The sequence below is a fragment of the Rhizobium sp. Rhizsp42 genome, from assembly GCF_047304155.1.
Classification (GTDB): Bacteria; Pseudomonadota; Alphaproteobacteria; order Rhizobiales; family Rhizobiaceae; genus Rhizobium.
Window position 1 is genome coordinate 1 of the sequence record NZ_JBGLYS010000020.1, and the last position, 108,885, is coordinate 108,885.

At 62.6% G+C, this 108,885-nt stretch carries 95 protein-coding genes and 2 tRNA genes; 52 read left to right on the top strand and 45 right to left on the bottom strand.

Annotated features, from left to right (window positions below; translation table 11 throughout):
* Positions 1–238 precede the first annotated feature (238 nt).
* The 7 genes from ACCD05_RS18840 to ACCD05_RS18870 all read right to left on the bottom strand — a co-directional run bounded on the left by ACCD05_RS18840 (position 239) and on the right by ACCD05_RS18870 (position 5,674).
* Complete coding sequence (locus ACCD05_RS18840; RefSeq protein WP_026283550.1) at positions 239–1,120, bottom strand: 3-hydroxybutyryl-CoA dehydrogenase; 882 nt, start codon at positions 1,118–1,120, stop codon at positions 239–241.
* A 187-nt stretch (positions 1,121–1,307) separates the two neighbouring features.
* Positions 1,308–2,249 carry an electron transfer flavoprotein subunit alpha/FixB family protein gene (locus ACCD05_RS18845; protein ID WP_413394583.1) on the bottom strand — a complete coding sequence of 314 codons (942 nt, stop codon included), beginning with the start codon at positions 2,247–2,249 and terminating at the stop codon, positions 1,308–1,310.
* A gap of 23 nt (positions 2,250–2,272) precedes the next feature.
* On the bottom strand, positions 2,273–3,019 hold the full coding sequence (locus ACCD05_RS18850) for an electron transfer flavoprotein subunit beta/FixA family protein (RefSeq protein WP_413394585.1): 747 nt from the start codon (positions 3,017–3,019) through the stop codon (positions 2,273–2,275).
* A 173-nt stretch (positions 3,020–3,192) separates the two neighbouring features.
* Positions 3,193–3,978 carry a rhomboid family intramembrane serine protease gene (locus ACCD05_RS18855; RefSeq protein ID WP_413394586.1) on the bottom strand — a complete coding sequence of 262 codons (786 nt, stop codon included), beginning with the start codon at positions 3,976–3,978 and terminating at the stop codon, positions 3,193–3,195.
* A 37-nt stretch (positions 3,979–4,015) separates the two neighbouring features.
* Complete coding sequence (locus ACCD05_RS18860) at positions 4,016–4,594, bottom strand: cob(I)yrinic acid a,c-diamide adenosyltransferase (protein WP_413394588.1); 579 nt, start codon at positions 4,592–4,594, stop codon at positions 4,016–4,018.
* A gap of 27 nt (positions 4,595–4,621) precedes the next feature.
* Entirely contained in the window at positions 4,622–4,825 is a 204-nt protein-coding gene (locus ACCD05_RS18865; protein ID WP_018901506.1) for a twin transmembrane helix small protein, read from the bottom strand.
* Between the two features lie 15 nt (positions 4,826–4,840).
* A complete protein-coding gene (locus tag ACCD05_RS18870; RefSeq protein ID WP_413394590.1) occupies positions 4,841–5,674 on the bottom strand; it encodes an SDR family oxidoreductase in 834 nt (277 codons plus the stop codon).
* A 77-nt stretch (positions 5,675–5,751) separates the two neighbouring features.
* On the opposite strand from ACCD05_RS18870, the gene ACCD05_RS18875 reads away from it, so the two are divergent.
* The gene (locus tag ACCD05_RS18875) at positions 5,752–6,684 is read left to right on the top strand and encodes a YihY/virulence factor BrkB family protein (protein ID WP_018901508.1); all 933 of its coding nucleotides are present in this window, start codon (positions 5,752–5,754) and stop codon (positions 6,682–6,684) included.
* Here ACCD05_RS18875 and gluQRS read toward each other — a convergent pair.
* Complete coding sequence (gene gluQRS, locus ACCD05_RS18880) at positions 6,631–7,512, bottom strand: tRNA glutamyl-Q(34) synthetase GluQRS (protein ID WP_413394593.1); 882 nt, start codon at positions 7,510–7,512, stop codon at positions 6,631–6,633. The two genes, ACCD05_RS18875 and gluQRS, sit on opposite strands and share 54 nt — an antisense overlap.
* On the opposite strand from gluQRS, the gene ACCD05_RS18885 reads away from it, so the two are divergent.
* Positions 7,511–8,197: a DNA-3-methyladenine glycosylase family protein gene (locus ACCD05_RS18885; protein WP_413394595.1), complete on the top strand. Its 687-nt coding sequence runs from the start codon at positions 7,511–7,513 to the stop codon at positions 8,195–8,197. The two genes, gluQRS and ACCD05_RS18885, sit on opposite strands and share 2 nt — an antisense overlap.
* A gap of 111 nt (positions 8,198–8,308) precedes the next feature.
* A complete protein-coding gene (locus ACCD05_RS18890) occupies positions 8,309–8,866 on the top strand; it encodes an HNH endonuclease (RefSeq protein ID WP_018901511.1) in 558 nt (185 codons plus the stop codon).
* A gap of 49 nt (positions 8,867–8,915) precedes the next feature.
* On the opposite strand, the gene ACCD05_RS18895 is transcribed toward ACCD05_RS18890, so the two are convergent.
* The 5 genes from ACCD05_RS18895 to ACCD05_RS18915 all read right to left on the bottom strand — a co-directional run bounded on the left by ACCD05_RS18895 (position 8,916) and on the right by ACCD05_RS18915 (position 13,703).
* On the bottom strand, positions 8,916–9,422 hold the full coding sequence (locus ACCD05_RS18895; RefSeq protein ID WP_111565122.1) for a disulfide bond formation protein B: 507 nt from the start codon (positions 9,420–9,422) through the stop codon (positions 8,916–8,918).
* Positions 9,423–9,472: 50 nt separating this feature from the next.
* Complete coding sequence (locus tag ACCD05_RS18900; protein WP_413394597.1) at positions 9,473–10,069, bottom strand: YqaA family protein; 597 nt, start codon at positions 10,067–10,069, stop codon at positions 9,473–9,475.
* Positions 10,070–10,205: 136 nt separating this feature from the next.
* Positions 10,206–11,948 (bottom strand): cation:proton antiporter, encoded by a 1,743-nt coding sequence (locus tag ACCD05_RS18905; protein ID WP_413394599.1) that lies wholly within the window; start codon positions 11,946–11,948, stop codon positions 10,206–10,208.
* Between the two features lie 250 nt (positions 11,949–12,198).
* Positions 12,199–12,283 (bottom strand) — tRNA-Leu (locus ACCD05_RS18910).
* A 121-nt stretch (positions 12,284–12,404) separates the two neighbouring features.
* Entirely contained in the window at positions 12,405–13,703 is a 1,299-nt protein-coding gene (locus ACCD05_RS18915; RefSeq protein WP_413394601.1) for an MFS transporter, read from the bottom strand.
* Positions 13,704–13,831: 128 nt separating this feature from the next.
* Between ACCD05_RS18915 and ACCD05_RS18920 the strand changes: the two genes are divergently transcribed.
* A complete protein-coding gene (locus ACCD05_RS18920; RefSeq protein ID WP_413394603.1) occupies positions 13,832–14,407 on the top strand; it encodes a TetR/AcrR family transcriptional regulator in 576 nt (191 codons plus the stop codon).
* Here ACCD05_RS18920 and ACCD05_RS18925 read toward each other — a convergent pair.
* Both ACCD05_RS18925 and ACCD05_RS18930 read right to left on the bottom strand, forming a co-directional pair.
* Complete coding sequence (locus ACCD05_RS18925; RefSeq protein WP_413394605.1) at positions 14,404–15,198, bottom strand: methyltransferase domain-containing protein; 795 nt, start codon at positions 15,196–15,198, stop codon at positions 14,404–14,406. The genes ACCD05_RS18920 and ACCD05_RS18925 overlap by 4 nt on opposite strands.
* Before the next feature lie 77 nt (positions 15,199–15,275).
* Complete coding sequence (locus ACCD05_RS18930; protein ID WP_413394607.1) at positions 15,276–16,256, bottom strand: aldo/keto reductase; 981 nt, start codon at positions 16,254–16,256, stop codon at positions 15,276–15,278.
* Positions 16,257–16,488: 232 nt separating this feature from the next.
* On the opposite strand from ACCD05_RS18930, the gene ACCD05_RS18935 reads away from it, so the two are divergent.
* The gene (locus ACCD05_RS18935) at positions 16,489–18,126 is read left to right on the top strand and encodes an AMP-binding protein (RefSeq protein ID WP_413394609.1); all 1,638 of its coding nucleotides are present in this window, start codon (positions 16,489–16,491) and stop codon (positions 18,124–18,126) included.
* Positions 18,127–18,800: 674 nt separating this feature from the next.
* On the opposite strand, the gene ACCD05_RS18940 is transcribed toward ACCD05_RS18935, so the two are convergent.
* From ACCD05_RS18940 to secA, 5 genes are all read right to left on the bottom strand, one after another.
* Positions 18,801–20,078 carry a GNAT family N-acetyltransferase gene (locus tag ACCD05_RS18940; protein ID WP_112950915.1) on the bottom strand — a complete coding sequence of 426 codons (1,278 nt, stop codon included), beginning with the start codon at positions 20,076–20,078 and terminating at the stop codon, positions 18,801–18,803.
* A gap of 4 nt (positions 20,079–20,082) precedes the next feature.
* A complete protein-coding gene (locus tag ACCD05_RS18945; RefSeq protein ID WP_413394711.1) occupies positions 20,083–21,495 on the bottom strand; it encodes a lipopolysaccharide biosynthesis protein in 1,413 nt (470 codons plus the stop codon).
* A gap of 110 nt (positions 21,496–21,605) precedes the next feature.
* Positions 21,606–22,697 carry a D-alanine--D-alanine ligase family protein gene (locus tag ACCD05_RS18950; RefSeq protein ID WP_413394611.1) on the bottom strand — a complete coding sequence of 364 codons (1,092 nt, stop codon included), beginning with the start codon at positions 22,695–22,697 and terminating at the stop codon, positions 21,606–21,608.
* Between the two features lie 26 nt (positions 22,698–22,723).
* Positions 22,724–23,350, bottom strand: a complete 627-nt coding sequence (locus tag ACCD05_RS18955) for a C39 family peptidase (protein ID WP_413394613.1) — start codon at positions 23,348–23,350, stop codon at positions 22,724–22,726.
* Positions 23,351–23,522: 172 nt separating this feature from the next.
* The gene (secA, locus tag ACCD05_RS18960) at positions 23,523–26,231 is read right to left on the bottom strand and encodes a preprotein translocase subunit SecA (protein ID WP_113235388.1); all 2,709 of its coding nucleotides are present in this window, start codon (positions 26,229–26,231) and stop codon (positions 23,523–23,525) included.
* A gap of 246 nt (positions 26,232–26,477) precedes the next feature.
* On the opposite strand from secA, the gene ACCD05_RS18965 reads away from it, so the two are divergent.
* The 6 genes from ACCD05_RS18965 (at position 26,478) to ACCD05_RS18990 (ending at position 30,585) form a co-directional block, all read left to right on the top strand.
* Positions 26,478–27,368: a peptidylprolyl isomerase gene (locus ACCD05_RS18965; RefSeq protein ID WP_111564836.1), complete on the top strand. Its 891-nt coding sequence runs from the start codon at positions 26,478–26,480 to the stop codon at positions 27,366–27,368.
* 67 nt (positions 27,369–27,435) lie between these two features.
* Positions 27,436–28,677, top strand: a complete 1,242-nt coding sequence (gene argJ, locus ACCD05_RS18970; protein ID WP_413394616.1) for a bifunctional glutamate N-acetyltransferase/amino-acid acetyltransferase ArgJ — start codon at positions 27,436–27,438, stop codon at positions 28,675–28,677.
* Entirely contained in the window at positions 28,646–29,467 is an 822-nt protein-coding gene (locus ACCD05_RS18975; protein WP_413394618.1) for a GNAT family N-acetyltransferase, read from the top strand. The genes argJ and ACCD05_RS18975 overlap by 32 nt, the downstream gene beginning before the upstream one ends.
* Entirely contained in the window at positions 29,464–29,892 is a 429-nt protein-coding gene (gene mutT, locus ACCD05_RS18980; RefSeq protein WP_413394620.1) for an 8-oxo-dGTP diphosphatase MutT, read from the top strand. The genes ACCD05_RS18975 and mutT overlap by 4 nt, the downstream gene beginning before the upstream one ends.
* 123 nt (positions 29,893–30,015) lie before the next feature.
* Positions 30,016–30,351: a hypothetical protein gene (locus tag ACCD05_RS18985; protein ID WP_413394622.1), complete on the top strand. Its 336-nt coding sequence runs from the start codon at positions 30,016–30,018 to the stop codon at positions 30,349–30,351.
* A gap of 60 nt (positions 30,352–30,411) precedes the next feature.
* Positions 30,412–30,585 carry a Flp family type IVb pilin gene (locus tag ACCD05_RS18990; protein ID WP_052214040.1) on the top strand — a complete coding sequence of 58 codons (174 nt, stop codon included), beginning with the start codon at positions 30,412–30,414 and terminating at the stop codon, positions 30,583–30,585.
* A 21-nt stretch (positions 30,586–30,606) separates the two neighbouring features.
* Here ACCD05_RS18990 and ACCD05_RS18995 read toward each other — a convergent pair whose 3' ends face one another.
* On the bottom strand, positions 30,607–31,491 hold the full coding sequence (locus ACCD05_RS18995) for a class I SAM-dependent methyltransferase (RefSeq protein ID WP_413394713.1): 885 nt from the start codon (positions 31,489–31,491) through the stop codon (positions 30,607–30,609).
* A gap of 75 nt (positions 31,492–31,566) precedes the next feature.
* Here ACCD05_RS18995 and ACCD05_RS19000 point away from each other — a divergent pair, with 75 nt between their 5' ends.
* Genes ACCD05_RS19000 through ACCD05_RS19020 form a run of 5 tightly spaced genes read left to right on the top strand, consistent with a single transcriptional unit; the run spans position 31,567 to position 34,504 of the window.
* Positions 31,567–32,340, top strand: a complete 774-nt coding sequence (locus ACCD05_RS19000) for a ComF family protein (RefSeq protein WP_413394624.1) — start codon at positions 31,567–31,569, stop codon at positions 32,338–32,340.
* A 31-nt stretch (positions 32,341–32,371) separates the two neighbouring features.
* Positions 32,372–32,629 (top strand): glutaredoxin 3, encoded by a 258-nt coding sequence (grxC, locus tag ACCD05_RS19005; protein WP_112982391.1) that lies wholly within the window; start codon positions 32,372–32,374, stop codon positions 32,627–32,629.
* Between the two features lie 9 nt (positions 32,630–32,638).
* Positions 32,639–33,496 (top strand): carbon-nitrogen hydrolase family protein, encoded by an 858-nt coding sequence (locus tag ACCD05_RS19010; RefSeq protein WP_413394627.1) that lies wholly within the window; start codon positions 32,639–32,641, stop codon positions 33,494–33,496.
* Positions 33,493–33,921: a DUF1178 family protein gene (locus ACCD05_RS19015; RefSeq protein ID WP_018901536.1), complete on the top strand. Its 429-nt coding sequence runs from the start codon at positions 33,493–33,495 to the stop codon at positions 33,919–33,921. The genes ACCD05_RS19010 and ACCD05_RS19015 overlap by 4 nt, the downstream gene beginning before the upstream one ends.
* 1 nt (position 33,922) lies before the next feature.
* Entirely contained in the window at positions 33,923–34,504 is a 582-nt protein-coding gene (locus ACCD05_RS19020) for a DUF3291 domain-containing protein (RefSeq protein ID WP_413394629.1), read from the top strand.
* 21 nt (positions 34,505–34,525) lie between these two features.
* Here ACCD05_RS19020 and ubiG read toward each other — a convergent pair whose 3' ends face one another.
* Positions 34,526–35,272: a bifunctional 2-polyprenyl-6-hydroxyphenol methylase/3-demethylubiquinol 3-O-methyltransferase UbiG gene (ubiG, locus tag ACCD05_RS19025; protein ID WP_112943775.1), complete on the bottom strand. Its 747-nt coding sequence runs from the start codon at positions 35,270–35,272 to the stop codon at positions 34,526–34,528.
* A 181-nt stretch (positions 35,273–35,453) separates the two neighbouring features.
* Between ubiG and ACCD05_RS19030 the strand changes: the two genes are divergently transcribed.
* On the top strand, positions 35,454–36,908 hold the full coding sequence (locus tag ACCD05_RS19030) for a FecR domain-containing protein (protein ID WP_413394631.1): 1,455 nt from the start codon (positions 35,454–35,456) through the stop codon (positions 36,906–36,908).
* 28 nt (positions 36,909–36,936) lie between these two features.
* On the opposite strand, the gene ACCD05_RS19035 is transcribed toward ACCD05_RS19030, so the two are convergent.
* From ACCD05_RS19035 to ACCD05_RS19050, 4 genes are all read right to left on the bottom strand, one after another.
* Positions 36,937–39,117, bottom strand: a complete 2,181-nt coding sequence (locus ACCD05_RS19035; RefSeq protein WP_413394633.1) for a CHASE2 domain-containing protein — start codon at positions 39,115–39,117, stop codon at positions 36,937–36,939.
* A 109-nt stretch (positions 39,118–39,226) separates the two neighbouring features.
* Positions 39,227–39,598 (bottom strand): hypothetical protein, encoded by a 372-nt coding sequence (locus ACCD05_RS19040; RefSeq protein WP_413394635.1) that lies wholly within the window; start codon positions 39,596–39,598, stop codon positions 39,227–39,229.
* A 109-nt stretch (positions 39,599–39,707) separates the two neighbouring features.
* Positions 39,708–39,914, bottom strand: coding sequence for a hypothetical protein (locus tag ACCD05_RS19045; protein WP_018901542.1), 207 nt, complete (start codon positions 39,912–39,914; stop codon positions 39,708–39,710).
* A 224-nt stretch (positions 39,915–40,138) separates the two neighbouring features.
* The gene (locus ACCD05_RS19050) at positions 40,139–41,284 is read right to left on the bottom strand and encodes a GH25 family lysozyme (protein WP_413394637.1); all 1,146 of its coding nucleotides are present in this window, start codon (positions 41,282–41,284) and stop codon (positions 40,139–40,141) included.
* A gap of 433 nt (positions 41,285–41,717) precedes the next feature.
* On the opposite strand from ACCD05_RS19050, the gene ACCD05_RS19055 reads away from it, so the two are divergent.
* The 7 genes from ACCD05_RS19055 (at position 41,718) to ACCD05_RS19085 (ending at position 52,136) form a co-directional block, all read left to right on the top strand.
* Positions 41,718–42,992: an aspartate kinase gene (locus ACCD05_RS19055; RefSeq protein ID WP_026283559.1), complete on the top strand. Its 1,275-nt coding sequence runs from the start codon at positions 41,718–41,720 to the stop codon at positions 42,990–42,992.
* A 91-nt stretch (positions 42,993–43,083) separates the two neighbouring features.
* Positions 43,084–45,351, top strand: coding sequence for a phosphoenolpyruvate--protein phosphotransferase (gene ptsP, locus ACCD05_RS19060; RefSeq protein WP_018901545.1), 2,268 nt, complete (start codon positions 43,084–43,086; stop codon positions 45,349–45,351).
* 27 nt (positions 45,352–45,378) lie between these two features.
* Positions 45,379–46,461, top strand: coding sequence for a peptide chain release factor 1 (gene prfA, locus ACCD05_RS19065; RefSeq protein WP_112943779.1), 1,083 nt, complete (start codon positions 45,379–45,381; stop codon positions 46,459–46,461).
* Entirely contained in the window at positions 46,458–47,339 is an 882-nt protein-coding gene (gene prmC / locus ACCD05_RS19070) for a peptide chain release factor N(5)-glutamine methyltransferase (RefSeq protein ID WP_413394640.1), read from the top strand. The genes prfA and prmC overlap by 4 nt, the downstream gene beginning before the upstream one ends.
* Before the next feature lie 343 nt (positions 47,340–47,682).
* Positions 47,683–48,600 (top strand): DUF4167 domain-containing protein, encoded by a 918-nt coding sequence (locus tag ACCD05_RS19075; protein WP_413394642.1) that lies wholly within the window; start codon positions 47,683–47,685, stop codon positions 48,598–48,600.
* 326 nt (positions 48,601–48,926) lie between these two features.
* A complete protein-coding gene (locus ACCD05_RS19080; RefSeq protein ID WP_413394644.1) occupies positions 48,927–50,684 on the top strand; it encodes a methyl-accepting chemotaxis protein in 1,758 nt (585 codons plus the stop codon).
* Between the two features lie 729 nt (positions 50,685–51,413).
* A complete protein-coding gene (locus ACCD05_RS19085) occupies positions 51,414–52,136 on the top strand; it encodes a hypothetical protein (RefSeq protein WP_413394646.1) in 723 nt (240 codons plus the stop codon).
* 198 nt (positions 52,137–52,334) lie between these two features.
* Here ACCD05_RS19085 and ACCD05_RS19090 read toward each other — a convergent pair whose 3' ends face one another.
* The gene (locus ACCD05_RS19090; protein WP_112943782.1) at positions 52,335–53,111 is read right to left on the bottom strand and encodes a DUF3108 domain-containing protein; all 777 of its coding nucleotides are present in this window, start codon (positions 53,109–53,111) and stop codon (positions 52,335–52,337) included.
* A 259-nt stretch (positions 53,112–53,370) separates the two neighbouring features.
* Between ACCD05_RS19090 and rpmB the strand changes: the two genes are divergently transcribed.
* Together rpmB and ACCD05_RS19100 are read left to right on the top strand one after the other, a co-directional pair.
* The gene (gene rpmB / locus ACCD05_RS19095; RefSeq protein ID WP_026283561.1) at positions 53,371–53,670 is read left to right on the top strand and encodes a 50S ribosomal protein L28; all 300 of its coding nucleotides are present in this window, start codon (positions 53,371–53,373) and stop codon (positions 53,668–53,670) included.
* Positions 53,671–53,784: 114 nt separating this feature from the next.
* Positions 53,785–54,423 (top strand): queuosine precursor transporter, encoded by a 639-nt coding sequence (locus tag ACCD05_RS19100; RefSeq protein ID WP_047508556.1) that lies wholly within the window; start codon positions 53,785–53,787, stop codon positions 54,421–54,423.
* Positions 54,424–54,453: 30 nt separating this feature from the next.
* On the opposite strand, the gene ACCD05_RS19105 is transcribed toward ACCD05_RS19100, so the two are convergent.
* Complete coding sequence (locus ACCD05_RS19105) at positions 54,454–55,386, bottom strand: AraC family transcriptional regulator (RefSeq protein ID WP_413394649.1); 933 nt, start codon at positions 55,384–55,386, stop codon at positions 54,454–54,456.
* A gap of 126 nt (positions 55,387–55,512) precedes the next feature.
* Here ACCD05_RS19105 and ACCD05_RS19110 point away from each other — a divergent pair, with 126 nt between their 5' ends.
* Positions 55,513–56,403: an SDR family oxidoreductase gene (locus ACCD05_RS19110; protein WP_413394651.1), complete on the top strand. Its 891-nt coding sequence runs from the start codon at positions 55,513–55,515 to the stop codon at positions 56,401–56,403.
* Between the two features lie 15 nt (positions 56,404–56,418).
* Here the strand turns inward: ACCD05_RS19110 and ACCD05_RS19115 are convergent, their stop codons facing one another.
* From ACCD05_RS19115 to ACCD05_RS19130, 4 genes are all read right to left on the bottom strand, one after another.
* On the bottom strand, positions 56,419–57,474 hold the full coding sequence (locus tag ACCD05_RS19115) for an esterase-like activity of phytase family protein (RefSeq protein WP_413394653.1): 1,056 nt from the start codon (positions 57,472–57,474) through the stop codon (positions 56,419–56,421).
* Between the two features lie 6 nt (positions 57,475–57,480).
* Positions 57,481–59,382, bottom strand: a complete 1,902-nt coding sequence (gene cobT / locus ACCD05_RS19120) for a cobaltochelatase subunit CobT (RefSeq protein ID WP_413394655.1) — start codon at positions 59,380–59,382, stop codon at positions 57,481–57,483.
* 12 nt (positions 59,383–59,394) lie between these two features.
* On the bottom strand, positions 59,395–60,387 hold the full coding sequence (cobS, locus tag ACCD05_RS19125) for a cobaltochelatase subunit CobS (RefSeq protein WP_018901558.1): 993 nt from the start codon (positions 60,385–60,387) through the stop codon (positions 59,395–59,397).
* Positions 60,388–60,695: 308 nt separating this feature from the next.
* Entirely contained in the window at positions 60,696–61,310 is a 615-nt protein-coding gene (locus ACCD05_RS19130) for a J domain-containing protein (RefSeq protein WP_018901559.1), read from the bottom strand.
* 105 nt (positions 61,311–61,415) lie between these two features.
* Between ACCD05_RS19130 and ACCD05_RS19135 the strand changes: the two genes are divergently transcribed.
* Complete coding sequence (locus tag ACCD05_RS19135) at positions 61,416–61,697, top strand: BolA family protein (RefSeq protein ID WP_047508549.1); 282 nt, start codon at positions 61,416–61,418, stop codon at positions 61,695–61,697.
* Positions 61,698–61,755: 58 nt separating this feature from the next.
* On the opposite strand, the gene ACCD05_RS19140 is transcribed toward ACCD05_RS19135, so the two are convergent.
* From ACCD05_RS19140 to ACCD05_RS19155, 4 genes are all read right to left on the bottom strand, one after another.
* Positions 61,756–62,229 (bottom strand): DUF2938 domain-containing protein, encoded by a 474-nt coding sequence (locus tag ACCD05_RS19140; protein ID WP_018901561.1) that lies wholly within the window; start codon positions 62,227–62,229, stop codon positions 61,756–61,758.
* Positions 62,230–62,303: 74 nt separating this feature from the next.
* The gene (locus ACCD05_RS19145; protein WP_413394659.1) at positions 62,304–63,614 is read right to left on the bottom strand and encodes an HlyC/CorC family transporter; all 1,311 of its coding nucleotides are present in this window, start codon (positions 63,612–63,614) and stop codon (positions 62,304–62,306) included.
* Positions 63,611–64,741, bottom strand: a complete 1,131-nt coding sequence (aroB, locus tag ACCD05_RS19150; RefSeq protein WP_413394661.1) for a 3-dehydroquinate synthase — start codon at positions 64,739–64,741, stop codon at positions 63,611–63,613. Before aroB ends, ACCD05_RS19145 begins: the two co-directional genes overlap by 4 nt.
* Positions 64,741–65,328, bottom strand: coding sequence for a shikimate kinase (locus ACCD05_RS19155; RefSeq protein WP_018901564.1), 588 nt, complete (start codon positions 65,326–65,328; stop codon positions 64,741–64,743). Before ACCD05_RS19155 ends, aroB begins: the two co-directional genes overlap by 1 nt.
* A gap of 146 nt (positions 65,329–65,474) precedes the next feature.
* On the opposite strand from ACCD05_RS19155, the gene ACCD05_RS19160 reads away from it, so the two are divergent.
* The 5 genes from ACCD05_RS19160 (at position 65,475) to ACCD05_RS19180 (ending at position 69,311) form a co-directional block, all read left to right on the top strand.
* The gene (locus ACCD05_RS19160) at positions 65,475–65,651 is read left to right on the top strand and encodes a hypothetical protein (RefSeq protein WP_018901565.1); all 177 of its coding nucleotides are present in this window, start codon (positions 65,475–65,477) and stop codon (positions 65,649–65,651) included.
* Positions 65,652–65,655: 4 nt separating this feature from the next.
* Positions 65,656–66,609, top strand: a complete 954-nt coding sequence (xerD, locus tag ACCD05_RS19165) for a site-specific tyrosine recombinase XerD (protein ID WP_413394664.1) — start codon at positions 65,656–65,658, stop codon at positions 66,607–66,609.
* A 62-nt stretch (positions 66,610–66,671) separates the two neighbouring features.
* Positions 66,672–67,625 (top strand): acetyl-CoA carboxylase carboxyltransferase subunit alpha, encoded by a 954-nt coding sequence (locus ACCD05_RS19170; protein ID WP_018901567.1) that lies wholly within the window; start codon positions 66,672–66,674, stop codon positions 67,623–67,625.
* Between the two features lie 207 nt (positions 67,626–67,832).
* On the top strand, positions 67,833–69,080 hold the full coding sequence (locus ACCD05_RS19175; RefSeq protein WP_111564859.1) for a L,D-transpeptidase family protein: 1,248 nt from the start codon (positions 67,833–67,835) through the stop codon (positions 69,078–69,080).
* 6 nt (positions 69,081–69,086) lie between these two features.
* Positions 69,087–69,311, top strand: a complete 225-nt coding sequence (locus ACCD05_RS19180; protein ID WP_413394666.1) for a sulfurtransferase TusA family protein — start codon at positions 69,087–69,089, stop codon at positions 69,309–69,311.
* 24 nt (positions 69,312–69,335) lie between these two features.
* Here ACCD05_RS19180 and ACCD05_RS19185 read toward each other — a convergent pair whose 3' ends face one another.
* Together ACCD05_RS19185 and ACCD05_RS19190 are read right to left on the bottom strand one after the other, a co-directional pair.
* The gene (locus ACCD05_RS19185; protein WP_413394668.1) at positions 69,336–70,529 is read right to left on the bottom strand and encodes a CobW family GTP-binding protein; all 1,194 of its coding nucleotides are present in this window, start codon (positions 70,527–70,529) and stop codon (positions 69,336–69,338) included.
* Between the two features lie 45 nt (positions 70,530–70,574).
* Positions 70,575–71,699, bottom strand: coding sequence for a D-alanyl-D-alanine carboxypeptidase family protein (locus ACCD05_RS19190; protein ID WP_413394670.1), 1,125 nt, complete (start codon positions 71,697–71,699; stop codon positions 70,575–70,577).
* Positions 71,700–71,853: 154 nt separating this feature from the next.
* On the opposite strand from ACCD05_RS19190, the gene ACCD05_RS19195 reads away from it, so the two are divergent.
* The 3 genes from ACCD05_RS19195 to ACCD05_RS19205 all read left to right on the top strand — a co-directional run bounded on the left by ACCD05_RS19195 (position 71,854) and on the right by ACCD05_RS19205 (position 75,864).
* Positions 71,854–73,017 (top strand): M20 aminoacylase family protein, encoded by a 1,164-nt coding sequence (locus tag ACCD05_RS19195; protein ID WP_413394672.1) that lies wholly within the window; start codon positions 71,854–71,856, stop codon positions 73,015–73,017.
* A 186-nt stretch (positions 73,018–73,203) separates the two neighbouring features.
* Positions 73,204–74,187: a DUF6492 family protein gene (locus ACCD05_RS19200; RefSeq protein WP_413394674.1), complete on the top strand. Its 984-nt coding sequence runs from the start codon at positions 73,204–73,206 to the stop codon at positions 74,185–74,187.
* Positions 74,188–74,433: 246 nt separating this feature from the next.
* Positions 74,434–75,864 carry an O-antigen ligase family protein gene (locus ACCD05_RS19205; protein ID WP_413394676.1) on the top strand — a complete coding sequence of 477 codons (1,431 nt, stop codon included), beginning with the start codon at positions 74,434–74,436 and terminating at the stop codon, positions 75,862–75,864.
* A gap of 137 nt (positions 75,865–76,001) precedes the next feature.
* Here ACCD05_RS19205 and ACCD05_RS19210 read toward each other — a convergent pair.
* Positions 76,002–76,078, bottom strand: a tRNA-Arg gene (locus tag ACCD05_RS19210).
* A gap of 311 nt (positions 76,079–76,389) precedes the next feature.
* Here ACCD05_RS19210 and ACCD05_RS19215 point away from each other — a divergent pair.
* The 6 genes from ACCD05_RS19215 (at position 76,390) to ACCD05_RS19240 (ending at position 82,645) form a co-directional block, all read left to right on the top strand.
* Positions 76,390–78,162 carry a type I secretion system permease/ATPase gene (locus ACCD05_RS19215; protein WP_413394678.1) on the top strand — a complete coding sequence of 591 codons (1,773 nt, stop codon included), beginning with the start codon at positions 76,390–76,392 and terminating at the stop codon, positions 78,160–78,162.
* Positions 78,159–79,478 carry an HlyD family type I secretion periplasmic adaptor subunit gene (locus tag ACCD05_RS19220; RefSeq protein ID WP_413394680.1) on the top strand — a complete coding sequence of 440 codons (1,320 nt, stop codon included), beginning with the start codon at positions 78,159–78,161 and terminating at the stop codon, positions 79,476–79,478. The genes ACCD05_RS19215 and ACCD05_RS19220 overlap by 4 nt, the downstream gene beginning before the upstream one ends.
* 144 nt (positions 79,479–79,622) lie before the next feature.
* Positions 79,623–81,056 (top strand): family 16 glycosylhydrolase, encoded by a 1,434-nt coding sequence (locus tag ACCD05_RS19225; protein WP_413394682.1) that lies wholly within the window; start codon positions 79,623–79,625, stop codon positions 81,054–81,056.
* Positions 81,057–81,185: 129 nt separating this feature from the next.
* The gene (locus ACCD05_RS19230; protein WP_413394684.1) at positions 81,186–81,539 is read left to right on the top strand and encodes a hypothetical protein; all 354 of its coding nucleotides are present in this window, start codon (positions 81,186–81,188) and stop codon (positions 81,537–81,539) included.
* 303 nt (positions 81,540–81,842) lie between these two features.
* Complete coding sequence (locus ACCD05_RS19235) at positions 81,843–82,355, top strand: DUF992 domain-containing protein (protein ID WP_018901578.1); 513 nt, start codon at positions 81,843–81,845, stop codon at positions 82,353–82,355.
* Positions 82,356–82,495: 140 nt separating this feature from the next.
* A complete protein-coding gene (locus ACCD05_RS19240; RefSeq protein WP_181459346.1) occupies positions 82,496–82,645 on the top strand; it encodes a hypothetical protein in 150 nt (49 codons plus the stop codon).
* 4 nt (positions 82,646–82,649) lie between these two features.
* On the opposite strand, the gene ACCD05_RS19245 is transcribed toward ACCD05_RS19240, so the two are convergent.
* Complete coding sequence (locus ACCD05_RS19245; RefSeq protein ID WP_413394687.1) at positions 82,650–82,937, bottom strand: BON domain-containing protein; 288 nt, start codon at positions 82,935–82,937, stop codon at positions 82,650–82,652.
* Between the two features lie 53 nt (positions 82,938–82,990).
* Positions 82,991–83,641 (bottom strand): hypothetical protein, encoded by a 651-nt coding sequence (locus ACCD05_RS19250; RefSeq protein ID WP_413394689.1) that lies wholly within the window; start codon positions 83,639–83,641, stop codon positions 82,991–82,993.
* Between the two features lie 356 nt (positions 83,642–83,997).
* Here ACCD05_RS19250 and dxr point away from each other — a divergent pair, with 356 nt between their 5' ends.
* On the top strand, positions 83,998–85,191 hold the full coding sequence (gene dxr / locus ACCD05_RS19255; RefSeq protein ID WP_413394691.1) for a 1-deoxy-D-xylulose-5-phosphate reductoisomerase: 1,194 nt from the start codon (positions 83,998–84,000) through the stop codon (positions 85,189–85,191).
* A gap of 866 nt (positions 85,192–86,057) precedes the next feature.
* On the opposite strand, the gene hemA is transcribed toward dxr, so the two are convergent.
* On the bottom strand, positions 86,058–87,272 hold the full coding sequence (gene hemA, locus ACCD05_RS19260) for a 5-aminolevulinate synthase (RefSeq protein ID WP_047508509.1): 1,215 nt from the start codon (positions 87,270–87,272) through the stop codon (positions 86,058–86,060).
* A gap of 348 nt (positions 87,273–87,620) precedes the next feature.
* Here hemA and ACCD05_RS19265 point away from each other — a divergent pair, with 348 nt between their 5' ends.
* From ACCD05_RS19265 to ACCD05_RS19280, 4 genes are all read left to right on the top strand, one after another.
* The gene (locus ACCD05_RS19265; RefSeq protein WP_018901584.1) at positions 87,621–87,878 is read left to right on the top strand and encodes a YMGG-like glycine zipper-containing protein; all 258 of its coding nucleotides are present in this window, start codon (positions 87,621–87,623) and stop codon (positions 87,876–87,878) included.
* Between the two features lie 172 nt (positions 87,879–88,050).
* On the top strand, positions 88,051–89,979 hold the full coding sequence (locus tag ACCD05_RS19270; RefSeq protein WP_413394694.1) for an autotransporter assembly complex protein TamA: 1,929 nt from the start codon (positions 88,051–88,053) through the stop codon (positions 89,977–89,979).
* A 62-nt stretch (positions 89,980–90,041) separates the two neighbouring features.
* The gene (locus ACCD05_RS19275; RefSeq protein ID WP_413394696.1) at positions 90,042–96,152 is read left to right on the top strand and encodes a translocation/assembly module TamB domain-containing protein; all 6,111 of its coding nucleotides are present in this window, start codon (positions 90,042–90,044) and stop codon (positions 96,150–96,152) included.
* A gap of 115 nt (positions 96,153–96,267) precedes the next feature.
* Positions 96,268–97,704: a diguanylate cyclase domain-containing protein gene (locus ACCD05_RS19280; RefSeq protein WP_413394698.1), complete on the top strand. Its 1,437-nt coding sequence runs from the start codon at positions 96,268–96,270 to the stop codon at positions 97,702–97,704.
* A gap of 313 nt (positions 97,705–98,017) precedes the next feature.
* On the opposite strand, the gene ACCD05_RS19285 is transcribed toward ACCD05_RS19280, so the two are convergent.
* Entirely contained in the window at positions 98,018–98,767 is a 750-nt protein-coding gene (locus ACCD05_RS19285; protein WP_413394700.1) for an SDR family oxidoreductase, read from the bottom strand.
* Between the two features lie 640 nt (positions 98,768–99,407).
* On the opposite strand from ACCD05_RS19285, the gene ACCD05_RS19290 reads away from it, so the two are divergent.
* Positions 99,408–99,791: a glyoxalase superfamily protein gene (locus ACCD05_RS19290; RefSeq protein ID WP_413394702.1), complete on the top strand. Its 384-nt coding sequence runs from the start codon at positions 99,408–99,410 to the stop codon at positions 99,789–99,791.
* 80 nt (positions 99,792–99,871) lie between these two features.
* Here the strand turns inward: ACCD05_RS19290 and ACCD05_RS19295 are convergent, their stop codons facing one another.
* Positions 99,872–100,300, bottom strand: a complete 429-nt coding sequence (locus ACCD05_RS19295) for an Lrp/AsnC family transcriptional regulator (protein WP_047508503.1) — start codon at positions 100,298–100,300, stop codon at positions 99,872–99,874.
* 146 nt (positions 100,301–100,446) lie between these two features.
* Here ACCD05_RS19295 and rocF point away from each other — a divergent pair, with 146 nt between their 5' ends.
* The 4 genes from rocF to clpB all read left to right on the top strand — a co-directional run bounded on the left by rocF (position 100,447) and on the right by clpB (position 106,228).
* Positions 100,447–101,382, top strand: a complete 936-nt coding sequence (rocF, locus tag ACCD05_RS19300) for an arginase (protein ID WP_413394706.1) — start codon at positions 100,447–100,449, stop codon at positions 101,380–101,382.
* A 45-nt stretch (positions 101,383–101,427) separates the two neighbouring features.
* On the top strand, positions 101,428–102,627 hold the full coding sequence (rocD, locus tag ACCD05_RS19305) for an ornithine--oxo-acid transaminase (protein ID WP_112982357.1): 1,200 nt from the start codon (positions 101,428–101,430) through the stop codon (positions 102,625–102,627).
* A 232-nt stretch (positions 102,628–102,859) separates the two neighbouring features.
* Entirely contained in the window at positions 102,860–103,339 is a 480-nt protein-coding gene (locus ACCD05_RS19310; RefSeq protein WP_047508497.1) for a chemotaxis protein CheW, read from the top strand.
* 291 nt (positions 103,340–103,630) lie between these two features.
* The gene (clpB, locus tag ACCD05_RS19315) at positions 103,631–106,228 is read left to right on the top strand and encodes an ATP-dependent chaperone ClpB (RefSeq protein ID WP_018901595.1); all 2,598 of its coding nucleotides are present in this window, start codon (positions 103,631–103,633) and stop codon (positions 106,226–106,228) included.
* Positions 106,229–106,536: 308 nt separating this feature from the next.
* Here the strand turns inward: clpB and ACCD05_RS19320 are convergent, their stop codons facing one another.
* The gene (locus tag ACCD05_RS19320; RefSeq protein ID WP_413394709.1) at positions 106,537–108,477 is read right to left on the bottom strand and encodes a M23 family metallopeptidase; all 1,941 of its coding nucleotides are present in this window, start codon (positions 108,475–108,477) and stop codon (positions 106,537–106,539) included.
* Positions 108,478–108,885: the final 408 nt, after the last annotated feature.

Here is a 108,885-nt window from a genome sequence, read left to right on the forward strand (position 1 = left end):
CCCGAACCGACATCGCATCATCTCCGCTCATCGCTAAGACAGAGAATCACAACGGTGAGATTTTGCAACGGCTCCCGTTGGGGAGAAGGGGCTGGGCGCGGGCGTTTTGCCCTACTTGAGCGTTTTGGCTTAAGAAGTTCGCTGAATTTTGAGGCGAGCGAGTGCCGCGAGTCTCTTCTCCCCAACGGGGAGAAGGTGCCGGCAGGCGGATGAGGGGGCTCCGGGCTCGGAGCAAACCCTACCGCGTCGGAACCGGAACCTCACCACGATAATCATAGAACCCACGGCCCGACTTGCGCCCAAGCCAGCCGGCCTCAACATATTTCACCAGCAACGGGCAGGGGCGGTACTTGCTGTCCGCCAGGCCGTCATGCAGCACCTGCATGATCGACAGGCAGGTGTCGAGGCCGATGAAGTCGGCGAGTTGCAGCGGGCCCATGGGGTGGTTGGCGCCGAGTTTCATGGCGGTGTCGATGGCATCGACGGTGCCGACGCCTTCGTAGAGCGTGTAGATCGCCTCGTTGATCATCGGCAGCAGGATGCGGTTGACGATGAAGGCCGGGAAGTCCTCGGCGACCGTGACGGTCTTTTCGAGTGAGGCCACGAATTCGCGGGCCTTCTTGAAGGTGGTCTCTTCGGTGGCGATCCCGCGTACCAGTTCCACCAGCTTCATGACAGGCACCGGGTTCATGAAGTGGATGCCCATGAAGCGCTCGGGGCGGTCGGTGGCGGACGCCAGGCGGGTGATCGAGAGAGAAGATGTGTTGGTGGCGATGATCGCTTCCGGCTTCAGGACCGGACAGACCGTGGCGTAGATCTTGCGCTTGACGCTCTCGTCCTCGGTCGCGGCCTCGATGACGAGATCGGAGGAGGCGAGGTCGTTGATGTCTGCGGAGCCCGATATCAACGAGAGCGTGCTCGAGCGCTCCTCGTCGGTCATCTTGCCGCTGGTGACATGGCGGGCGAGGTTGCCGTTGATGGTGGCGAGGCCGCGCTCGATGCGATCCTGGGTGAGATCGTAGATGTGGACCTTGTAGCCTGCGCTAGCCGAAACCTGCGCGATGCCGCAACCCATCTGGCCCGCGCCGATAATTCCGATTGTCTTGAACACCGCAGTCATCTCCACACCCCTGCTCGGCCTTCGCCCCCGCGATTGCCGTACCTATTCAACAAAACTGCCGGACGAATGATCGCCCGGCAGCAGTAGTAGCCCCTAAAAAGATAATTTTCCAGTCGCTCGCATGTGCGAAAGATGACACGCGATGATGGAAGCCCGGCGCCGCATGCGAAACCGGGCACCCAATGACTTAGAGAGCCTTCTGCAGCTCGGGCAGGGCGTCGAAGAGATCGGCGACGAGGCCGAAATCGGCGACCTGGAAGATCGGTGCTTCCTCGTCCTTGTTGATCGCGACGATGACCTTCGAATCCTTCATGCCGGCCAGATGCTGGATGGCGCCGGAGATGCCGCAGGCGATGTAGAGATCGGGTGCAACGACCTTGCCGGTCTGGCCAACCTGCCAGTCGTTCGGGGCATAGCCGGCATCGACGGCGGCGCGCGAGGCACCGACGGCAGCACCGAGCTTGTCGGCAACCGGCAGGATGACTTCCTGGAACTTCTCCGAGGAACCCAGCGCGCGGCCGCCGGAGATGATGATCTTGGCCGAGGTCAGTTCCGGACGGTCGGAGGTCGACAGCGCATCCTTGACGAAGGTCGAGAGACCCGGATCGGAAACGGCGGGGATCGCCTCGACCGAAGCCGAACCGCCCTCAGGGGCAGCGGCGAAGGACGCGGTGCGGACGGTGATGACCTTCTTGGCGTCGGTCGACTGCACCGTCTGGATGGCGTTGCCGGCATAGATCGGGCGCTTGAAGGTGTCTGCCGAGACGACTTCGATGATCTCTGAGACCTGGGCGACGTCGAGCAGGGCGGCTACGCGCGGCAGGACGTTCTTGCCGACCGAGGTGGCGGCCGAGATGATGGTGTCGTAGCTTGCTGCCAGCGAAACGATCAGGTCGGCCAGTGGCTCGGCCAGATTGTTGGCGAGCTCGTCGCTTTCGGCGAGCAGAACCTTGGAGACGCCCGACAGCTTGGCGGCGGCATCGGCCGCGGGCTTGGCGCCCTTGCCGGCGACCAGCACATGCACGTCGCCCCCCTGATCCTTGGCGATCTTGGCGGCTGCCGCGAGCGTCTTGGCGGTCTGGTCGGAAAGGGTTGCGTTGTCGTGATCAGCCAGAAGAAGAATGGCCATGGTGATATCTCCTTTCTCGAACCTTAGAGGACGCCAGCGGACTTGAGCTTTTCGACGAGCTCAGAAACCGATGCGACCTTGACGCCTGCCTTGCGGCCGGAGGGCTCCTCGGTCTTCAGCACCTTGAGCCTCAGTGCGGTGGAAACGCCGAAATCGGCGGGCGTCTTCTTGTCGAGCGGCTTCTTCTTCGCCTTCATGATGTTGGGCAGCGAAGCGTAGCGCGGCTCGTTGAGGCGCAGGTCGGTTGTGACCACGGCGGGGAGCTTGACCTCGATCGTCTGCAGGCCGCCGTCGACTTCGCGGGTCACGGTCGCCTTATTGTCGCCGATCTCGATCTTCGAGGCGAAGGTGGCCTGCGCGGTGCCGAGCAGCGCCGCCAGCATCTGGCCGGTCTGGTTCGAATCGTCATCGATCGCCTGCTTGCCGACGATGATGAGGCCCGGCTGTTCGGCGTCGGCGACGCCCTTCAGGATCTTGGCGACGGCGAGCGGCTCGACAGCATCGTCGGTCTCGACCAGAATGGCGCGGTCGGCACCCATGGCGAGCGCGGTGCGCAGCGTTTCTTCGGCCTTCGCCGGACCGATCGAGACCACGATCACTTCCTCGGCCTTGCCGGCTTCCTTCAGGCGAAGCGCCTCTTCCACCGAGATTTCGTCGAAGGGGTTCATCGACATCTTGATGTTGGCCAGTTCGACGCCCGTGCCATCCGGCTTCACGCGGATCTTCACGTTGTAATCAACCACCCGCTTTACTGGGACGAGAATCTTCATGTGGTCCTTCCTTCAACTCTTTCGCCAAGAAAATGCGCGTTTCCGCGCTGCTCCGATTGTCGAATGGCGACATGGATACGCGTTTTTCCTCCAAAGACAACGCTTCCATGACGCAGACAGGCAAATTCCATGGGGATTATATTACCTTTACGTTCACGTCAATATTTTCGGCTTCATTTGTCCCACGGCAAGCGCGGGCGCGGTGGCTGGCCGGGGACAGTGATCATGGCGGGATTGGGCGTTGGCCGGTCGCGCACGGCCTTGGGTGTCACCACCTCGCTGTCGAAGAGCGGCACCCCGCGCCGGCGCATGACGAGCACCAGCAGAGCGCCAGCGATAATGCCGCCGACATGGGCGCCCCAGGAGACGTTACCGTCAGGCTCGAGCGCCAGCATGACGAATTGCTGGCCGGTCCAGAGGATCAGCGGCACGAAGGCTGGAAGCGGCAGCGGCACGCGCATGAAGACCAGCACCCACACCTTCACGCGCGGGTGCAGCATCAGATAGGCCGCGACGACACCCGATATGGCGCCGGACGCGCCGATCAGCGGCGCCTGCGAGGTCATGCCGATCAGGCCGTGCACCAGCGCGCCCGATATGGCGCAAAGGAGATAGAAGGCGAGGAAGCGCAGATGGCCCATCGCATCCTCGACATTGTCGCCGAAGACCCAGAGGAAGAGCATGTTGGAGGCGAGGTGCCAGAAGCCGGAATGGACGAAGGCGTAGCTGATATAGGTCAGCGGCTCGGGCGTGATTGCGAGCGCCGGTTCGAGATGGGCGTAGTGGAAGGCGACGGCCGGGATATAGCCGAGGCCGACGAAGGCCGCCTGTGCTACCGATTCCGTGGCGATGACGCCGGTAAACAGCCAGACGACGATGTTGATCGCGATCAGCCCCATCGTCACCCATTGCAGCTTGATATGCTTCAGCGTGTTGGCATCGTGCAGCGGTATGAACATATGGGCCGGCGGTCCAGTTGCTTGATATCAGTCAAGCCTAGCGGTTTTTTCCGGGAACCCAAAGCACATCCGCATGACCGCGATCATTGGCATGTCGGGCGGCGACGAAGAGGAAATCGGAGAGGCGATTGACGTATTTCAGTGCGGCGGTGCTGACGATCTCTCCCTCGCTGCGCGACAGCGTCACCATCAGCCGTTCGGCACGGCGGGTGATCGTGCGCGCCAGATGCAGGTGGGCGGCGGCGGAGTGGCCGCCCGGCAGCACGAAGGATTTGAGCGGCTGCAGATCGGCGTTCAGTCTGTCGATGTCGTTTTCGATGCGCGTCACCTGGCTTTCGACGATGCGCAGCGGCTCGTATTCCGGCGGCGTGCCGGTGTCGGGCGTGGCGAGATCGGCGCCGAGATCGAAGAGATCGTTCTGGATCGACATCAGCATTGCATCGAGATCGGGCATGCCCTGCATGTGAAGCCTGGCGATGCCGATCGCCGAATTGGCCTCGTCGATGGTGCCGAAGGCCTCGACGCGCAGATCGTCCTTCAGCCGGCGCGGGCCGGCGACCAGCCCGGTCGTGCCGTCGTCGCCCGTCTTGGTGTAGATCTTGTTGAGCTTGACCATGGCTTCATCTCCTCCTCGGTGGGGTGATCAGCTGGGGCGACCGCCGCCGGTTAGCCACAGCGTCAGCATGATCAGGAGCACGGCGACGGCCTGCAACAGCACGCGCAGCTGCATCAGCTTGTTGGACAGATTGGCGTCGCCGCCCTTCATCATGTTGAACAGGCCGCGGATCAGAACGATGGCGACAAGGCCCATCACGATGATGGCGAGAACGTAGACGACAGTAGACATTGGGTTTCCTCCTCCTCAATCGAACCTGCGCAGCAGCCGGTAGAAGAGGTCCGCGGGCAAGAGCTTTTTCAAGAACATGCCCTGCTTGGCCGGCCGCGTCACTGGGTAATGTGGTCGCGGGCGCGGGGCGTTCAATGCGTGCTTCAGGACATCATAGACGGCCTCGGGGCCGAGCTTGTGGCGGTTGGCCGGGCCGGAGCCATCGAGCCTTGCCAGCTGGCGGCGGTAATCCACGGCATGCGCCGAGCCCCTGACATCGATGTGCTCGTTGATTTTCGCGAGCGAATTGGCGACGAAGCGCGAGGCGATCGGGCCGGGCTCGATGAGGCTGACGTGAATGCCGCTGCCTTCAAGCTCCATGCGGAGCGTAATGCTCAAGCCCTCGAGCGCGAATTTCGACGCGGTATAGGCGCCGCGATAGCGGTAGGGAACGACGCCCAGAATCGACGAGCACTGGACGATGCGGCCGCGGCCGCGCTTGCGCATCAGGGGAATGATCTGCCGCGTCAGCTCGTGCCAGCCGAAGAAGTTGGTCTCGAACTGCTCGCGCAGCACGTCCGTCGTCAGGTCCTCGACGGCGCCCGGCTGGCCATAAGCGCCGTTGTTGAAGAGCGCGTCGATGCGTCCGCCGCCGAGCTCCGTGACCTCGCGGACGAAATCGGCGATCGAATCGCTGCTGGTGTAATCCATGCGGAAGGCTTCGATGCCGTCGGCCTGAAGCGGCGCCAGATCGTCGAACTTTCTGACGGTCGCAAGGACGCGCCAGCCGTCGGCCTTCAACGCACGGGCACAATAAGCACCGATCCCGGACGAACATCCGGTAATGATGATAGTGCGTTGATCCGACATGGAATGATTCCTGTACAAACTAGGACTCGTTTCCCATATTCGATCGGGCGACACAATGAGGAATGCCGGGAGCCGGAATGCTGAAACTTTTTCGCATCTTGTATGATGTGCTTTACGATGCGATCTGGCATTTCCTTGAAGATGACGGCTTCGCCATGGCAAGCCATGTCGCGCTTTCCACGCTCCTCGCCGTCTTCCCCTTCCTGATTTTCGGCACCGCGCTTGCCAATTTCCTCGGCGCCGACCAGTTCTCGATGACCGCCGTGCATCTCGTCTTCGACACCTGGCCGGAGGCGATCGCCAAGCCGCTCGCCGACCAGGTGCTGCTGGTCTTGACCGTGCCGCGCGGCGGGCTGTTGACGATCTCGGTGCTGGCGGCCGCCTACTTCGCCTCCAACGGAGTCGAGGCGCTTCGCATATCCCTTAACCGCGCCTACCGCGTGCAGGAAACGCGGCCCTGGTACTTCACCCGTCTCGCCAGCCTCGGCTTCGTGATGATCGCGGTGACGATCTTCGCGGCGATCAGCATCCTGCTCGTGGCTGTGCCGCTGGCGCTCGATTATGCCCGGCAGTGGTTTCCGCTGTTTGCCGACACGCTCGACATCGTCTTCAACTGGCGTATCTACGGCACGCTGTTCGTGCTGACGGTCGGTCTTCTGGTCGTTCATCTGTGGCTTCCGGCCGGACGACGCAGGGTTTTCGATGTCGTGCCGGGCGTGCTTCTGACGCTGATCCTGTGGTTCATCGGCGCACTGATCTTCGCCTATTATCTCGCGACCTTCGCCAACTACGCCGCCACCTATGCGGGGCTGGCTTCGGTGATGATCGTGCTGATCTTTCTCTACATGATCGGGGTGATCTTCATCATAGGCGCCGAGCTCAACGCCGCACTGCTGAAATTCCGGGTGCGGGCGATCTTTTCGCACAACTTCCTGAGCGGCCAGGGCCAGAAGCCGTCAAAGCCCGACGAGGTGGCGAATATCGTGCGCCGGGACGCCTCGGGCTCGTAGCTCTGAGAGGCCGGTATCACCGCTGCTTTTCGAGAGCTTTCGGCCGGCCGCGTCGGTGACGAGGCGATGGTGGTGATAGCTGGGTGCCGGAAGATCGAGCAGCGTCTGCAGGACGCGATGCACCGAGGTCGCGTGGAAGAGATCGAGGCCGCGCACGACATGGGTGACCGCTTGCCGCGCGTCGTCGACCACCACGGAAAGATGATAGCTCGACGGCGCATCCGAGCGCGAGAGCACGACATCGCCCCAGGATGAAGGGTCGGCAGGGATCAAGCCCTGTTCGGCGTCTCCAGTCTCCTGCCAGGAGAGCGGTTCGCCGACCGTCTCCAGCGCCTTTGCCATGTCCAACCGCCAGGCGTGTTTGAGGCCCGAGGACAGCATCGTCTGCCGCTCGCATAAGGGGCGGTCGCGATCATCCGTGGGGTAAAGCGGCGAGCCATCGGGATCGCGCGGCCATGCGATACCTTTTGCCTCGGATGCCGCGACCCTGGCCTTGACCTCGCCACGGGTGAGGAAGGCGGGGTAGGCGAGGCCGCGGTCGATCAGGTCGATCAATGCCGCTTGATAGGCGTCGAAATGCTCCGATTGCCGGCGCACCGGCTCTTCCCAGTCGATGCCGAGCCATTTGAGATCGGTATAGATGTCCGCTTCGAATTCGGGTGTGCAGCGGGTGAGATCTATGTCTTCGATGCGCAGCAGGAAGCGGCCATCGGTGATGTCGGCCATGTCGCGGTTCAGGAAGGCCGAGAGCGCATGGCCGAGATGCAGCGGGCCGTTGGGGCTCGGGGCAAAACGGAAGACGGGCTTTTGACGGGGAATCGCGATCATGCTTTCTTCTGCCACGTATTTTGGAAGATCGCGAGGAAGCGTGCATATCATTCGCAACGACGGGGACGTGGCCCAGGGATTGGCCGAACTCATCATCATCGACCCGCGTCTCGTCTCGATCGCCGCCGATGCCGGTCCGCTGCCGCTGAGATTGCGGGAACCCGGCTTCGAGGGGCTGGCGCATATCATCGTGTCGCAGATGGTGTCGCGGGCGAGTGCCGAGGCGATCTGGCGGCGGATGCGGCCTGATGATGCCGTGCTGACGGCCGAGGCCTATGCCGGCCTGCACCCCGAGGCATGGCGCGAGGTCGGCCTGTCGCGGGCCAAGGCTGAGACGCTGACACGGATCGCCGAGGCCGTCGCCTCCGGCGGGCTCGACCTGCAGGCTCTGTCAGGCCTGCCGCCGGAGGAGGCGTTGGCGGCGCTCACGGCGCTGAAGGGCGTCGGGCCATGGACGGCGGAGGTCTATCTGATGTTTTGCGGCGGCCATGCCGACGTCTTTCCATCCGGCGACGTGGCGCTGCAGAATGCGGTGGCGGCGGCCTTCGGCCTGGATGTGCGGCCGGGGGCGCGACAGCTGGCAAAACTGGCAGCGGACTGGGCACCGTGGAGATCGGTGGCGGCGCGGCTTTTCTGGGCGTATTATGCAGCTAAACTGGGCCGTGGCCTGGTTCCGGTCGGCTGAACGGCAACACATACAAATGCCATTGTGTGGCTTGAATTTATTGGACTTCACAATGCCGTCACAACCGGCCTAATATAAGAGTGCAGATGCCGAATCGATCAGGAGAGTGCCTTGACGATTGCTGTTTCACCTCAGGCCCTGCCAGCGCTCGTTCTGAACGCTGACTATCGGCCGCTGAGTTATTATCCCTTGTCGCTCTGGTCCTGGCAGGACGCGATCAAGGCGGTCTTCCTTGACCGTGTGAATATCATCGCGGAATACGAACATTCGGTCTCCTCGCCGAGCTATTCGATGCGGCTTCCGAGCGTCGTTTGCCTGAAAACCTATGTGCAGCCTTCGCGCAATCCGGCTTTCACGCGCTTCAACGTGTTCCTTCGCGACAAGTTCGAGTGCCAGTATTGCGGCGATCATAACGACCTGACCTTCGATCACGTCATCCCGCGCGCCCATGGCGGCGAGACGACGTGGCAGAATGTCGTGGCGGCCTGCTCTCCCTGCAATCTCAGGAAAGGCAGCAAGCTTCCGAAGCAGGCAGGCATGTTCCCGCACCAGAAGCCCTACCAGCCGACCGTGCAGGACCTGCACAACAATGGCCGGCTCTTCCCACCGAACTATCTGCACGATAGCTGGCTCGACTATCTCTACTGGGATAGCGAACTGCAGCCCTGATCCCCAGTCCAGCCCGTTTCCGGGCAGGACTGCTTCACGCTTCGATGGATCAGGCCGACTTGCGCACGCCGATAAAGGCGAAGGCGGCGAGGATCAGGCTTGCGATCACGTTCCAGCCAGCCATGGACAGGCCAGCGACGCGAAGTGCGGCTTCCGTGCAGGAGGGACCCTTGATGGTGTTGAGTTCGGTTAGGAGATCACCGGCGTTCTGCGTCATGCTGCTGGCGCTGGTCGAGCAGGCGGTGGGGCCGGCCCAGAAGTGCCATTCGACACCGGCGTGATAGACGCCCATGCCGGCTCCGACGACCATCAGCAGTCCACCAGCGAGCAGGAAGGTGCGGCCGATCCAGTTGGGCAGGCCGAGCGCCGATGTGATGGCGCCGATGATGACCAGCGGGATGCCGTAATAATAGGGCTGGCGCTGCATGAGGCAGAGCTCGCAGGGAATATAGCCGCCGATATACTGGAAGCCGAGCGCGGAGCCGATGACCACGGCCATGCCGATCGCCAGCACGATGGAATAGATGAAGGTGGGACGGCGGACAGAGAAAGTCATGCGGGGGCTCCGGGCAAATGGCGCATGGGGATTATGGTGTTAGCGGATAATCAGTGGGCAAGCAGCTTGTAGCCGACGCCTGCCACGATCAGCACGCCGGCAACGATTGCGGTGATCTGGCCGAGGCGCTTTTCGATGAAGTGGCGGATCGGTTCGCCATAGCGACGCAGCAGCCAGGCGAGAAACAGGAAGCGCGCGCCACGGGCGATGATCGCCGAGATGATGAAGAAGCCGAGGTTCATGTGAATGACACCGGCGAGAATGGTGACGATCTTGATCGGTGGCAGATGCGCGAGACCCGAGGTCACCAGCAACAGCAGCAGGATTTCCCATTCGTCGTGGATGTAGGTTCGCATCTGCTCGAAGGCGTCGAGCTTGCCGTAGAATTCGAGCACCGGGTGGGCGATCGTGTCATAGGCGTAATAGCCGAGCGCCCAGCCGGCGATGCCGCCGAGGACGGAAGCGACGGTCGCCACCAGCGCGTAGCGATAGGCGCGTTCGGGCTTGGCAAGCGCCATCGGCAGATAGAGGACATCGGCCGGAACGAGAAAGACGGAGCTTTCGACGAAGGCGATAACGGCAAGCCAGACTTCGGCCGATTTGCGGGATGCCAGCGACATGGTCCAGTCGTACAATCTGCGAAGCATTCCGGTCCTTTCAGGTTGCGTGCATGAGCTTTATGGGCCTGATATCGGCCTGTAAATGGCTGCTGTGTCAGTCATGCGGCAGTGCGATAAAAAACTCTTCGTGATCGTGTGAGGGGATTGTGCCGTGATCGCGGGATCAGGACGCGACACCTGATGAAGGGACGCGCTTCTGGCGCATGACATTCATCTCGGTGCGCTCGCGCGCCATCTCGCTGACCATCTGGCGCAGCGCCGGATGTTTCGCGGTGAACATGTTGAAATCGCGCCGTTCCAGCACGAAGAAATGGCAGAAATCGACGGCGACCACATCGGCGTTGCGGCGTCCGCCGCTCAAAAGCGCCATCTCGCCGAAGAAGGCGCCGGGCTCCAGCCTTATCGCATCATCCGGCAGCTGCACTTCAACGGCGCCCGCCGACAGGAAATACATGCCGCCGCCGCGATCACCCTTGCGCATGACGCGCTCGCCGGGAAGCGCTGATTTCGGGCGGAACAGCAGGAGCAGCTCCTCCTGCGAGTTCTCGTCGACATTGGCGAAGAGCGGGAAGGTTTCGCTGAGCTCGCGCATTTCCAGCTGGTGCTGGTGTTCGCGCGCTTCGGTGATGGCGCGGATCTTGTCGAGCTCGTCGTTCAGCAGGTCGAAATTGGCGTGGCCATGGCGGGCGCTTTGCGGCCAGCGCCGCTGGATATAGCCATGCAGCGCTTCGGCCCCGGCGCAGACGATGGGATTGAGCGTGATCGAGATGATGGCGCTGGCGAGAATGATGTCCTGTCCGTCGGTCGGCAGCAGGCCGAGCGTGACGCCGAGGCCGGCCAGGATGAACGAGAATTCGCCGATCTGAGCCAGCCCGCCCGCAACCGTCAGGCCCATGCCGATGGGATAGCGCAGCAGCGTGACGACGACGAAGGAGATGATCCCCTTGCCGACGATGATGAGCAACAGCGCGGAGAGAACGCCGAGCGGCTGGCGCACGATGATCGACGGATCGAACAGCATGCCGACGGACACGAAGAAGAGCACCGAAAACGCATTCTGCAATGGTAGGGAATCGGCGGCGGCGCGGTGGCTGAGGCTGGACTCGCTCATGACCACGCCGGCGAAGAAGGCGCCGAGCGCGAAGGACACGCCGAAAATCTGCGCCGAGCCGAAGGCGATGCCGAGCGCCAGCGCCAGGACCGTCAGCGTGAAGAGTTCACGCGAGCCGGTGCGGGCGACGCGGATCAGCAGCCAAGGCACGACCTTGGGGCCGAGGAAGATCGCCATCGCTGCAAAGGCGCCGACCTGTAGAAGCGTCAGCGCGATGGTGAGCGGCAGCGGCATGGCGGCGCCATGCGCGCCTGATGGCGCGTGGCCGCCGAGCAGCTCGGCCAAAGCAGGCAAAAGCACCAGCGCCAGCACCATGGCCAGATCCTCGACGATCAGCCAGCCGACGGCGACGCGGCCGCTGGCGGCATTCACCAGATTTCGCTCCTCCAGCGCCTTCAGGAGCACGACCGTGCTCGCGACCGACAGGCTGAGACCGAAGACGATGCCGGCGCCGAGGCTCCAGCCCCACCACTCCGCCAGCCCGACGCCAAGTAGCGTCGCGATCAGGATCTGCGCGATCGCGCCTGGAATGGCGACGCCGCGCACGGCAAGCAGGTCACGCGCCGAGAAATGCAAACCGACGCCGAACATCAGGAGGATCACCCCGATCTCGGCCAGCTGGCTCGCAAGCCCGGTATCGGCCACGAAACCCGGCGTGATCGGCCCCATCAATATCCCGGCCAGCAGATAGCCCACCAGCGGCGGCAGCTGCAGGCGATCGGCAAGATAGCCAAGGATCGCCGCGAACCCGAAACTGACGGCAATGGTGGCAATGAGGGGGACGTCGTGATGCACGCTTATGTGTTCTCCTTTTGGGAGCCGGCACTTTGACCGATGTGCGGGGGAAATTAAACTGCTGATTTAAATTGAGCTATGTATGGGCGGGCGGAAAGCTGGAGAGAACCGTTTTTGCGCCTGCTTTTCGATAGTCGGGGCATGAGTCGGCGGCGTGGCTTTCGGGAGCGTCCGACGCAACGGGGCGATGACCGCTCTCAACTTTAGATGATAGTAAAACGCAAAGGCCGCGCGGTAACGGGAAGTCCAGTGGTGCCCCATGCCGGAGTCGAACCAGCACTTCTTTCGAAACTCGATTTTGAGTCGAGCGCGTCTACCAATTCCGCCAATGGGGCAACGGATACCGACGAGGCGGGTGTCTAGCATGCGTTTGACTGATGGCGCAAGACGGGGATGCGGGTATCGGGCTGATTTCGTGGGGCTTCCGGCCGAATGGTTTCGGCCGGAAGGGTGTCTTCAGTGGGCGGCGGAGACGGCCGGGGTGGTGAGGCCGGATTTCTTGATCGTGATCGCCAGGATGGAGGCGAGCAGGCAGAAGGCGCCGGCGATGAAGAAGGCGGGCAGATAGCTCTGCAGCTCGGTGCGCGACAGGCCCGCACCATAAGCAGCAGTGGCCGCACCCAGCTGGTGGCCGGTGAAGACCCAGCCGAAGACGATGCCGACCTTTTCCTTGCCGAAGCGCTCGGCGGCGAGCTTGACCGTCGGCGGCACGGTGGCGATCCAGTCGAGACCATAGAAGACGGCGAAGATCGACAGGCCGTAGAAGGAGAAATCGCTGAACGGCAGGAAGAGCAGGGAGAGGCCGCGTAGGCCGTAATACCAGAAGAGCAGCCAGCGATTGTCGAAGCGATCCGACAGCCAGCCAGAGCCGATCGTGCCGAAGAAATCGAAGATGCCCATGACGGCAAGCACGCTGGCGGCGGCCACCGGCAGGATGCCGAAATCGCCGCAGAGCGTGACGAAATGCGTCTGGATCAGGCCGTTGGTGCTCAAGCCGCAGATGAAGAAGGTGGCAAACAGGATCCAGAAGGTCGAGGTCTTCGAGACCTCCTTGAGGACGACGATCGGCGCGGCGAGCATGGTGAGCAGGCCGCCGGTCTGTACGGGCGGCGGGGTGATGCGGTCCTCGCCGAAGGAGGGGAGGTTGAGATCCGACGGGCGGTCGCGCATGAAGGCGAGCACGACCAGCGCCGCAAAAAGGATCATGCCGCAGACGAAGAAGACCGTGGCGCGCCAGCCGTAGCTCTCCGTCAGCTGCGCCATCAGGGGCAGGAAAACCAGCTGGCCGGTGGCCGAGCTCGCCGACAGCATGCCGACGACGAGGCCGCGATGCTTGGTGAACCAGCGGGCCGAGACGGTGGCGGCGAGCACCATGGCGGTCAAGCCCGTTCCGAGGCCGACGACGATGCCCCAGAGCAGCAGCAACTGCCAGATTTCGGTCATGAACAGCGAGCCGACAAAGCCGCTGGAGATCAGGATCATGGCGAAGACGATGACCTTGCGGACGCCAAAATAATTCATGAAGGCGGCGGAGAAAGGGCCCATCAGGCCGAAGAGCAGCAGGCGGACGGCGAGCGCCGACGAGATCTGCGAGGTCTCCCAGCCGAACTCGTCCTGCAGCGGCTTGATCAGCACGCCCGGCGCGCCCATGGCGCCTGCGGTGACCAGCATGGTGAGAAAGGTGGCCGCGACGACGACCCATCCGTAGTGGATGTTGCGCCGCGCCAGCGTGGAGGCAAGTGCAGTGGAGACCATGGGGGCTGTTCCGTTCGGGGGTTGCCGGAAGGCTAATACAAATATTTAGATGACGGCCATCATCATTGTTGATTATTGATGATGTGCGTCATATAAATTGTCAAGCGGTGTTTTTTAGGAGCCTTGCTATGCGCGTCAGCCGGGAGAAATTCGCGGAAAACCGGGAGAAGATCCTCGGTGTCGCGGGCGTGCTGTTTCGCGAGAAGGGGTTCGAATCGACAGGTGTGGCGGAGATCATGAAGGCCGCGGGGCTGACCCATGGCGGCTTCTACGGCCATTTCCAGTCGAAGGAAAATCTGGCGCTCGAAGTCAGCCGGGCGTTGATCGAGCGGGTGAAGGTCCGCTGGAACGAGATTATAACAAGCGCGCCGGACGCGCCGCTCGATGCGCTCCTCAATCATTATCTCTCGCGTTGCAGCGTCGACGATCCCGGCGGCAGCTGCGTCTTTGCCTCGCTGGTGCAGGAGGTGAGCCGCAGCCAGGGTGCCGTGCGCTCGACCTTCAATGACGGGCTGTCGGCGCTGGTCGATATGCTCTCCGAGATCGTCCCCGGCGACAGCGCGGAAGAACGCCGCGCCAAGGGGTTCATGACGCTGTCGGCGATGATGGGTGCGGTGATCCTGGCGCGCGCGGTGGAGAGCCGGGAGCTGTCCGACAATTTCCTGTTCACGACGCGCGACGCTCTTTCGCCGGCTAAGAGCTAGCCGCGACGGGCAATCAGCCCGCTGATCTCGACCGTCTCGGCGAAGCGGCCATCCGGCGATAACCTTGCAAGTGCTGCTCGCAGTTCGGCTTCGAAGGCTTCAGCCTTGTCCCCCAGCGTTTCCGGCGAGGTGACCGAGGTCGAGAAGGCGCGGCCGATGATGTCGTCCGCGGTCAGCTGGCGCTCGCTGACGATGCCGATCCGCTCAAGATGGCTAAAGGGCGACTGCAGCAGGACGGTTTCGTGGGCGATCCAATCCGGGCCCTTGCGGCGCTCGCGGTCGGCGTTGCGCTCCGGCGCGAAGGTTTCCGACAGCGCGTTGACGGCGGCGCGCCAATCGGGCGTGGAGGCTATGTGGCGGTCGCCGAAGAGCACGACGCAGCCGTCTTCAACGCTGATGGCGTCGAGTGCCTTGAGCGTCGCCGGGCGGTCCATCCAGTGGAAGGAGCGGCCCATGACCGTCATCTTCAGCGGTGCAAGCGATGGGCCAAGATCATAGGACGAGCCCTGGATGAAATCGACGGCGACACCGGCCGTGTCGGCATCGGCGCGTGCGGTCTCCAGCATCTCCGGTTCGGGATCGATGCCGGTGACCTTTGCGCCTGTCATGCGGGCGAAGGCGATGCCGAGTTGGCCGGGGCCGCAGCCGAGGTCGAGCAGGCGTTCGCCTGTTTGCAGGCCGGCGCGCTCGGCGACGCGGGCAATCAGCTCGTCCGGATAGGGGACGCGGTAGCGGGTGTAATAGGCGGCCGTCGAGCGGAAGCGGCGAGCCTCGAAGGGGATGACGGTCATGGGGATATCCTCGGGCGCGATGTCTTTGGGGATGGGGACGCGGCCTACCTGAGCGAGGCAGGCCGGTGTCCGGCACCTTATTTGAAGCCCTCGACGCGGTGCGGCACGTAGGGCTCTTCCAGCGCAGCGACATCCTCGGCGGAGAGCTTGACGGAGAGCGCGCCGACGGCGTCGTCGATATGACCGGATTTCGAGGCGCCGATGATCGGGGCGGTGACGGCGCTCTTCTGCAGGATCCAGGCGGTGGCGATCTGGGCGCGGGAGACACCGTGTTTCTTGGCGAGATCGCCGACCTTGCCGATGATCGCGCGGTCCGCGTCCTCGGCCTGCTGGTAGAGCGTCTTGCCGAATTCGTCGGTCTCGCTGCGGGCGGTCTTTTCGTCATGGTCGCGGGTCAGGCGCCCGCGCGCCAGCGGGCTCCAGGGGATGACGGCGATCTTCTGGTCCTGGCAGAAGGGCAGCATCTCGCGCTCTTCCTCGCGGTAGAGCAGGTTCAGATGGTCCTGCATGCTGACGAATGGCGTCCAGCCATTGGCCCTTGACGTATATATCATCTTGGCGAACTGCCAGGCATGCATGGACGACGCGCCGATATAGCGCGCCTTGCCCGCCTTCACGACATCATGCAACGCCTCCAGCGTCTCCTCGATCGGCGTCGTCGGGTCGAAGCGGTGGATCTGATAGAGGTCGACATAATCGGTGCCGAGGCGCTTCAGGCTGTTGTCGATCTCGTCGAAGATCGCCTTGCGCGACAGGCCGGCGCCGTTCGGTCCGGGGCGCATGCGGTTGAAGACCTTGGTGGCGAGCACGATCTCGTCGCGGCGCGAAAAATCGCGGATAGCGCGGCCGACGATTTCCTCGGACGAGCCGTCGGAATAGGTGTTGGCGGTGTCGAGGAAGTTGATGCCGGCTTCGAGCGCCTGCCTTATCAGCGCGCGGCTCGGCTCCTCGGCCTGCGTCCAGCTGTGATTGCCGCGGCCGGGCTCGCCGAAGGTCATGCAGCCCAGGCAGATCTTCGAGACTTCGAGGCCGGTGCCGCCGAATTTGACGTATTCCATGAAATCACTCCGTGATGAGAAAAGAAACCCTGGCGCTACCCCTATCTAGGGCGCTACCCGCCAGATTGGCAGCGGCGGCAGCAAACAACCATGCGTTCCCCGGGGCGGGAAGGACGATCCGGCTTCACGCTTGCGTGAGCCGCGCCCAGGGTGTTAGCTGCTGCAGCATAAACGGACTTTTGCCCCCTTGATCTAAGATCGCGACCGAGACCCCACTGATGATCCTGCGCCCATGAAGCTGCCGCCGCGCGCTCGCTATGACGATCTCTACCGCGATTTCGCCTGGACGATCCCTGAGCATTTCAACATCGGCCGGGTGTGTTCGGACGATTGGGCGGCGCGCGAGCCGGAGCGGATCTGTCTTCAGCATTTCAGCCCGGATGGCGATCATCTCTCGTTGAGCTATGGCGTGCTTGCGGCGCGCTCGGCCTCGCTTGCCAATGGGCTCGTCGCGCAGGGTCTCGCAAAAGGCGATCGGGTGGCGCTGCTTCTGCCGCAGTCCTTCGAGACGGTGATCGCCCATATGGCGATCTACAAGATGGGCGCGATTGCGGTGCCGCTGGCGCTGCTCTTCGGCGTCGAGGCGCTGGAATATCGGCTGAAGACATCGGGTGCGGCCGCCGTCGTGACCAACGGCTTCGGCTTCGAGCGTGTCCATGAGATCCGCGATCGTCTGCCGGACCTCAAGACGGTGATCAGCGTCGATGCCGCGGAAGATGGCGGTGGCGTCGTCTCCTTCGCCGGCCTTGTCGAACGCCATTCAACCAGCTTCGACGTGCCGCCGACCGGGCCAGACGAGCCGGCGCTGATGATCTTCACCTCGGGCACAACGGGTGCGCCGAAGGGAGCGCTGCATGGGCACCGGGTGCTCGCCGGGCATATTCCGGGCATCCAGTTCGCGCATGAGGGTTTTCCGCAACCGGGCGACCGGATGTGGACGCCGTCGGATTGGGCCTGGGCCGGCGGGCTGCTCAACGCGCTGCTTCCGAGCCTGATGCTCGGCGTGCCCGTGGTCTCTTCGCCGGCGCAGAAATTCGATGCCGACATGGCCTACAGGATCATGGCCGAGATGGAGGTGCGCAACGGCTTCATTCCGCCGACGGCCCTGCGGCTGATGAAATCGGTGCCCGATCCGCGTCAGCGATACGATCTCAAGCTCCGCACCATCGGCGCTGCCGGCGAGGCGCTGGGGGCGGAGACGCATGATTGGGCGAGCCGCACGCTCGGCATCGAGGTCAACGAATTCTACGGGCAGACGGAGTGCAATTTCGTGCTCTCCTCGAACGCCGCGCTTGGCGTGAGCAAGCCGGGGGCGATCGGCAAGGCGGTGCCGGGGCATAAGGTGGCGATCGTCGATGAGTCCGGCGCGGTGCTGGCGCCGGGCGCCGTCGGCCAGATTGCGATCGCGCGGCCCGATCCGGTGATGTTTCTTGGCTATTGGAACGACGCGGAGGCGACCGCGCGCAAATTCGCCGGCGACTGGCTGCTGACAGGCGATCTTGGCCGGCAGGACGATGACGGTTACATCACCTTCCTCGGCCGCGACGACGACGTCATCACCTCATCCGGCTACCGCATCGGCCCGGCCGAGATCGAGGACTGCCTGAGCGGCCATCCGGCCGTGCAGATGGCGGCGGCGGTGGGGAAGCCCGACGCGCTGCGCACCGAGATCGTCAAGGCTTACGTGGTACTGGCGCCGGGGTTTGCGGCAAGCGACACGCTGGCGGCGGAGATCCGCGACTGGGTGAAGATGCGGCTGTCGATGCACGAATATCCGCGCGAGGTGGCGTTCGTCGATGCGCTGCCGCTGACGACGTCGGGCAAGGTGATCCGGCGGATGTTGCGGGAGCGGGCGGTGGGGGAGGGGTAGGACGCGGGGATAATAATCTTGCGCGGCGAGAGATATCGCCTTGATATCAGCCACTTGCGTATTCGATTTTTCCCATCCATCCCCGCTGAAACCATCCAGCCGATACTGATGTCGTCATTGGACAGGGAGCCGGGTCGCGAACCGGATCTGACACATCAGGGCGCAAGCCCGGCGTCCGGTGATGGTTGTTGAAAGGTGGATGATTGGGTCGTCAGGATCTGACATCCGTCCGGAAGCGAAAGGCCGAGAGACGCTCCTGTCGGCCTGGATATCCGGAAACCTCGATATGATCGGGCAGGCGATATTGCCTGACATTCCTATTCTATACCAAACGTTGCCTGCCCATTCCCATCCTGCCATGCCGTCGCGGAGAGGTCTCCGGCGCGGGGTTTTGTGGTGTGTGGTTGGCGCGCCGTCTGTGGCCGACGCCTTTCGTTCAGATTTTACCGCGTGATACCCCCCTCTGCCCTGCCGGGCATCTCCCCCACAAGGGGGGAGATCGACTCGTGGAGAGGTCTTCGCAAAACTTTGAGGCAGGAGCGAGCGGGTAAGCCTAGCCAATCTCCCCACCTGTGGGGGAGATGCCCGGCAGGGCAGAGGGGGGTACCCCACGGCACGACATCAACGACGGCTTGCTGTCGGCATCAGATGGGGCCGCTCTTGAGGCCCGCACCTCACCCCCGCCCAGCCAGCGACATGATCTTCTGCCGCAGCATCTTCGCGACATTGCGGGTGCTGCTGTAGAGGTGGAGCTGGGTGGCGACCTGGCGGACGTCGCGGTCGGCGTTCTGGTTGAGGCCGATGACGACGGTGCCCATCTCTTCGCGTTCCTGCCAGAAGCGGCTCATGATCGGATGGTCGGGGACGGCGCAGCTGTCGGAGCGGACGATGTTGGCGTCGTCGAGGTGCCATTCGGTGAGTTCGCCCATCAAGAGCTTGCCCGGCGAATAGCGGGCGTAGGCCTCGTCATAGGCGGTCTTCCAGGTGTAGGCCTCGCCGCCCATCATCAGCACGACGGTGGAGGCGATCGATTTGCCGTTGAAGTCGATCGAGTGGATACGCACGGCGTCGACGGCGGCCAGGTTGGAGATCGCCTCGCGGGCAAAGGCCATGTGCAGGCGGTCGGTGACCAGCGCGCTGCGCTTCTTGCCCTTCCAGCCGCCGGCTTCGAGCGCCAGGAACTCCTCGAAGCGCATATGGATGTCGCGCGGCTGGCGGGCGACGTTGTAGACGACCGTGCCCTTCTCCTCGAGCAGCCGCCATTGCCGGCGCATCTCGCGCATGTGCGAGGAGGAGACCGACTGGCGCAGATAGGCGACGGCGTCCTCGTCGCTCTGCAGCATCGGGCGCAGATAGGGGTTGGTGGTCGTGATCGGCAGGTTGCGGCCGATGGCGACGGCGCGGATCATGCGGGCGAAGATGCCGTTCAGGCGCAGATCCGGCAGCACCAGGATGCCGGGCATGCGCAGGTCGCGGGCGGTCAGGCCCTCGAGGAAATTGTCGAGCGTTTCGGCGGCATCCTCGCCGTCGAGCAGCGGCGTGCCCAGCGGCGCGAAGCTGTTGGCCCACACGCGGATGATCGAGGGGCCGACGGCGAAGCCCGGCTTTTCGACCGAGAACGGCATCAGCACGCGCAGGCGGCTGCGGGTCTCGTTCTGGTCGCGCAGCAGCGCGAAATTGACCTCGCGGTCGTCAAGACGCGGCATGGCAGGCGCCAGGAAGCGGCCGGTGAAGAAGACATTCGGCTCCAGCGCGCGGTTGGACAGGAAATCCAGCTCGTCCTGCAGGTCGTAGCCGAGCTTGCCGGAATACACGCAGAGCTCGCGGCCGGGGCGGCCGATCTCGACGCGGGCTTCGGCCTGCGGTGCATCGAATTCCAGCGATGCCAGCTCGTGGACCATGCGGTTGGCGGTCGAGTCTGTGGTCTGGGTTCCGGGAGGATTGCGCACCATACTGTCAGGCTTCCATATCGTTGCCGGCGCTGGCCGGTCTGGCGAAGGCGAAGAGGGCGATGCCGAGCGTGCGGCGGACTGCGAGATGCAAGAGCACCGCCTCGACGCCCATGGCGGAGGCCGTGGCGATCGCCGCGCCCTCGATGCCGAAATGGGGGATGAGGAGAATGTTGAGGGTGACGTTTGCCGTCAGCGCGCCGGCATAGAGCGCGACGCAGATATTCTGCTTTCCGGCCATCATCAGCAATGTTTCTGCGGGCCCTACCAGCGCCTTGGCGAGAATGCCGGCAAGCAGGATCGCCATCAGCACATAGCCTGCCGTAAAGGCGCCGCCGAAGAGCGACAGTAGCAGATGACCGGCCGCGAGCACGACGAGACCGACCGCCAACGCCGGCCAGAAGGTCCATCTGGCGGCATCGAAGGCGGCGGCGGCAAGCTCGGCGCGGGTGCCTTCGGCGATGATGCTGGAAAAGCGCGGGCCGGAAGCAGCCTTGACCGAGAAATTGATGAAGTGAACCAGCGCCATGGTTTTCGCGGCGGCGAAGTAGATGGCGACTTCGTGCGGCTCAAGGAAAATGCCGACGACGACGACGTCGGAATTGGTGAGCAGGAAGCTGACGCCCTCGATCAGGAAGATGGGGAAGGCGACGCTTAGCCAGCTCAGGAAGTCGACCTTGCTCGGACCCTGGTGATAATGCCGGCGCAGGCGGATGAGGGTTGCCACATACTGGCCGAGCGCAGTGAGGTAGGTTGCGACCAGCGCCGCCTGCATGGCGGTGACCGCCGTGTGCGGCGCGCCGAGGCCGATCGCTGCAAGCATGCAGCTGATGATCAGGATCGGGCGGATGATATAGACGGGGCTCAGCGCCATGACGGGCCAGTGATTGGCGCGCGAGGTGCCCTCCAGTATGTCGCCCAGCGCGATCATCGGCATGGCGAGCAGGCCGAGGAATATCGGCACGACGTAATAGCTCTGGATGCGATCGCCGAAGAGATGCAGGCCGACCATGCCGATGGCGAGCACCGCGGTTCCGGACAGCAGGCCGAAGATCCGGGCGGTGCCGGTCAGTCCGCGAATTTCCTCGAAGGCGCCCGATGCCTTGTATTGCGGCAGGAAGCGGACGATGGCGGTGTGGAAGCCGAGGCAGGAGAGATCGCCGAAGAGAACGATCAGCACCCAGACGAAGACGAAGATGCCGTATTCGTACTCGCCCATCAGGCGGGCCAGGATGATTTGCGAGAGAAATGCGAGGGCGGCGCTGATGACGCGGATCGCAAATGCGGTGAGCGCCATGCGCTGGGCGGCGGCCTTTTCGCCGCGCTTCGTCATGATATCGCCGAGCATGCGAAGAAGGCGACCGCCCGCAGGACGCAGGCTCGCCGGTAGCATCTTCTCCGCCGTCTCGATGACCGCCATAATGGACACGCAAAACTCTCTGGCAAATCGTGCCTAGAGTAGTGGCATGACACGGTTAAGAAACGGTTGTGACGGAGCCCTCAGGCTTAACCTGTCCCCAACTCAAGGCGTCAGCCGCCGCCGCGCGTCAGCGCCCTGTCTATCAGGACATCCAGCACCTCGGCGTAGCTGACGCCCGACGCCGCCATGGCCTTGGCGTACATGCTGATATTGGTGAAGCCGGGTATGGTGTTGAGCTCGTTGACGACGAAGGACATGTCCTGCATCAGGAAGAAATCGACGCGGGCCATGCCGTCGCAGCCGAGCGCCTTGAAGGCCTGGCGCGCGGTCTTGCGCAGCTCGTCCTCTGTCTCCTTCGGCAGCTGCGCGGGCACGCGGAGTGCTGCGCCTGCTTCATCGATATATTTCGCTTCGTAGCTGTAAAAACCGTGGCTTTCGGCCGGCGCGATTTCGCCCGGCAGCGAGACTGTGATTTCGCCATTTGCGTGCTCAAGCACGCTGAACTCGATCTCGCGGCCGGCGATGAATTCTTCGGCGAGGAGCTTAGTGTCGTGCTTGAAGCCCTCGGCAAGCGCGGCGGCGAAATCCGCTTGCGTCCTGACCTTGCTGACGCCGACCGAGGAGCCCTGGCGGGCGGGCTTGATGAAGAGCGGCAGGCCGAGTTGGCGCGAGGCGGCGTCGAAAGTCGGCACGCTGTCTTCCTCGATGCAGAGCGCTTTCGCCACGGGTAGCTCAGCTTCCCGGAGCAGGCGCTTGGCAATGTCCTTGTCGATCGCGGTCACCGATCCGAGCAGGCCGCAGCCGGCGAGCGGCACGCGGGCAACGGATGCCAGCCCCTGGATCGAGCCGTCCTCGCCATGCATTCCATGCAGAACGGGGAAGAGGACGTCGATCGCGGGGACTTCATAGGGCTGCGCGCCTTGCGGGATGGCGAGCATGCGGCCCTGGCCGCCCGGCAGAAGGCTGACCTCGACGGCTTCCTCGGCCTTGGCGGCAGCCGACAGCGTGGTGCCCTTGGGCAGGAGCCGCCATTTTCCTTCCCTGGTCACGAAGATCGGCAGGACGTCGTAACGCTCTGCGTCGAGTGCTGCGACGACATTGGTTGCCGAGAGGACGGAGACGTCGTGCTCCGGCGAGCGGCCGCCGAAGAGGATGGCGATGCGCGGGCGGGGCGATGTCGGGCGGGCGGGCTGTGTCGGCATGGCGGATGGGTCCCCTTGGATCGTTGTTATCGGTCGAGCCGGATCGCGACGCCGCGATTGGCGAAGAAGCGGTCGAAGGTCTCGATCGGCAGCTCGACGTCGGCCTGGCTGGCTTCGTCATGGCCGGATGGGTTGTGGAAGCGGATGGTATCGGCGCTTGCGGCCGTCACCAGCACGAGATGGCCGCCCTTTGAAGGCGGCTGGCGGTCCGGCCAGCGGATCTGGCTGTTGACCGAGGCGATGAAGAAGGCGTTCTCCTTCAGGATGTCGGCGATACCAGGTGTCTGAAGGCCGGTGATCGTTTTCGCGTCGAGGCCGAAGGTTTCGCCGACATAGGTGACGAAGGGCGCGTAGATCAGCCCCTTGATCGATTGGTCTTCTTCGTTGACGACATAACCGCCGAAGCGGGTGCAGCCGCGTGCGAGGTCGATGATGCGGTGGTCTTCGCCCCTGGCGGCAAGGATCATCTTCAGGCAGGCCATACCACAGATGTTGACGGACCAGCGCGCATATTCCTCGACGCTGTCGGCGCCGGATTGCTGCCAGAGCGGATCATCAAGCAAGGCGGAAGCGCCGCGCTCCAGCATGGAGGGCGTCATCGACGCTGTTTCCCATTGGCTGAAATAAGGGGCCTTGTAAGCGGTGCGGTTCATCGCGTGTCCCTGAAATCAATTCTGATATCGGCGCAAGCTCGGCGAACAAAGCGACTGTTTTGCGGCTGAATTTCGAGCGGAATATGAAATTGGAAGTTGTGGGCGTAGCGCATGAAAAAGCCCTCGCGACATCCAGGTCGCGAGGGCTTCGATCTCAGGTCTCGATCAGGTCTCAGGCCTGCTCGAAGGCGCCGTGGCAGTGCTTGTACTTCTTGCCCGAACCGCAGGGGCAGACCTCGTTGCGGCCGACCTTGCCCCAGGTTGCAGGGTCGTCGGGGTTGCGGTTTTCAGGCGCAACGATGACTTCCGATGCTTGGTAGACCGAGCCGAACTCGTCTTCGCCGGTATTGGGGTCGATGTGGTGCGCCTGCATGGCCGGCGGTTCCGGCTGCTCCTGCTGCACCAGTTCGACACGCATCAGCTGGGCGGTGACGGCCTGGCGGAGGCTGTTGAGCAGCGTGTTGAAAAGCTCGAAGGCTTCCGACTTGTATTCCTGCAGCGGGTCACGCTGGGCGTAGCCACGGAAACCGACGACGGAACGCAGGTGGTCGAGATTGACGATGTGCTCGCGCCACAGCGCGTCCAGCGTCTGCATGACGATCGAACGCTCGACGTAATGCATGATGTCGTCGCCGAAGCGCTCGGCCTTTTCGGTGAAGACGGCGTTGGCCGCTTCCGTCAGGCGTTCGCGGATATCGTCTTCGCCGATGCCCTCTTCCTTGACCCAGTCCTCGATCGGCAGATCGAGATTGAGGAGCGCGTTGGCCTGCTCCTTGAGGCCGACGGCATCCCACTGTTCGGCGTAGGCGCGCTCGGGGATGTGCTTTTGAACCAGATCCTCGATCACTTCGCGACGCATGTCGGAAACGGTCTCGGAAATGTTGGTTGCTTCCATCAGCTCGAGGCGCTGTTCGAAGACCACCTTGCGCTGGTCGTTCAGAACGTCGTCGTACTTCAAGAGGTTCTTGCGGATATCGAAGTTGCGGGCTTCGACCTTCTTCTGCGCGCGTTCCAGAGCCTTGTTGATCCAGGGATGGACGATCGCTTCGCCTTCCTTGAGACCGAGCTTGGTCAGCATCGAATCCATACGGTCCGAGCCGAAGATGCGCATCAGGTCGTCCTGAAGCGAGAGATAGAACTTCGAGCGGCCCGGGTCGCCCTGACGGCCGGAACGGCCGCGCAGCTGGTTGTCGATACGGCGGCTTTCGTGGCGTTCGGTGGCGATGACGTAGAGGCCGCCGGCGGCCAGCGCCTTTTCCTTGAGCTGCTTGATCTCTTCGCGGATCGCCTCGATCTTGGCGTCGCGCTCCGGACCTTCCTCGACTTCGCCGAGCTCACGCTCGACACGCATGTCGAGGTTGCCGCCGAGCTGAATGTCGGTACCGCGACCCGCCATGTTGGTGGCGATGGTGACCGCGCCGGGCACGCCGGCCTGGGCGACGATATAGGCTTCCTGCTCGTGGTAGCGGGCGTTCAGAACCTGGAAGTTGTTGAAGCCCTGCTTGCGCATGAGGTCGGCGAGCAGTTCGGATTTTTCGATCGAGGTCGTGCCAACGAGAACCGGCTGGCCGCGCTTCTGAGCGTCGGCAATTTCGGCGATGATCGCCTTGTACTTCTCTTCGAAGGTCCGGTAGACCTCGTCGTCTTCGTCGATACGCTGGATCGGCAGGTTGGTCGGTACTTCGACGACGTCGAGACCGTAGATGTTGCCGAATTCTTCCGCTTCCGTCTGCGCGGTACCGGTCATGCCGCCGAGCTTGTCGTACATGCGGAAGTAGTTCTGGAAGGTGATCTGTGCCAGCGTCTGGTTCTCAGGCTGGATCTTCACATGTTCCTTGGCTTCCAGCGCCTGGTGCTGGCCTTCCGAATAACGGCGGCCCGGCATCATGCGGCCGGTAAATTCGTCGATGATGACGATCTCGTCGTTGCGGACGATGTAGTCCTTGTCGCGGGTGAAGAGCTTGTGGGCCTTCAGCGCGTTGTTGACGTGGTGGACGATCGCGACGTTCTCGATGTCGTAGAGGCTGGCGCCCTTCAAGAGGCCGGCTTCACGCAGGAGGTTTTCGAGTTTCTCGGTGCCTTCTTCGGAGAAGTTGGCCGAACGCTGCTTTTCGTCGATCTCGTAGTCGCTCTCGACGAGCAGCGGGATGAAGGTGTCGATCGTGTTGTAGAGATCGGAGCGGTCGTCGAGCGGACCGGAGATGATCAGCGGCGTGCGCGCTTCGTCGACGAGGATCGAGTCCACTTCGTCGACGATGGCGTAGTTGTGGCCGCGCTGAACCATCTGGCCCTTCTCGTACTTCATGTTATCACGCAGATAATCGAAGCCGAGTTCGTTGTTGGTCGCGTAGGTGATGTCGCAGCCATAGGCCGCCGCGCGTTCCTCGTCCGACAGACCGTGGACGATGACGCCCGTGGTCAGGCCGAGGAAGCTGTAGAGGCGCGACATGGTGGCCGCGTCGCGCTGGGCGAGGTAGTCGTTGACGGTAACGACGTGGACGCCCTTGCCCGACAGCGCGTTCAGATAGACGGGAAGCGTGCCGACCAGCGTCTTGCCTTCACCCGTCTTCATTTCCGCGATCGCGTTGGAATGAAGGATCATGCCGCCGATCAGCTGGACGTCGAAGGGGCGCATGCCGAGCACGCGGCGCGAGGCTTCGCGCACGACGGCAAAGGCCGGGACGAGGATGTCGTCGAGCGTCTTGCCTTCGGCGAGCAGCTTGCGGAACTCCACCGTCTGGGCGGCGAGCTGTTCGTCGGACAGCGCCTTGGTCTTTTCCTCAATCGCATTGATTGCGGCGACGTTCGGCTGGAAGGACCGCACGCGGCGATCATTGGCGGAGCCAAATAGTTTGCGGGCGATGCCGCCAAAGCTGACCATACGACTGGTCCTTTCTGAATATTCATCCCGGGCTTCTCGTAAGGGCGGCCCGGCCGAATTTCGGGCGCACGTATCGAAACGCCAGGAAACTTTTCTGGACGCGAGGTTGCGTGACAGATAAGAGGGGGGTCGAATGATGTCAACGGATTTGGCTGATATAGAAAGGCCACATTCCAGTGTTGATGCCTGTTTCAGGGCAGGATTCAAGAAGTTGAAGCCGGTGGGTTAACTGTGAAGGAATGTTTGATGTTGAACTACAACAGAATCGCCGTGATGGCACTCGCCACGTTCGTCGCCTTCCAGGCGCCGGTGCGGGCACAGGACGGCGCTGACGCCGTCGTTGCCAAGGTCGGCGATGTCGAAATCCACCAGTCGGAACTCGACCTGGCGATCGCCAACCTCGATCCGCAGCTGGCGCAGCTGCCTGACGACCAGAAGAAGGTCGCTGCACTTTCCGCTGCCATCGACGTGAAGCTGCTTGCCAAGGACGCGGCCGCTGAGAAGCTCGACCAGTCGGCTGAGTTCAAGAAGCGCATGCAGTACCTCGCCGATCGCGAGCTGCACAACGCCTACTTCAAGAAGCACGTCGTCGACACCGTGACCGATGCTGAAGTCAAGGCACGCTACGACAAGGAAGTAGCGGCTCTTCCGAAGCAGGAAGAAGTTCACGCCCGCCACATCCTGGTGAAGACGGAAGACGAAGCCAAGGACGTCATCAAGCAGCTCGACGCCGGCAAGAACTTCGCCGACCTCGCCAAGGAAAAGTCCACCGACCCGAACAAGGCTGACGGCGGCGATCTCGGCTATTTCACCAAGGGCCGCATGGTCAAGGAATTCGAAGACGCGGCTTTCGCGCTCGACAAGGGTGCCTACACCAAGACGCCGGTGAAGACCGATTTCGGCTACCACGTCATCCTCGTCGAGGATAAGCGCGACGCCGCTCCTCCGGCTTACGACCAGGTCAAGGATCAGGTTCGTCAGCTCGTCATGCGCGACAAGTATCTTGCGCTTCTCGCCTCCGCCAAGGAAAAGTCCAAGATCGACATCACGGACGAAGCCCTGCGCAAGGGCTATGACGACGCCAACAAGCAGCCGCAGCCGGGTGACGCGCCCGCAGCAGCGCCGGCTCAGCAGTAACAGTATCCATCGAGGGCCCGGTTTTTCCGGGCCCTTCCGTATCCCCTTTCATGCCAGGTCGATGATCATGTCCGGTTCCGTCTCCCCGCTCGCTCCCAAAACCTTCGTGTCCATGCCAGCACTACGCGGTGTTCGCATGGCGACCGCCTCGGCGGGGATCAAGTACAAGAACCGCACCGACGTCCTGATGATGGTGTTCGACAAGCCGGCGGCCGTTGCCGGTGTCTTCACCCGTTCCAAGTGCCCGTCGGCACCCGTCGATTTCTGCCGCGCCAACCTGCCCGGCGGCGTTGCGCGCGCCGTGGTCGTCAATTCCGGCAATGCCAACGCCTTTACCGGCGTGAAGGGCCGTGAAGCGACCGCGCTCACCGCCAAGTCCGCGGCAGCCGCCGTCGGCTGCAGCGAGAGCGAGATTTTCCTCGCCTCCACCGGCGTCATCGGCGAGCCGCTCGACGCCACCAAGTTTTCCGGCGTGCTCGACACGCTCTATTCCGACGCTACCGGTGATTTCTGGTTCGAGGCCGCCAAGGCGATCATGACCACCGACACCTATCCGAAGGTCGCGACCCGCACGGCCGAGATCGGCGGCGTTGCGGTCTCGATCAACGGCATCGCCAAGGGCGCCGGCATGATCGCGCCCGACATGGCGACGATGCTCTCCTTCGTCGTCACCGACGCCGACATCGCGCCGGCAGCGCTGCAGGCGATGCTTTCCGCCGGTGTCGATCCGACCTTCAACTCGATGACCGTCGACAGCGACACCTCGACATCCGACACGCTCATGCTGTTTGCCACCGGTGCTGCCGCCGAAGACGGCCAGGTTCGCGTCGAGACGGCCGACGATCCGCGCCTCGCATCGTTCCGCGCCGCGCTCAACGATCTCCTCAAGGATCTGGCGCTGCAGGTCGTGCGCGACGGCGAAGGCGCCACCAAGATGCTCGAGATCACCGTGACGGGTGCCGAAAGCGATGCTGCCGCCAAGACGATCGCGCTGTCGATCGCCAATTCGCCGCTGGTCAAGACCGCGGCCGCCGGCGAGGACGCCAACTGGGGCCGTATCGTCATGGCCGTCGGCAAATCCGGCGAAATGGCCGATCGCGACCGCCTCGCCATCTGGTTCGGCGACGTGCGCGTTGCCGTCAATGGCGAACGTGATGCCGGCTACTCGGAAGAGGCCGCCTCCAACGTCATGAAAAAGCAGGACATTCCGGTGAAGGTCGAAATCGGCCTCGGAAACGGTACGGCAACGGTCTGGACGTGCGACCTCACAAAGGAGTATGTCGCCATCAACGGTGACTACCGGAGCTGATTTTTCATTGACTGAAGCATTCCCCAAGAAGGCAAATCTGCCGCTCGTGCGCAGGCTGGAAGCCGTCGGTTTCCGGGCCTGGCCTGCCTCGTCGGTTGTCTACGACGGCAGCTGGCAGGTGCGGCTGACGGCGGGGCATCCGTCGAACCGGCTGAACTCGATCGTGCCGCTCGATCCGTCGGATCATCGCGATGTCGAGATCCGGCTTGCCAAGGCGAGCCGCAAGTTCGAGGCCTATGGCCGCCCGGCGGTGCTGCGACAGACGCCGCTGGCCTCGCCCGTGCTGATCGACCTGGTGAAGGCCGAGGGCTGGACGCCGTTCGACGAAACCATCGTCATGACCTGCGATCTCGCCAATGCCGATCTGCCGGATACGCTCGATCACCTGCCGACGCATGACATCAGCCGCTTCGTGGACGCCAATCTGGCGACCGACCAGGTGTCGACGAAGCTGAAGCCGGCGCTCGCCGAAGTGATCAACGCGATCAAGCCGCCATCCGGTCTGTTCATGGTGGAAGATCCGGAAACGGGCCCGCTGGCGACCGTGCTCTGCGTGCAGGACAACGATCTGGCCGGCATCATGTCGCTCTCCGTCACGCCCTCGCGTCGCCGCGAGGGCTTGGGCCTCGAGATTCTGACATCGGCTCTGCGCTGGGCGCGGATGCGCAGCGCCCGCTCGGCCTGGTTGCAGGTCAAGACCGGCAATGTGCCTGCGATCGCGCTCTACGAACGGCTCGGCTTCGTCGAGGCCTATCGCTATTCCTACTGGCGGCGGGATATTTGCCGATGAGCGCGACAAGCGTGAGCAATACTGGCCACAGCATTCTCCTCGTCGTTGCCTGCGCGTTGATCGACACGGATGGCCGCATCCTGTTGGCGCAGCGGCCCGAAGGGAAATCGCTCGCCGGCCTCTGGGAATTTCCCGGCGGCAAGATGGAGCCGGGCGAGACGCCGGAGGAGACGCTGGTGCGCGAGCTTCACGAAGAGCTCGGGATCACGACCAAGGTCGCGTGCCTGGCGCCGCTCACCTTCGCCAGCCACACCTACGAGAAATTCCACCTTCTGATGCCGCTTTACGTCTGCCGTCGTTTCGAGGGCATTCCTGTCGGCCGCGAAGGGCAGGCGATCAAGTGGGTCAAGCCGCAGGCGCTGCGCGATTACCCCATGCCGCCGGCCGATGAGCCGCTGATCCCCATCCTGCAGGACCTACTTTAGAAATTTCTATTTTATAACTTTTTCTGTGCCAATCTGGCTGTGGATATTAATCGATCGTTTAACAGATTCTGGCAAAGATCGGCCTCAATCAAGCAACTGGCGTGTGTGTAGAAGGCTTGACGCATGGACGACGATTTCTGGAAAGCAGTTCGGGAGAAAGAGCAGGCTTCGGTTTCCTCGCGCAAGACGGGGGCGCTGAACATCGCCTTGCTGTTTGGCACGGCCGTCGTGGCCCTGACACTGATCCTGACACCGATGCTCGCCGACAAGTCGAAGTCGAGCGTCTTCGCCAGCGCGCCGTCTGAATTCGATTCCATCACGACGGGTTCTATCCCGAAGGGCGAGAACGGCCCGAAGAGCGAAAACGGCAAGCGCTACACGATCCGTCGCAGCATTCTGCAGGATACGCCGGGCTCCGTCTGCGTGGTGCAGGGCTATGGAAGCGGTGTTGGCTGCTGAGGGCCTGGGGCCCGAGGCGAAGTAAAGAAATCGACTGTGATGTCGAGCGACGAGGGACGAATGACGAGACTTCTGAAAGCATTTGTCGCCGATCGTAACGGCGCCACCGCTATCGAATACGGCCTCATCGCCGCCCTTATCGCCACCGCGCTTATCACCGGCGTCGGCGCGCTCAGCGGACAGCTGAACAACGTCTTCACCATCATCGCAAGCAAGATACCGTCGCTCACCTGAGCGGGGTTAGAGCGAAAAGCTCTATTGCTTGAGCTTGTGCTCCTCGACCTTCAATGCGTCGGCAAGCCTGACTTTCGCCGATCCCGGTCGCAGCGGCTTCTGCTGGCTCTCATGCGGCGCCCATCCCGAGACATAGATGATCGAGAAGGTGGCACGGATGCGGCCATCCGGATCGGAATAGCGTTCCGCGTATAGCTCGGCGGCGCGCATGAAGAAGGCGCGCGTCAGAGGCTTGCTGCTGCGCTCGGCAAGCGGATTGGTCATGCCCATGGCGCGCAGGTCGCGCATCAGCGGAAAGATGGAATCGTAGCGGACCGTATAGGTCTCGGCGTCGATGACCGGCAGCGCGAAACCGGCGCGCTGCATCAGGCCGCCGACATCGCGGACATCGGCGAAGGGAATGACGCGCGGGCTGGCGCCGCCGGTCATCTCGATCTCGGTGGCGAGCAGGACCTCGCGCAGTTCCTGCAACGTGCCGGAGCCGGGAATGGCGGCGAGGAACAGGCCGTCGGGGCGCAGCGCGCGGCGAATCTGGATGAAGACGCCGGGTGTGTCGTTGGTCAGGTGCAGGCTGAGCGGCGCGATCACCAGATTGGCCGATTGCGGCTCCAGCGGAACCATCTCCAGCGGCGCTTCGATGAAGGCGTCGTCGGACGTGGCGTAGGCCTGTTCGCTTTCGACGCGGGTAAGGCTGCCGATCTTGCCGGTGGCCTTGGCGGCGCGGGCGGCCGATCCGGTCGCGCCATGCAGTTCGACGGCGTGCTCGAAGGTGCGCTCGACGACGGCGAGGCGTTCGCCCAGTTCGTCGGCTGCGATATCGAGCAGGAAGCTTGCCTTCGGATCGTTGTTGCGAAGCGCGCGGTGCCGGTTCGCCGCGATCCTGTTGGTATCGAAGATGATGTCCATGCCGACGTCAATAATCCTGCCGGGCCGGGGCGGCAAGGCGATTTTCCTGTTGCGCGAAATGCGCTATCGTTCGCCATGGGGTTGCGGGGATGGCAAGGTTTGGCGGGGATCGACCGGGCGCTGAGGCGTCCGCTCTCGGCCATGGTCGACCTCATCTACCCGCCCGCCTGCGCCGTCTGCGGCGTATCGACGGGGCGGCATCGCGGCGTCTGCCCAAAATGCTGGTCGGCGCTGCGCTTCATCGAGCGGCCCTATTGCGAGGTTCTCGGCATTCCCTTCTCGCATGATCTCGGCCCGGGGATTTTGAGTGCCGCCGCCATCGCCGACCCACCGCCTTTCGACCGTCTGCGCACGGCGGCCTTTCACGACGAGGCGGTGCGCAATCTCGTGCACGGGCTGAAATACCGAGACCGCACCGACCTGGCGCCGATGATGGCGGCGTGGATGCTCCGGGCATCCGATGGCGCCGTCGAGCGCTGCGATGCGATCCTGCCGGTGCCGCTGCATCGCACACGCATCCTGTCGCGCCGGTTCAACCAGGCGGCGGAGCTGGCGCGCCACATGGCAAAACAGGCAGAGCGCCCGCTGCTGTCCGCGACGCTGCTGCGCGTTCGCCGCACGCGCCAGCAGGTGGGGCTCGGCGCCAAGGCGCGGCAGGAGAATGTGCGCGGCGCCTTTGCGGTCTCTAAGGGACGCGAGGGCGATGTGTTCGGAAAGCGGCTGGTGCTGATCGACGATGTCTATACGACCGGCGCGACGGTAGCGGCCGCTGCCAGGGTGCTGCGCCGCGCGGGTGCCGCCGATATCACGGTTTTGACCTTTGCAAGGGCGCTATCCGAAACTATATGACAGGGAGATTACTGCCTTGTCTGGAGTTACGATGGTACCGGTTACGATCTATACGCGCGATGGCTGCGGTTTTTGCGTTCGCGCCAAGTCTCTTCTTTCCGAGAAGGGTGTCGATTTCGTGGAGCACAATGCGAGTGTGACGCCGGCCGTCCGCGCCGAGATGATCGCGCGCGCCAATGGCGGCTCGACTTTCCCGCAGATTTTCATAGGCGACAAGCATGTCGGCGGGTGCGATGATCTCTATGCGCTGGAGCGTGCGGGCAAGCTCGACCCGCTGCTGGCCGCTTAGGACAAGCCGATGACCTTCAAGGCCGCCGCCATTCAGATGTGTTCGGGTATCGATCCGCAGCGCAACGCGGCCGCCATGGCGCGGCTGGTGCGCGAGGCGGCCGCCTCGGGCGCAACCTATGTGCAGACGCCCGAGATGACCGGAATGCTGCAGCGCGACCGCGCCGCCGGCAAGCTGCATCTGCGCGACGAGGCCAACGACATCATCGTTCGCACCGCGCGAGAGCTCGCAAGCGAACTGCAGATTTACGTGCATGTCGGCTCCACCGCGATCGCGCTCGACGACGGCAAGCTTGCCAATCGCGGCTATCTCTTCGGTCCCGATGGCAAGATCCTCAATCGCTACGACAAGATCCACATGTTCGACGTCGATCTCGACAATGGCGAGAGCTGGCGCGAGAGCGCTGCCTATCGGCCGGGGCAGGAGGCGCGCGTCGTGTCGCTGCCGTTTGCAGAGATGGGCTTTGCGATCTGCTACGACGTTCGCTTCCCGGCGCTGTTTCGCGCCCAGGCGGTCGCCGGAGCGCAGGTTATGACGGTGCCTGCCGCCTTCACGCGCCAGACCGGCGAGGCGCATTGGGAAATCCTGCTGCGGGCGCGTGCCATCGAGAACGGCATGTTCGTGATCGCCGCCGCGCAGGCCGGCGTGCATGAGGATGGGCGCGAGACCTTCGGGCATTCGATGATCATCGATCCCTGGGGCAAGATCCTGGCATCCGCTGGTGGCACCGGCGAGGCGATCGTGATCGCCGAGATCGATCCGGCCGCCGTGAAGGCCGCGCGCGACAAGATCCCCAATTTGAAGAATGCCCGCGAGTTCTCGATCGAGACGGTTGGCGGCGATGTCTCCGGAGGCGTGGCCGCTTGATCCGTTATTCGCTGCGTTGTGACAATGCCCATGAGTTCGAAGGCTGGTTTTCCGAAAGCGCCGATTTCGACCGCCAGGTCGCATCCGGCTTTCTCACCTGTCCCACCTGCAATTCGGCCGCCGTCTCCAAGGTGCTGATGGCGCCGTCGGTCTCGACCGCGCGCAAGAAGGACCAGATGCAGACGGTCGCCATGGATGCCGTGCGCCGCGAGGCGTTTCAGAAGCTGAAAGAGGCGGTGACCGCGATCAAGGCCAACTCCGAGGATGTCGGCGAGCGCTTCCCCGAGGAGGCGCGCAAGATCCATTACGGCGAAGCCGATGCGCGTGGGATCATCGGCCAGACGACGCCGGATGAGGCGCAGGCGCTTCTCGACGAAGGCATCGAGATCGCCGCCCTTCCCGTGCTTCCCGACGACGTGCACTAGGATGAGTTCTGAAGCGCGCCTTGCGATGTATAACTTCGGTTTGCATGTGGCGCCCTTCGAGAGCGACGCCGTCGAGGGTTTTCGGCTGCGTGAACCGGCCAATTTCGAGGCCGCACGGCGCGCTTGCGGCTTTGTCGGCCGCTCCGGTTATGCCGGCGAACCCGGCGTGCGAAGTTGGGGGCCGCAGGTCTTTCCGCGTTTCATCGAGGGCAGCGGTTTCGATAGCGCGCCATCGTCCCTGTCGCTCTGGGCCGATATCGAATCGCTGATGGCGTTCAGCTATGACGGCGTGCATGCCGATGCGCTGAAGCACGCGCGCAACTGGAACGTCAAACCATCATGGCCACCGCTCGTTCTCTGGTGGGTGGAGCCGCATCATCGGCCCGATTGGGCCGAGGCCGTCGAACGCTTCGAGCATCTGGCCGATCACGGGCCGAGCGCCCGGGCCTTCACGTTCAAGATACCCTTTGGGCCTGACGGGGCAGCGGTCGAGATCGACCGCGCCCGCGTCAAGGAACTGGCGGCGCGCAACGCCGAGACGCAAGCCGATCTGCTTGCACATGTCAGGACGTTGAAAGTCTAGTCGGATGGCAGGCGGGTGCGCTTACGCCCCGCGCTTGGCGAGCAGCATGTAGTTCACGTCCATATCCCGCGAGAGATTCCACTGGTTGGACAGCGGATTGAAGAACACGCCGGTGCGGTCGATGATGGTGAGGCCATCCGCAGTCACCGGCTTTTCGATCTCTTCCGGGCGCACCAGCTTCTCATACTGGTGGGTGCCGCGCGGCAGCCAGCGCAGGACGTTTTCGGCGGCGAAGATGGCGAGCGCTGCGGCCTTCATCGTGCGGTTGATTGTTGCCACGAACATCAGGCCGCCGGGGCGGACCATTTTCGCGCAGGTGGTCATGAAGAAATCGACGTCGGCGACGTGTTCCACCACTTCCATATTGAGGACGATATCGAAGGTCTCGCCGGCTTCGGCCAGCTGTTCGGCCGTCACCGCACGGTAATCGACCGGTACGCCGGAGGCCTTCGCATGGGTCGAGGCGATGCCGATGTTCTTTTCGGAAGGATCGGCGCCGATGACGGTCGCGCCCATGCGGGCGACCGGCTCCGACAACAGGCCGCCGCCGCAGCCGATATCGAGCACCCGCAGGCCTTCCAGCGGGCGGGCCGAGCGTGGATCGCGGCCGAAGTTTTCGGCTGCCTTGTCCCTGATATAGGCGAGGCGAACGGGGTTGAACTTGTGCAGCGGCTTGAACTTGCCGGTCGGGCTCCACCACTCGGCGGCCATGGCCGAGAAGCGGTCCACTTCGCTCTGGTCGATGGTGCTCTTCGCCGCTTCCGTCATGGTCATGCTCCTTGATTGCTCAGAAGTGAAGTCGGACGAACGGTGCGGGAAGTCAAGAGCCTGGGGCGGTGTCGCGTGGTCGCGGTGGTGCCCGACTTTGGCGCTTGGCTACTACAAGTGGATAAGGCGACATACATCAACACATTGTGATATACTTAATATATTGTTGAGGGTAAGGGCGATGTTGCGTGCGCGTAATGCATTGGCCGCCATGCTCGGCCTGTCCATGTGTTTTCCGTTGTGTTTCCCGTTTCCGGCGTTCGCGGAGGTTGCGGTCGGCGAGGCGACTCTCATCAAGACAGAGGTGGCTGGAGAAAACGGGCCTCTGGTGGTCAAGGACCCTGTTCATCGCGACGAACGCATCCGCACCTCGATCGGCGGGCTTGGTCAATTCGTCTTCCGGGATGGTACCAAGCTTGCCGTCGGCGCCGGCTCGTCGGTGGTGATCGACAGCTACGTTTACGACGATGCCAACTCGGTCAAGAAGCTGACGATCAAGGCGGCGAAGGGCACGTTTCGCTGGATCAGCGGCAATTCCTCCTCATCGGCCTATTCGATCGTGACACCGGCGGGAACGATCGGCGTGCGCGGCACGGCGTTCGACGTCTATGTCGCGCCCAATGGCACGACGGCGATGGTGCTTCTCAACGGCTCGGCACAGTTCTGCGGCGCCGGTGGGTGCAAGCAGCTGCGCGAGCAGTGCGACTGCGTGATCGCATCGCGCGGTGGCGGGGTGTCGGATCCGCGCAAGGTGGACGAGACGACATTGCGGACGCTGCGAAACAACAAGGCGCTGCCGTTCCTCTCGGGAAACCAGCAATTGTCAGGGCCGCTCGGCAATATCCGCACCAGCTGCGGCCTGCGCAGCATGCGCGCCGAGCGCCAGGACCGGCCGCAAGAGAGCACGCCGGTGCCGACACTGTTTCCGCCGCAGGAGCAGGCGCCGCCGAAGGCACCGGACCTGCCACAGAAGCCGGATAAACCGCATAAGCCGGACAAGCCGCATCATCATCGCCCCGACAAGCATCATCACGACAGGGATGACGATGATCATCACCACCATGACCGCGACGGGCATCATGACCGGGGCAATGACGGCGGCGGCTGGGGCCAGCGCAGCGGGAATCACGACGGTCAAAATGGGCATGGGCCGCGCGACGGTTGGGGCAACCGGCACGAGGGGTCGCGGGATCGTGGTGGCGACAATCACGGTGCGCGGGATCACGCCGATCGCGGCAGTGCCACTCGCGATGGAGGTCGCGATCATGCCGATCGAGATCGCGGAAGCAGGAACAATGGCGGCCGGGATCGTGGGGGCCGATCCGATGGTGGCCGCAACGGGCACGGCGGGCATCATGACGGCCCGCGGGGCGGTGCTTCGCCTGGTAATGATGGTCAGGCGCAGGCCGGCGGGGCAGGGTCCGCTGCCGGCGATGGTGGCCAGGGCGGTGCCGGGACCGGGGCTGGCAATGGCGCCGGGCGCGGCGATGGGGCCGGCTCGGGCGGGCATCGTGGCGGGTGGCATGGCAGGAACGGTGACCAGAATGGTGGCTGGCAGGGCGGAGGTGGTCGCCATATGCGCGACCGCGGCGGCGGCGATGGTGGTGGCGATGCCGGTAACGGTAACGGCGACTAGGCCGAGTTCATCCTGACAATTGCGAACTTCACGACGCCTGCTCCGATAGCGGGGCGGGGTCTTCGGTCGGTGTTTCCCTGAAATGATCGCCTCGGCGGGCGAGGCGGCGGTAGAATTCCGGCAGTGTCGCCGGGTAGGGCTGCGCCCGCTGCCGGACCCTTGCCAGCAGCTTGCGGCTGTCGGCTGAACGGGTGGCGAAGGCTTCGACCAGAGCCTGGTGCGCGGTCTCGAGCAGCGCGAAGGTCGCAGACAGGCCCACCGTCTCGTCGCCCAGCGTGGCGTAGAGACGGGTGCGGGTGCTCTTGCCCTTCAGGCCGAGCGAGCCGGCATCGAGCAGGGCGAAGTGCGGCAGGGCCGCGGCCGTGGTCTCGGACACCAGGATATCGAAGCCGACTTCCTTGCAGCAGCCCTCGATGCGGGCCGAGACGTTTACCGCGTCGCCGACGGCGGAATAGTTGAAGCGGCTTTCGGCGCCCATGTTGCCGACGCAGGCGAGGCCCGTATGGATGCCGATGCCGATCCCCACCTTGTATTCTTCGCCGAAGCCGAAGGCATCGGTCGCGTTCAACGTCGCCAGCGTCTCGCGCATGGCAAGGGCGGCGCGGACGGCCTTGGCGGGGTGGTCGGCGACATCGACGGGCGCGTTCCAGAAGGCCATGATGGAATCTCCGATGAACTTGTCGAGCGTGCCTTCATTGGCGACCACATGGCGGCTCAGCGCATCGAGCAGCGTGTTGAGGAAGCGGACGACTTCGGCCGGCTGCAGGCGCTCGCTCAGCGTCGTGAACCCCCTGACGTCGACGAACATGACCGTCAGCTCGCGATCGTCGCCGCCGAGGCGTAGCGCATCCGGATTGTGCTCGATGCGGTGGAGCAGTGAAGGCGAGAGATATTGGCCGAATGCCTTGCGCACCTCGCGGCGCTCGCGGTCGATGACCAGGATGCGGAAGGAGGTGGCGGCGAAGTGGATGATCGAGGCGGCGACGATCGGGGCGAGCGGATCGAACAACAGACCCCATCGCGAAAAGGCGAACCAGGAGCTTGCGAAGGCGAGCGCGGTGACGATCAGGCCCCAGGCGAGGCCGACGGCGGGGCTGACGAAGGTGGTGACGATGACAAGGCAGGTGCCCAACACCGCGATCAGCAGGATCTCCATGCCATCGGCCCAATCCGGCCGAGAGAGGAAGTGACCGGAGAGTATCTGCTCGACGGTCTGAGCGTGGATGGAGACGCCGGGCACGTTTTCGCCGAGCGCGGTGGTGCGGATATCCTGCAGGCCGGCGGACGAGGTGCCGACGAAGAGGATGCTGCCTTGCACGGCCGCCGCGACATCCGGCGCGGGGCCGTCGGGCGCCAGCACCTTGCCGGCGGAGATGTAGCGATCGGCGATATCGGGGCTGGTGTAGAGCCAGAGTTCGCCGGACGAGGTGACGGGCACCACGAAATCGCCGACCTTGATCGAGGTCAGCGTGTCGGGAATATCGGGGGCAGCCGCGACGATATAGGTCGAGGCGCCCTGAGCGACGCGCAGCGCTTCCAGCGCCAGGTTCGGATAGAGCTGTTCGCCATCGCTGAGTAGCAGGGGTACGCGGCGGACCGTGGCGGAATAGGTGCCGGGGTTGAGGCTGATATGGCCGAGGCCGGTGGCGTTGATCTGCAATTGCGGACGCACCGGCGTTGCCGCCGTCATGCGCGGCGGGGCGTTGAAAGGGCTCTCGCCGGTGAAGGCGAAGCCCGCCTTGACGGGCGGCTTGTAGCTGCCGTCCATGGAGAGGCCGAAGCCGAGCACGACGGGCTTGTCGGCGATGGCTTGCGCGAAGAGCTGGTCGTTGTCAGGTAGTCGGCTAAGGAGTGTCGGGTCTATGCCGGCGACATCGCGCATGATGGAGCGTGGCGACAGGCGGTCGGCCTCGGCGAAGAGCACGTCGAAGGCGATGGCCGCCGCTCCCATGTCGGACAAGCGCTGCACCAGAAGCGCCAGCCGGTCGCGCGGCCATGGCCACTGGCCGAATTCCCTGAGCGACGCCTCGTCGATATCGATGACACGGACGGGGGTGTTTTCGAACTTGCGCGGGGAGATGCGCTGGTATTCGTCGAAGGTGATGTCGCGGATCTGGCGCAGCAGCGGCGGATCGGTGGCGCGCAGCAGCGTGAAGCTCGCGACGAGCGCAAGGCCGAGAACCACGCCGATTTTCTGCATGCGTGTCATGATCGGCCGGCCCCCGCGCCTGCAACCGCTTCACACTCTTGCGCGACATGCTCTAGGCTGCCCGTTTCTTAGGTGTGACGCAACTGCGTCTTTCGGGCGTTCGGCGTTGCTAGAGCTCAATGCATGTCAGCTCGACCGCGCCGGAGTTGTTCCAGTACATCCATGGAATGTCATTGGCGCAGCAGTAGAGGACGCCGGTTTTCGGTGCGATCCAGGAAGGACGGGACTTTCCGATAAGAAACGCCGTTGCCTTATCCTTGTCGATCGCGCCGATGAGGGCGAACCACTGTTGTTCGGGCATGACTCTCAATCCGGTAAACGGTCGCAGCCACGGCCGGTCATAGCCGTCTACGCCTGCATCGATCTTCCAATCCTGCCATCGGCCCGATGCCGTGAAGGCGTAGGTCGCGCCTTGCCTGATGTCGCAGACGCGTGTCCAGCGTTCTCTTGCCGGTATGGATTTCGTTATTGTGAATGGCATGATGACATCTCCCCACGATGCGCAGCCGCAAGCGGGAAGATTAGTTGCATTTTACAGTGTTGCAACAATTAATTGTGATGGCATTCAACTCACCATCATTGCGCGATGCTCAGCCCTGCGGCATCGCGTCGTTCTTGCTTGAGGCCGCGTGGGCTTCGAGTATTGCCGCTGCGATCACCTTGCGCAGTTCGTAGACCAGCGATCTGGAGCGCTTGCGATCCAGGTCCTGCGCCGCCTTCGCAAGGTTAAGTCCCTCGTTCAACACAATGTGATGGGCGCGGGCCAGTGCCCAGGTTTCGATATCAAGATTTCCCATTCGGAATCTCCGCCAAATCATTCAGCATCAAAGACATTCGCGAATCAATCTACGCCGCATACTTACGATTGAAGAAGAATCACAGTTACCTATGCTTGGAAATATACGCGACACCCGAATTTTAGTGGTGTGACAAAATTGTTGCGCCGTGGCAGCGGGTGTGCCGCGCCACGGTTGTGCCTATGCCCGATCGATATCAGTGCAGGTTGATCGCTGTCGGATCGTCAGTCGTTGGCGGCCATCATCCGGTCGCTGGGGCGTCCAGATGACCAGCGCATCCATTGATCGGGGCTGCCGTTGAAGACGTTGAGGTCGATCCTGCCCTCGACGCCATGCGACAGGCCCGAGCCGGAATACTGCCAGAAGAGCCACTTGCGGCCGGGATAGCGCTTGGACGGATGGGCGGCGACGGAGCGCAGCCAGAAGGGATAGTTCTGGAAGGCACCCTGCAGGTTGTCGGCATAGAAGTCGGGCGCGGTGTAGATTACCGGGCGCTTGCCATAATAGCGCTCAAGCTTGTCCATGAAGACCTGCATTTTCTCGAGCACGTTTTCGGTCGAGGGGCGACGCTTGCAGGCGGATTCGCCGTTCCACTCGACGTCGATGACGGGCGGAAGCGCATCGGGATCGCGCGGCACGTTGCGGATGAACCAGTCGGCCTGTTCGCCGGCGGTGCGGCACCAGTAGAAGAAGTGATAGGCGCCGCGCTTCAGGCCGGCTTCCTTGGCTTTGCGCCAGTTGGTGCGGAACATCGGGTCGAGGTGGTCGCCGCCGTCGGTGGCTTTGATGTAGGCGAAGTTGGCGCCCTGGGTGCGCAGCCTTGGCCAATCGATATCACCCTGCCAGCGCGAGACGTCGACGCCGTGAACGGCGAGCTTGTGCGGCGAGGAACGGCCGAAGTTGATCGGCTTGGCGTCGCGGAACTGGCGGCTATAGAGCTTGCTGCGGCTGCGCGGCTGCGCCGTCTCTTCCATATCGGGAAGATCGGGGCGCTGCATGATCGGGGCGGCAACGGGTGTGACAACGGGCGGGCGTGCCGGCGGCGTCATCATCGCGACCTCCGTAGCTGCCATCGGGCGCTCGGCGGGAAGCGGTGCGCCGACGGCGCGGTCGGCGGACTCGAAGGCCTTCGATTCCGGGATCGGGCCGGCCCATGCCAGCACTTCCTGGTGCGGCGCGGCCTGCCCGGCTGACATGCCGACATCCGATGCGGGAACGGGGGCGGACGGAACGGCCGCGGGCGGGGCCACCGAGCTTGTCGTTTCGCGCGACGGGGCGGCTGAAGCCAAGACGTCGGGGCCAGACGTCGACGTGCAACCCGCAAGGGTCAGACAGGCAAGGAAGATTGCTGGCACAGCCGAAAAACGCATTGGGAACCCGTTACTCATTACAGGCCGGACGCCGAACTCAGGTGGCGCCAGGAACATCAAAGGGTATTGCTAACGGGAAATTACCAAAAAAAGCTGAATCTAATCTTTACGCCGAAAAATGTGCGGGGACGGGGCAGCGCGCTTTGGTGGCCCAGCGCCTCGCGGGATTGTCATAGTCATGTCACATGCGGTTCGGCGCTACCTCGCGCGGCCTGCAAATTACACGCGCAATTGAGGCCGTCATTCTCCTTTCCCCACCTTGCCACCCCCTCACAAACTCGTTAAGAGACGCCGCAACTTGGGCCCTTGGGCGCAGGGCTTTAGAAGGGTTCCAGAACCTCCCAATTCCGGCTCTTCGGCCCGTGGCTTCCAAGGCTTCGTCGTGCCGGGTCTGGCGTTCGTCTCTCCCGGCGGTTTGCTGTGGTAGAGGCTTATGGCACGCATCGTAATGAAGTTCGGCGGAACATCCGTCGCTGATCTGGACCGTATCAAGAACGTTGCCCGCCACGTCAAACGCGAGGTCGATGCCGGTCATGAAGTGGCCGTCGTCGTTTCCGCCATGTCGGGCAAGACAAACGAGCTGGTCGGCTGGGTGCAGAACACGCCGAAGGTCGTCGGCGCAAGCTCGCCTTTCTATGATGCCCGCGAATACGACGCCATCGTCGCCTCCGGCGAGCAGGTGACCTCGGGTCTTCTGGCGATCGCGCTGCAGGCCATGGACGTCAACGCCCGCTCCTGGCAGGGCTGGCAGATCCCGATCCGCACCGACAACGCGCATGGCGCCGCCCGTATCCTCGAGATCGACGGCTCTGAAATGATCAAGCGCATGGGCGAGGGCCAGGTGGCCGTCGTCGCCGGCTTCCAGGGTCTCGGCCCCGACAACCGCATCGCGACACTCGGCCGTGGTGGCTCGGATACGTCGGCGGTCGCAATTGCCGCCGCCGTCAAGGCTGACCGTTGCGACATCTATACCGACGTCGACGGCGTCTACACGACCGATCCGCGCATCGTGCCGCAGGCGCGCCGCCTGAAGAAGATCGCCTTCGAGGAAATGCTCGAAATGGCATCGCTCGGCGCCAAGGTGCTGCAGGTTCGCTCCGTCGAGCTTGCCATGGTGCACAAGGTGCGCACCTTCGTGCGTTCGTCTTTTGAGGATCCCGATGCTCCGGGCATGGGTGATTTCTTGAATCCGCCCGGAACGCTGATTTGTGACGAGGAAGAAATCGTGGAACAGGAAGTAGTCACCGGCATCGCCTATGCCAAGGATGAAGCGCAGATCTCGCTTCGCCGTCTCGCCGACCGCCCGGGCGTCTCCGCCGCGATCTTCGGACCGCTGGCCGAGAACCACATCAATGTCGACATGATCGTCCAGAACATCTCGGAAGATGGCTCGAAGACCGACATGACCTTCACTGTGCCGTCGGGCGACGTGGACAAGGCCATCAAGGTGCTCGGCGAGCACAAGGATACGATCGGTTACGACGTCGTGCAGAACGAATCGGGCCTGGTGAAGGTGTCGGTCATCGGCATCGGCATGCGCAGCCACGCCGGCGTCGCGGCGACCGCTTTCAAGGCACTTGCCGATAAAGGCATCAACATCAAGGCGATCACCACCTCGGAAATCAAGATTTCCATCCTGATTGATGGTCCTTATGCGGAACTCGCTGTCAGGACTTTGCATTCCTGCTACGGTCTGGATAAGAATTGATTCCCAGCAGGGCCGCCGCGCGTACAAGTTGATTAGTGGCGCGGCGATCTGCCGGGCCACTTTGCCTTCTGTTTTTGGAGCTTGAGACGCAATGAGAGACCTTTCCGGCGGTCCGCGCGTGCTGCTCAAGCGGCTGCGCGAGTTGATGGCGGAGCCGCTGGAGCCACAAGAGCGTCTTGACCGGATCGTTCGCCAGATCGCCAGCAACATGGTGGCGGAGGTTTGCTCCGTCTACGTTCTGCGTTCCGACGGCGTGCTCGAACTCTATGCAACCGAAGGTCTGAACCGCGAAGCTGTCCACTTGGCGCAGCTGAAAATGGGGCAGGGCCTCGTCGGCACGATCGCCGCATCGGCCGCCCCTCTCAATCTCTCCGACGCGCAATCGCATCCGGCCTTCCGCTACCTGCCGGAGACGGGCGAAGAGATCTATCATTCGTTCCTCGGTGTGCCGATTCTGCGCGCCGGCCGCTCGCTCGGCGTTCTCGTCGTGCAGAACAAGGCCAGCCGCAACTATCGCGACGAGGAGCTGGAAGCACTCGAAACGACGGCGATGGTGCTGGCCGAGATGATCGCCACCGGCGAGCTGAAGAAGCTCACCAAGCCGGGGCTCGAGCTCGATCTCACCCGCTCGGTCACCATCGACGGCGACACCTATAATGAAGGCATCGGCCTCGGCTATGTCGTGCTGCACGAGCCGCGCATCGTCGTCACCAATCTTCTCAACGACGATGCCGACAAGGAAATCCGCCGGCTTGCCGAAGCGCTGGGTTCGCTGCGCATCTCGATCGACGATCTGCTCTCGCAGCGCGACGTCTCGATGGAGGGCGAGCATCGCGAGGTGCTTGAGACCTACCGCATGTTCGCGCATGACCAGGGATGGGTGCGCAAGCTCGAAGAGGCGATCCGCAACGGCCTGACGGCGGAAGCCGCGGTCGAGAAGGTGCAGAGCGACACCAAGGCGCGGATGATGCGCCTGACGGACCCTTATCTGCGCGAGCGGATGCATGATTTCGAAGATCTGGCGAACCGCCTGCTGCGCCAGCTGACGGGCTATACCGGCCGCACCTCGGGCGATGGCTTCCCTGCGGACGCGATCATCCTGGCGCGCGCCATGGGTGCCGCCGAGCTGCTCGATTATCCGCGCGCCAATGTTCGCGGTCTGGTGCTCGAAGAGGGCGCCGTGACCAGCCATGTCGTCATCGTCGCGCGCGCCATGGGCATTCCCGTCATCGGCCAGGCGGCCGGGATCGTGGCGCTTGCCGACAATGGCGACGCCGTGATCATCGACAGCGATGGCGGCCATGTGCATCTGCGGCCGCTGCCGGAGCATCAGCGTTCCTACGAGGAGAAGGTGCGGTTCCGCGCCCGCCGGCAGGAGCAGTTCCGGGCCTTGCGCGCGGTCGAGCCGCTCTCCAAGGACGGGCAGCGCGTGTCGCTGCAGATGAATGCCGGCCTGCTGGTCGACCTGCCGCAACTGTCGGAATCGGGCGCCGAGGGCATCGGGCTGTTCCGCACCGAGCTGCAGTTCATGATCGCATCCACGCTTCCGAAGGCGGAAGAGCAGGAGCAGTTTTACCGCAACGTCTTGAAGCAGGCCGCCGGCCGGTCCGTGACCTTCCGCACGCTCGATATCGGCGGCGACAAGGTCGTGCCCTATTTCCGCGGCCATGAGGAAGAGAACCCGGCGCTCGGCTGGCGGGCGATCCGCCTGTCGCTCGACCGCCCTGGTCTTCTGCGCACGCAGCTGCGCGCCATGCTGAAGGCAGCCGCCGGCATGGAACTGAAGCTGATGGTGCCGATGGTGACCGAGGTATCGGAGATTACCGCGGTGCGCGAGTTGCTGCAGAAGGAAGTGCAGCGTCTGTCGCGCTTCGGCCACGGGCTGCCGCGCAAGCTGCAGTTCGGCGCCATGCTGGAAGTGCCGGCGCTTTTGTGGCAGCTGGACGAGCTGATGGCGGCGGTCGACTTCGTGTCGGTCGGTTCCAACGATCTGTTCCAGTTCTCGATGGCCGTCGACCGTGGCAATGCGCGGGTCTCCGATCGTTTCGACACGCTGGACAAGCCGTTCCTGCGTATCCTGCGCGATATCGTGCGGGCAGGAGAGCGCAACAACACGCCGGTAACGCTCTGCGGCGAACTGGCGGGCAAGCCGATTTCGGCCATGGCGCTGCTTGGCATCGGCTTCCGCTCGGTGTCGATGTCGCCGGCCTCCATCGGTCCGGTCAAGGCAATGCTGCTCGGCCTCGACGTAGGCGCGCTGTCCAAGGCGATGCACGAGGCGCTCGACGATACGACGACGCCGACATCGATGCGCGAACTGCTGGCCCATTTCGCCGAAACACACAACATCCCTCTGTAGCCAGAGACAAACAGAATTGGAGTGAGGGTGGCGAAGCTTCCCGTTGAAAAGATGCGCGAGCTGGAACGCCGCTTCGGCGAGATCGAAGCGCGCATGTCGGCCGGCCCCTCGGCCGACGTCTACGTCAAGCTTGCCTCCGAATATGCCGAGCTGCAGCCCGTCGTGACCAAGATTCGCGCCTATGAAAAGGCATTGTCGGAGCTTGCCGATCTTGAGACGCTGCTCGACGACAAGACCGTCGACCGCGAGATGCGGGACATGGCCGAGATGGAGCTCCCCGAGGTCAAGGAGCGGATCGAGGCGCTGGAGCAGGAAATCCAGATCCTGCTTCTGCCCAAGGACGCGGCCGACGAAAAGAGCGCCATCCTCGAAATCCGTGCCGGCACCGGCGGCTCGGAGGCTGCGCTGTTCGCGGGCGACCTGTTTCGCATGTACGAGCGCTATGCGGCGGCGCATGGCTGGAAGGTCGAGGTTCTCTCTTCCAGCGAGGGTGAAGCCGGCGGTTTCAAGGAAATCATCGCGACGATCACCGGCAAGGGCGTGTTCGCCAAGCTGAAGTTCGAATCCGGCGTGCACCGCGTTCAGCGCGTGCCGGAGACGGAAGCGGGCGGGCGTATTCATACGTCGGCGGCGACGGTTGCCGTGCTGCCGGAGGCCGAGGAGATCGACATCGAGATCCGCGCCGAGGATATCCGCATCGACACGATGCGCTCGTCGGGCGCCGGCGGTCAGCACGTCAACACGACGGACTCGGCTGTTCGCATCACCCACTTGCCGACGGGCATCGTCGTCACCAGCTCGGAAAAGTCGCAGCACCAGAACCGCGCCAAGGCGATGCAGGTTCTGCGGTCGCGTCTCTACGACGCCGAGCGCCAGCGCGCTGACAGCGAGCGTTCCGCCGATCGCAAGAGCCAGGTCGGCTCCGGCGACCGCTCCGAGCGTATCCGCACCTATAATTTCCCGCAGGGGCGCGTCACCGACCACCGCATCAACCTGACGCTCTACAAGCTCGACCGCATGATGGTCGGCGAAATCGACGAGATCGTCGATGCGCTGATGGCCGACTACCAGGCGAGCCAGCTGTCGCAGCTCGGCGAGCAGCAGCCATGAGCGATCAAGGGAAACAGGTCGGCGCGACGGTTTCCCAGCTTCTGGCCGAGGCACGGCGACGCTTCACCGAGGCCGGCGTGGCCGATCCGGCCGCCGACGCGCGCGTTTTGATCTCGGGGCTGCTCAGACTTACCACGACCGAGATGCTGACAAGGGGTGGCGATGTCGTCGAGGATGCGGCCGCCGCACGGATCGATGACGCGATCACCCGCAGGCTGGCGCATGAGCCGGTGCATCGCATTCTGGGCGAGCGCGAGTTCTACGGCCTGCCTTTATCGCTTTCGGCGGAGACGCTGGAGCCGAGGCCGGATACGGAAATCCTCGTTGATACCATGCTTCCCTATATGAGGGACCTTGCGGGCAAGCACGGCGATCTCCATATACTGGATATGGGAACGGGAACCGGGGCGATATGCCTCGCGCTGCTCAAGGAATGTCCGCAGGCATCGGGCATTGGCAGCGATATCTCCGTCGACGCGCTGAAGACGGCGCAATCCAACGCGGAAAGAAACGGGCTGCAGCAGCGTTTCAAGGCGGTGCAATCCAGCTGGTTTCAGGCCATAGACGGGAAGTTTCACGCTATTGTCTCAAATCCGCCCTATATAGCGTCCAGTGTCGTTGACACTCTTGCTCCCGAAGTGACAAAATTTGATCCGGCCGCCGCACTGGATGGCGGCATGGATGGGCTTGACGCCTACCGTTCCATTGCCAAGGATGCCGCAAGGTTCATGCATCCAGACGGTGTTATAGGGCTCGAGATAGGCTACGATCAGCGAACGGAAGTGACCGAAGTTTTTGAGGCTGAAGGCTTCAAATGCTTGGAATCGGTGAAGGATTACGGCCACAACGACCGTGTGCTCGTGTTCGCCCGTAGCTGATCGGCAACAAGCGGCTGAATAGACTAGTCCATTGGTGTCATTGCGAAGAAAAGGCTTGGATTTAAACGGGAAGCAATATAGGTTGCCCCCACGTATTGGAGAGATAGGTCAGAACGATTGTTCGTTCGAAGCTAGCTCGGCCTCGGGGGTCCACTCTCTTAAACGAGAGTTTCAAAGGTTGAAGACGACCCAATGCGTGAATCAGTCAAACTGACTTGAGAACAAGCGGCAGGTTGGCGCAAAGGCGCATTATGCTTGCGGCACGAATACCCTGAGTCGGACGAACGACCACGGTTGACGGTGCCATCACTCCACACAAACAGAGAATTCAGGTGAACGATCGATGAGGCCAGGACAGCAGAACAAACGCGGTCGCGGGCGTACCAACAATAACGGCGGCGGCGGCGGAAATAACAATAACAACAATAACAATTTCAACCGCAAGGGCGGCAATCCGCTGACGCGGACCTACGACAGCTCCGGCCCAGACGTGAAGATCCGCGGCACCGCGCAGCACATCGCTGAAAAATACTCGCAGCTCGGTCGCGACGCGCAGAGCTCCGGCGACCGTGTCATGGCTGAAAACTACCTGCAGCACGCCGAACACTACTACCGCATCATTGCCGCCGCACAGGCGCAGATGCAGGAACGCTTCCAGCGCGACGACCGCGGCGAATTCGACCGCGACGGCAGTGAGCGCGATGGCGACGAGATGGATGGCGGCGACAATGACGACGTCGTGGTCGTTCAGCCTCCGCGCCAGCAGCAGGAGCACCAGCAGCGCCGCAACAACGATGAGCAGCCGCGCCGTCAGAATGACGAGCAGCAGGGCCGCCGTTCGGACGAGCGCCGCTTCAACAACGAGCAGCGCCAGCGCCGCGACGAAGAGCAGCCACGCCGCCAGAACGACGAGCAGCCGCGCAGCGAAGAGCAGCCCCAGCCGCAGCCGCGCGCCGAGGAGCAGCCCCGCGAAGAGCGCCCGGCTCGCCAGCCGCGCCGTCGCGAAGAGCGTCCGGCACCGGTTGCAGCCGCAGCCCAGCCTGAAGTGATCGACGGTACCGGCCCACAGCCGGAGATCGAAGGCATTCCGGCCGAGGTTTCGATGGATGAGGAAAGCGGTGCGGCAACGACCCGCCAGCCGCGCCGTCGCGCCGCCACCCCGCGTCCGCGCCGTCCGCGTCGCGCCGAAGGCGAAGCGGCTGCTGAAGGCGATGCCGGCGCCGGCGAAGCGCCAGCTTTGGCCGATGCGGCTTCGGAATAAGCCGTTACGGCTTGAATAGTCGACATGTTCAAAAGGGCGTCCCTCGGGGCGCCCTTTTTCATTGGGCGGTCGCGCTGCCCCTGAAATATAAGAAATCCACTATGAGTTTTCGCAGGGTTGCGACCTTAAATTAGATATTGGTTGTATACCGGGCGTTAACTCTCGCGGCATGATCATCGGTTGTGAGAGCTTCGGTGGATGCGATCTGAGATAGTTGTTATTTGCTGTCAGGATTTGCCCCATAGATCTTCGAAGGAACGCGTTCCCGATGCCTCTCCTAACAACGCGCAACGCCAATGGCTGGCGTCGCAGGCAAGGGGATGGGAATGTTCGGTCTGGCATCTGATGCGGGATATATCCTCGGTGCGATTTCAAAATCGCAAGCAATCATCGAGTTCGATCTGAAAGGCAATGTGCTGAAGGCGAACGAGAATTTCTGCAATGCTCTCGGCTACAGCCTTTCCGACATCGTCGGCAAGCACCACAGCATGTTCTGCGAGCCGGCGCTGGCGGCATCGCAGGAGTATCGCGATTTCTGGGCCCGGCTTGGCCGCGGTGAATATGATGCCGGCGCCTACAAGCGGCTCGCCAAGGGCGGGCGGGAGATCTGGATCCAGGCCTCCTACAATCCGGTTTTCAAGCATGGGAAGCCGTTCAAGGTGGTGAAGCTCGCGTCCGACATTACGGATGCCAAGAACAAGGCGGTCGAGGACGCCGGCAAGCTGGACGCGATCTCGCGTTCGCAGGCGGTCATCGAGTTCAAGCCGACAGGCGAGATCATCACGGCCAACGAAAACTTCTGCAACGGTCTCGGCTATTCGCTGAATGAGATCGTCGGCAAGCATCACAGCATGTTCTGCGAACCATCCTACGCGCGCACCGAGGAATACGCCAACTTCTGGCGCCGGCTGGCGGCGGGCGAGTTTATCGCCAACGAGTTCGTTCGCTACGGCAAGGGCGGCAAGGAGATCTGGATCCAGGCGGCCTATAACCCGATCACCGATGCCAATGGCCGGGTCTACAAGGTGGTGAAGTTCGCCACCGACGTGACGCAGCGCATGAGCGCGATCGGCCTGCTTGGGCAGGCGCTGCGCGGGCTTTCCGAGGGTGATCTGACGAAGACCGTGGAGACCGCCTTCGTCCCTTCGATGGAGCAACTGCGGCATGACTTCAACGCGACGATCGCCCGGCTCTCGGAGACGATGAAGACCGTCGGCGAGAACGCGCATGCGATCGCCGCCGGCTCCCGCGAGATCGGCTCGACGGCCGATTCCTTCTCGAAGCGCACAGAGCAGCAGGCGGCCTCCGTCGAGGAGACGGCGGCGGCGCTGGAGGAGATCACCACCACGGTCAACGATTCCAGCCATCGCGCCGACGAGGCCGGCAAGCTGGTTTCCCAGACCAAGAAGGGGGCGGAGCAATCCGGCCAGGTCGTTCGCAGCGCCGTGGCGGCGATGGACCAGATCGAGCAGTCGTCGCGCGAGATCACCAATATCATCGGCGTGATCGATGACATCGCGTTCCAGACCAATCTCCTGGCTCTCAACGCCGGTGTCGAGGCGGCGCGGGCGGGCGAGGCGGGCAAGGGCTTCGCGGTCGTGGCGCAGGAGGTGCGCGAACTGGCGCAGCGCTCCGCCAGTGCGGCCAAGGAGATCAAGTCTCTGATCACCAAGTCCAGCGAGCTGGTGCGCAACGGGGTCGATCTGGTCGGGCAGACTGGCAAGGCGCTGGAGACCATCGTCAGCCAGGTCAACGACATCAACGTCAATGTCGTGGCGATCGTCGAAGGCTCCAAGGAGCAGGCGACGGGGCTGAAGGAGATCAATCAGGCGGTCAACCAGCTCGACCAATCGACGCAGCAGAACGCTGCCATGGTCGAGGAGAGTACGGCGGCAAGCCACAAGCTGGCGGCCGAGGCCGAGACGCTGCGCGGGCTTATCGCACAGTTCAAGCTGAGCGAGGCCTACGCCATCAGGCCACCGTCCAGGGCAGCGCAAAGCTCGCCGGCCCTGCATCTGGTCTCGCGCGTCGCCAGGGCCCATGGCATGGCCGCTCCAGCGGCGGACAGCTGGGAAGAATTCTGATCGTCATATCAGAATGATCGAGACGGCCGGCATCGCTTAGAGCCTTTCCTGGTTAGATTGAAGCATTCTGTTGGCTCAAACGGAGTCGAATGGTCGTTCGGCCGGCGCGCGTCGTAGCCAACGCATACGGCCAAGCCGGCCGGACGATCAGGCGGCCCGTTTCAGCCAACCCCGCAGGGGCCGGGCATCTTTCCGCCAGGATCAAGGGCGATCGGCTCGACCGTACCTGGGGTATGCCCTTCGCCAATCGCCTTTGCCCTGACGAAAACCTGCTCCGGCAGAATGCTTCAAGCTAACCAGGAAAGGCTCTAAACGCGGTGCCGGCCGTTTCATTTTGGCGCGCGAGGTAAATGATGGAATGCGTATCATTGATTGTATAAATCAGCGCTTATATTCCAGAACGGGTACACATCGCACGCCCCTGTTTCGCCTCATTCCACCTGGGCGTCTCATCCTGCTGCAATCCGTCCCATTTAAGGAGGCATATGTCTCCGGTTGTGCATGTATTTTGCATTAGCTATTCATAATATGTTATCCGTCTTACGAGGCTTACAAAACCTATACGCGAAACACATTGAAATGTTAGAATTTACGCATATTCTTGTTTTCATGTAGAGGCGGGCTGGCTTCCACTCTCGGTTACAGACCGCCGCTTCGGGAATGCGCGCTTCCCTTCATTGGTTTCGACTGCCTGGGCATTGGGTCCGGCAGCATCTCGTGGAGGTTGGAATGAACTATAGTGCATCGAAATATGCTGTCCTGGCAGTAAGTTGCGCCGCTTTGCTGGCTCCGCTGCCCGCGAGCGCCTTTGACGTCGGCGGCAGCAATGGTCTCAGCATCGGGACCAGCAATGGGCTGAGCGTATCGCTCGGCGGCGCCAATGGCGTCAATGCGAATGTCGGCGGAAACGGCAATGTTGCAACCGCATCGGTCGGCGGCGCCAGCGGCGTCAATGCAAACGTCGGTAGCAACTCCAGTGGCGGTCTTGGTGTCTCGGCGTCGGTTGGCGGCTCCGGTGGTGTCGGCACGAACACCTCTATAGGTGGTGGCAGTGGTGGCGGCCTCGGCGTCGGCAACACCGCAAGCGTCGGCGGATCGCGCGGGCTCAACACAGGCGTAAACGCCAATGTCGGCGGTTCCAGCCTGCTGGGGGCGAAGGCCAAGGTGGCGCTCGGCACCAACACGCTGCTGAACCTCAATCTCGGCCTGCCGGGTACCGATGATCCGCAGAACCCGAACAACCCGACCAATGGTACCAACGGCACCAACGGAACCAACGGGCGAAACAGCACCAACAACATGAATAGCAGGCAGCTTCAGGCCTTCAACGACATGTCATCCGGTGACCGGGCGAAGATGAAGGTGCGCTGCAAGGATATCCTGGCCGGTGGCGGTGGTGGCTTCGACGGCAGTCTCGTCAAGCTCTGCAAGATGGTCATCGCGATGCGTTAAGCGGCGCTCGCCCGGCGATCCGGTTGCGAGATGTCTCCCAAGCAGCGAGTATCGCGCCGCCTAATCACCAACAGGCAGGCGTGCGCGATACGCCTGCTGGGTTCGGGATCGTCGGATCGACGTTAGAAACAGGGGGTGCGGCATGATTGCCGCACTTTTCATTTGTGGGTCGCAGTTAATGCGGTCCAAGCCGCTCCGTCAGCTTGCGCTGTACTTCACCGCCGTGATGGTCACCGGCCCGTATTGGGTCGGGATGCGAACGAAGACAGGCGCTATGACGTTGGCTGCATCGGCCTTGGCAAACCAGATTTCCATGCGGCTGCTCTTGCTCAGATACTCGATGTCGCTGCGGCCTTTCTTGTAGCCCGAGCGCGGCACGAAGCGCACGTTGCAGACGGTGGCCTTGCCGGTGAAGCCCTGGGTGGAGAAATCCTTCGATCCGCTCGGCGACAGCACGAGATCCATGCGCATCTCGCCGTCATAGATCGGCAGTTTCTGCGCGCAGACATTGGTGTCAGCAGGGAAGATCAGGCCGGAAATGGGATCGAGCACGGCGCGCATGTCCGAGGCCGGAACGTTGACCCAGTTCTTCGGCGGCTGGCGTGGCGGCTTCACCGTCGTCGAGGTGATGTTGCCGTTGGAATAGCGGACATCATAGGTGCGGGCGCGCTTGCCGCTCTTGTAATAGAGCAGATAATGGTCCGCCTGCATGCGGTTGCCGCGCAGCCGGCCATCGACGCTGGTCTTGGCCGAGATGGTGGTGACGAGATCGGCGAGGCCGGCCGAGCTGATATCGCCGGAGACGCGGTAGGTCTTGTCGTCCTCGATACGGGTCATGAAGGCGGCGCGCGCGATGGTGATGATGCCGAGCGCGACCTTGTATTCGGTATGATGCACGACTTCGGCGGCGCCTGCCGGAATGGCCATCAGGCCCGCCAAGGCGGAAATGAAAATGCGTTTGCCCCAATGAGCCATGAATTGAACCTTGTTCGGTGCGCTGGTCAGGTCGCGAGATACGGTCTATACGCCTGTCGTGGCCTTTAGAGAACAAAAGCTTTTTGACGGAATTGCGAGGCTTTTGGACTGAATCGCCGGAAAGGCCAAGGTTTGGCTTGACGTGCACGGTCTGTCTGATTATAGAACCGCAACTTTCCAATCATGGCCTGATGGATTGCAAGCTCGACTTTGCGCGGGTCGGCAATCGATGGCCGAGAAAAACAAGAATAGGTGTCCCATGTCCCGCATGTGCGAATTGACCGGCAAGGCAGTCCTCGTTGGCAACAATGTCAGCCATGCCAACAACAAGACCAAGCGCCGGTTCCTCCCGAACCTGTGCCAGGTTACGCTGATCTCCGACGCGCTCGGCCAGCGTTACCGTCTTCGCGTTTCGGCTGCTGCTCTGCGTACCGTCGAGCATCGCGGTGGTCTCGATGCTTTCCTGATCAAGGCAAGCGAAAACGAACTGTCGATGCGCGCTCGTCTGCTGCGCCGCCAGATCGTCAAGAAGACCGCTGAAACGGCTGTTGCTGCCTAAGCAACAACCGACATTTAGCTATACGGCTTCAAAAGGCTTGCACGGTAATCCCGTTCAAGCCTTTTGCTTTGCCGGACTGTTCCTCCAACTGGTGGCATACCCCAGGATAAAAAAATGCTTCAGACGCGCTATACCCTTATCTACGTCGCCCTGATGACGCTTGTCGTCGTTTCGTCGAACTTCCTCGTGCAGTTCCCGCTGAACGTCACGTTCGCAGGCGTCAATCTCGCCGATCTGCTCACCTGGGGTGCCTTCACCTATCCGGTCGCCTTCCTGATCACCGATCTCACCAACCGTCAGTTCGGGCCGCAGGCGGCGCGCAAGGTGGTGTTCGCCGGCTTCCTCGTGGGCGTGGCGCTCTCCTTCTTCACATCGGTGCCGCGCATCGCGATCGCTTCCGGTACGGCCTATCTGGCTGGCCAGTTGCTTGATATCGCGCTGTTCAACCGGCTGCGCCGGCAGGCCTGGTGGCGGGCGCCGCTGGTCGGCTCGCTGCTGGGCTCGATGCTCGACACGGCGATCTTCTTCTCGCTGTCCTTCGCCGCCTTCTTCGTCTTCCTCGGCCCGAACGAGCCGTTCGCGCTCGAGGCGTCGCCCGTTCTCGGCGTTTTCGCCGCCGAGGCACCGCGCTGGATTTCCTGGGCGATCGGTGATTTCTGGGTGAAGCTTCTGGTCGGCCTCGTGATGCTTCTGCCCTACGGCGCTCTGATGAGCGTGCTCAGGCCGATGCAAGGCGCCCGCGCGGCCAGCTGATCCTTCATAAAGTCTAACGGCGGCGCTTCATCATGAAAGCGCCGTCGCCATTTTGGGGCGGTCGCGGACATATTGCCGGGGCGAGCAGCCCATGATCCGCTTGAAAGCCGTGCTGAAGGCCGCTTCGGACTCATAGCCGAGCGACGGCGCGATGACCGAGATCGGGTCGCGGGAGTTCTCCAGCCGGTTTCCTGCCAGCAGCATGCGCCATTGCGCCAGATACTCCATCGGCGAGGTGCCGACCGTTTCCCTGAATTTCTGCGCGAATGTGGAGCGCGACATGCCGGCGCGGGAGGCAAGCGCCTGCAGCGTCCAGCGTTCGGCCGGGCTGTCGTGGATCGCCGATATCGCCGCACTCATCTGTCTGTCGGCGAGCGCGAAGAGCCAGCCGACGCCGGTGTTCGAGCGATCGGCCAGATGCAGCCGCAAGGCCTGCACGAGGATCATGTGGGCGAGGTGCTCGACGATCAGGAAGCCGCCCGGCTGCGGCGCGCGCAGTTCCTGCATCATCTGCTCGACAGCAAAGCGCAGCGCCGCCTGGCTCTGCTCGTCGCGCAGCAGCACGATGGGCGGTAGCATCTTGAGCAGGATATCGGCGTGACTGCCGGCAAGGCCGAAGCGGCAGCTGACGATCGAGAAATCGCGACCGTCGTTCAGCGAGACGATGCCATCCTTGCGTGGGCCGAGAAAGATCGTGGCGGCCGGGATTGTCTCAAGTGCGAGATCGGTGGCGAGCCTGAACGGCCGGCCGCGTGGGAGCAGAAAGCTGTCGCCGGGGCGTAGATGTACCGGATCCTCGATACCCTCGACACTGAGCCAGCAGGAGCCCGACACGATGGCGCCGCACTTGATGCCGCCTTGCTGGTCTGGAAACTGGATCGCCCAATCGCCGCCCGCCTCCATGCCGGCGGAGAGATAGTTTTGCGGCTTCAGCAGCGAAAGCACGTTTGACAGAGGGTCCATTGAAAACTCCGGACGATCGCGAAGATATCTCGGACAATATAGCATGGTCCGTATCGCCTCAAGGCCCTAGCTTTTCCTCGACACGTTCGCATCGGCGGGCGCGTCGCAGCAAGCAAGGAGATGACCATGCGCGTTTTCGTCACCGGTGCCACCGGCTTTGTCGGCTCTGCCGTCGTTCAGGATCTCATTCAGGCCGGCCATCAGGTGCTCGGTCTCGCCCGTTCGGATGCTTCGGCCGCGTCGCTTGAAGCCGCGGGGGCTGCGGTTCATCGTGGCGATCTCGAGGATATCGACAGTCTGCGCCGAGGGGCCGATGCCTGCGATGGCGTGATCCATACGGGCTTCATCCACGATTTCTCCAAGTTCAAGGAGAATTGTGAGATCGACGGGCGCGCCATCGAGGCGATAGGCAAGGTGCTCTCCGGCACCGGCCGGCATATGGTCGTGACCTCGGGCACGGGTCTGCTGGCGCCGGGCGCGGTCGCCACGGAAGAAATGGCGGCACCCTCGTCGTCGGCCATTCCGCGCGTCTCGGAGAAGGCCGCGCTGTCCATGGTGCCGGATGGCCTCAGCGCCTCGGTGGTGCGTCTTCCGCCCTCGGTGCATGGCGATGGCGACCATGGCTTCGTGCCGATCGTTATCGGCCTCGCGCGCGAGAAAGGCGGCTCGGCCTATATCGGCGACGGCATGAACCACTGGCCGGCGGTGCATCGTCTCGATACCGGCAGCCTCTACCGGCTGGCGCTGGAGAAGGCGCAGGCGGGCGCGCGTTACCATGGCGTGGCTGAGGAGGGGATACCGTTTCGTGAGATCGCCGGCGTCATCGGCAAGCGGCTTGGCCTGCCTGTCGTCTCAAAGTCGCCGGAAGAGGCGGCGGAGCATTTCGGCTGGTTCACGCATTTCGCGTCGATCAACAACCGGGCGTCCAGCGCCTGGACGCGGGAAACGCTCGGCTGGAAGCCGACACATCAGGGGCTGATCGCCGATCTCGACCGGCCGGCCTACTTCGGGGGCTGACGCTTTCGCGCCCTGTCAATGCGAGGCGGCGGTGTCGGTCGAGGGATCGGGCCGCCGCTCGTCCAGCTTGAACTCCAGCATCAGGTTGCGCTGGAGGATCGAGTGGTTGTCGTCGGAGACGAGGATGACATGGGTGCTGCCGTCCTCTGCGGTGAAGGTATCGAGACCTTCCATGTTGTCGATCTGGTAGCCGAAATCGCCCTGGATCAATATCTCGCCATCCATGACGCTGCCGGGCTTGATATCGGCCGACTTGATGCGTCGGATGCGCATGCCGATACCCTCAGCCAGATTGAAGCGGCGCTCCAGCAGCAGAAGATCGCCATTCGGCAGGAAGGCGCCGTCGGTGGCGTCGAAGTCGCCGTAATGGGCAAGCGCCAGCTTACCCTTCAGCGGTCCGTCCAGGATCGCGGCGTAGGCGTTGCCGTCATCGTCAAGGCTGCGCTCGGCGACGATCAGCGTGCCGCCTTTGAGCGGGCTCGATGGCGGCGAGACGGCGATCGTCTCGAAGCCGCGATTGGCGCGCAGTTGCTTCTTGTCGAAGGGGATGGGCAGCGTGTCGAGCGCGCGCGAGGTCTCGAAGCCGGGATCGGGATAGAGATCGACGCGGTGAAATTGCTCATATGAGACCAGCACCTTGCCGTCCTTCAGCGCGACGCCCTCGGCGTCCATCAGTGCCTTGCCCTCGAGGATCTTGCCGACGCGGTCGCGCATCGGTGTGATCTCGACATCGGCAAGCCCGCTCAGGCTGCCGTCGGCGCCGCGTTCGATGCGGCCGGTCATCCAGTGGCCCGTATCGAGGACACCGACGAAATGCTTCTGGTCATCGCGGAAACGGATGGAGGACAGCGAGCCGAAGAGGCGGTTGGGGGAGACCATTTCCAGGCCGCCCACGAATTCGAAAGGCCCGAAGCGCTTTTCGTCGGAGCCGATCTTGAAGTTCGAGATGATGCTGCTTCTCACTTCCGCCGCCGGCGTTTCAGCCGAGGCGGGCGTGCCGGCCGCAAACGCAGCAGCCAGCAGGAGGGCTCCAGCGAAACAAGGTCGGAACGCCGGAGCCGGTTGCTTCATGGGCGATCAGCCGGCGCGGCGGGCGCGTCCGCCGCGCGGTTGCGCCGCCTGGTCCTCGAAGAGCGAGGCCAGCTGTTCGGTCATGGCGCCTGCGAGTTCATCCGCATCGACGATGGTGACGGCGCGGCGATAGTAGCGCGTGACGTCGTGGCCGATGCCGATGGCGAGCAGTTCGACCGGCGAGCGGGTCTCGATGCGTTCGATGACCGCGCGCAGGTGGCGCTCCAGATAGTTGCCCGGATTGACCGAGAGCGTCGAATCGTCGACCGGCGCGCCGTCGGAGATCATCATCAGGATCTTGCGCTGCTCGCGCCGTGCGATCAGGCGGTTATGCGCCCACATCAGCGCTTCGCCGTCGATGTTTTCTTTGAGCAGGCCTTCGCGCATCATCAGGCCTAGATTGGTGCGCGAGCGGCGCCATGGGGCGTCGGCGGACTTGTAGATGATATGGCGCAGATCGTTCAGGCGGCCCGGCGTCTGCGGCTTGCCGTTGGCGAGCCACTGTTCACGCGCCTGTCCGCCCTTCCAGGCCTTGGTGGTGAAGCCGAGGATTTCGACCTTGACGCTGCAGCGCTCCAGCGTGCGGGCGAGAATGTCGGCGCAGGTGGCGGCAACGGTGATCGGGCGGCCGCGCATGGAGCCGGAATTGTCGATCAGCAGCGTGACGACCGTATCGCGGAACTGCGTGTCGCGCTCCTTCTTGAAGGAGAGCGCCTGGGTGGGGTCGATGATCAGGCGCGTCAGGCGGGCCGGATCGAGATAGCCTTCCTCCAGGTCAAAGTCCCAGGAGCGGTTCTGCTGCGCCATCAGGCGGCGCTGCAGGCGGTTGGCAAGACGGCCGACGGCGCCCTGGAGATGGGCGAGCTGCTTGTCGAGGAAGGCGCGCAGGCGCTCCAGCTCGGCGGCGTCGCACAGTTCCTCGGCGGTGATGGTCTCGTCGAACTCCTCGGTGAAGACGTGGTAGTCGACCTTCTCGTTGAAATCGTCGAAGGGCGTATTGGGACGGCGGGTCTCGCCCGGCGTCTCACTGTCGTCCTCGCCCTCTTCCTGCATGTCGTCGTCGGAGATCTCGGCGCCTTCGGTCTCGCCGTCCTCCATCTGCTCGTCGGCGACTTCGCTGTCTTCGACGGGGGCGGCATCCGAGCCGGCATCGTCCTCGACATCGTCGTCGTTCTGGTCTTCGCCGCTCGGCTTGTCTTCCTCGTCCTGCTGGTCGTCAGAGTCAGGATCGCTGTCGTCGTCGCCATACTCCTCGGCCATTTCCATGGCCGTGAGCATGTTGCGGATGACCTTGGAGAAGGCCTGCTGGTCGTTGATGACGCCGGTCAGGTTCTCGAGATCCTTGCCGGCCTTGTCCTCGATAAAGGAGCGCCAGAGATCGAGCACCTTGCCGGCCGATTCCGGCGGCTTTTCGCCTGTCAGCTTTTCGCGCACCATCATGGCGACGGCTTCGCCGACGGGCGCGTCTTCCTGGCGTTCGATGCCGGAGAAATTGGCCTTGGCGTATTTTTCCGTCGTCATCGAGCGCAGATTGCTGGCGACGCCTTCCATGCGCAGCGCGCCGATCGATTCCACGCGCGCCTGCTCGACGGCGTCGAAGATGGCGCGGGCGTCGGAGCCCTGCGGCGCCATCGTCGCGTGCACCTTCTCGTCATGGCAGGCCAAACGCAGCGCCATCGAGTCACCGAGCCCGCGGGTCACCGCAAGCTCGTGCATCGTTGGGCGCTTGGACAGTTCCGGCAGGCGGATGCGCTCGGCGGTCATGCCCGGCCGCTCGTTGGCGAAGGTCACCTCGACCTCGCCGTCGCCGGCGATTGCGCGCACGCTGCCGGTTATCGCCCGGCGTAGCGGCTCCACGTCGACGGGTGCACCGGGCTTTGCTTTCGAATTGTCACCACGCGCTGCCATGATCCGTTAGCCTCAGGCCTCCAGGACGATGTTGGCGGCGCTTTCCTTCAGCTCGACGCCGAAGGCGCGCTGATAGTGCTCGGCAACCAGCGGACGCTCCAGTTCGTCGCACTTGTTGAGGAAGGTGACACGGAAGGCGAAGGCGAGATCGCCGAAGATCTCGGCATTCTCGGCCCAGGTGATGACGGTACGCGGGCTCATGACGGTCGAGAGGTCGCCGTTCATGAAGGAGGCGCGGGTGAGATCGGCGACGCGGACCATCTTGGAGACGGTATCGCGGCCGTTCTTGTCCTTGCCGAAGCTCTTCACCTTGGCGGCGACGATGTTCACTTCGTGCTCGTGCGGCAGGTAGTTCAGCGTCGAGATGATCGACCAACGGTCCATCTGCGCCTGGTTGATCTGCTGCGTGCCGTGATAGAGGCCGGTGGTATCGCCGAGGCCGATGGTGTTGGCGGTCGCGAACAGGCGGAAGGCCGGGTGCGGGCGGATGACGCGGCTCTGGTCGAGCAGCGTCAGGCGGCCGGAAGATTCCAGAACGCGCTGGATGACGAACATGACGTCAGGGCGACCGGCGTCGTATTCGTCGAAGACGAGCGCGACATTGTGCTGGTAGGCCCAGGGCAGGATGCCGTCCTTGAATTCGGTGACCTGCAGGCCGTCCTTGACGACGATGGCGTCCTTGCCGACGAGATCGATACGGCTGACGTGGCTGTCGAGGTTGATACGGACGCAGGGCCAGTTGAGGCGGGCGGCGACCTGCTCGATATGCGAGGACTTGCCGGTGCCGTGGTAGCCGGAGATCATCACGCGGCGGTTATGAGCGAAGCCGGCAATGATGGCGAGCGTGGTTTCGCGATCGAAGAGATAGTCGGGATCGAGATCCGGAACATAGGCGCTGCCCTGGCTGTAGGCCGGAACGCGGATGTCGGAATCGATGCCGAAGACCTCCCTGACCGAAACGGTGGTGTCCGGAAGTTCCGAGATATCAAGGTCAATCTTGCTCATCATGTCTCCAAGGCGGGTGGCCGACACCCTGCCATACTGTCTCAGCTCGTTTCGCGATCATGGCGTTGTGGTATCCCACGCGCTCATGTCTGAACGTCGGCGATGCTTCTCCGGGACTGAAACGAAACCTCGGGGACGATCAAATCACCGCCTGCGAGCATTCTTGACGATAGTCCCGGACAAGAAACGCCGCGTCCGGAAGTGGCCGAGGCGCCTGTTAGATAAACGCGGAAAAAGGTGCCGCGGTTGCCTGCGGCCTCAGCCGATTTGGACCATACCCGATTGAAGACCAAGAGCAAGGACGGGAATTAACAAAAACCGTTCTGCTTCAATAATTGATAGGCCTGGATCACGGCGCGGAAGCGCTCTTCGGAACCGCGGTCGCCGCCGTTTGCGTCGGGATGGTGCTTCTTCACCAGTTCCTTGTAGCGGCTCTTGATCTCGGACGATGTGGCGTTGGCCGCCAGGTTCATCGTGTCGAAGGCCTTGGCTTCCAGGCTCTTCAGCTTGCGCTGCTCGGGAAAGCGCGGGCCGCTGCTCTTGTTTTCCTTGACGAAGCCGAAGGGATCGCGAACCCGCGTATAGGCGCCGGAGCGGATGTCCGACTGGATCGGGCTATCCTTGGCCGACTTGTTGACGCCGACGGTCCAGGTCGGGCGGTGGCCCGTGATCGCTTCCTTCTGGTAGCGCGCGATCTCGCCGTCCGAGAGGCCGGAGAAATAGTTGTAGCCCTTGTTGTACTCTTTGACGTGCTCGAAGCAGAAGAGAAAGAACTGCCCCTCGGCATTGCGTCCGACGGGAGCGCGATGCACGCCTTTCTTGTCGCAGCCGTCCCACTGACAGGACGGGGGAGCCTGTTCGGGTTCCTGCTCGCGTTTGCGGCGGGTGCGGATGCGATCGAAATATTTGGAATCAAGTCTCATGACGGCGCTAATTATGGGGCTCAGAATGGGTGAGGACAAGAATTGACAAACGGGAATGTTGCTGGCTTGGTGGGAACCTTTTTCTCAAGGCAGCAAGATCGGCTCATGACAGTTCAATCCTCCATCGAAGAAAAGCTCACCGCGGCATTCGCGCCGGAGCGGCTTGATGTCATCAACGAAAGCCACCTGCATGCCGGCCATCACCCTGACGTTACAGGGGAAGGCGAGACCCATATGCGGGTCAGGATCGTCTCCGCATCGTTTGCCGGCATGACACGGCTGGCGCGTCACCGGGCGATCACGGAGCTTCTGAAACCTGAACTGGATGCGGGGTTGCATGCGCTGGCAGTGGAGCCGGCGGCGCCCGGAGAGCCGGTGCGCTGGTAAGCCGACACCGCGTCATATGGGCGCGGTGCGGCGATTTCGCAAGGATGGCGGGCCGCCTCTAACGAATCAGAAGAGCCGTCGCATAGAGGCCGAAGCCGAACACGGTATGCGCGACGAGGCCGAGAAAGCGAACCTTGTTGGGGTTCGGCGTCTTGGACGCCGCCCAGCCGATGCCGAGGCCCGGTTGCAGCAGGAACCAGCCGCCGGCGATGGTGACGATGCCCCAGATCCAGGCGGGCAGGAAGGTCGGCGCGATCAGCCAGTAAGGGCCGGTCAGAATCACCAGCATGATGCCGTAGATGATGCCGACGGCGTAATGGAAGACCCAGCCGAGTGCCACTTCATGCTTATAGGGTTCGGCCTTGCCGATATCGTCGTGAAAGACGGTGCCCTTGGCGAAGAGATGCCAGAGCCAGCGGCCTGGTGGTCCCCAGTTCGGTATCGCGCCCTTGGCAAGCGCGATCGACCAGATGTCCATGAGAATGGTGGCGCCGATGCCGATGGCGATCGAGCGCCAGAGAAGATCAAACATATCAAATCCATAATGATGCTGCTCGCCGGGCTCCTCCCGCAGCGCGCAATGGGTGACAAGGGGATGACGGGAGATCAGGCGGGGTTGTTTTCGTTCTCCTCCGCCGGGCGGATACGCAGTCTGGTGATGCGGTTCTTGTCGCGTTTCATGACGATGAAGCGCTTGCCGTAGAAGGTGAAGGCCTGGCGCTCCTCGGGAATGGTCATGGATTCGTGGATGACGAGACCGGCGATCGTCGTCGCCTCCTCGTCGGGTAGCTGCCAGTCGAGCGCGCGGTTGAGATCGCGGATCGGCACGTTGCCATCGACCACCACCGAGCCGTCCGCCTCCTGGCGTACGCCCTGCATTTCGATGTCGTGCTCGTCGGAGATATCGCCGACGATCTCCTCCAGAATATCCTCAAGCGTGACGATGCCCTGCACCTCGCCATACTCGTCGACCACGACGGCGAAATGCTGCTTGCGGCGCAGGAAGGCGTTGAGCTGTGCTTCGAGGTTGGTGCTGTCGGGCACGAACCACGGCTTCTGGGCGATCTTGATGATGTCGAGCTGTTCGGGCTCGGCGTTGCGCTCGGCGAGCGCTCTCAGCAGGTCCTTGGAATGCACGACGCCGATGATGTTGTCGGTCGTGCCGCGCCAGAGCGGCATGCGGGTGAACGGGCTGTCGAGAATGGTGCGGACGACCACTTCGGGCGGATCGTCGGCATTGATGCAGCGCATGGCCATGCGGTGGACCATGATATCGGACAGTTCGAGTTCGCCGAGATCGAGCACGCCGCCGAGGCGGTCGCGGTCGGCCTTCACCACTGATCCCTCGCGATGCAAGAGATCGACGGCGCCGCGCAGTTCCTCATGGGCCGATAGCATCGACACCTCGCGCGACAGGTTGATGCCGAAGCGGGCGAGAATCCAGCGGACGATAAGGTTTACGAAGGAGGAGACCGGGCCGACGACGGTGACGAAGGCCTTGACGGCGAAGGCGACGGCGAGCGCGAAGCGCTCGGGGATCGAAATCGCCCAGCTCTTCGGCAGCACTTCGGCGAAGATGACGAGAATGACCGTCATGGCGAGCGTCGCGAGCGCCACGCCCGAGTTGCCGAACAGGCCGAGAAAGACGCTGGTGGCGATCGAGGACGACAGGATGTTGGCGAGATTGTTGCCGATCAGGAGTGCGCCGATCAGCCGGTCGCGGCGTTCGATCAGTTCGCGGACGATGCCGGCGCGTTCCTCGCCGTTGGCCTCAAGCGTATGGATGCGGCTGCGCGAAACGGCGGTCAGCGCCGTCTCGGAGCCGGAGAAGAAGGCGGACATGAGGACGAGGGCCACGATGGAAACGATTTCCGGCCAATATGCGGAAAGAAATGCCAGCGTGCCTTCGAGGGTCATTGCGGGTGTTTTTCCTTGAGGAAGCTCAATACTTCGGATGCCGGGACATCGTTTGCGACGAAGGACTGGCCGATGCCGCGGGTGAGGATGAAGGTGAGCTTGCCGCCCTTGACCTTCTTGTCCTGCGCGATCGCATCCATCAGCACCTCGGCCGGCGGCAGCGTGCCCAGGATTTGGGACATGCGGGTCGGGAGGCCGACTTCCTTCAGATGATGCTCGACGCGCTTTGCATCGTCAGGGCTTGCGAGGTTCATGCGGGCCGAGAATTCGTGGGCGAGCACCATGCCGATCGCAACGCCTTCGCCATGAACGAGACGGCTGCTGTCATAGGCGGTCGCGGCTTCCAGCGCGTGGCCGAAGGTGTGGCCGAGGTTGAGCAAGGCGCGCTGGCCGTTTTCATGCTCGTCGGCGACGACCACGTCCGATTTGGCCTGGCAGCTTGCGGCAATCGCCTCGATGCGGGCGGCGCCGCCGGAGAAGACGGACTGCCAGTTTTTTTCAAGCCAAGCGAAGAAATCGGGCTTGTCGATCAGGCCGTATTTGGCGACTTCGGCATAACCGGCGCGGAATTCGCGTTCGGAGAGCGTGTTGAGCACATCGCTATCGGCCAGCACGAGGTCCGGCTGGTGGAAGACGCCGATCAGGTTCTTGCCGTGGCGGCTGTTGATGCCGGTCTTGCCGCCGACGGAACTGTCGACCTGCGACAGCAGCGATGTCGGGATCTGCACGAAGCGCACGCCACGCCGGATAATGCCGGCCACGAAGCCCGAGAGGTCGCCGATGACGCCGCCGCCGAGCGCGATCACGTAATCGTTACGCTCGACGCGGGCTTCCAGAACCTTGTCGCAGGCGGTGATCAGATGCTCGAAGCTCTTGGTCTTTTCGCCAGCCGGCAAGACCAGGGAAGACGAGGCGATGCCCGATGCCGTCAGGCTTTCGACGAGGGCGTTAAGATAAAGCGGCGCGACGTTCTCGTCGGTGATGATGGCTGCCTTGCGGCCCTTGAGGCGGGTGGCGATCTCGGCGCCGGCGCGCGCGATCAGGCCGGGCCCGATCAGGATGTCGTAGGCGCGGTCGCCCAGCGGCACGTGAACCTTGCATTCGGCAGAGGCGGCAATCGCATTCATCAGGCTGCACTTTCGGTTCTGCTGTCGATCACGGCTTTCAGCACTTCGTCGGCCATCACTTCCTTGCGCACATCGCGCGACAAGACGGTGAGGTCTGCCTGCTCGTAGATCGGGTATCTTGCGTTCATCAGGTTTTCGAGCGTCTGCTTGGGATTCTCGGTCTTCAGCAGCGGGCGGGTGTCGCGCTTGTTCACGCGCTCCCAGAGCACGTCGAGATCGGCCTTCAGCCAGACCGACAGGCCGCCTCGCTTGATATGCTTGCGGGTGCGGTCGTTGATGAAGGCGCCGCCGCCGGTGGAGACCAGGCGCGGGCCGCCCTTCAGCAGCCGCTTCATCACCCGTCCCTCAAGCGCGCGGAATTCGTCTTCGCCGTAGGCGGCGAAAAGCTCGCTGATCGACATGCGCGACACACGCTCGATCTCGGCATCGCTATCGATGAAGGGGATGCCCAGCTGGGTGGCGACGATGCGGCCCACCGACGATTTGCCGGCGCCCATCAGACCAACGAGGATCAGATTGCGCGAACCGAGCGCAGCACGAGCTCTGTCCCTCAGGCTATCGGCAACGATCAGAACTGGGTCGTTCATTGGTCCATTCACACTTTGTTTGCGAACGGTATCAACAAATGCAGGTGTAGCGTCAAGTCAGAGGTAAGGGAATCATGGTTCAAAAGCTGCTTCTTGCACTTGCAAACGCGCTTCTTCATAAAGAAGCAAAGCCATGGAGTTGTTGAATGCCGAGCCTGTTCCGATTTCTCGCCATATTGGCGGTCATCGCCGGAGCGATATACGGAACGATGTGGGCGCTCGTGACTTTCGTCGAGCCGAAGGAGCGCGACGTGACGATCCGCATTCCATCCGAGCGGATCAACCCGCCCGCCACCGGCGCGATCAGCCCGGCGAAGAAGTGACGCGATGAGGGATCTCAGTCGCGTTCAGGTCGAGTCCTTTCTCGAAATGATGAGCGCCGAGCGGGGTGCCGCGGCCAATACGCTTTCTTCCTATGAGCGCGATCTCGACGACCTGCATTCCTTCCTGAACGGCAGAAGCGTGCGGCTGACCGAGGCCGCCTCCGCCGATCTCTCGGCCTATCTGGCTTCGCTTGCCGCGCAGGGCTTCAAGCCCTCGTCGCAGGCGCGGCGGCTGGCGGCGATGCGGCAGTTCTACAAGTTCCTCTATGCCGAGGGGCTGCGCACCGACGATCCGACCGGCATTCTCGACGCGCCGAAGAAGGGGCGGGCGCTGCCGAAGACAATGGGTGTCGATGAAGTCGGGCGGCTGCTGGAGAAGGCCGAAGAGGAGGCGCAGGACGAGGCGCCCGGGCAATTGCAGCGGCTGCGCATGCTGGCGCTGCTGGAACTGCTCTATGCCACCGGCATGCGCGTCAGCGAGCTGGTGTCGCTTCCCGCCCGCGTGCTCGACCAGGAGGGGCGCTTCCTGATCATTCGCGGCAAGGGCAACAAGGAGCGGCTGGTGCCGCTGTCGCAATCGGCGATCACAGCGCTGAAGCTCTATGGCCGGATGCTGGCTGAACAGGCGGTAAAAGCCGAAAATCCACAGGAAAGCCCGTGGCTGTTTCCGGCGGCCTCGAAGGAGGGGTATCTCGCCCGGCAGGTCTTTGCCCGCGACCTCAAGAACCTGGCGATCCGCGCGGGGCTTACCCCATCGATGATCTCGCCGCACGTGATGCGGCACGCCTTTGCCAGCCATCTGCTGGCCAACGGCGCCGATCTGCGCGTGGTGCAGGAACTGCTTGGCCATTCGGACATTTCCACCACGCAAATCTACACGCATGTGCTGGAAGAAAGGCTCCAGCAACTGGTCCAAACGCATCACCCCCTTGCCAAACAGGCGAAAAAGCAGGATTAGGACCGGCGACAAGGGCAGCCAAAAGACAAATGCCCCGGGCACAAGGAACGGAAACGCACCTCATGCACAATTATCTCGACTTCGAAAAGCCGATCTCCGACCTCGAAGGCAAGATCATCGAATTGAAGAAGATTGCCTCGGAAGACGAGAGCATCGACACATCCGATGAAATCGGCAGGCTCGAAGTTCGTGTTCGCGAAGCGACGGTCGAAATCTATTCGAAGCTCAACGCCTGGCAGAAGACCCAGGTCGCGCGTCATCCGCAGCGGCCGCACTTCGTCGATTATGCCAAGACGCTGTTCCAGGAATTCACGCCGCTGGCCGGCGACCGCAAGTTTTCCGAGGATGCCGCGATCCAGGCCGGTCTGGCACGCTTCCGCGGCCAGCCTGTTGCCGTCATTGGCCAGGAAAAGGGCAACGACACGAAGAGCCGCCTGAAGCACAATTTCGGCAGCGCGCGCCCCGAGGGCTACCGCAAGGCGATCCGCGTGCTCGAGATGGCCGACCGCTTCGGTCTGCCGGTCATCACGCTGGTCGATACGGCTGGTGCCTATCCCGGCGTCGGCGCCGAAGAGCGTGGCCAGGCGGAAGCCATCGCCCGCTCGACGGAAATGTGCCTCGGCCTCAAGGTTCCGATCATCTCCGTCGTCATCGGCGAAGGCGGCTCGGGCGGTGCGATCGCGATCGCCACCGGCAACCGGGTCTACATGCTCGAGCATGCGATCTACAGCGTGATCTCGCCTGAAGGTGCGGCCTCCATCCTGTGGCGCGATTCCGCGCGCGCCAAGGAAGCGGCCACCAACATGAAGATCACCTCGGATGATCTGAAGGCGCTCGGCATCATCGACGGCATCATCGGTGAGCCACTCGGCGGCGCGCATCGCGATCCTGATAGCGTGATCGCGTCGACCGGCGATGTCATCGCCAATGCGCTCGGCGAAATGGCCAGCCGCACCGGCGAGCAGATCCGCAATGATCGCCGCCAGAAGTTCCTGAACATGGGCCGCAACCTCTAAGGGGGGCTGCGAAACAGGCTTGGGTGAGGCCGCGGATTGCGGCCAAACCTTGGCCACATTAGTGTTATCAATAGCTTTTGTGCTTGCGGGGGTCGTGGGTGCGCGGCATGGTCGTTAAGGTTTTATAAACCAGATTGGGCCAATGATTCGCTTCACTTCGAACCCGTTCAACGGATTGGGTCGCATCTCGTAATTGGGCTAGATTGAATGCGCTTTCGTCATTTTGCCTATGTTTCCCTGATGGCGCTGGCCTTGGCCGGCTGCAACGACGCGTTGGAAACCACGCAGATCGACCTGTCCAAGGTCAAGAACAAGGTCGAACAGCCGCTTCCGCCGCGCATCCTCAACGAAATGGCCGCGAAGAGCATGGATCGCAATTCGCCGATCCTGATCCGCATCTTCAAGGAAGAAGGCCAGCTCGAGATCTGGAAGGCGAAGACGGACAACCGCTACGACAAGATCGCCAGCTACAAGATCTGCGCCTGGTCGGGCCGTCTCGGTCCCAAGGTGAAACAGGGTGACCGGCAGGCGCCGGAAGGTTTCTACAACCTGACCAAGGCCAACCTGAACCCGAACTCGAAATATTATCTCGCCATCAATACCGGCTTTCCGAACCGCTATGACGCCGTCAACGGCCGCACCGGCACGGATCTGATGATCCACGGCGCTTGCTCGTCGTCGGGCTGCTATTCGATGACGGACGAGCAGGTGCTCGAGATTTACGCATTCGCGCGCGACGCCTTCAAGGGCGGCCAGACGGGCGTGCAGCTGCAGGCCTTCCCGTTCCGGATGACGGCCGAGAACATGTTCAAGCACCGGATGAACGAGAACTTCGACTTCTGGAAGATGCTGAAGGTCGGCTACGACAATTTCGAAGTCACCAAGCGTCCGCCGGAAGTGAACTTCTGCGAGAAGAAATACGTCTTCAACCAGCAGTCCTCCGGCGCGTTCAATCCCGGCGGCAAGTGCCCCGAGATGTCGACGCCGCCGGCGCTGACCGCGGCACTCGCCTCCTACGACAAGACCTATGAGCTGGCCTACACCAAGGCGTCGAAGGAATTCGACGGCATGGCGTGGTACGATCCGTCGGAAGCCGAGCGCAAGGCCGTCGTTGCCAAGCAGCGCAAGGGCCGCGAGCTCGCATACGCGCCGACCGGCACGTCGCTGGAAGCCGGCAAGATGATGAAGGTCGCCGACCTCGAAGGCATGGCGGCCGCCAAGACCGCGACCACGGTTGCGGCCAACACGGTGACCGGCTCGACACCTGCCGACGCCACCGCTGCCGTGAAGACGGCCGATGCCGCGATCGTCAACCCGGCATCCGTGCCGGTGCCGACGCCGAACCCGATGGAATCCGCCCCGACAACCGCGACGGCGTTCGCGCCTGTCGAGCAGCCTGAATCGGTCGAGGTCGCCTCCAAGAAGCCGTTCTGGAAGTTCTGGGGCCGGGATTAATCGCGCGTGAGCGCCATTTCCTATGATCTGCGCGGGCTGAAATGCCCGCTGCCCGTCATCAAGACACGCAAGAAGATGTCGTCGCTGCCATCAGGCGCGACGATCCGCGTCGAGACGACCGATCCCCTGGCGGGGATCGATATTCCGCATTTCTGCCATGAGGATGGTCACGAGTTGATCGAGACCGAGAAAACCGAGAGCGGTCACAGCTTTCTGATCCGCAAGCGATAGCTCTAAAAGCGCATTCCCGGAGTGCTAGAAACGCATTCCCGGAATCGCTAGCGGGTTGTCGTTGAGGGCCGTGCGGTCGGCGGTGTCGATGCGCGGCTTGCCCAAGAAGGCGTCGAACAGGTCCTTGACGAAGGCTTCCGGCAGATCCTTGGTGATCAGCACCATGCGGGTTCGCCGGTCCTGAGGATCCGGCCATGCCGGCAGGCGGATCGGCGGGTGGAAGATGCTCTGCACGCCATGCAGCACCAGCGGCCGGTCGGGACGATCCGACATCGCAACGATTGCCTTCATCCGCAAAAGCTTCTCGCCGTGCGCCGAGCGAAGGAGATCGACGAACATGTCGAGCGCCATCGGATCGATCGGCTTGTCCTCGACGATCGAGAAGGAGCGGATCGAGGCGTCGTGGCGGTTCACGTCGTGCGCGTGCTGGTGGTCGTGGTCATGATCATGGTGGTGATGCCCATGATCGTGGTCGTAGTGACCGTGATGATGATGGCCGTGATCGTGCCCATGGTGGTCATGATGATGCCCGTGATCGTGGGCGTCTTCGTCACGCAGCCAGCGGCCGACATCGGCGCTCTTGGTTGATGGATCGTAGATGCCGTTGACGAGGGTGGCCGCGGTGCCGGTTTCGGCGTCGTCGGCATCCATCAAAGCGGCGCGCGGGTTGAGCGCGCGCAGGCGGGCTTCAAGCTTTTCGAGCACGGCCGAAGAAGCCAGCGTCTTCTTCGAGATGATCAGGCGATCGGCGACGGCCGCCTGCTTGACGGCTTCCACGTGGTTGTCGAGCGTCTGCAGCCCGTTGGCGGCGTCGACGACGGTGACGACGCCATCGAGCGAGAAGCTTTCGGCAATGATCGGATTGCCCATGATCGCCTGCATGACCGGCGCCGGATCGGCGAGACCCGTGGTCTCGACGACGACGCGCTTCACCGGCTTGACGCGGCCGGTCTGGATCGCGTCCATCAGGTTGGCGAGCGTATCCACCAGTTCACCGCGCACGGTGCAGCACAGGCAGCCATCCGAGAGCTCGATGATCGCGTCGCCGGAGCTTTCGACGAGCAGATGATCGATACCGACATCGCCGAACTCGTTGATGATCACGGCGGCTTCCTTCATGGCCGGATCCTTGAGGATGCGGTTCAGAAGGGTCGATTTGCCCGCGCCGAGAAAGCCGGTGAGGATGGTGACCGGAATGCGATCCGCAACTGCGCTCATGCCTGTATGCCTTGGATGTTTTTATGCCTTAGAGGTCTGCAAGCCTTAGAAGCCAGAGGCGGGGCGCGGGGTCGGGATCGGCACATTGGCGATGTCGCCGACGCCGGCCGCCGTCGCCAGCTTGTCGGGCTGCGGCTCGTTCTGGCCGGGGATCAGGCCGGCATAGACGAAGTTCGGCTCGTGATCCATTTCCTGGATATAGGGCGAATGGATCTTCATGCGGCCCACTTCGTCGCGCGTTTCGCTGCGGATCTTGGCGCCCTTGGCGCTGCAGATCTCGGCCGTGAGGTCGGCGACTTCCTGCGTTTCGCCATAGGGCTTCAGCGAGCCCAGCGTATCGTTGCCTGTCGGCTGCGTGGTGAAGCCGCGCTGCAGCATGTCGGCGGAAGCGTCGGCACGGGCGGCGAGGCTGTCGGTGCCGAGCACGACGGAAACGAGCGTACGGCCGTTGCGCGTCGCCGAGCTGATCTGGTTGAAGCCGGATGCGCAGATGAAGCCGGTCTTCATGCCATCGGCGCCGGCGAAGCGGCCGATCAGCATGTTGATGGCGGGGATGTTCTGCTTGCCAGTCGTGATCCCCTCCAGCGAGAAGTAGCTGGCATATTGCGGGAAATCGCGGCGCAGCGCGACCGACAGGATCGCGAGGTCGCGCGCCGTCGTGTACTGGCCCTTGCCGGGCAGGCCGTTGGGATTGACGAAGTGGGTGTCGCTCATGCCGAGCTTGGCGGCTTCGGCGTTCATGCGGAGAACGAAGGCGTCCTGCGTGCCACCGACTGCTTCGGCGACGGCAACCGCGATATCATTGGCGGACTTGACGATCAGGATCTTCAGCGCGCTGTCGAGCGTCAGCTTCTGGCCCGGCTTGAAATACATCTTGGCCGGCGGCTGGGCGGCGGCGGTCTTGCTCATGACGATCGGCGTATCGATGCTGATCTGGCCGGAGCGGATCGCATCGAAGGTCGTGTAGATGGTCATCAGCTTGGTGAGCGAGGCCGGATACCACTTGCGAAAGGCATCCTCATGCTCGAGCACGCGGCCGCTCTGCACATCGACCAGGATATGCGGATTGGCATAGGCCTGCGTCGTCGCGGAAAAAGCGATGGCGGCTGCGGAAGCGGCGATGGTGATCGGCCGCAAGGCGGCAAGCAGGCGTTTCTGGCGCGTCGACACGGTTTGTCCTTAAAGATGTCCTGATGTCTCGAAAGTTTCCCCTATTTAACGTATATGGCCATGACATGGCAAAGGTCATTGTCTAACTTATTTGCGAGCCGTGGTATCAATCCCGTTATTGCCGCCGTTTTCGATTTTCATCAGGGAAGCAAGCATGCCGATTTTGAACAGAGCCGCCGAACTTCAGGACGAAGTGACCGAGTGGCGCCGGCACATTCACGAGCGGCCGGGCCTGCTCTACGCGGTGGAAGAGACGGCCGCCTTCGTAGCCGAGAAGCTCAAGGAATTCGGCGTCGACGAGATCGTCACCGGCATCGGCCGCACCGGCGTCGTCGGGCTGATCAAGGGCAATGGCGCCGGATCGCGCACGATTGGCCTGCGCGCCGACATGGACGCGCTGCCGCTCACCGAAATCTCGGGCAAGCCCTGGGCATCGAAGATAGAGGGCAAGATGCACGCCTGCGGCCATGACGGCCACACGGCGATGCTGCTCGGGGCCGCGAAGTATCTGGCCGAGACCCGGAATTTCAACGGCAACGTCGCAGTCATCTTCCAGCCTGCGGAAGAAGGTGGCGCCGGCGGCGACCTGATGGTCAAGGACGGCATGATGGAGCGCTTCGGCATCCAGGAGGTCTACGGCATGCACAACATGCCCGGCCTTCCCGTCGGCCATTTCGCCATCCGCAAGGGGCCGATCATGGCCGCGACCGACGAGTTTACCGTCACGGTCAAGGGGCGCGGCGGGCATGCGGCGCAGCCGAACCGCACGATCGACCCGATCGCGATCGGCACGCAGATCATCACCAACCTGCAGATGATCGCATCCCGCAATGTCGATCCGCTGCGCTCGGTCGTGGTGTCGGTCACCAAGTTCAATGCCGGCTTCGCGCATAACGTCATTCCCAACGAGGCGACGTTTGCCGGAACCGTGCGCACGCTCGACGAAGCGGTGCGCGATCTCGCCGAAAAGCGCTTCCGGCAGATCGTTGCCGGCGTGGCCGAGGCGCATGACGCGGTGGCGGATATTCATTTTCAGCGCAACTATCCCGTCACATCCAATCATGCAAACGAGACGGAGCATGCGACGGCGGTCGCGACCGACATCGCCGGTGCCGGCAATGTCGATACGGATATCGATCCGATGATGGGCGGCGAGGATTTCTCCTACATGCTGAACGCCCGCCCCGGCGCCTTCATCTTCATCGGCAATGGCGACACCGCCGGCCTTCACAATCCGGCCTACGACTTCAACGACGACGTCATCAGCCACGGCATCTCCTACTGGGTGCGTCTGGCTGAGCAACGGCTGGGCGAATGAGCGCTGCCGCTGCGCTTTGCGGCGAAAGCCGAAATGTCGACCACTATACTTCCATTAGACTAGGCGGAAGAGCGTGAGGAATGATGTATATCTTTGAATAGTATTGCAGGGCGTTAAGCATTTCGACTTCATCAAAGATGTCTATCGCAGCTGCAGGATCGCATGTTGAAGGCATTGGGGGTAGATTTGCCAAACATTGCAGCGTTTACTCCGACATTCCGGCGCGATCTCGCCTGCTTCGGCGAATTGCACAAGTCTGTTCTGCGCTTCACGCCCGAGGAAGTCGTCCATCACATCGTTGTGCCCCGTGAGGACGTTGCACTGTTCTCCCGCTGGAAATCAAGCAGGCTGGTCATTCACACGACAAACGAAGTCTTGCCGCCCAGCTTCCTCTCGGTTTCGCCCTTGTCGAAAGCTCTTTACTCCGTTTCCGGCCTTCACGATATCAAGGCGCTGAAAGCGCTTGGCCGCGGCGAGCTTTTCGTCAATCTGCGGCGTCCATGGCCACCCATTCGCGGTTGGGTTCTGCAGCAGATCATCAAGTTCTCGGCAGTCGGGGCAATGCAGGCCGATGCGGTGATCATGCTCGATTCGGATGTGGTCCTGATCAACGAGGTGAAACCCTCCTACCTGATCGAGAACGGGGCGGTTCGACATTATCGCAAGCCGAATTCCGTTTCGTCCGACATGAAGAATCACATCGCCTGGCACAAGGGCGCTCACAGGTTGCTGGGGATTGCCCCCGAGCCGGGAAGCGATTTTGCTGACTATGTCTCCTCGTTCGTTGTCTGGGACCCCGCCATCGTGCGCGCGATACAAAGCCGTATCGAACAAGTGAACGCAGCAAGCTGGCCTTCCGTTCTTGCATCTGAAATGCGGCTTTCTGAATGGACGATCTACGGCGCTTACGTCGATCATATCGGCACGCCGAGGGAGCGGTCATTCACATCGGATCTGTCGCTTTGCCATAGCCATTGGGACACGAGTGCATTGGTAATGGGGGATGTCGAACGCTTTGTCGAATCTCTCGACAGTTCCGATCTCGCCATCCTCGTACAGTCGACTTCCGAGACGTCCCTTGAGGTCAGGTCAAAGATCATCGCGGCGGCTCTGGAGAAGTTCGGCCGAGGCAAGTTCTCTGCTCTGGAGGGTGGCGTCTCACACGCATAGAAACGGTGCCTGTGGGGGCGGGGCGAGATGCCTGTATGCGGGTAGTGCATGCGCCTTTCTGCTATGCTGCGCATGCCGCGTACCTCCGAAGAAGCGGTGGTCGGAATTGCAATTTAAGCCTAGCTTCTCAGCGGGTTCAGATATGAGACGGGGCAGGTGCCGGCCGTCGCACAAAGGATTGTCGTACCGCGATATGTTCAAGCCGCTCTCCAACGACGGGGTCATTTCCCCCAACGGCAAATGCTGATGCCCGTGCGTGAAGCACAAATGGCGAGGCGTCGTACTGCGGTTGCGATGCCGTTGCCGCGCTCCGCTGCGCCGCCTTCGCGGACTGCCGGACATGCTGAAGCCCGACCAAAACAGCAACGTTCGGCGTCGATCCCGTTTCACATGTATTTTCTGCTGGTGCTGATTGCCTTTCTCGGGCTTCCCTGGGTCTTTCATATAGGCCCGATGCGCATGTCTTCCTATCGCATCGTTCTTTGCCTGGCGGTCCTTCCGAGCCTTATCTATTGGGTTCGCGGCAAAGCAGGCGGTATCAAGGTTGCCGACCTTTGCGTTATCGCTTTCAGTGGTTGGATCGCGCTTTCGATGATCATGCTGAACGGTTCTGTCGGAGTGCAGTCGGCCGGGATAACGGTGCTTGAGACTATCGCACCCTATTTTTTGGCGCGATGCTGCATCCGAAGCGCGGACGATTTTCGCCTATTCGGCAAAGCGTTGTTCCTGCTGATCGCGATGTTGCTGCCACTTGTGGCAATCGAGGCCGTCACCGGTGTGAACGTGATTTTCCGGGTGCTTGGATTCGTGTTTCCAACCTATGACATGGTGGGAATGACGCGCTCGGGGCTCTTCAGGGCCCAAGGACCGTTCGCGCATCCCATCTTGCTGGGATTGGTCTGCAGCACTTCGTTCTCGATCGCCTACCTCGTGCTTGGCTACGGCGCGAGCATGATGGGTCGATGCGTGCTGGCCGGCACAGTGGCACTGGCAACCATGTGCGCGATCTCTTCGGGGCCGCTGCTTGGGGTTGCCCTGCAGTGCATGCTGATCGCCTGGAAGCGCCTTGCCGACAGGATCGGACTGCAGGTGGTCTGGAGCACGACGCTGTTGCTTTATGCCGCAGCGCAGATCATTTGCTGGGTAACGGGACGCTCGCTGCTTACCGTGACGATCAGTCGTCTCACCTTCGATCCCATGTCGTATTGGTTTCGTAACCTGATCTGGGAATATGGCTGGTCGTCGGTACTGACCAATCCGTGGCTTGGGACCGGCTTGAATGAATGGGCGCGGCCGTCCTGGATGCCCAGCAGTATCGATAACATCTGGCTATATTTCGCGGTCAAGCACGGCTTGCCGGCGTCGTTTCTGCTTGCGTTGTCGGTTATATGCTGCCTGCTGCTGGTCGGCTTGAAGCGTGGGCTGGACTGCAAGCACAAGGATTATCGATGCGCATATCTGGTGACTGTGATCAGTTGCTGCTTGGTTGGCCTCACCGTGCATTTCTGGGACGGAGCCTATGTGCTGATGTTCTGCATCCTCGGCAGCGGCATCTGGATCGCTGACGTGAAAACGGTTGCGGCCAAGCCACAGAGGCTGCAGCGCCGGGTGGAGAGTAGCAGGACCGGGAAGCCAGAAGTCCGGCCTGAAGATCATCGGCGGCCGCAGTTGGATTGACAGTTGCGATCTAGGGTCCTTCTGTTTGAAACGGGTAGGCCTTCAAACCGTCGACAACCCGTTCGGCAAGAGGTTGTCACCTATGTCTTAAGTGCGGATTGTTACCTATGTGTCCGGATCGGACACAATCAGGAAAATGGTGTCCACGAGAGGATTCGAACCTCCGACCCCAGGATTAGGAATCCTGTGCTCTATCCTGCTGAGCTACGTGGACAACGTCCCCTGCATAGCTTGACTGTCCCTGTCGATCAATAAGCTTTTGACGACATTCTCCTCTTCGCAATGACCCATCTGTTCAATCCTGCGCTGGTCCGTTCGGTGTCATGGACGCGAGCGATGTCGGGCAAACGCAAATTTTGGGCAGCTGTCTCATAGGGAGACGGTGTTGCGTCATGGCGGGACAGGGTCATGTTGCGATGCAAAACTCGCGTTAACAGTGAGATTTATTAGTTTTGCACAACCATAGAAAGAGCAAGCTCTCGTCACTGTTGTGATCCATGTTCGGGACATCACTGCCCCAGTTTCATGCGATCGCGAGGCCATTTGTCCCAATTCAAGGCGAAAACATCCGCGCCGTTCCTGATTTCCGCCGTCTCGTCCGTGCGGGGCACGCTGATCGGGATCGGAATGACGAGCTGCTTCATCAATATCCTGGCGTTGACAGGCTCGTTCTTCATGCTGCAGGTCTATGACCGCGTCATTCCCGCCCGCAGCCTTCCGACGCTGGTCGGGCTCGGCATGATCACGTTGACGCTCTTCGCCTTCCTGGGGCTGCTCGAACTTTTGCGCTCGCTGGTGCTGGCGCGGCTCGGGCAGTCAGTCGACGAGCGCTTCGGGCCGATTGTCTTCCGCTCCTTCGCCACCGCGCCGTCGCGGCGCAGCGTCGAGGAGAACGGACTGCAGCCGATGCGCGATATCGACATGGTGCGCGGCTTTCTTTCCGGGCCGGGGCCGACGGCGTTGTTCGATCTTCCGTGGATGCCGTTCTATCTCGGTCTCTGCTTCCTGTTTCATGTCTGGATCGGAGCGGTGGCGCTGGCAGGCGCGCTTGTTCTCATTGGCCTGACCATCATCGCCGAAATCCGCACTCGGGCGCCGACGCAGGCAGCGGCGCGGATCGGGCTGGAGCGGACGGCGCTTGCCGAAGCCACGCGCCGCAATGCCGAGACCGTGGCATCGATGGGGTTTGCGCGGCGGCTGGAGGAGCGCTGGTCGGCGATCAATCTGCGCTATCGCGACACGCAGTTCAAGGCGACCGGTATCACCGTGTCGCTGTCGACACTGTCGCGTGTCGTGCGGCTGGTGCTGCAGTCGGGCGTGCTGGCTGTCGGCGCCGTTCTCGTCATTCACCAGGAGGCGACGGGCGGGATCATGATCGCGAGCTCCATCCTGATCAGCCGGGCGCTGGCGCCGGTCGAGCTGGCGATCGGGCAGTGGCGGGGCTTTGCCGCGGCGCGCCAGAGCTGGGCGCGGCTTCTTCGGTTGAGCGAGGCGGATGAAGTCAGCGACCCGGATGTGCGGCTGCCCGCGCCGGGCAAAGGCCTGAAGGTGGAGAACCTGCATCTCTCGGCACCCGGTTCGGCCGTGCCGCTGCTGCGCGGCATCTCGTTCGAAGCCAGGGCCGGCGAGGCTATCGGGATCGTCGGGCCGAGTGCATCCGGCAAGTCGTCGCTGGCGCGTGTGCTGGTCGGGATCTGGGCGGCGCGCGTTGGGGCCGTGCGGCTTGACGATGCGTCGCTGTCGCAATGGGAGCCGGAAGCGCTCGGGCGGCACATCGGCTACCTGCCGCAGGAGATCGGGCTCTTCGATGGAACGATCGCCGACAATATCGCCCGCTTCGATCCCACGGCGTCGTCGGATGCGGTGATCGCGGCGGCGAGGGCGGCCGGTATCTATGAGATGATCGTGCGGATGCCCGATGGTTTCGATACCGAGATCGGCGATGAGGGAGCGGCTCTTTCCGCCGGTCAGCGGCAGCGGCTGGCATTGGCGCGCGCGCTTTACGGCGATCCCTTCCTCGTCGTGCTCGACGAACCGAATGCCAATCTCGATACAGAGGGTGACGCGGCGCTGAGCCGCGCGATCGCGGGCGTGCGTGAGCGCGGCGGGGTGGCGATCGTCATTGCCCACCGGCCGAGCGCGCTTGCCGGTATCGACAAGGTGCTGGTGCTGGCCGAGGGCCAGGTACGCGGTTTCGGACCGAAGGAAGAGGTGCTCGGGAGGCCGGTGGCGGCGGTGTCGGCGGCATTCTCGCCGGTGCGTTTCGGGCGGGTGAGCGAGGGGAGGGCGGCGCGATGAAGCCTCTTGCAAATGGTGGGGGCGCACCGATCGCCGAACGGGCCATCCGGCGGCTGGCGCTTGTGGCGCTGGCGGCGGTTCTCGTTCTCGTCGGCGTGCTCGGCAGCCTTGCGGCGACCATCCATCTCAACGGCGCGGTGATCGCCTCGGGCACGCTCGTCGTCGACAGCTATGTGAAGCCGATCCAGCATCTGAAGGGCGGGACGGTCGGCGAGATCCTCGTTCGCAATGGCGACAAGGTGGAAGCAGGGCAGGTGCTGCTGCGGCTCGACGATACGCAGGCGCAGGCGACGGTTTCGATCGTCTCGCGGCGCTTGCGGCAGCTGGCGGCGCGAACGGCACGACTATCGGCCGAGCGGGACGGGCGCGAGACGTTCGCGTTTCCCGATCTTGTGAAACAAGCGCCCCCGGACGAGCGGGAGACGCTGATGCAGGGCGAGCAGCGACTGTTCGAAGACCGGCGGGCTTCGCTTAGCGGGCAGGTGGCGCAGCTGCGCGAGCGCATCCGCCAACTCGGCCAGCAGGCGGGTGGGCTGGTGGCGCAGCAGGACGGCAAGCGGCAGGCGATCGAGATCATCGGCAAGGAGTTGGCGAGCCTCGAGCCGCTGCTGAAGCAGGGCATCATTCCGGCAACGCGTGTCTATGCGCTGCAGCGCGATGCGGCCGATCTGACCGGCGAGCTCGGCAACCTCTTGGCATCGGCAGCCGAGGTGAAGGGCAAGATCGCCGAGACGGAGTTGCAGATCATCCAGCTTGGCGACGACAGGCGCAGCGAAGTCTCGGACCAGCTGCGGCAGGCGCAAAGCGATACCGGCGAATATTCCGAGCGGCTGGTCGCGGTCGAGGACGATCTCAAGCATATCGACATCCGCGCCCCGCAGGCGGGCATCGTCCATCAGCTGTCGGTGCATGCATCAGGCGCCGTGGTGCAGGCGGGAGCGGCGATCATGGAGATCGTGCCGGATGGCGATGCGCTGACGCCCGATCTCAGGCTTTCGCCTGGAGATATCGATCAGGTCGCGGTGGGGCAGACGGTGGTGTTGCGGCTGTCGGCCTTCAACCAGCGCACCACCATGGAGCTCAATGGGCGGGTGGAGCGCATCGCGGCCGATCTCACCACCGATCAGAAAACCGGCCAGACCTACTACGGCGTGCGCGTTCATATCGAGGACGGCGAATGGCGAAGGCTCGGAAAGTTGACGCCGGTGGCCGGCATGCCGGTGGAGGCCTTCATCGAAACGGGGGAACGGACGGCGCTCGCCTATCTCGCCAAGCCGTTCACCGATCAGGCGGCCCGTGCCTTTAGGGAGGAATAAGGGCCTTTAGGGAGGAATAAGGGGCCTGTGCCTGATGGCGCCTGGGAGGAGGCGCGTCGGGCAAGGGAGGAGCGTTCGGCCATCAGGGCATCGTGTGGATGCCCTTGGCAATGTTTCAATCACGAAAACCCTAGGAGATGAACCATGCCACAGTCGATTCAGAACGCAGTCGGCACAAGCCTGTTCTATAGCGGCGCTTCAACCGCCTGGCTGTCGGCGACAGGATCCGGACCGGTGCTCAACGGCACAGCCGGCAATGACAGCATATGGGGTGATAGCTCGGTCAACGTGACCATGCAGGGAGGTACGGGTGACGATATCTATTATCTCTACTCCGCCATCAACCGCGCGGTTGAAGAGCCGGGTGGCGGGATCGACACGATCAACACCTGGATGAGCTATACGCTGCCTGAAAATTTCGAGAACCTGACGGTGACAGGCGCCGGGCGCTATGCCTTCGGCAACAGCGCCGACAACATCATCTCCGGTGCCGCGGGCAGCCAGACGATCGATGGCGGTGCGGGCAACGATGTGCTGATCGGCGGCGGCGGAGCCGATACCTTCCTCTTCACGCGCGGCAATGGCAGCGACCTCATCGTCGATTTCAGCAGCGACGACACGATCCGCTTCAACGGCTATTCGCTCACGAGTTTCGATCAGGTCGTCAGCCACTCGACACAGGAGGGTGCCAATCTCCGGATCGATCTCGGAGGTGGCGAAAGCCTCGTGCTCGCTAATACCACGGCCTCGGCGCTGCATGCCGATCAGTTCCAGCTGACACTCGATCGCTCGGCGCTGACGATGACCTTTGCCGACGAGTTCGACAGCCTGTCGCTTCATAGCGGCGGTCAGGGAACCTGGGATGCCAAGTTCTGGTGGGCGTCCGAGAAGGGCAGCACATTGCCCGATAACGCCGAGGAGCAATGGTATATCAACCCGTCTTATGCCGGCACCGCGTCGGTCAATCCGTTCTCCGTGCATGACGGCGTGCTGACGATCACGGCGGCGCAAACGCCGGCGGCGCTTGCAGGCCAGCTCGAGGGCTTCGACTATACGTCGGGCATGCTCAACACCCACTCGACCTTCGCCCAGACCTACGGGTACTTCGAGATCCGCGCCGACATGCCGACGGAGCAGGGTGTGTGGCCGGCCTTCTGGTTGCTGCCGGAGGACGGCTCCTGGCCTCCGGAACTCGATGTGGTGGAGATGCGCGGGCAGGACCCCAACACCGTTCATGTGACGGCGCATTCGGCGGCGAGCGGCAGCCATACGATGGACCAGACGGCCGTCAGCGTTGCGAGCACCGAGGGCTTCCATACCTATGGGGTGCTCTGGGATCAGGACCAGATCGTCTGGTACTTCGACGACGTGGCGATCGCCCATGCGGATACGCCTGACGACATGCACGACCCGATGTACATGATCGTCAACCTCGCCGTCGGAGGCATTGCCGGATCGCCGGCGGATGGTCTGCCCAACGGCTCGGAAATGAAGATCGACTACATTCACGCCTATTCGCTGGCTGACAGCCCGGTTTCTTCGACCGCGCATACGGCGACGGACGACTGGCAGACCTGAGGCGGTCCTGTCGGATGCTTTCGGATACGGGCGCTGAGATGCGCCCGTATTTTTTTGCCCGAATTTTTTGGGAACGATGAAAGCCCTCTGTCGTTGACCCCATGTCGATACGAAAGAAGGAGAAGCATCATGAAAGCGAAACTGATCGCGGCATCGATCCTGGCACTTGGTCTGGCAACAGGCGGCGCAATGGCCCAGTCAAACCCGAGCCCGGCTGGATCGACGATCGGCAGCAGCACGGTCGATAGCGGCGGTGGCGCAAACGCGGATGCTCCGAATACGACTGGAACATCGCCAACGGTGGTCGATCCGAACGCCACCTACAGCACCACGCCCGGCACGATGAGCACGGGGCCGAACACCAATACGACAGGGACCGTCGACCGCACGCGCTGCCCGGCGCAGCCGATGCCGGGTACGACAGCCGCCCAGGGCGGCAACAGCGGCGCGTCCGAGAGCCAGGCATGCCCTGACTTCAAGTAATCATCGCATTGCGATCAAGGATCCCGGCGCAGCCCGGGGTCCTTTTTTGTGCGCGGAAACCACCAATTCGTCGTGCTTCAAGAAGACAAGAACGCGTGATGACGGTGGAACAACAGGCAATGACAGGGATTTATTCAGGCGCCGCCTGATTGACGCCCGAAATCAGCCAGAAATCGGGATGCATGTAGCGAATCAAACCCCACACATTTGCTTTTGAGCATTTGTTAATTTTGTTCATACAGCCGGGGTTGGTAAGTTATAACAAGGCACTATGTTTTTCGTCAGGATACTAAGGAGACCACAATGAACAAGACAATCGCATCGATCGTCGCAGCAGCCTCGCTGGCTCAAGTCTTCGCTACTTCGGTAGCGGCAGCGGATCTCGTGACGACTTATGAAGAGCCGGATCAGCGCGATGGCGTCAAGATCGGCGTTCTGACCTGCGACGTCGGCGGCGGTGTCGGCTACGTCTTGGGTTCGGCGAAGTCCGTCGATTGCGTCTTCAACGGTACGCGCGGCTCCGTCGATCACTACAGCGGCACCATCCGCAAGATGGGTGTCGACCTCGGCTTCACCACGCGCGGCCGTCTCGTCTGGGCTGTCTTTGCTCCGACCGCAGGCTATCACCGCGGTTCGCTCGGCGGCCTCTACCAGGGCATCACCGCTGAAGCCACACTTGCAGGTGGCGTCGGCGCCAACGTGCTGTTCGGCGGCACCGCCGGCTCGATCCAGCTGCAGACCATCAGCGTCACCGGCCAGCTTGGCCTTAACGTTGCTGCAACCGGCACCTCGGTCACGCTGACGCCGGCCGGCTGATTTTATCATATGATTTCAATGGAAAAGCCGTCCCGTCAGGGGCGGCTTTTTCGTTTTATGGGTGCTGTGTGGGTGGCCCATTTCGGGAAGGGAACCTACGGCCGATCGTCGCGTTGTTCTGGTCAAAGGAGATCAAGCTCATGACCATGAAACTCTCGATGCTCGCGGTTGCCTATCTCTTGATCGGTGGCCTTTTGATCGCCGTCAGCTATCAGCCGAGCGGCCCCATTACGACGCAGAAGACGGATCGTGTCGCCACTGGCTTCCTGACGGAACGCTTTGCCGGCTAATCGCTCAGACGGCTTCGCCGAGGTTGTCGAGCACGGATTGCGCGACAACGATCCGGTTGCGGACCGTGTGGTCGCTTGCCGTCGTCTCGGCGACGATGATGGCGCTGGCGAGGTCCGCCTTGGTCGCGACCAGTCCGGTGAGAACGATTTCATCTTGCTCGACCGACACCGCGATGTGCGAGGCGTCGAAGCCGCTGGCGACGGCCAGCGCGGTGGAGACATCCGCCGTCAGCGCTGCCTCTTCGCTCATATCCGTCTTTCGTGAGGACGGTGATATTTCGTAACTTGCCATGTCATGCCTTCCTTCCTCCCATCCGATTGCGAAAGCCGGCGTCGCGTGCGCGGTCACCAGCTGACCCGGTAGTTCAGGTTGATGCTTCCCGAGCGGGTGGATGATCCAGGATTGCTGATTGTTGCGCTCAAATTAAGGTCGGGGAGGATCAACTGGTTCAGCGCCAGCGAACTCGTCACATCGCCATTGAAGCCCGACACGGTGGCTGCCGCCGAGAGCGAGGTGCCGGTCCAGGGCTGGATCAGCTTCAGCGCCTGCGAGGTATCGACGGATGTCTGACGGGTGTCGACGGCGTCATAACGGACCTGCACGAAGCGGGTCGACACCATGTCCAGTGAGTCGGAGAAGATCCAGCTGCGGGAACGGCTGAGCATCAGCGCGCCGCTGCCCCTCAAGGTATCGACGCGCACGCTGGCTGAGCGCTCGGCGCGGGCCGCGGGCGTGACGCTGACCTTGGTGATCTTGCCCCAGAGCGAGGCCTGTTCTGAGCCGCCGAGCAGCACGCCGCCCTTCGATGCCGCAAGGCCGATATCGGCGCCGGCGCTGGTTTCCCATTCGGCGGGCAGGCGAAAGCCCATCGTTGCCTTGTAGGATCTTTCGGACACTTTCACGGGTGTCCAGATGACGAGGTTTTCTGCGTGGACGCGCGGTGCGAATGAAATGAGCGCGGCGGGCAGAAGCAATAAACTGCTTGTCGCTTTCATGGCCATTTGTCCCTTCGTAACGGTCAGGGTCTTCTGGTCGATGCGGGCTTGAAGCGGAAACGCACAAAAGCGCGCAGGATTTCGCCTTGCAAACCCGACATCTCGTTCTGGTTTTTATCGCGTCCGGCCTTTGGCGCGGATACGGAAGCGGGCGCGAAATTTGCGCCGCCGGAGCTTGAAAATTGCAACCGATACGATTGCCAATGCTCCTATCCCTGAGGATTGTTGTCAGGATCACATCGACCGGCGGGGATGTAAACCCCTCAGGCCCAAAAATCTGCTGCACTGCACACTTGCCGGTCATTCCAATCCCCTGTAGAGCCGAGGGAAATGACGGAACGCAGGCAAAATCGCGCATGATCACGGGCAGAAACGGGCCTCGGCGCCTCTCCATCTTCGGTTCGACCGGCTCGATCGGGCAGAACACGCTCGATGTGGTGAAGCATCTGGGCGGTCTCGAAAACTTCGAAATTTCCGTGCTGACGGGCAACGAGAATGTCGATCTGCTGGCAAAGCAGGCTCGTGCGGCCGGTGCCAAACTCGCGGTGACGGCGAGTGACAGCCATTACGAGGCGCTGAAGAGCGCGCTGTCTGGAAGCGGGATCGCGGTTGCCGCCGGTCAATCCGGACTGATGGAAGCAGCCGATCTGGAGGCCGAATGGGTGATGGCCGCGATCGTAGGCACAGCGGGCCTTGCGCCGACGCTGGCCGCGGCCCGCAAGGGCGCCGATATCGCGCTCGCCAACAAGGAATGCCTGGTTTCCGCCGGCGACCTCTTCGTGCAGTCCGTGCGCCGCGGCGGCGGCAAGCTCTTGCCCGTCGACAGCGAGCACAATGCGATCTTCCAGGTGCTGGAGGAGAACCAGCGCCACGCCGTGGAGCGCATCATCCTGACGGCGTCTGGCGGACCGTTCCGCAACGCCTCGCTCGAGGAGATGGCCGGTGTGACCGTCGAGACGGCGCGTGCACATCCGAACTGGTCGATGGGGCTGAAGATCTCGATCGACAGCGCCTCTATGTTCAACAAGGCACTCGAGATGATCGAGGCCAAGCATCTGTTCGGGCTGACGCCAGAGCAGATCGAGGTCATCGTGCATCCGCAATCGGTGATCCATTCGATGGTGGGTTATACCGACGGCTCAGTCCTGGCGCAGCTCGGCGCGCCGGATATGCGCACCGCGATCGGCTACGCGCTGGCGCATCCCCGCCGGCCGAACCTGCCGATCGAGCGGCTCGATTTCGCCAAGCTGGCGCGGCTGGATTTCGAAGCGCCCGACGAGACGCGCTTCCCGGCACTTCGGCTCGCTCGCCTTGCGATGACGCGCGGTGGCGTGCAGGGCGCTGTTTTGAACGCCGCCAAGGAAGTGGCGCTCGAAGCCTTCATCGCCGGGCGCCTGTCGTTCCTCGCCATGGCCGATGTGACCGAGACGGTGATGGACCAACTGGCGCATCTGCCCGAGGCCGCGACGATGGACGATGTGTTCGCCGTCGACAAGGAAGCCCGGCAGCGGGCTGCGGTCTTGGTGGCGAGCCGGGAGAAAGCTGCCTGAAGGGCTGGTTGCGACCGCGCGGCATTGCCGTCATCGAATAGGTTGCAGCGTTTCCAAACCCACCGCCGTCATGCTCGGTCTTGTGCCGAGCATCTGCTGAGCGGCCAACTTGCTCGACGCGAGTGGATACTTGGAGAGGCGGTAGACGCGGATTGGCGGTAGAGCGAAGAGCCTGCTTCGCCCTTCCATTCACTCAGCAACGTTGCACTCTTGGCCACGTGCTTAGATCCTCGGCTCGTTGGCCGAGGATGACGTCGAGAGTGGGATTGCCGGCTTGTTTCAACAGGTTATGCCACTCTATCCGCAGCCGTTCCCAAACCCGCCGCCGTCATGCTCGGTCTTGTGCCGAGCATCTGTTGAGCGGCAAACTTGCTCGACGTGGATGGACACTCGGCGAGGCGAGAGACGCGGGTTGGCGGCGGAATGAGGAGCCTGCGTCACCCCTTCCATTCACCCAGCACCGTTGCACTCTTGGCCACGTGCTTAGATCCTCGGCTTCTTGGCCGAGGATGACGCCGAGAGTGGGGCGCCGTTTTCGTTCAACAGGTTATGCCCACTCTATCCGCAGCCGCCCCCAAGCCCACGACCGTCATGCTCGGTCTTGTGCCGAGCATCTGCTGAGCGGCCAACTTGCTCGACGTGGATGGAGACTTGGCGAGGCGGGAGACGCGGATTGGCGGCGGAATGGCGACTTTGCGCTCCTCCATGCACCCAGCACCGTTGCATTCCGGGCAACGTGCTTAGATCCTCGGGACGAGCCCGAGGATGACGCGGCGAGTGGGGTTTCCGCGTTCTTTCAATAGCTTATGACTCTCGCTGTCTGCCGTAGGCTCCAAGCCGAGAGTGCAGCGCCGTCGCGCGTGACGTTAAGCGACGTGCCGGGCGAGTGCGCAGCGCGACCACAGCGAATGCAGCGCTTCCACCAGGTGCTCGATGTCGGCATCGGTATGCAGCGGCGTGGGCGTGATGCGTAGGCGTTCGGTCTTGACCGGAACCGTCGGGTAGTTGATCGGCTGGACGTAGACGTTGCAGTTGTCGAGCAGAAGATCCGAGATCCACTTGCACTTGGCGGCGTCGCCGACCATCACGGGGACGATGTGGCTCGGGTTCGGCATGTGCGGGATGCCGGCCTTGTCGAGCTGCGCGCGGAGCAGGCGAACGCGGTCCTGGTGACGGGCGCGCTCGAAGGGGCTGACCTTCAGGTGCTGGATCGAGGCGACCGCACCGGCGGCGAGCGTCGGGGGCAGGGCCGTGGTGAAGATGAAGCCGGAGGCGAAGGAGCGGATGAAATCGCAGAGCGCGGTGGATGCCGCGATATAGCCGCCCATGACGCCGAAGGCCTTGCCGAGCGTGCCTTCGATAACCGTCAGGCGGTCCATCAGGCCTTCGCGTTCGGCGATGCCGCCGCCGCGCGGGCCGTACATGCCGACAGCGTGGACTTCGTCGAGATAGGTCATGGCGCCGTACTTGTCGGCGAGGTCACAGATTTCCTTGATCGGCGCGATATCGCCATCCATCGAGTAGACGCTCTCGAAGGCGATCATCTTCGGCGCCTTCGGATCTGCGGCGGCGAGCTTGGCTTCGAGATCCTGCAGGTCGTTGTGCTTCCAGATGACGCGGTCGCACTTGGCGTAGCGGATGCCCTCGATCATCGAGGCGTGGTTCAGCGCATCCGAGAAGATGATCATGCCGGGGATCTTGGCGCCGAGCGTGCCCAGCGCCGCCCAGTTGGAGACGTAGCCCGAGGTGAAGACCAGGGCCGATTCCTTGCCGTGCAGATCTGCGAGCTCGCGCTCGAGCAGAACGTGGTAGTGCGTGGTGCCAGAAATATTCCGGGTGCCTCCCGCACCCGCGCCACAGTGATCAATGGCGTTCTTCATCGCCTCGATCACCTTGGGGTTCTGGCCCATGCCGAGATAGTCGTTGGAACACCAGACGGTCACATCCTTCGGCCCCTCGGGGGTGTGGCGCGTGGCACGCGGGAAATTGCCGCGGTGACGTTCAAGATCGGCGAACACGCGGTAACGACCTTCGTTGTGAAGGCCTTCCAGCTCGCTCTTGAAGAATGCTTCGAAATCCATCTCATGCTCCAGTATCGTGCAGGCGTTCTCCGCCCAATGACGACTGCACGTCAACCCATTTGGTCCGATTTAGCACCATGTGCGTCAAATCGTCCCTAGTTTCGAATTACTTTAATTTGAAATTGGCGTGCTTGACCAGATCAATCGTGCATTGCAGCCCTGCGCGCAGTGCTTCGCATGGTTCTTGGTGACCGATTTGCCAGTCGATTTTCATGGCTGCAGACCAATTGAAATCGATTGGAGAGGGTGCTTGCCCCTTTTTGCGCCATAGTTTGCGGTCTAGGTTACAAAAAAGACAGGAATCAGGGACGGCCACCGCCCGCTCGGGCGAACAATCAGGAGTTATTGATGAAAAAGATTATTGCGCTCGCCTTCATCGGCCTATCGATTGCAAGCTGCACGCCGACGCAACAGGGTGCGGGTATCGGTGCGGCATCCGGCGCCGTTATCGGCGGCGCTGTTACGGGCAATGTTCGCGGTGCCGCCGTGGGTGCTGCCGTCGGCGGCGTGTCCGGCGCGCTCATCGGCCGTGTGTCGGAACAGCCCGGCCAGTGCTACTATCGCGACGAATATGGTCGCCGCTATATCGACGATTGCCGCGGCTGATCCTTCGCCAAAACCTTTCAAATCCCGGGTCTCTGGCCCGGGATTTTTGTTTTTTTCCGCTAAATCAGCAATCATGCGGTTTAAAACGGTACAACAAAATGAATTTTGCCGCTAAGGTCGCATCAGGCCGGGGGGCGCAGAGCTTAAATCCAGTGTAACCAAAAAGCGGCGGATGCAGATTAGACGGAAGGCACCGAAACCGGGTATTGCGTATCGGCGAGCAGGCATCGTGACAATGGTCGCGGTGGCGACTGCCTTGTCACCGGCACTCGTGTCGAATGCTTACGCCTTCAAGCTTTTCGGGATCAACTTCTTCGGTAAGGACGATACGGACGCCAACCAGGTGCCCGATCCCGTTCGCTATGAGGTGACGCTGACGTCAGATGCTAATGATCCCGACCTCAAGGAGGCGCTCGAGAACAGCTCGCGCCTGGTTGGAGACAAGGAGCAGCCGGTTTCGGGCGATCTCGGTGTCGTCGTCAAGGCGCGCGACGATCGCGAACGGCTGATCGCGGCTCTCTATGAAAAGGCGCGCTATGGCGGCGTCGTGACCATCACCGTCGATGGACGCAATATCGACGATCTGCCGCCGAACCCAACATTCAATCGCTCGCGCCCGGTTCCCGTCAATGTCAGCGTTGCGGCCGGGCCGGTGTTTCATGTGCGCGAAGTGCAATTCGGCGGCGATGCGGCCAACCGCAATCCCGCCGATTACGATCTCGGGTCGGGCGCTTCGGCCGGGTCGCTCACGATCATCAAGGCCGGCGACAAGATCGTCGAGCAATTGAAGAGCGAGGGGCGGCCGCTGGCGAAACTGACGACGCGCAAGGTGGTGGCCGATCACAGGACCGATACTGTCGACGTCGTGCTCGCTGCCGAGGGCGGGCCGGTCGCGCCGATCGGGACGGTGGGCGTCACGGGCGCCAAGGCGGTGCGGTCCGATTTCATTGAGCGCTATTCGCGCATCAACAAGGGTGATCGCTATTCTCCGGAGGCGCTGAAGAAGGCCGGCGAGCGGCTGCGGGCGCTTGGCGTATTCTCGAGCGTCACCATTCATGAGGGCGACCAGCTGGCCGGCGACGGCAGCCTGCCGATGATCATCGAGGTGTCGGAGGGCAAGCAGCGCTATTTCGGCGTCGGCGCGCAGTATTCGACGATCGATGGCTTCGGGGTCAATGGTTATTGGGGCCATCGCAATCTGTTCGGTGGGGCGGAAGGGCTGCGCGTCGAGGGCGCCGTCGGCCGCCTTGGGGATGCGACGGCTCTGGGCGATCTCGATTTCTCGGCGGGCATCACCTTCACCAAGCCCGGCGCCTTCGTTCCATCTGGTACGTTGATTGCCAGCATTCTCGCCAAGACCGAAAATCCCGATGCCTATAGCGCCAAGCTGGTGACGGCATCGCTCGGCTATTCCTACGAACTCAACGATACCGACACGTTTACCGGTGCGGGCGAAGTCAGCTGGGAAAAGGATGACGACGCGTTCGGGAACAACACCTACTTGACCTTCGCGGCCCCCCTCCAGTTCGATCGCGACGCGCGCGACAACAAGCTCGATCCGACATCGGGCTACCGGCTGATGGGCAAGGTGACGCCGAGCTACGAAGCCTATAACGGCACGTTCTTCTCCGCCTTCGAGGGCTCGGTCTCCGGTTACTACGGCCTCGGCGCCGAAGATCGGATCGTGCTCGCCGGCAAGCTTTCGGCCGGGTTCCTGCTTGGCGCCGACGATCTTGAGAACATTCCCGCCACAAGGCGCTTCTTTGCCGGCGGCGGCGGATCGGTGCGCGGTTACGGCTATCAGGAAATCTCTCCCTATAACGCCGCCAACGAGGCGACCGGTGGTGCTTCCTTCATGACCGCGTCGTTCGAGACACGCGTGAAGATCACCGACACGATCGGCATCGTGCCGTTTATCGATGTCGGGGTGGTCTCCGCCGATGTTGCGCCCGATTTTTCGGATATCAGGGCAGGTGCCGGTATCGGCCTGCGCTACGCCACCCCATTCGGGCCGATCCGGCTTGATTTCGCCGTTCCCCTCAACAAGTTCGAGGGTGGGACGGATTACGGCATTTACGCTGGCATTGGCCAGTCGTTCTAACGAGGTTCAGGCTCGCAGCGAGATTGCGATAGCCGCGCAGAAAACGGGATAGCTCCGGGTCCATGCTTACGCTGACGAACATCTTCAAGTGGATTGCACGACTGCTCGGTTACGGAGCCGGCGTTCTCGTGATCCTGCTTGCCGTGGCCATCGGCATCTTCGGCTTCACCGGATTTGGCGCCCGCATTCTGGTCGACAAGGTGACGTCGACCATCTCCAACCGCGACATGACCATCCGGGTGATGGACCCGCAGGGGCTGCTCACCGGTGGCCTCGGCGCGACACGTATCGTGCTGTCGGATACGCGCGGCACATTTGCGGATGTCGACGGCCTGTCGATCAACTGGAATCCGCTGGCGCTTTTCACCGGGCGCTTCCATGCGACGCGCCTGGAGGCGGATGCCATCCGCGTTCTGCGTAAGCCGGTCCGCACATTGCCGTCGCGGCCGGCGGCCGAAGGTGAGGCCGGCGGCGGGTTCTCGCTGCCGATCAAGATCGATATCGATCAGATCTCGCTGCCGAAGATCAGCCTGTCGCAGCCCTTGATCGGGCGCGCCTTCACGCTCTCGGCCGATGGCAGCGTGCGCGCCGACTCGAAGGGCGGCGATGCGAATATCACTGTTCACCGCCATGATGTGCCGGATGCCAAGCTGACGGCCGATGTCGCCTTTCTGCCTGAAAACAGCCAGCTTACGGTCAAGGCCAAGCTCAACGAACCAAAGGGCGGGTTGCTTGCCGGCGTGCTCGCCTTGCCGAACAATCCGGCCGTCGAGATCAGCCTCAATGGCGATGGCCCGATCTCCGACTGGAAAGCCAAGTTGCAGGCCTCGCTCGATGGCCAGCAGCGCGCCGCGATCGAGGCGCATCACACGCTGACGCCGGACCAGGCTCTGCATCATGTCGAGCTCAAGGGCGGCGGCGATCTGAGCTCGCTGATGCCGGCGGCATTCCGGCCGCTTTTCGCGGGGCAGACGAATATCGATCTCGCAGCGAATTTCGACAACGCCGGCAAGATCGATATCCAGACCGGCAACGTGGCGACGGGCGCCGTCGTGATCGCTGCTTCCGGTACGCTGGATCCGAAGGGCAAGAACAGCCTGAATGCGAACGTGCTCGGGACCTCCGGGCCGGTCGATTTCCGCTGGCCGCTGGCCGAAGGCGAAGCGCGCTTCATGATTTCGGGCGTCAACCTGGCGCTGACGGGGGATGCCAAGGCGTCGCGGCTGAATGCCAGCGCCTCGCTCGATACCGCCGTGCTGCCGCAGGCGACGATCGGCAATGTGAAGCTGACCGCCAAGAGCGACAACTTCAATCTCAGCGGCCGCTCCGGCGCCGTGCAGATCCGCCTTGTCGCCGGCGACATGACCTTTGCCAACCCCGATATCAACCGGGCGGTTCAGGGGCCGGTGACGATCGTTCTGCCGCTGCAGATTTCGCCGGCCGCGATCGGCTTCAACGGCGCGACGATTGAGAGCGCGTCGGCGAATGCCAGCCTCAATGGTGCGTATCAGCTCACCGACAATTCGCTCACCGGTAATGCCAAGCTGACCGTCGAGCCGCCGGCAATGCCGCCGGCCGTCGCGGCGCGGTTCAAGACGCCTGTGACCATCGAAGGCCAAGTGGCGGGCACTATTCCCGACAAGATCAACCTGTCGAACCTCAGCATCAAGTCGGACCTCACGGTCGCGACAGGCAATATCGTCCTCGACGGCACGACGCTCGATGCGACGCTTGCCGGCCGCGTGCCCGATATCAAGCCGCTGCTCGACACCGCCTCGGGTGCCGTGACCTATAGCCTGAAGGCCGGCGGCGATCTCTCCGCGCTGGCGCTTTCCGCCAATCTCAATGCACCCGCGATCGACATGGCTGGGCGCGGGCTGAGCGATCTCGCTGTGGCATTGACCGCGACCGCCGATCCGAAGGCGCCCAAGGCGCAGGTGAAGGCGACCGGCAAGATCGATGGCCAGACGATCGACATCAGCACCGATGTATTGTCCGAGGGCGGGCAGACGACGCTGCCGTCGATCAAGGCCAATGTCGGTAACAACAGCCTGACCGGTCACGTCGCGCTGTCGGAGAGCTTCGCGCCGACGGGCGCTTTGACATTCGACCTGCCCGATCTCAGCCTGATTGCGGCGCTAGCCGGCCAGAAGGCGGAGGGCGATCTCAAGGGGTCGGTCGACATCAGCAATGATGCCGGCAAGATCGGCCTGAAGGTGGCGGCAACGGGCAGTGGCTTGAAGCAGGGCAATTTCGCGATTGTCAGCCCCAATGTCGATGTCACCGTCACCGATCTCTCGGCCTTTGCGGCAACGGGAGCGATCAAGGCCGACGAGGTCGCATCCGGCACCAACAAGATCGACAGCCTGGCGGTGAACTTCACGCAGCTCGGGAACCGCACGAATTTCAGCCTCGACGGCTATTACGACAACCATCCGCTGGTGGCGGGTGGCGGTGTCGAAACCAATGCCGGCACGACGCTCGTTCAGCTCGACCGCTTCTCGGCCAAGCCGCACGACATTGCGGTGGACCTCGCCGCGCCATCGCAGCTGTCGATCACTGATGGCACGGTCACGCTCGATGGTCTCGAGATCAAGACCGGCGATGGCGCGATCAATGTGACCGGCTCGGCCGGGCAAGCGCTCGATATCAATGCCGTGGTCAAGCAACTGCCGGCAAGCCTTGCCAACAGCTTCGTGCCCGATCTCGATGCCGCGGGCGCGATCTCGGGCAAGGTCGCGGTGTCGGGCACGCCGGCAGCACCCGTGGCCGATTTCACGCTTGATTGGAAGAATGCCGCGACCAGCCAGACGAAGGGGGCCGGGCTTTCGGCGCTGGCGATCGGCGCGGATGGCAAGTTCGCGGATAACAAGCTCGATTTCAAAACGGATCTGAGCGGCAAGGGCGGCGTTTCGCTGAAGGCGGCGGGCAATTTCGTGACAGCAGGGCCGAATGCGCAGTCGCTGCAGGTTGATGCCGATATCGTCAACATTCCTGCCGGATTGGCAAACGCCTTTGTGCCTGGGCTGAACGCCGAAGGCGCCATTACCGGCAGCGTCACCGCCTCGGGCAAGCTTCCGGCGCCGGAGCTCGATTTCAAGCTGAACTGGAAGAACGCGGCCACCAGCCAGACCAAGGTCGCCAAGCTCTCCTCGCTCGGGCTGACGGCAAGCGGCAAGCTCGAAAACAACATTCTCAATTTCAATGCGAATGCCGGCGGCAGCGGTGGATTTGCCATCAAGGCCGATGGCAGCTTCGTCGTCACCGGCAATGACGCGCAGACGCTGAAGGTGGACGGGACGCTTGCCAATATTCCGGCGGCGCTCGCCAACGCCTTCATGCCCGATCTGGCCGCGCAGGGCATGATATCGGGAAGCTTCGGCGCATCCGGCAAGCTGCCGATGCCGGCCGCGCAGTTCCAGCTGAATTGGAAGAACGCCTCGACCAGCCAGATCAAGGCGGCCGGCCTTTCGGGCGTCGGCGCTTCCGTGAACGGGACGTTTACGGACAATACGCTCACTTTCGACAGCAACGTCTCGGCCACCGGCGGCATGTCGGTGAAGGCGGCGGGCAATCTCAAGCTTCAAGGTTCGGCGATCGGCGATCTCAAGGTCGATGCGACGTTGAGCGGAGTTCCGGCCGGTCTCGCCAATGGCTTCGTCGATGGTCTCGGCGCGAGCGGCACGATTTCGGGCACGGCTTCGGCGTCCGGCACGCTGCAGCAGCCGAAGGCCAGCTTCGATCTCGCATGGGCCGATGTCGCGACCAGCCAGACGAAGGCGGCGAGGTTGCCGGCCATGGCGCTCGCGCTGAAGGGAACGCTTGAGGATAAGGCGCTCGATTTCACCACCAAGCTTGATGGTCAGGCCGGTGCGGCGCTCGAGGCGGCGGGCAAGGTCGGGATCGAGGGGACCAAGCCGACGACGATCGAGGCCAATGCGACGCTCAACAACCTGCCGGCAGCACTTGTCAGCAGCTTCGTGCCCGATCTCGATGCCGGCGGCATGATTTCGGGGACGGCCAAGGTTTCCGGCGCGCTGCCGCTGCCATCGGTCGTTTTCAAGCTCAACTGGGCGAACGCGACGACGCGGCAGACCAAGAGCGCCAACCTTTCGGCGCTCAGCCTCGATGCGACGGGCAAGTTCGCCGACAACAAGATCGATTTCGACGCCAATCTGGCCAGCAACAGCAAGACATTACTTAAGGCCAAGGGGACGGCGGCGCTGGTTGGCGCCAACATCCAGGGCCTTTCCGTCGATGCCGATATTACCGATCTGCCGGCGAGCCTTGCCAACGGTTTCGTGCCTGGCCTTGGCGCCGAGGGCACGATTTCGGGTCGGGCAAAGACATCCGGAACGCCCGCCAATCCCGTCATCGACTTCAATCTCGATTGGAAGAATGCGGCGACGACGCAGACGCGGGCCGCGGGCGTCGGTTCGCTGTCTGCCAACGCTAACGGCAAGCTCGCCGACAACAAGCTCGACTTCACTACCAATCTTGCCGGCAACAACGTGGCGCTGAAGGCGGCGGGCAATTTCGTGGTCGCCGGCGCCAATGCGCAATCGCTTGCCGTGAAGGCCGACATATCGAACCTGCCGGCGGGCCTCGCCAACGCCTTCGTTCCGGGGCTTGCCGCAGAGGGCAATATCTCGGGCACGGTTTCGGCATCAGGCAAGCTGCCGCTGCCGGATGTCGACTTCAAGCTCGATTGGCGCAATGCCGCGACAAGCCAGACGCGGGGCGCGGGCGTCTCGCCGCTTGCGATCGGCGCGAACGGCAAGCTCGCTTCGGGCCGGCTCACCATCGACACGACAGTTACCGGCGATGCCGGACTGTCGCTGCGAGGCGGCGGCAATCTGGCCATTTCAGGGAACCGGGCGCTCGACATGCGCTTTTCCGGCAACCTGCCGTTTGCCGTTCTCGGCGCGCAGCTCGCGGCGCAAGGGTTCGTCGCGGAAGGCAACGCCAACTTCAATCTGCAGGTCGGCGGAACGGCTGCGGCGCCCGTGATCAATGGCACGGTTGCCACCAGCGGCGCCAAGGTCATCGACGTCCGGCGCAATCTGGAAATCAACAGCCTGACGGCCGATATCCGCTTCGACGGGCAGCTCGCGGTGATCTCGCGCCTGACCGGGCAGCTCGCGAGCGGCGGCAACATCGCGGTGACCGGCGATGTCGGCATTCAGCCGGCGGCGAACTTCCCCGCTAATATCGATGTCCGTCTCAACAAGGCGGTCTATGTCGACGGCACGCTTGTCGTCGCAACGGTCGACGGCACGATCGGCCTGCGCGGGCCGCTTCTTGCCAATCCGACGCTGAATGGCAAGCTGACGCTCGAGAAGGCCTCGATCACCGTTCCGGAAAAGCTTCCGACATCGCTGCGCGAGATCGATATCCGCCACAAGAACGCGCCAAAGGCCGTTCTCGCTCAGATCCGCGACACGACGCAGGAGGGCGCGAGAGGCAAGTCAAGCACGCTCAATCTCGATATCCAGGTCGATGCGCCCTCGCAGATCTTCGTGCGCGGACGCGGGATCGACGCCGAGCTCGGCGGCAGCGTGACCATCCGGGGCACGGCATCCGTGCCTGTGGTTTCCGGCGGCTTCACCATGCGCCGCGGGCGTCTCACCATTCTCAACCGTCGTCTGGACTTCTCCGACAAGAGCCGGATCACCTTTGCCGGCGATCTGACGCCGGCGCTGCAGATGGCGGCGACCTCGACCTCGGGGACGACGACGCTGACCGTCGACGTGGCGGGACTGGCGACCGACCCCGCCATCACCTTCTCCTCCTCGCCGGCGCTGCCGCAGGATGAAGTGCTGGCGCAGCTGATCTTCGGGCAGTCGATGTCGAAACTCTCGGCGATCCAGATCGCCCAGCTCGCCGATGCCGTCAGCCAGCTTGCGGGCGGCCGCTCGACCTCGCTGTTCCAGGGTTTGCGCAACCAGCTCGGCGTCGACGATTTCGATATCAGCACCGATGCCAACGGCCAGACCAATGTCGGCGTCGGCCGCTATCTCAACGAGCGCACCTATATCGAGCTGCAGCAAAACACCAAGGACGGCGCCAAGGCGATCATCAACCTCGATGTCGGGCGCGGCGTGAAGCTGCGCGGTGCGGCCGGCGCCAATGGTGCCGGCGAGGCGGGCGTGGTGTACGAGAAGGAATATTGATGGTGGGGGGGGGGCTAAGCCCCCTCCCAGCCTATCGAGCGATGCAACGGGATATTAACCGCGCTCACCAAAAAGCGCTTTGCGATAACGCAACCGAAACTGGCGGAAGCTACCTGTGTCGACAAAAGACCAGGACGTCAAAGTGACCACACGCTTCACCCATCTCAAGCTGGTAGGACCGGCTCTCATTCTCACGGCGATCGTCATAGCGGGGTTGGCGGCAATCCCGTCGTTTGGCGTTGCCCGGCTGGATGCCGAGAGCCGCCAGCGCCAGGAGACCCTGGTTAAGCGCAACATCGCGGTCTGGACCTCCGACCTCGAATTCGCGCTGACGGCCTGGACGATCTGGGACGAATCGATCGCCAAACTCGACAACACGTTCGATTTCGAATGGGCGGACAGGAACATCGGCCAGTCGCTGATCGGGACGTCCAGGACGCGTTTTGCGGCGATCCTCAATCACGACGACACCCTTATCTATTCGAGAACGGCCGACGAGATGAAGGATCGGGCATTCTTCGTGCGCGGGCCTGAGATCATCGTCGGCGATGCTCGCACCCTTGTCGAGCGCGTCAGGTCCGAGGAAGCAAAGCCGCGGCCCGAGGGAATTCCCAACCCCATCGCCTTCAGCAAGGTCGAGGTCGTGAACAATGATGCGGTTCTGCTCACCGCAAGCCTTTTTCAATCGGACTTCAAGACATCCGTACCGCGCGGGAACCGGGCGCCGATCCTCGTATCCGCCGTACCGATCGCCGGCAGCTTGCCGGAGTTCCTCGGAAATCGCTTTGTTCTCGACGATGCGAGCGTTGGTCCGCTCAAGACGGTTGGCGCCGATCGGGCGCGCGTGGAAATAGCGACGCGACCAGACGGTGAGACCGAGGTGCTCTCATGGAGATCGCCCACGCCCGCCAAGGATCTGCTGCGTCAATCGCTGCCGCTGGCCGTCGTGGTGACCGTGGTTCTCGTTTTCGGCGGCCTGTTTTCGCTGCGGCTTTCGAGGAAGGCGATTTCTTCGATCCTGGAATCCGAGAAGCAGATGCGCCATGCCGCGACGCATGATTTCCTGACCGGGCTGGCGAACAGGTCGCTGCTTGCGCCGGAATTCGCACGACTAAGCTCGGCTCGGCCGATGACTGTTGTCTGTATCGATCTCGACGGCTTCAAATCCGTGAACGACAGACACGGGCATGCGGCCGGCGACGAGCTGCTGCAGCAGGTTGCCACCCGTCTTCAGGGCGGATGCAAGGAAGACGACGTCGTGTTCCGATTGGGCGGAGACGAATTTGCCGTCCTCATGCCGCATATCTCGCTCGCCGACGCCGAATGGCACTGCCGCCGACTGTCCTCGATCCTGTCGCAGCCGTATCTTCTTTCGGCCGGCAAAGTGGTTATCGGTGCATCCTTCGGAATTGCGGACGTGACAAGCGGTGGCGGCGAAACCTGCGAAGAGGCTTTGCGACGCGCGGACCAGGCGCTCTATCAGGCAAAGGGAACTGGCCGAGGGAACGTCGTTTCGTCGACCGCGAACGATCTGGCGCTTGCGGTTGGCTAGAGCATAGCCGGCGGGCGCTGACCGTCCGCCGCCTTTGCTACTTATTCTTCTCTTGATCGCGATGCCACTTGATGGCGAAGAACATGCCCGTGCCGAGCACGATGATCTTGAGCGGAAAGAAGATGATCGGGAACCAATCCCACATTTCGAATAATCCAGGCTGTTGCGTGGCGCTTTCTAGCGTGAGGGAGTGATACTGCAAAACAGCTGTGTGCGACATCAGCCATGTTGACGCATATGAGACAAGCTATTCGTGCCTAGCCGCTGCCACCGTTGACGGCTGCTATCGGCGCAAAGTGGACAAGCGCTGCCGTCAGGCCGGGTTCATGGCGGCAAACAGGTCGTCAAAGGTACCGTCACGCTCGGCGAAGCGACGAGGTTCATCTCGCTGTAGCAGAAGCTCTCCACGCGGGTGCTGGCCCTTTTCCAGCATCTCCATCACCGCCTGCACATAAGCAGCCAAGGGCATCGCACGAGGGTCACTCGCCTGTGCGTGTCCTGTCAGCTCGGTCTGGACATAAGGCGGCGACAATTCCAGAACGTCGACAGGCATGTTGCGCAACTGGTGACGCAGTGAGATGAGCCACGTGTGCAGGAAGGCCTTGCTGGCGCAGTATGTCGGAAAATCGGCTCGCGGCACGAAGGCAAGTGCGGAGCTTGTCGCCATGATGGTCGCCGATTTCTGCAACTTCAAAATCGGCAGGAAGGCAGCCACCGTCCGCAGCACACCCAGGATGTTGGTCTCTACGATGTCTTCGCCGGCAGACGCGTTCCAGTCCGCCGATGTCACGTCTTCGCTACAGGAAACCCCGGCATTGGCAATCAGAACATTCAGATCGGGGAAGCGGTCGCGGACGGCACTCGCGGCGACCTTAATGGAGCGGCTATCATTGAGGTCGAGATGAAGTCCCACGATGTCAGGGCGCTGATCGCAGATTTCCGTCAGCAGATCGCGACGTCGCCCTGTCACGATAACCTGGTTCCCCCGGTCGTGAAATGCTTCTGCGAGCGCACGTCCGATCCCGCTTGTGCCGCCTGTTATGAGGATGGTGTTGTCAGTCATTTGCATTGTCGGTGTCTTTCCCAAATGTTGCAGGAAAGGCCACGGTATCGTCATCCGGCCGACACGGTTCCTTGCGCGCCTGGGTTCTGCCAGCCGCGAAGATACGTGGGAAAGATGTGAACTCACCGCGCCTTCATTCGCGAGATTTCCCTGCTGGGACCTTCTTCGCAAAGGACGCGTTGGATGACGGTAACGCCTACGGCAGCGTGATTGAACCGCTGCGGCGCAAGAGGTAGCTGATGCGGCATTCGGCGTCAACCGGTTCCGAAGTCATGACCGCCCCTGGCGCGAAGCGGAAGACGGCCTTCGACCCGATTGAACATGACATCTGCGATGGTTAGATTTGAGCCATGGGAAACCTGCACAAAGTAATTACGATCATTCTAAGCATAATCGGGCTGATCCTCGGCGGTTGGCTTGGCTATGAACTCGCAGGCCCGATTGGGGTATTGGTATTCACACCGCTGGGCGCTCTGGCTGGGTTGGTTGTGAGCTTTCTCAATTGGAGATTACTCTATTTTCTAGGGTGACCGCTTCTGACGTTTTGCGCACGAAGCGCTCTCGTTTGCTCGGCCCCTTTGCGGGCACATAAATCTACCTGTAGATTCAACCAGTGGGTATCGACGTAGCGGAGACTTGCATGAGCGAAATTGCCCTGACGTCCATCGTCCCGATCCTCTTTGTGCGTGATGTGCCGGCGAGCGCCCAATTCTTCAACGAGAAGCTCGGATTTGACGTCGATTTCCTCCACGGTACGCCGCCGTTTTACGGCGCCGTGTCGCGCGGCGCGGCTTGCCTACATCTTCGGTGTGTCAGCAAACCGAATTTTGCCGATCTGGCAGCACGCGAGGTCTCGCTCATTCTCGCTGCAATTGAGGTTTCGGACGTGCACGGGTTGTTTGAGGAACTGCGGGACCGCGGCGCGGAGTTTGCGCAGCAGCCAACCAGCCAGCCCTGGGGTGGAACAGACTTCCATGTCCGTGACCCGGACGGGAACGTGATTTCGTTCGTCGCCTACGATTGATGGAACCATAGCCGCATCAGTCTTGAAATAACCGCTTCTGGCGCAAAGCCGCCGTCTCGGCCACCTCTCCCGCTCTCGCCTTAAAAGCTGGTCTTCCGCGTCTTCAGCAATATGTTCGTCTCAGTCGTGTTGATGCCGTCGATCAGTCTTATGCGGCGCAGGGTTTCGTCGAAGGAGACGAGGTCGCGGTCTTCGAGTTCGGCGATGAAATCCCATTTGCCGTTGGTGCTGTGGAGTGCGCGCACCTGCGGCAGGCCGCGCAGCTGGTCGGCGACCTTGTCGGCGAGTTTGCCGAGCACTTCGATCATGACGATGGCGCGCACGCCGGCGGCGCGGGTTTCGTGGCCGGTGCGGATGGTGAAGGCGGCGATGGTGCCGTTGGCGACCAATCTGTCGATGCGCGCGGCGACGGTGGCGCGTGAGGCGCCGGTCATGGCGGCAAGCGAGGAAACGGGCGTGCGGGCATTGTGGCGCAGAGCGCTCAGAAGTTCCTGATCGAGGTCGTCCATGGTCTTACTTTGCAGGAGCGGGGTTTCACTTTGTATGGTTGGACTTGGCAAACTGTCAAATCATGCTGTGAAACTGGCACTTTTTCATCTTTTTGTCGCCGTGGCGATGTCAGATATTCAACCGAAGCAGTGAGCAGGAGAGACAAATGCAGGCACAGTCGCGATCGGTCACCCTTATCGGTGCGCCTTTGGAAGAGGGCTCCGGCCGCAGGGGGGCCGCGATGGGGCCGACGGCGCTTCGTATTGCTGGTGTCGACCGCGCGCTTGTCGATCTCGGCCATGATGTCGCTGACGCAGGAGACGTGCAGATCGTGCCGGCCCGCGATTTGCCGAACAATCCGAAGGCGCACAATCTGCGCACCGTCGGCGCCTTCACGCGAGCGCTCGAAGCCGGCGTCTACGAGATCGCCGATGCCGGCCGTTTCCCGATCATTCTCGGCGGCGACCACAGCCTGTCGATGGGCACGGTATCGGGAATGGCGCGCTATGCCGCCAAGCAGAAGCGGCCGCTTTTCGTGCTCTGGCTCGATGCGCATTCGGATTTCAACACGCCGGAGACATCGCCTTCGGGCAATATTCACGGCATGCCCGTCGCCTATTATTGCGGCCAGGCCGATCTCTCCGACATCCTGCCGCGCGACCGGCCGCTGGTCGAGCCGAAGAATGTCTTCCAGGTCGGCATCCGCTCGGTCGATGCGCCGGAGCGCGAGCTGATCAAGGAGCACGGCGTCAATGTCTTCGACATGCGCTCGATCGACGAGCAGGGGGTGGCGGCGATCATGCGCGACATTCTCTCCAAGGTCGAAGCGGCGAACGCGCTGTTTCATGTCAGCCTCGATGTCGATTTCCTCGATCCTGACGTCGCGCCCGGTGTCGGCACGACGGTGCCTGGCGGAGCGACCTTCCGCGAGGCGCATCTCATCATGGAGATGCTCTGCGACAGCGGGCTCGTCTCCTCTCTCGATCTGGTCGAGCTCAACCCGTTTCTCGACGATCGCGGCAAGAGCGCCCGCGTTCTCGTTGAGCTGACGGCCAGCCTGTTCGGCCGCCGCATCTTCGACCGCCCGACGCGCGCCGCATAAGAACCCGTGCCGCATAAGAACCCGCATAACAAAAAGGGGACGACCATGAGCAGTTCAGCCAGATTGATCGATACGGAGCAGCGCCTGGGCGCCCATAACTACAAGCCGCTCGACGTCGTCCTGACGCGCGGCGAGGGCGTTTATGTATGGGATACCGATGGCAAGCGCTATCTCGATTGCCTCTCTGCCTATTCGGCCGTCAACCAGGGGCATTGCCACCCGAAGATCCTTTCGGCCATGGTCGAGCAGGCGGGCAAGCTGACGCTGACCTCGCGCGCCTTCCGCAACGACCAGCTGGCGCATCTCTACGAGGAACTCGCGGCACTGACGGGATCGCACAAGATCCTGCCGATGAACTCCGGCGCCGAGGCTGTCGAGACCGCGATCAAGGCGGTGCGCAAATGGGGATATGAGGTGAAGGGCGTGCCGGAGGGCAAGGCCGAGATCATCGTCTGCTCTGACAATTTCCACGGCCGGACGCTGAGCATCATCAGCTTCTCCACCGATCCGGATGCACGTAGTGGCTTCGGCCCCTATACGCCGGGCTTCCGCACCGTTCCTTTCGGTGATGCGGAAGCCTTTGCCGCGGCGATCAACGAGAACACGGTGGCGGCGCTGATCGAGCCGATCCAGGGCGAGGCGGGTGTCATCATCCCGCAGCCGGGCTATTTCAAGACGGTGCGCCAGCTCTGCACCGACAACAAGGTCACGCTCATCCTCGACGAGATCCAGACCGGGCTCGGTCGCACCGGCAAGCTGCTGGCAGAGGAGCACGAGGGCATCGAGGCGGACGTGACGCTGATCGGCAAGGCGCTGTCGGGCGGCTTCTATCCTGTTTCCGCCGTGCTTTCGAATTCCGAAGTGCTGGGCGTCTTGAAGCCCGGCCAGCACGGCTCGACGTTCGGCGGCAATCCGCTTGCCTGCGCCGTAGCGCGCGCGGCGCTGAAGGTGCTGACGGAAGAAGACATGATCGGCAATGCCGAGCGCATGGGAAACTATTTCCTCGAGGGTCTGCGGTCGATCCGCTCGAACATCGTGAAAGAGGTGCGCGGGCGCGGGCTGATGATGGCGATCGAGCTGGTGCCGGAAGCCGGCGGCGCACGGCAATATTGCTACGCGCTGAAGGATCTCGGCCTTCTTGCCAAGGACACCCACGAAAACACCATCCGCCTGGCGCCACCGCTTGTGATCACCAAGGATCAGGTCGAGTGGGCGGTGGAGCAGATCGAGAAGACCATCGTCTGAGACTTGGCCGCGTTGGACGGGTCCGTGATCCGTTCGACGCATTCCCTCACTCACCGGGCGAAAAATCCTGCCGGTCGGTTTAGATTTGGGAAACACTCTTTCTTTACAGTCCTCAGTAACCGTAACGGTACTCTTCATATTCAGAGAACTGGCGGCTTGAAGGCAAAGTGCATCGACGCCAATGGTGGCGTGGTTGCTTCTGCCCTGGCTTTCGACAGTTGGGACATTTTTAATGACGACGATCAATTCTCCGAGCTTCAGTGGCGATACGCTTGAGATCATTGCCTTCCGCCTGCACGACCAGGAATTCTGCGTGAAGACGACGACCATTCGCGAAATCCGCGGCTGGGCGCCTTCGACGCCGATCCCGCATTCGCCGGCCGATGTCATCGGCGTCATGAACCTGCGCGGCTCTGTCATTCCGATCATTGACCTCGCCTTCAAGCTCGGCATGAAGAGCACCGTCGCCAACGAGCGCAGCGCCATCGTCGTCGCCGAAGTGCACAACATGGTCATCGGCATGCTCGTTGACCGCGTCTCCGACATCCTGACGATTTCGGCCGATCAGGTGCAGCCGGTTCCCGAAGTTACCGCTTCCTTCGACCGCGCCTTCTGCGAAGGCATCATCGCTTCCGAAAACGGCATGATCTGCTTCCTGAACCTCGCCAAGATGTTCAAGGAAAACGAGACGGACGATCTGGTCGCCGCCTAAGCGCCTTTCGATACAATTCGATCCCGCCCCGCCCGAGCAGCCGCTCCGGCGGGGCGATCTCGTTTTCGGCCTGCCGGTCGCCGCCCGCGGGCCGCGGCCGCTTGCTCGCAGGCGTGGTTTTTTGGGCGCGCCACCTCTTTAAACTTTCGCGGCTTCCCACCATATCCTGAGCAAGTTCTTCGCCTCGGTTTCGGCCGCCGGCGAAGAGACATGGCTCGCCTCTTGAGGGAGCTCAATCTCAGTCATCGGCCTGTGCCTTATGAGGGCAGGGCGATTTAAGGAGGTCTATTTATGAATATTGAAAAATACTCCGAGCGGGTGCGCGGTTTCATCCAGTCGGCGCAGACCTATGCGCTGGCCCAGGGTCACCAGCAGTTCTCGCCCGAGCATGTGCTGAAAGTGCTGCTCGACGACGACCAAGGCATGGCCGCGTCTCTCATCGAGCGGGCCGGCGGCGACGCCAAGGCCGCCCGCCTTGCCAACGATGCCGCCCTTGCCAAGCTGCCGAAGGTCTCCGGCGGCAATGGCCAGATCTATCTTGCCGCACCGCTCGCCAAGGTTCTCTCGACCGCCGAAGAAGCATCGAAGAAGGCCGGCGACAGCTTCGTCACGGTCGAGCGTCTGTTGCAGGCGCTGGCAATGGAATCGTCCACGGCGATCACGCTGAAGAATGCCGGCGTGACGGCGGTGACGCTCAACCAGGTCATCAACGAAATCCGCAAGGGCCGCACGGCCGACAGCGCCAATGCCGAACAGGGCTTCGACGCTCTGAAGAAATTCGCCCGCGACCTGACGGCGGAAGCCCGTGATGGCCGGCTCGATCCCGTGATCGGCCGCGATGACGAAATCCGCCGCACCATCCAGGTGCTCTCGCGCCGTACCAAGAACAACCCCGTTCTCATCGGTGAGCCCGGCGTCGGCAAGACGGCGATCGCTGAAGGTCTGGCGCTGCGCATCGTCAATGGCGACGTGCCGGAATCGCTGAAAGACAAGAAGCTGATGGCGCTCGACATGGGCGCTCTGATTGCCGGCGCGAAATATCGCGGCGAGTTCGAAGAGCGCTTGAAGAGCGTGCTCAACGAGGTGCAGGCCGAAAACGGCGAGATCATCCTCTTCATCGACGAGATGCACACGCTCGTCGGTGCCGGCAAGGGTGACGGCGCGATGGATGCCTCGAACCTCCTGAAGCCGGCGCTGGCCCGCGGCGAACTGCATTGCGTCGGCGCGACCACGCTCGACGAATACCGCAAGCATGTCGAGAAGGACCCGGCGCTCGCCCGTCGTTTCCAGCCGATCGTCGTCGAAGAGCCGACGGTCGAGGACACGATCTCGATCCTGCGCGGCCTGAAGGAGAAGTACGAGCAGCACCACAAGGTCCGGATTTCGGATTCGTCGCTTGTGGCGGCCGCTACGCTGTCGAACCGCTACATCACCGACCGCTTTTTGCCCGATAAAGCGATCGACCTGATGGACGAGGCGGCGGCGCGCCTGCGCATGCAGGTCGATTCCAAGCCGGAAGAGCTCGACGAACTCGATCGCCGCATCATGCAGCTGAAGATCGAGCGCGAAGCGCTGAAGAAGGAAACCGATGTCGCTTCGGCCGACCGGCTGGTGCGGCTGGAGACCGAGCTTACCGATCTGGAAGAGAGCGCCGATGCACTGACGGCCCGCTGGCAGGCGGAAAAGCAGAAGCTCGGCCTAGCAGCGGACCTGAAGAAGGAACTCGACGATGCCCGCAACGATCTGGCGATCGCTCAGCGCAAGGGCGAATTCCAGCGCGCCGGCGAATTGACTTACGGCGTCATTCCGGAGCTTGAAAAGAAGCTCTCGGAGGCTGAAGCGCAGGACAATGATCGCAGCGCCATGGTGCAGGAGGTCGTGACCCCTGATAACATCGCGCATGTCGTCTCCCGCTGGACCGGCATTCCGGTCGAGAAGATGCTGGAAGGCGATCGCGAGAAGCTGCTTCGGATGGAAGACGAGCTGGCGAAGTCGGTGATCGGCCAGGGTGACGCGGTTCAGGCCGTGTCGCGGGCGGTGCGCCGTGCGCGCGCCGGCCTGCAGGATCCGAACCGGCCGCTCGGCTCGTTCATCTTCCTCGGCCCGACCGGCGTCGGCAAGACGGAGCTGACCAAGGCATTGGCTCGCTTCCTCTTCGACGACGAGACGGCGATGGTGCGTATGGATATGTCCGAGTACATGGAGAAGCACTCCGTGGCGCGGCTGATCGGCGCCCCTCCCGGCTATGTCGGCTATGAGGAAGGCGGTTCGCTGACGGAAGCGGTGCGTCGCCGGCCCTATCAGGTCGTGCTGTTCGACGAGATCGAAAAGGCGCATCCGGATGTCTTCAACGTGCTGCTGCAGGTGCTCGACGACGGCCGCCTGACCGATGGTCAGGGCCGCACCGTCGACTTCCGCAACACGATGATCATCATGACGTCGAACTTGGGAGCCGAATATCTGACGCAGCTGAAGGATGGCGACGACAGCGATCTGGTGCGCGAGCAGGTGATGGAGATGGTGCGCGGCCACTTCCGGCCGGAGTTCCTGAACCGCATCGACGAAATCATCCTCTTCCACCGCCTGAAGCGGGACGAGATGGGCGCGATCGTCGACATCCAGCTGCAGCGTCTGGTGAAGCTCTTGGCCGAGCGCAAGATCACCATCGAACTCGACGACGAGGCCACGCATTGGCTCGCCAACAAGGGTTACGATCCTGTCTACGGCGCGCGGCCGCTGAAGCGGGTGATCCAGAAATACGTCCAGGACCCGCTCGCCGAGCAGATCCTCGGCGGACAGGTGCCGGATGGGTCGACGGTGAAGATCACCGGCGGGACCGATCGTCTGCTGTTCCGCACTAGGAGTGCTGGTGTCAGCGAAGCGGCGTAAGCGGATTGGTGTGTGAGTGGAAACGGCGGCTTCGGCCGCCGTTTTTGTGTTTTGTCGGCGAAGCGCTGACGTTGGCGCTCGGCATACCCCCCTCTGTCCTGCCGGACATCTCCCCCACAAGGGGGGAGATCAACCCGCGGTTAAGGTCTGCGCCAAACATTGAGGTAGGAGCGAGCGGCTACGCCCAGCCAATCTCCCCACCTGTGGGGGAGATGCCCGGCAGGGCAGAGGGGGGTAACACACGGCACAACGCCGGCGGCAGTGCCCGGCGTACCTCATCAAGCCGAAATCCTCGACCAACCCGAAAACTATTTGCTCGCCACCTGCGGCGGCGGCTGGTTGCCCAGCAGCGTATCGATCCGCTTGCGCTCATCCTCGAACTTGGCGAGCGCCGGACCGGCGAGCGACTTGCCGCCCGGCAGGCGCACGCGCAGCGGGTCGACCTTGGTACCGTTGACGATCATCTCGTAATGCAGATGCGGGCCGGTCGATTCACCAGTCGTGCCGACCCAGCCGATCACCTGGCCCTGGCGCACCTTGGCGCCGGGGACGACGCCCTTGGCGATCGCGCTCTGGTGATTATACGAGGATTCGTAGCCATTGGCGTGACGCACGATCGTCTGGTTGCCGTAGCCGCCACTGTCCCAGCCGGCCTTCTCCACCGTGCCGTTGCCGACGGCGATGATCGCCGTGCCGCGCGGGGCGGCCCAGTCGACGCCGGTGTGCATACGGGCAAAGCCCAGGATCGGGTGGCGGCGCATGCCGAAGCCGGAGCGGAAGATGCCGTTGGGGACCGGGTTGCGCAGCAGAAACTGGCGAATGCTCTTGCCGTCTTGGTCGAAGTAATCGATCGAGCCGTCTTCCGGATCCTGGAAGCGGTAGAAACGCGTCTGGGTATCGCCGAAGCGGGCATTGACATAGAGCAGTTCGGACTGATCCGTCGCCTGGCCGCTGGCATCGGCCACCGAGAAGAAGGCCTCGAGCGTATCGGTCGGGCGCAGCTCGGCCTGGAAGTCGACGCTGCTGGCGAGAAGCTTGATGATCAGCGCCGTCATGTCCTTGGTCATGCCATAGGAGAGGGCGGCGCGATAAATGCCGTCATAGACGCGCGGAAGATTCTGGTTCGACGGCGCGGTCATGGCGCTGTCGTCGAAAGCGGTGGCGATCGCATCGAGCTTCGGCGGCTCGCTGCCGGCCACGTAATGGTCGGTGTCGTCGAGTGCCACCGTGACGACATGCCGGGAACCGCGATAGACGCTGGCGCGGATGATCTTCGCCTGCTCACCCTTCTGCAGGATGCCGATGCGCAGCACGTCGCCCTTCGACAGGTTCTCCGAGCCGAACAATGGCGCGAGATAGGTGGAGAGACCCTTCGCCTGCGGCTCCGGATAGCCCGAATCCATCATGGCCTTGACGATCGGCGTATCCTGGCGAACCGGCACGATGTCGTCGGCGAATTCCTCGGTCTGCGGCGTGATGGATTCCGGCGCCGATACCGTCATGTTCTGCTCGAGCACGCGGGCGGTCAGGCCCGATGCCAGGTCGACGTCGTTGTCGTCTGTCGAGAAGCGCTGCGGGTCGACATAATAGAGGGCGGCGACCTGCGAGGCGCCATCTGTGAGCACCGAGCCGTTGGAGCGGACGTTTTCCTCGATCTCGTCGAGCGACATGCCGGCGGCGATCTTCAGGTTGGAAGCCGATGTCGGATAGGCCTCGGTCTTCAGGCTGACTTCGGATTCGACGTCGGAGCCGTAGATCTGGCCGGTGCGCACGCCCGGCTGCGGTTCGGGCTCGTCGGCCGAGAAGATCGAGAGCGGGTTGAAGGCCGGGTAATCCTCGGTGGCGACGTGATTGGCGGCAAGCGTCATCTTCACGCGCGCGAAGGGCTGGCGGCGCACCACTTCCTTGTCGCCTTCATGAACGACGGTCGAGACTTCCATGATCTTGCGATCGGAGGGCTTGGCGGCAATGGCAGGCGCGATCAGGCGGCCGCCACGGGTTACGTCGGCGTCGGGATTGGCGGTGTTGGCAATGCTGGCATAGGCCTCGGCAGGGATCGCAAGCTGTTGGCGGCCGTCGAGGGCGGCAAACAGCGCCACTCCCATCAATACGCTCGAGGTGATGCCGGTCAGGAAGGTGCCGGAGAGCCAGCGCAGCGAAACTTCGCGGCGGTCGGGCGCACGTCTGCCATCGGCGAGAAGGGCTGGCTCGTTGCCGAACGAGCGGATCATCATCTTCTCAGTCACCATGGCGAAGGCGTCCGCATCCTTTCAGCTGATCGGGTCAACCAGGCCCAGGGGGCATTGGGGTGGCCGGAAAAGTGCATAGTTTACATATGGGAGTCAAATGAGCGGACCCGAATGGACCGGCCACGACGTTCACGCTGACCTTGAGACCACCTGATTGTGAAAATGTGAGGGCAGACGGCCTCGTCTCATGCTTTTGCGGTCCTATATAGAGGTGGATGCTTGCCGGAAGCCTGCGCCAAAGCGGTGCGTTTCCAGCCCCCAAACGAGCCTTCTGGAAATTCCTTAGCCAAATCAGTCAGTTGCCAGAAACTGCGATTTTTTGAAAAAGGCTTGTTGACTTGTTTGGGTTAGGGGCCTTATAAGCCGCTTCACAGAACGAGGGCGGCGGCGCTGCTGGCGACGGTGACT

Bases quoted from the DNA above. Each gene is read 5' to 3' on its own strand.
- clpB (WP_018901595.1), top strand. From the start codon at position 103,631: ATGAATATTGAAAAATACTCCGAGCGGGTGCGCGGTTTCATCCAGTCG.
- ACCD05_RS18865 (WP_018901506.1), bottom strand. From the start codon at position 4,825: ATGTCTACTGTCGTCTACGTTCTCGCCATCATCGTGATGGGCCTTGTC.
- ACCD05_RS18990 (WP_052214040.1), top strand. From the start codon at position 30,412: ATGACGAGACTTCTGAAAGCATTTGTCGCCGATCGTAACGGCGCCACC.
- ACCD05_RS19115 (WP_413394653.1), bottom strand. From the start codon at position 57,474: ATGAAGCAACCGGCTCCGGCGTTCCGACCTTGTTTCGCTGGAGCCCTC.
- ACCD05_RS18860 (WP_413394588.1), bottom strand. From the start codon at position 4,594: ATGGTCAAGCTCAACAAGATCTACACCAAGACGGGCGACGACGGCACG.
- ACCD05_RS19110 (WP_413394651.1), top strand. From the start codon at position 55,513: ATGCGCGTTTTCGTCACCGGTGCCACCGGCTTTGTCGGCTCTGCCGTC.
- ACCD05_RS18920 (WP_413394603.1), top strand. From the start codon at position 13,832: ATGCGCGTCAGCCGGGAGAAATTCGCGGAAAACCGGGAGAAGATCCTC.
- rpmB (WP_026283561.1), top strand. From the start codon at position 53,371: ATGTCCCGCATGTGCGAATTGACCGGCAAGGCAGTCCTCGTTGGCAAC.
- ACCD05_RS19020 (WP_413394629.1), top strand. From the start codon at position 33,923: ATGAGTTCTGAAGCGCGCCTTGCGATGTATAACTTCGGTTTGCATGTG.
- ACCD05_RS19140 (WP_018901561.1), bottom strand. From the start codon at position 62,229: ATGTTTGATCTTCTCTGGCGCTCGATCGCCATCGGCATCGGCGCCACC.
- ptsP (WP_018901545.1), top strand. From the start codon at position 43,084: ATGAGAGACCTTTCCGGCGGTCCGCGCGTGCTGCTCAAGCGGCTGCGC.
- ACCD05_RS19085 (WP_413394646.1), top strand. From the start codon at position 51,414: ATGAACTATAGTGCATCGAAATATGCTGTCCTGGCAGTAAGTTGCGCC.
- ACCD05_RS18925 (WP_413394605.1), bottom strand. From the start codon at position 15,198: ATGACCGTCATCCCCTTCGAGGCTCGCCGCTTCCGCTCGACGGCCGCC.
- ACCD05_RS19220 (WP_413394680.1), top strand. From the start codon at position 78,159: ATGAAGCCTCTTGCAAATGGTGGGGGCGCACCGATCGCCGAACGGGCC.
- ACCD05_RS19130 (WP_018901559.1), bottom strand. From the start codon at position 61,310: ATGAGACTTGATTCCAAATATTTCGATCGCATCCGCACCCGCCGCAAA.
- secA (WP_113235388.1), bottom strand. From the start codon at position 26,231: ATGGTCAGCTTTGGCGGCATCGCCCGCAAACTATTTGGCTCCGCCAAT.
- ACCD05_RS18955 (WP_413394613.1), bottom strand. From the start codon at position 23,350: ATGAACCGCACCGCTTACAAGGCCCCTTATTTCAGCCAATGGGAAACA.
- ACCD05_RS19265 (WP_018901584.1), top strand. From the start codon at position 87,621: ATGAAAAAGATTATTGCGCTCGCCTTCATCGGCCTATCGATTGCAAGC.
- cobT (WP_413394655.1), bottom strand. From the start codon at position 59,382: ATGGCAGCGCGTGGTGACAATTCGAAAGCAAAGCCCGGTGCACCCGTC.
- ACCD05_RS18870 (WP_413394590.1), bottom strand. From the start codon at position 5,674: ATGTCGGATCAACGCACTATCATCATTACCGGATGTTCGTCCGGGATC.
- ACCD05_RS19080 (WP_413394644.1), top strand. From the start codon at position 48,927: ATGTTCGGTCTGGCATCTGATGCGGGATATATCCTCGGTGCGATTTCA.
- ACCD05_RS19100 (WP_047508556.1), top strand. From the start codon at position 53,785: ATGCTTCAGACGCGCTATACCCTTATCTACGTCGCCCTGATGACGCTT.
- ACCD05_RS19145 (WP_413394659.1), bottom strand. From the start codon at position 63,614: ATGACCCTCGAAGGCACGCTGGCATTTCTTTCCGCATATTGGCCGGAA.
- ACCD05_RS18940 (WP_112950915.1), bottom strand. From the start codon at position 20,078: ATGGTGCGCAATCCTCCCGGAACCCAGACCACAGACTCGACCGCCAAC.
- ACCD05_RS19055 (WP_026283559.1), top strand. From the start codon at position 41,718: ATGGCACGCATCGTAATGAAGTTCGGCGGAACATCCGTCGCTGATCTG.
- ACCD05_RS19270 (WP_413394694.1), top strand. From the start codon at position 88,051: ATGCAGATTAGACGGAAGGCACCGAAACCGGGTATTGCGTATCGGCGA.
- ACCD05_RS19090 (WP_112943782.1), bottom strand. From the start codon at position 53,111: ATGGCTCATTGGGGCAAACGCATTTTCATTTCCGCCTTGGCGGGCCTG.
- ACCD05_RS19275 (WP_413394696.1), top strand. From the start codon at position 90,042: ATGCTTACGCTGACGAACATCTTCAAGTGGATTGCACGACTGCTCGGT.
- ACCD05_RS19175 (WP_111564859.1), top strand. From the start codon at position 67,833: ATGCGCTTTCGTCATTTTGCCTATGTTTCCCTGATGGCGCTGGCCTTG.
- hemA (WP_047508509.1), bottom strand. From the start codon at position 87,272: ATGGATTTCGAAGCATTCTTCAAGAGCGAGCTGGAAGGCCTTCACAAC.
- ACCD05_RS18840 (WP_026283550.1), bottom strand. From the start codon at position 1,120: ATGACTGCGGTGTTCAAGACAATCGGAATTATCGGCGCGGGCCAGATG.
- ACCD05_RS18900 (WP_413394597.1), bottom strand. From the start codon at position 10,069: ATGCTTCGCAGATTGTACGACTGGACCATGTCGCTGGCATCCCGCAAA.
- ACCD05_RS19160 (WP_018901565.1), top strand. From the start codon at position 65,475: ATGCCGAGCCTGTTCCGATTTCTCGCCATATTGGCGGTCATCGCCGGA.
- ACCD05_RS19155 (WP_018901564.1), bottom strand. From the start codon at position 65,328: ATGAACGACCCAGTTCTGATCGTTGCCGATAGCCTGAGGGACAGAGCT.
- ACCD05_RS19290 (WP_413394702.1), top strand. From the start codon at position 99,408: ATGAGCGAAATTGCCCTGACGTCCATCGTCCCGATCCTCTTTGTGCGT.
- gluQRS (WP_413394593.1), bottom strand. From the start codon at position 7,512: ATGATCGCGATTCCCCGTCAAAAGCCCGTCTTCCGTTTTGCCCCGAGC.
- ACCD05_RS19230 (WP_413394684.1), top strand. From the start codon at position 81,186: ATGAAAGCGAAACTGATCGCGGCATCGATCCTGGCACTTGGTCTGGCA.
- ACCD05_RS19250 (WP_413394689.1), bottom strand. From the start codon at position 83,641: ATGAAAGCGACAAGCAGTTTATTGCTTCTGCCCGCCGCGCTCATTTCA.
- ACCD05_RS19000 (WP_413394624.1), top strand. From the start codon at position 31,567: ATGGGGTTGCGGGGATGGCAAGGTTTGGCGGGGATCGACCGGGCGCTG.
- rocD (WP_112982357.1), top strand. From the start codon at position 101,428: ATGAGCAGTTCAGCCAGATTGATCGATACGGAGCAGCGCCTGGGCGCC.
- rocF (WP_413394706.1), top strand. From the start codon at position 100,447: ATGCAGGCACAGTCGCGATCGGTCACCCTTATCGGTGCGCCTTTGGAA.
- ACCD05_RS18985 (WP_413394622.1), top strand. From the start codon at position 30,016: ATGGACGACGATTTCTGGAAAGCAGTTCGGGAGAAAGAGCAGGCTTCG.
- ACCD05_RS19205 (WP_413394676.1), top strand. From the start codon at position 74,434: ATGCCCGTGCGTGAAGCACAAATGGCGAGGCGTCGTACTGCGGTTGCG.
- ACCD05_RS18935 (WP_413394609.1), top strand. From the start codon at position 16,489: ATGAAGCTGCCGCCGCGCGCTCGCTATGACGATCTCTACCGCGATTTC.
- ACCD05_RS19240 (WP_181459346.1), top strand. From the start codon at position 82,496: ATGACCATGAAACTCTCGATGCTCGCGGTTGCCTATCTCTTGATCGGT.
- prmC (WP_413394640.1), top strand. From the start codon at position 46,458: ATGAGCGATCAAGGGAAACAGGTCGGCGCGACGGTTTCCCAGCTTCTG.
- ACCD05_RS19225 (WP_413394682.1), top strand. From the start codon at position 79,623: ATGCCACAGTCGATTCAGAACGCAGTCGGCACAAGCCTGTTCTATAGC.
- ACCD05_RS19135 (WP_047508549.1), top strand. From the start codon at position 61,416: ATGACAGTTCAATCCTCCATCGAAGAAAAGCTCACCGCGGCATTCGCG.
- ACCD05_RS19030 (WP_413394631.1), top strand. From the start codon at position 35,454: ATGTTGCGTGCGCGTAATGCATTGGCCGCCATGCTCGGCCTGTCCATG.
- ACCD05_RS18845 (WP_413394583.1), bottom strand. From the start codon at position 2,249: ATGGCCATTCTTCTTCTGGCTGATCACGACAACGCAACCCTTTCCGAC.
- ACCD05_RS18930 (WP_413394607.1), bottom strand. From the start codon at position 16,256: ATGGAATACGTCAAATTCGGCGGCACCGGCCTCGAAGTCTCGAAGATC.
- aroB (WP_413394661.1), bottom strand. From the start codon at position 64,741: ATGAATGCGATTGCCGCCTCTGCCGAATGCAAGGTTCACGTGCCGCTG.
- ACCD05_RS18875 (WP_018901508.1), top strand. From the start codon at position 5,752: ATGCTGAAACTTTTTCGCATCTTGTATGATGTGCTTTACGATGCGATC.
- ACCD05_RS19310 (WP_047508497.1), top strand. From the start codon at position 102,860: ATGACGACGATCAATTCTCCGAGCTTCAGTGGCGATACGCTTGAGATC.
- cobS (WP_018901558.1), bottom strand. From the start codon at position 60,387: ATGAGCAAGATTGACCTTGATATCTCGGAACTTCCGGACACCACCGTT.
- ACCD05_RS19010 (WP_413394627.1), top strand. From the start codon at position 32,639: ATGACCTTCAAGGCCGCCGCCATTCAGATGTGTTCGGGTATCGATCCG.
- dxr (WP_413394691.1), top strand. From the start codon at position 83,998: ATGATCACGGGCAGAAACGGGCCTCGGCGCCTCTCCATCTTCGGTTCG.
- ACCD05_RS18945 (WP_413394711.1), bottom strand. From the start codon at position 21,495: ATGGCGGTCATCGAGACGGCGGAGAAGATGCTACCGGCGAGCCTGCGT.
- ACCD05_RS19075 (WP_413394642.1), top strand. From the start codon at position 47,683: ATGAGGCCAGGACAGCAGAACAAACGCGGTCGCGGGCGTACCAACAAT.
- mutT (WP_413394620.1), top strand. From the start codon at position 29,464: ATGAGCGCGACAAGCGTGAGCAATACTGGCCACAGCATTCTCCTCGTC.
- ACCD05_RS18995 (WP_413394713.1), bottom strand. From the start codon at position 31,491: ATGGACATCATCTTCGATACCAACAGGATCGCGGCGAACCGGCACCGC.
- ACCD05_RS19050 (WP_413394637.1), bottom strand. From the start codon at position 41,284: ATGCGTTTTTCGGCTGTGCCAGCAATCTTCCTTGCCTGTCTGACCCTT.
- ACCD05_RS19295 (WP_047508503.1), bottom strand. From the start codon at position 100,300: ATGGACGACCTCGATCAGGAACTTCTGAGCGCTCTGCGCCACAATGCC.
- xerD (WP_413394664.1), top strand. From the start codon at position 65,656: ATGAGGGATCTCAGTCGCGTTCAGGTCGAGTCCTTTCTCGAAATGATG.
- ACCD05_RS19185 (WP_413394668.1), bottom strand. From the start codon at position 70,529: ATGAGCGCAGTTGCGGATCGCATTCCGGTCACCATCCTCACCGGCTTT.
- ACCD05_RS18915 (WP_413394601.1), bottom strand. From the start codon at position 13,703: ATGGTCTCCACTGCACTTGCCTCCACGCTGGCGCGGCGCAACATCCAC.
- ACCD05_RS18855 (WP_413394586.1), bottom strand. From the start codon at position 3,978: ATGTTCATACCGCTGCACGATGCCAACACGCTGAAGCATATCAAGCTG.
- ACCD05_RS19235 (WP_018901578.1), top strand. From the start codon at position 81,843: ATGAACAAGACAATCGCATCGATCGTCGCAGCAGCCTCGCTGGCTCAA.
- ACCD05_RS19105 (WP_413394649.1), bottom strand. From the start codon at position 55,386: ATGGACCCTCTGTCAAACGTGCTTTCGCTGCTGAAGCCGCAAAACTAT.
- grxC (WP_112982391.1), top strand. From the start codon at position 32,372: ATGGTACCGGTTACGATCTATACGCGCGATGGCTGCGGTTTTTGCGTT.
- ACCD05_RS19320 (WP_413394709.1), bottom strand. From the start codon at position 108,477: ATGGTGACTGAGAAGATGATGATCCGCTCGTTCGGCAACGAGCCAGCC.
- ubiG (WP_112943775.1), bottom strand. From the start codon at position 35,272: ATGACGGAAGCGGCGAAGAGCACCATCGACCAGAGCGAAGTGGACCGC.
- ACCD05_RS19215 (WP_413394678.1), top strand. From the start codon at position 76,390: ATGCGATCGCGAGGCCATTTGTCCCAATTCAAGGCGAAAACATCCGCG.
- ACCD05_RS19040 (WP_413394635.1), bottom strand. From the start codon at position 39,598: ATGCCATTCACAATAACGAAATCCATACCGGCAAGAGAACGCTGGACA.
- ACCD05_RS19035 (WP_413394633.1), bottom strand. From the start codon at position 39,117: ATGACACGCATGCAGAAAATCGGCGTGGTTCTCGGCCTTGCGCTCGTC.
- ACCD05_RS18950 (WP_413394611.1), bottom strand. From the start codon at position 22,697: ATGCCGACACAGCCCGCCCGCCCGACATCGCCCCGCCCGCGCATCGCC.
- ACCD05_RS18895 (WP_111565122.1), bottom strand. From the start codon at position 9,422: ATGACTTTCTCTGTCCGCCGTCCCACCTTCATCTATTCCATCGTGCTG.
- ACCD05_RS19170 (WP_018901567.1), top strand. From the start codon at position 66,672: ATGCACAATTATCTCGACTTCGAAAAGCCGATCTCCGACCTCGAAGGC.
- ACCD05_RS18975 (WP_413394618.1), top strand. From the start codon at position 28,646: ATGTCGCCATCAACGGTGACTACCGGAGCTGATTTTTCATTGACTGAA.
- ACCD05_RS18885 (WP_413394595.1), top strand. From the start codon at position 7,511: ATGCTTTCTTCTGCCACGTATTTTGGAAGATCGCGAGGAAGCGTGCAT.
- ACCD05_RS19045 (WP_018901542.1), bottom strand. From the start codon at position 39,914: ATGGGAAATCTTGATATCGAAACCTGGGCACTGGCCCGCGCCCATCAC.
- ACCD05_RS19195 (WP_413394672.1), top strand. From the start codon at position 71,854: ATGCCGATTTTGAACAGAGCCGCCGAACTTCAGGACGAAGTGACCGAG.
- ACCD05_RS18965 (WP_111564836.1), top strand. From the start codon at position 26,478: ATGTTGAACTACAACAGAATCGCCGTGATGGCACTCGCCACGTTCGTC.
- ACCD05_RS18850 (WP_413394585.1), bottom strand. From the start codon at position 3,019: ATGAAGATTCTCGTCCCAGTAAAGCGGGTGGTTGATTACAACGTGAAG.
- ACCD05_RS19245 (WP_413394687.1), bottom strand. From the start codon at position 82,937: ATGGCAAGTTACGAAATATCACCGTCCTCACGAAAGACGGATATGAGC.
- argJ (WP_413394616.1), top strand. From the start codon at position 27,436: ATGTCCGGTTCCGTCTCCCCGCTCGCTCCCAAAACCTTCGTGTCCATG.
- ACCD05_RS19285 (WP_413394700.1), bottom strand. From the start codon at position 98,767: ATGACTGACAACACCATCCTCATAACAGGCGGCACAAGCGGGATCGGA.